Source organism: Pseudomonas sp. 2995-1, assembly GCF_002742505.1.
Lineage (GTDB): Bacteria > Pseudomonadota > Gammaproteobacteria > Pseudomonadales > Pseudomonadaceae > Aquipseudomonas > Aquipseudomonas sivasensis.
Genome location: NZ_LJSA01000249.1, coordinates 113,818 through 227,230 on the forward strand (window position 1 = coordinate 113,818; position 113,413 = coordinate 227,230).

Annotated in this window: 107 protein-coding genes, 1 other RNA gene and 1 riboswitch (2 of these 109 running past the window's edge); of the genes, 59 read left to right on the forward strand and 49 right to left on the reverse strand. The window is 59.8% G+C overall.

Features of this window, described 5'->3' with window-relative positions; all coding sequences use genetic code 11:
• From AOA61_RS03300 to AOA61_RS03325, 6 genes are all read right to left on the reverse strand, one after another.
• Positions 1-845, reverse strand: the 5' portion of a protein-coding gene (locus tag AOA61_RS03300) for an RNA polymerase factor sigma-54 (RefSeq protein ID WP_032886277.1). The gene continues 649 nt to the left of window position 1, outside the view; 845 of the gene's 1,494 nt are visible here — the first part of the coding sequence; it begins with the start codon at positions 843-845; its stop codon lies off the left edge, out of view.
• A gap of 197 nt (positions 846-1,042) precedes the next feature.
• On the reverse strand, positions 1,043-1,768 hold the full coding sequence (gene lptB, locus AOA61_RS03305; protein WP_099601140.1) for an LPS export ABC transporter ATP-binding protein: 726 nt from the start codon (positions 1,766-1,768) through the stop codon (positions 1,043-1,045).
• Positions 1,768-2,301 carry a lipopolysaccharide transport periplasmic protein LptA gene (lptA, locus tag AOA61_RS03310; protein WP_095183848.1) on the reverse strand — a complete coding sequence of 178 codons (534 nt, stop codon included), beginning with the start codon at positions 2,299-2,301 and terminating at the stop codon, positions 1,768-1,770. Before lptA ends, lptB begins: the two co-directional genes overlap by 1 nt.
• On the reverse strand, positions 2,288-2,860 hold the full coding sequence (gene lptC / locus AOA61_RS03315) for an LPS export ABC transporter periplasmic protein LptC (protein ID WP_032886279.1): 573 nt from the start codon (positions 2,858-2,860) through the stop codon (positions 2,288-2,290). Before lptC ends, lptA begins: the two co-directional genes overlap by 14 nt.
• An 8-nt stretch (positions 2,861-2,868) precedes the next feature.
• Positions 2,869-3,393, reverse strand: a complete 525-nt coding sequence (locus tag AOA61_RS03320; RefSeq protein ID WP_032886280.1) for an HAD family hydrolase — start codon at positions 3,391-3,393, stop codon at positions 2,869-2,871.
• Positions 3,394-4,368: a KpsF/GutQ family sugar-phosphate isomerase gene (locus AOA61_RS03325; protein WP_032886281.1), complete on the reverse strand. Its 975-nt coding sequence runs from the start codon at positions 4,366-4,368 to the stop codon at positions 3,394-3,396.
• Between the two features lie 311 nt (positions 4,369-4,679).
• On the opposite strand from AOA61_RS03325, the gene AOA61_RS03330 reads away from it, so the two are divergent.
• The 10 genes from AOA61_RS03330 (at position 4,680) to hisC (ending at position 12,736) form a co-directional block, all read left to right on the forward strand.
• Positions 4,680-5,489: an ATP-binding cassette domain-containing protein gene (locus tag AOA61_RS03330; protein ID WP_003171811.1), complete on the forward strand. Its 810-nt coding sequence runs from the start codon at positions 4,680-4,682 to the stop codon at positions 5,487-5,489.
• A complete protein-coding gene (gene mlaE, locus AOA61_RS03335) occupies positions 5,489-6,286 on the forward strand; it encodes a lipid asymmetry maintenance ABC transporter permease subunit MlaE (protein ID WP_010213107.1) in 798 nt (265 codons plus the stop codon). The genes AOA61_RS03330 and mlaE overlap by 1 nt, the downstream gene beginning before the upstream one ends.
• Entirely contained in the window at positions 6,286-6,753 is a 468-nt protein-coding gene (gene mlaD, locus AOA61_RS03340; RefSeq protein ID WP_003171814.1) for an outer membrane lipid asymmetry maintenance protein MlaD, read from the forward strand. Before mlaE ends, mlaD begins: the two co-directional genes overlap by 1 nt.
• Positions 6,754-6,764: 11 nt before the next feature.
• Positions 6,765-7,412 carry a phospholipid-binding protein MlaC gene (locus tag AOA61_RS03345; RefSeq protein WP_032886283.1) on the forward strand — a complete coding sequence of 216 codons (648 nt, stop codon included), beginning with the start codon at positions 6,765-6,767 and terminating at the stop codon, positions 7,410-7,412.
• Entirely contained in the window at positions 7,409-7,714 is a 306-nt protein-coding gene (locus tag AOA61_RS03350; RefSeq protein WP_099601141.1) for a lipid asymmetry maintenance protein MlaB, read from the forward strand. The genes AOA61_RS03345 and AOA61_RS03350 overlap by 4 nt, the downstream gene beginning before the upstream one ends.
• A 114-nt stretch (positions 7,715-7,828) precedes the next feature.
• Complete coding sequence (locus tag AOA61_RS03355; protein ID WP_032886286.1) at positions 7,829-8,068, forward strand: BolA family protein; 240 nt, start codon at positions 7,829-7,831, stop codon at positions 8,066-8,068.
• A 23-nt stretch (positions 8,069-8,091) separates the two neighbouring features.
• Positions 8,092-9,357, forward strand: a complete 1,266-nt coding sequence (gene murA, locus AOA61_RS03360; RefSeq protein WP_010213103.1) for a UDP-N-acetylglucosamine 1-carboxyvinyltransferase — start codon at positions 8,092-8,094, stop codon at positions 9,355-9,357.
• Between the two features lie 239 nt (positions 9,358-9,596).
• Positions 9,597-10,232: an ATP phosphoribosyltransferase gene (gene hisG, locus AOA61_RS03365; RefSeq protein ID WP_003171824.1), complete on the forward strand. Its 636-nt coding sequence runs from the start codon at positions 9,597-9,599 to the stop codon at positions 10,230-10,232.
• A 128-nt stretch (positions 10,233-10,360) separates the two neighbouring features.
• A complete protein-coding gene (hisD, locus tag AOA61_RS03370) occupies positions 10,361-11,680 on the forward strand; it encodes a histidinol dehydrogenase (protein WP_032886288.1) in 1,320 nt (439 codons plus the stop codon).
• Positions 11,681-11,683: 3 nt separating this feature from the next.
• Positions 11,684-12,736, forward strand: coding sequence for a histidinol-phosphate transaminase (gene hisC, locus AOA61_RS03375; protein WP_032886289.1), 1,053 nt, complete (start codon positions 11,684-11,686; stop codon positions 12,734-12,736).
• 124 nt (positions 12,737-12,860) lie between these two features.
• Here the strand turns inward: hisC and AOA61_RS03380 are convergent, their stop codons facing one another.
• Positions 12,861-14,135 (reverse strand): uracil-xanthine permease family protein, encoded by a 1,275-nt coding sequence (locus AOA61_RS03380; RefSeq protein WP_099601142.1) that lies wholly within the window; start codon positions 14,133-14,135, stop codon positions 12,861-12,863.
• Between the two features lie 2 nt (positions 14,136-14,137).
• Complete coding sequence (gene upp / locus AOA61_RS03385) at positions 14,138-14,776, reverse strand: uracil phosphoribosyltransferase (protein WP_004372055.1); 639 nt, start codon at positions 14,774-14,776, stop codon at positions 14,138-14,140.
• Positions 14,777-14,940: 164 nt separating this feature from the next.
• Between upp and AOA61_RS03390 the strand changes: the two genes are divergently transcribed.
• From AOA61_RS03390 to AOA61_RS03400, 3 genes are all read left to right on the forward strand, one after another.
• Positions 14,941-15,498, forward strand: a complete 558-nt coding sequence (locus tag AOA61_RS03390) for a hypoxanthine-guanine phosphoribosyltransferase (RefSeq protein WP_032886291.1) — start codon at positions 14,941-14,943, stop codon at positions 15,496-15,498.
• Positions 15,499-15,558: 60 nt separating this feature from the next.
• Positions 15,559-16,044 carry a hypothetical protein gene (locus tag AOA61_RS03395; protein ID WP_032886293.1) on the forward strand — a complete coding sequence of 162 codons (486 nt, stop codon included), beginning with the start codon at positions 15,559-15,561 and terminating at the stop codon, positions 16,042-16,044.
• Positions 16,045-16,169: 125 nt separating this feature from the next.
• Complete coding sequence (locus AOA61_RS03400; protein ID WP_095183854.1) at positions 16,170-16,457, forward strand: PA4642 family protein; 288 nt, start codon at positions 16,170-16,172, stop codon at positions 16,455-16,457.
• Between the two features lie 55 nt (positions 16,458-16,512).
• Here AOA61_RS03400 and mqo read toward each other — a convergent pair whose 3' ends face one another.
• Both mqo and AOA61_RS03410 read right to left on the reverse strand, forming a co-directional pair.
• Positions 16,513-18,021 (reverse strand): malate dehydrogenase (quinone), encoded by a 1,509-nt coding sequence (gene mqo, locus AOA61_RS03405; protein WP_032886295.1) that lies wholly within the window; start codon positions 18,019-18,021, stop codon positions 16,513-16,515.
• A 728-nt stretch (positions 18,022-18,749) separates the two neighbouring features.
• Positions 18,750-18,983, reverse strand: coding sequence for a hypothetical protein (locus tag AOA61_RS03410; RefSeq protein WP_099601143.1), 234 nt, complete (start codon positions 18,981-18,983; stop codon positions 18,750-18,752).
• Between the two features lie 194 nt (positions 18,984-19,177).
• Between AOA61_RS03410 and AOA61_RS03415 the strand changes: the two genes are divergently transcribed.
• Entirely contained in the window at positions 19,178-19,765 is a 588-nt protein-coding gene (locus tag AOA61_RS03415; protein ID WP_032886297.1) for a YajG family lipoprotein, read from the forward strand.
• Between the two features lie 57 nt (positions 19,766-19,822).
• Here the strand turns inward: AOA61_RS03415 and AOA61_RS03420 are convergent, their stop codons facing one another.
• Positions 19,823-20,032 carry a hypothetical protein gene (locus AOA61_RS03420; RefSeq protein WP_032886298.1) on the reverse strand — a complete coding sequence of 70 codons (210 nt, stop codon included), beginning with the start codon at positions 20,030-20,032 and terminating at the stop codon, positions 19,823-19,825.
• Positions 20,033-20,215: 183 nt separating this feature from the next.
• Between AOA61_RS03420 and AOA61_RS03425 the strand changes: the two genes are divergently transcribed.
• Positions 20,216-20,473: a hypothetical protein gene (locus tag AOA61_RS03425; protein ID WP_095184310.1), complete on the forward strand. Its 258-nt coding sequence runs from the start codon at positions 20,216-20,218 to the stop codon at positions 20,471-20,473.
• A gap of 120 nt (positions 20,474-20,593) precedes the next feature.
• On the opposite strand, the gene AOA61_RS03430 is transcribed toward AOA61_RS03425, so the two are convergent.
• Positions 20,594-21,757: a 1-acyl-sn-glycerol-3-phosphate acyltransferase gene (locus tag AOA61_RS03430; protein ID WP_177326426.1), complete on the reverse strand. Its 1,164-nt coding sequence runs from the start codon at positions 21,755-21,757 to the stop codon at positions 20,594-20,596.
• Positions 21,758-21,889: 132 nt separating this feature from the next.
• On the opposite strand from AOA61_RS03430, the gene AOA61_RS03435 reads away from it, so the two are divergent.
• The 4 genes from AOA61_RS03435 (at position 21,890) to AOA61_RS03450 (ending at position 23,961) form a co-directional block, all read left to right on the forward strand.
• On the forward strand, positions 21,890-22,072 hold the full coding sequence (locus AOA61_RS03435) for a CPXCG motif-containing cysteine-rich protein (RefSeq protein WP_081797681.1): 183 nt from the start codon (positions 21,890-21,892) through the stop codon (positions 22,070-22,072).
• Positions 22,073-22,083: 11 nt separating this feature from the next.
• Positions 22,084-22,344 (forward strand): DUF2007 domain-containing protein, encoded by a 261-nt coding sequence (locus AOA61_RS03440; RefSeq protein ID WP_095183856.1) that lies wholly within the window; start codon positions 22,084-22,086, stop codon positions 22,342-22,344.
• A gap of 36 nt (positions 22,345-22,380) precedes the next feature.
• Positions 22,381-23,001 carry an SOS response-associated peptidase gene (locus AOA61_RS03445; RefSeq protein WP_099601144.1) on the forward strand — a complete coding sequence of 207 codons (621 nt, stop codon included), beginning with the start codon at positions 22,381-22,383 and terminating at the stop codon, positions 22,999-23,001.
• Between the two features lie 141 nt (positions 23,002-23,142).
• Positions 23,143-23,961 carry a M48 family metallopeptidase gene (locus tag AOA61_RS03450; RefSeq protein WP_099601145.1) on the forward strand — a complete coding sequence of 273 codons (819 nt, stop codon included), beginning with the start codon at positions 23,143-23,145 and terminating at the stop codon, positions 23,959-23,961.
• Positions 23,962-24,096: 135 nt separating this feature from the next.
• Here AOA61_RS03450 and AOA61_RS03455 read toward each other — a convergent pair whose 3' ends face one another.
• The 3 genes from AOA61_RS03455 to AOA61_RS03465 all read right to left on the reverse strand — a co-directional run bounded on the left by AOA61_RS03455 (position 24,097) and on the right by AOA61_RS03465 (position 26,936).
• A complete protein-coding gene (locus tag AOA61_RS03455; protein WP_005784895.1) occupies positions 24,097-24,681 on the reverse strand; it encodes a TMEM165/GDT1 family protein in 585 nt (194 codons plus the stop codon).
• 89 nt (positions 24,682-24,770) lie between these two features.
• A riboswitch (yybP-ykoY riboswitch) is annotated at positions 24,771-24,890 on the reverse strand.
• 51 nt (positions 24,891-24,941) lie between these two features.
• The gene (locus AOA61_RS03460; protein WP_099601146.1) at positions 24,942-25,940 is read right to left on the reverse strand and encodes a class I SAM-dependent methyltransferase; all 999 of its coding nucleotides are present in this window, start codon (positions 25,938-25,940) and stop codon (positions 24,942-24,944) included.
• Between the two features lie 30 nt (positions 25,941-25,970).
• Positions 25,971-26,936, reverse strand: a complete 966-nt coding sequence (locus AOA61_RS03465; RefSeq protein WP_099601147.1) for a 2-hydroxyacid dehydrogenase — start codon at positions 26,934-26,936, stop codon at positions 25,971-25,973.
• Between the two features lie 84 nt (positions 26,937-27,020).
• Between AOA61_RS03465 and AOA61_RS03470 the strand changes: the two genes are divergently transcribed.
• From AOA61_RS03470 to AOA61_RS03500, 7 genes are all read left to right on the forward strand, one after another.
• The gene (locus AOA61_RS03470) at positions 27,021-27,653 is read left to right on the forward strand and encodes a LysE family translocator (RefSeq protein ID WP_099601148.1); all 633 of its coding nucleotides are present in this window, start codon (positions 27,021-27,023) and stop codon (positions 27,651-27,653) included.
• Positions 27,654-27,915: 262 nt separating this feature from the next.
• Positions 27,916-29,598 (forward strand): fatty acid--CoA ligase, encoded by a 1,683-nt coding sequence (locus AOA61_RS03475; protein WP_095183859.1) that lies wholly within the window; start codon positions 27,916-27,918, stop codon positions 29,596-29,598.
• A gap of 330 nt (positions 29,599-29,928) precedes the next feature.
• Positions 29,929-31,803, forward strand: coding sequence for a DUF1302 domain-containing protein (locus AOA61_RS03480; RefSeq protein WP_099601149.1), 1,875 nt, complete (start codon positions 29,929-29,931; stop codon positions 31,801-31,803).
• Between the two features lie 30 nt (positions 31,804-31,833).
• The gene (locus AOA61_RS03485; protein WP_032886307.1) at positions 31,834-33,198 is read left to right on the forward strand and encodes a DUF1329 domain-containing protein; all 1,365 of its coding nucleotides are present in this window, start codon (positions 31,834-31,836) and stop codon (positions 33,196-33,198) included.
• Positions 33,199-33,440: 242 nt separating this feature from the next.
• Positions 33,441-36,170 (forward strand): LuxR C-terminal-related transcriptional regulator, encoded by a 2,730-nt coding sequence (locus AOA61_RS03490; RefSeq protein WP_099601150.1) that lies wholly within the window; start codon positions 33,441-33,443, stop codon positions 36,168-36,170.
• Positions 36,171-36,332: 162 nt separating this feature from the next.
• Positions 36,333-36,977 (forward strand): MBL fold metallo-hydrolase, encoded by a 645-nt coding sequence (locus tag AOA61_RS03495; protein WP_095183863.1) that lies wholly within the window; start codon positions 36,333-36,335, stop codon positions 36,975-36,977.
• Positions 36,978-37,212: 235 nt separating this feature from the next.
• On the forward strand, positions 37,213-37,986 hold the full coding sequence (locus AOA61_RS03500) for an OmpA family lipoprotein (protein WP_032886310.1): 774 nt from the start codon (positions 37,213-37,215) through the stop codon (positions 37,984-37,986).
• A 68-nt stretch (positions 37,987-38,054) separates the two neighbouring features.
• On the opposite strand, the gene AOA61_RS03505 is transcribed toward AOA61_RS03500, so the two are convergent.
• From AOA61_RS03505 to AOA61_RS03520, 4 genes are all read right to left on the reverse strand, one after another.
• Entirely contained in the window at positions 38,055-38,636 is a 582-nt protein-coding gene (locus AOA61_RS03505; protein WP_032886311.1) for a BON domain-containing protein, read from the reverse strand.
• The gene (locus tag AOA61_RS03510) at positions 38,633-39,226 is read right to left on the reverse strand and encodes a phosphoheptose isomerase (protein ID WP_032886312.1); all 594 of its coding nucleotides are present in this window, start codon (positions 39,224-39,226) and stop codon (positions 38,633-38,635) included. Before AOA61_RS03510 ends, AOA61_RS03505 begins: the two co-directional genes overlap by 4 nt.
• A gap of 92 nt (positions 39,227-39,318) precedes the next feature.
• On the reverse strand, positions 39,319-39,690 hold the full coding sequence (locus tag AOA61_RS03515) for a YraN family protein (protein ID WP_032886313.1): 372 nt from the start codon (positions 39,688-39,690) through the stop codon (positions 39,319-39,321).
• Complete coding sequence (locus AOA61_RS03520) at positions 39,690-41,501, reverse strand: penicillin-binding protein activator (protein WP_095183864.1); 1,812 nt, start codon at positions 41,499-41,501, stop codon at positions 39,690-39,692. Before AOA61_RS03520 ends, AOA61_RS03515 begins: the two co-directional genes overlap by 1 nt.
• A 187-nt stretch (positions 41,502-41,688) precedes the next feature.
• Here AOA61_RS03520 and rsmI point away from each other — a divergent pair, with 187 nt between their 5' ends.
• The 18 genes from rsmI to lpxC all read left to right on the forward strand — a co-directional run bounded on the left by rsmI (position 41,689) and on the right by lpxC (position 61,209).
• Positions 41,689-42,594: a 16S rRNA (cytidine(1402)-2'-O)-methyltransferase gene (rsmI, locus tag AOA61_RS03525; RefSeq protein WP_163033157.1), complete on the forward strand. Its 906-nt coding sequence runs from the start codon at positions 41,689-41,691 to the stop codon at positions 42,592-42,594.
• 95 nt (positions 42,595-42,689) lie between these two features.
• An RNA gene (gene rnpB, locus AOA61_RS03530) (RNase P RNA component class A) lies at positions 42,690-43,043 on the forward strand.
• A 354-nt stretch (positions 43,044-43,397) separates the two neighbouring features.
• Positions 43,398-43,853 (forward strand): division/cell wall cluster transcriptional repressor MraZ, encoded by a 456-nt coding sequence (gene mraZ / locus AOA61_RS03535; protein WP_003171868.1) that lies wholly within the window; start codon positions 43,398-43,400, stop codon positions 43,851-43,853.
• A 2-nt stretch (positions 43,854-43,855) separates the two neighbouring features.
• On the forward strand, positions 43,856-44,797 hold the full coding sequence (gene rsmH, locus AOA61_RS03540; protein ID WP_095184312.1) for a 16S rRNA (cytosine(1402)-N(4))-methyltransferase RsmH: 942 nt from the start codon (positions 43,856-43,858) through the stop codon (positions 44,795-44,797).
• A complete protein-coding gene (gene ftsL / locus AOA61_RS03545; RefSeq protein WP_003216203.1) occupies positions 44,794-45,087 on the forward strand; it encodes a cell division protein FtsL in 294 nt (97 codons plus the stop codon). The genes rsmH and ftsL overlap by 4 nt, the downstream gene beginning before the upstream one ends.
• Positions 45,087-46,829 carry a penicillin-binding protein 2 gene (locus tag AOA61_RS03550; RefSeq protein WP_163033163.1) on the forward strand — a complete coding sequence of 581 codons (1,743 nt, stop codon included), beginning with the start codon at positions 45,087-45,089 and terminating at the stop codon, positions 46,827-46,829. The genes ftsL and AOA61_RS03550 overlap by 1 nt, the downstream gene beginning before the upstream one ends.
• Positions 46,829-48,292 carry a UDP-N-acetylmuramoyl-L-alanyl-D-glutamate--2,6-diaminopimelate ligase gene (murE, locus tag AOA61_RS03555; protein ID WP_032886317.1) on the forward strand — a complete coding sequence of 488 codons (1,464 nt, stop codon included), beginning with the start codon at positions 46,829-46,831 and terminating at the stop codon, positions 48,290-48,292. The genes AOA61_RS03550 and murE overlap by 1 nt, the downstream gene beginning before the upstream one ends.
• On the forward strand, positions 48,285-49,655 hold the full coding sequence (murF, locus tag AOA61_RS03560; RefSeq protein WP_032886318.1) for a UDP-N-acetylmuramoyl-tripeptide--D-alanyl-D-alanine ligase: 1,371 nt from the start codon (positions 48,285-48,287) through the stop codon (positions 49,653-49,655). Before murE ends, murF begins: the two co-directional genes overlap by 8 nt.
• The gene (mraY, locus tag AOA61_RS03565) at positions 49,655-50,737 is read left to right on the forward strand and encodes a phospho-N-acetylmuramoyl-pentapeptide-transferase (protein ID WP_032886319.1); all 1,083 of its coding nucleotides are present in this window, start codon (positions 49,655-49,657) and stop codon (positions 50,735-50,737) included. Before murF ends, mraY begins: the two co-directional genes overlap by 1 nt.
• Positions 50,738-50,743: 6 nt before the next feature.
• Positions 50,744-52,090 carry a UDP-N-acetylmuramoyl-L-alanine--D-glutamate ligase gene (gene murD, locus AOA61_RS03570; protein ID WP_032886320.1) on the forward strand — a complete coding sequence of 449 codons (1,347 nt, stop codon included), beginning with the start codon at positions 50,744-50,746 and terminating at the stop codon, positions 52,088-52,090.
• On the forward strand, positions 52,087-53,310 hold the full coding sequence (gene ftsW / locus AOA61_RS03575) for a putative lipid II flippase FtsW (protein WP_032886321.1): 1,224 nt from the start codon (positions 52,087-52,089) through the stop codon (positions 53,308-53,310). Before murD ends, ftsW begins: the two co-directional genes overlap by 4 nt.
• Positions 53,300-54,370, forward strand: coding sequence for an undecaprenyldiphospho-muramoylpentapeptide beta-N-acetylglucosaminyltransferase (murG, locus tag AOA61_RS03580; protein WP_032886322.1), 1,071 nt, complete (start codon positions 53,300-53,302; stop codon positions 54,368-54,370). Before ftsW ends, murG begins: the two co-directional genes overlap by 11 nt.
• Entirely contained in the window at positions 54,363-55,808 is a 1,446-nt protein-coding gene (gene murC, locus AOA61_RS03585) for a UDP-N-acetylmuramate--L-alanine ligase (protein ID WP_032886323.1), read from the forward strand. Before murG ends, murC begins: the two co-directional genes overlap by 8 nt.
• The gene (locus AOA61_RS03590; protein WP_099601151.1) at positions 55,805-56,761 is read left to right on the forward strand and encodes a D-alanine--D-alanine ligase; all 957 of its coding nucleotides are present in this window, start codon (positions 55,805-55,807) and stop codon (positions 56,759-56,761) included. Before murC ends, AOA61_RS03590 begins: the two co-directional genes overlap by 4 nt.
• A gap of 4 nt (positions 56,762-56,765) precedes the next feature.
• Positions 56,766-57,635 carry a cell division protein FtsQ/DivIB gene (locus tag AOA61_RS03595; RefSeq protein ID WP_032886325.1) on the forward strand — a complete coding sequence of 290 codons (870 nt, stop codon included), beginning with the start codon at positions 56,766-56,768 and terminating at the stop codon, positions 57,633-57,635.
• Between the two features lie 15 nt (positions 57,636-57,650).
• Positions 57,651-58,913 (forward strand): cell division protein FtsA, encoded by a 1,263-nt coding sequence (ftsA, locus tag AOA61_RS03600; RefSeq protein WP_032886326.1) that lies wholly within the window; start codon positions 57,651-57,653, stop codon positions 58,911-58,913.
• 66 nt (positions 58,914-58,979) lie between these two features.
• Positions 58,980-60,185: a cell division protein FtsZ gene (ftsZ, locus tag AOA61_RS03605; RefSeq protein ID WP_095183868.1), complete on the forward strand. Its 1,206-nt coding sequence runs from the start codon at positions 58,980-58,982 to the stop codon at positions 60,183-60,185.
• Between the two features lie 112 nt (positions 60,186-60,297).
• Positions 60,298-61,209, forward strand: coding sequence for a UDP-3-O-acyl-N-acetylglucosamine deacetylase (gene lpxC, locus AOA61_RS03610; RefSeq protein WP_003171886.1), 912 nt, complete (start codon positions 60,298-60,300; stop codon positions 61,207-61,209).
• Between the two features lie 154 nt (positions 61,210-61,363).
• On the opposite strand, the gene AOA61_RS03615 is transcribed toward lpxC, so the two are convergent.
• From AOA61_RS03615 to AOA61_RS03640, 6 genes are all read right to left on the reverse strand, one after another.
• A complete protein-coding gene (locus tag AOA61_RS03615) occupies positions 61,364-62,860 on the reverse strand; it encodes a sensor domain-containing diguanylate cyclase (RefSeq protein WP_099601152.1) in 1,497 nt (498 codons plus the stop codon).
• Between the two features lie 87 nt (positions 62,861-62,947).
• Complete coding sequence (locus AOA61_RS03620; RefSeq protein WP_099601153.1) at positions 62,948-64,276, reverse strand: OprD family porin; 1,329 nt, start codon at positions 64,274-64,276, stop codon at positions 62,948-62,950.
• Positions 64,277-64,563: 287 nt separating this feature from the next.
• Entirely contained in the window at positions 64,564-65,928 is a 1,365-nt protein-coding gene (locus AOA61_RS03625; protein ID WP_099601154.1) for a heavy metal sensor histidine kinase, read from the reverse strand.
• On the reverse strand, positions 65,918-66,595 hold the full coding sequence (locus tag AOA61_RS03630; protein ID WP_032886331.1) for a heavy metal response regulator transcription factor: 678 nt from the start codon (positions 66,593-66,595) through the stop codon (positions 65,918-65,920). The genes AOA61_RS03625 and AOA61_RS03630 overlap by 11 nt, the downstream gene beginning before the upstream one ends.
• Before the next feature lie 8 nt (positions 66,596-66,603).
• A complete protein-coding gene (locus AOA61_RS03635) occupies positions 66,604-69,693 on the reverse strand; it encodes a multidrug efflux RND transporter permease subunit (protein ID WP_099601155.1) in 3,090 nt (1,029 codons plus the stop codon).
• The gene (locus AOA61_RS03640; protein WP_099601156.1) at positions 69,690-70,856 is read right to left on the reverse strand and encodes an efflux RND transporter periplasmic adaptor subunit; all 1,167 of its coding nucleotides are present in this window, start codon (positions 70,854-70,856) and stop codon (positions 69,690-69,692) included. Before AOA61_RS03640 ends, AOA61_RS03635 begins: the two co-directional genes overlap by 4 nt.
• A 213-nt stretch (positions 70,857-71,069) precedes the next feature.
• Between AOA61_RS03640 and AOA61_RS03645 the strand changes: the two genes are divergently transcribed.
• Both AOA61_RS03645 and AOA61_RS03650 read left to right on the forward strand, forming a co-directional pair.
• A complete protein-coding gene (locus AOA61_RS03645; protein WP_032886334.1) occupies positions 71,070-71,303 on the forward strand; it encodes a hypothetical protein in 234 nt (77 codons plus the stop codon).
• A 166-nt stretch (positions 71,304-71,469) separates the two neighbouring features.
• Positions 71,470-72,243, forward strand: a complete 774-nt coding sequence (locus tag AOA61_RS03650) for a transporter substrate-binding domain-containing protein (protein ID WP_095183873.1) — start codon at positions 71,470-71,472, stop codon at positions 72,241-72,243.
• A gap of 28 nt (positions 72,244-72,271) precedes the next feature.
• On the opposite strand, the gene AOA61_RS03655 is transcribed toward AOA61_RS03650, so the two are convergent.
• From AOA61_RS03655 to AOA61_RS03675, 5 genes are all read right to left on the reverse strand, one after another.
• Positions 72,272-73,015, reverse strand: a complete 744-nt coding sequence (locus tag AOA61_RS03655; protein ID WP_095183874.1) for a YkgJ family cysteine cluster protein — start codon at positions 73,013-73,015, stop codon at positions 72,272-72,274.
• A 108-nt stretch (positions 73,016-73,123) separates the two neighbouring features.
• Positions 73,124-73,606 carry an N-acetyltransferase gene (locus tag AOA61_RS03660; RefSeq protein ID WP_099601157.1) on the reverse strand — a complete coding sequence of 161 codons (483 nt, stop codon included), beginning with the start codon at positions 73,604-73,606 and terminating at the stop codon, positions 73,124-73,126.
• A gap of 3 nt (positions 73,607-73,609) precedes the next feature.
• A complete protein-coding gene (locus AOA61_RS03665) occupies positions 73,610-74,512 on the reverse strand; it encodes a chemotaxis protein CheV (protein ID WP_032886338.1) in 903 nt (300 codons plus the stop codon).
• 89 nt (positions 74,513-74,601) lie between these two features.
• The gene (locus AOA61_RS03670) at positions 74,602-75,576 is read right to left on the reverse strand and encodes a D-glycerate dehydrogenase (protein WP_032886485.1); all 975 of its coding nucleotides are present in this window, start codon (positions 75,574-75,576) and stop codon (positions 74,602-74,604) included.
• A 213-nt stretch (positions 75,577-75,789) separates the two neighbouring features.
• Positions 75,790-76,758, reverse strand: a complete 969-nt coding sequence (locus AOA61_RS03675) for a LysR family transcriptional regulator (RefSeq protein ID WP_027604744.1) — start codon at positions 76,756-76,758, stop codon at positions 75,790-75,792.
• Positions 76,759-76,940: 182 nt separating this feature from the next.
• Between AOA61_RS03675 and AOA61_RS03680 the strand changes: the two genes are divergently transcribed.
• From AOA61_RS03680 to AOA61_RS03695, 4 genes are read left to right on the forward strand one after another with little or no spacing between them, the layout of a single operon-like run.
• Positions 76,941-78,452: an efflux transporter outer membrane subunit gene (locus AOA61_RS03680; RefSeq protein ID WP_099601158.1), complete on the forward strand. Its 1,512-nt coding sequence runs from the start codon at positions 76,941-76,943 to the stop codon at positions 78,450-78,452.
• A 10-nt stretch (positions 78,453-78,462) separates the two neighbouring features.
• Complete coding sequence (locus AOA61_RS03685; RefSeq protein WP_099601159.1) at positions 78,463-80,640, forward strand: FUSC family protein; 2,178 nt, start codon at positions 78,463-78,465, stop codon at positions 80,638-80,640.
• A complete protein-coding gene (locus AOA61_RS03690; RefSeq protein ID WP_032886341.1) occupies positions 80,630-80,830 on the forward strand; it encodes a DUF1656 domain-containing protein in 201 nt (66 codons plus the stop codon). The genes AOA61_RS03685 and AOA61_RS03690 overlap by 11 nt, the downstream gene beginning before the upstream one ends.
• Positions 80,831-80,840: 10 nt before the next feature.
• Entirely contained in the window at positions 80,841-81,701 is an 861-nt protein-coding gene (locus AOA61_RS03695) for an HlyD family secretion protein (RefSeq protein WP_095183877.1), read from the forward strand.
• Positions 81,702-81,802: 101 nt separating this feature from the next.
• On the opposite strand, the gene AOA61_RS03700 is transcribed toward AOA61_RS03695, so the two are convergent.
• Entirely contained in the window at positions 81,803-82,204 is a 402-nt protein-coding gene (locus AOA61_RS03700) for a DUF4440 domain-containing protein (protein WP_099601160.1), read from the reverse strand.
• Complete coding sequence (locus AOA61_RS03705) at positions 82,204-83,385, reverse strand: MFS transporter (RefSeq protein ID WP_099601161.1); 1,182 nt, start codon at positions 83,383-83,385, stop codon at positions 82,204-82,206. The genes AOA61_RS03700 and AOA61_RS03705 overlap by 1 nt, the downstream gene beginning before the upstream one ends.
• Positions 83,386-83,496: 111 nt before the next feature.
• On the opposite strand from AOA61_RS03705, the gene AOA61_RS03710 reads away from it, so the two are divergent.
• Entirely contained in the window at positions 83,497-84,354 is an 858-nt protein-coding gene (locus AOA61_RS03710; protein ID WP_032886347.1) for a LysR family transcriptional regulator, read from the forward strand.
• Here the strand turns inward: AOA61_RS03710 and AOA61_RS03715 are convergent.
• The 15 genes from AOA61_RS03715 to yaaA form a co-directional block, all read right to left on the reverse strand.
• The gene (locus tag AOA61_RS03715; protein WP_032886348.1) at positions 84,351-85,163 is read right to left on the reverse strand and encodes an SDR family oxidoreductase; all 813 of its coding nucleotides are present in this window, start codon (positions 85,161-85,163) and stop codon (positions 84,351-84,353) included. The two genes, AOA61_RS03710 and AOA61_RS03715, sit on opposite strands and share 4 nt — an antisense overlap.
• A gap of 14 nt (positions 85,164-85,177) precedes the next feature.
• A complete protein-coding gene (locus AOA61_RS03720; protein WP_099601162.1) occupies positions 85,178-85,642 on the reverse strand; it encodes a multidrug transporter in 465 nt (154 codons plus the stop codon).
• Positions 85,643-86,038: 396 nt separating this feature from the next.
• Positions 86,039-87,490, reverse strand: coding sequence for a mannose-1-phosphate guanylyltransferase/mannose-6-phosphate isomerase (locus tag AOA61_RS03725; RefSeq protein WP_032886351.1), 1,452 nt, complete (start codon positions 87,488-87,490; stop codon positions 86,039-86,041).
• Between the two features lie 148 nt (positions 87,491-87,638).
• Positions 87,639-88,295 carry an alginate O-acetyltransferase AlgF gene (locus AOA61_RS03730; RefSeq protein WP_032886353.1) on the reverse strand — a complete coding sequence of 219 codons (657 nt, stop codon included), beginning with the start codon at positions 88,293-88,295 and terminating at the stop codon, positions 87,639-87,641.
• A gap of 16 nt (positions 88,296-88,311) precedes the next feature.
• Positions 88,312-89,499: an alginate O-acetyltransferase gene (locus AOA61_RS03735; protein WP_099601163.1), complete on the reverse strand. Its 1,188-nt coding sequence runs from the start codon at positions 89,497-89,499 to the stop codon at positions 88,312-88,314.
• An 11-nt stretch (positions 89,500-89,510) separates the two neighbouring features.
• Positions 89,511-91,043, reverse strand: a complete 1,533-nt coding sequence (locus tag AOA61_RS03740) for an MBOAT family protein (RefSeq protein WP_032886355.1) — start codon at positions 91,041-91,043, stop codon at positions 89,511-89,513.
• Between the two features lie 215 nt (positions 91,044-91,258).
• Positions 91,259-92,368, reverse strand: coding sequence for a mannuronate-specific alginate lyase (locus AOA61_RS03745; protein WP_081797682.1), 1,110 nt, complete (start codon positions 92,366-92,368; stop codon positions 91,259-91,261).
• An 8-nt stretch (positions 92,369-92,376) separates the two neighbouring features.
• On the reverse strand, positions 92,377-93,825 hold the full coding sequence (locus AOA61_RS03750; protein WP_032886487.1) for an alginate O-acetyltransferase: 1,449 nt from the start codon (positions 93,823-93,825) through the stop codon (positions 92,377-92,379).
• A gap of 11 nt (positions 93,826-93,836) precedes the next feature.
• Positions 93,837-95,405, reverse strand: a complete 1,569-nt coding sequence (gene algG / locus AOA61_RS03755) for a mannuronan 5-epimerase AlgG (RefSeq protein ID WP_032886358.1) — start codon at positions 95,403-95,405, stop codon at positions 93,837-93,839.
• Entirely contained in the window at positions 95,405-96,889 is a 1,485-nt protein-coding gene (locus tag AOA61_RS03760) for an alginate export family protein (RefSeq protein ID WP_032886361.1), read from the reverse strand. The genes algG and AOA61_RS03760 overlap by 1 nt, the downstream gene beginning before the upstream one ends.
• Positions 96,886-98,391 carry an alginate biosynthesis TPR repeat lipoprotein AlgK gene (algK, locus tag AOA61_RS03765; protein ID WP_178075179.1) on the reverse strand — a complete coding sequence of 502 codons (1,506 nt, stop codon included), beginning with the start codon at positions 98,389-98,391 and terminating at the stop codon, positions 96,886-96,888. Before algK ends, AOA61_RS03760 begins: the two co-directional genes overlap by 4 nt.
• Positions 98,392-98,399: 8 nt before the next feature.
• A complete protein-coding gene (locus AOA61_RS03770) occupies positions 98,400-99,566 on the reverse strand; it encodes an alginate biosynthesis protein Alg44 (RefSeq protein WP_032886365.1) in 1,167 nt (388 codons plus the stop codon).
• Between the two features lie 37 nt (positions 99,567-99,603).
• A complete protein-coding gene (alg8, locus tag AOA61_RS03780; protein WP_032886367.1) occupies positions 99,604-101,085 on the reverse strand; it encodes a mannuronan synthase in 1,482 nt (493 codons plus the stop codon).
• Positions 101,086-101,168: 83 nt separating this feature from the next.
• Positions 101,169-102,485, reverse strand: a complete 1,317-nt coding sequence (locus AOA61_RS03785; protein WP_095183884.1) for a nucleotide sugar dehydrogenase — start codon at positions 102,483-102,485, stop codon at positions 101,169-101,171.
• A gap of 873 nt (positions 102,486-103,358) precedes the next feature.
• Positions 103,359-104,138 (reverse strand): peroxide stress protein YaaA, encoded by a 780-nt coding sequence (gene yaaA / locus AOA61_RS03790; protein WP_095183885.1) that lies wholly within the window; start codon positions 104,136-104,138, stop codon positions 103,359-103,361.
• Between the two features lie 119 nt (positions 104,139-104,257).
• Between yaaA and AOA61_RS03795 the strand changes: the two genes are divergently transcribed.
• The 5 genes from AOA61_RS03795 (at position 104,258) to moaE (ending at position 108,378) form a co-directional block, all read left to right on the forward strand.
• Positions 104,258-105,382: a polysaccharide deacetylase family protein gene (locus AOA61_RS03795; protein WP_032886371.1), complete on the forward strand. Its 1,125-nt coding sequence runs from the start codon at positions 104,258-104,260 to the stop codon at positions 105,380-105,382.
• A 347-nt stretch (positions 105,383-105,729) separates the two neighbouring features.
• Complete coding sequence (locus tag AOA61_RS03800; RefSeq protein ID WP_032886372.1) at positions 105,730-107,124, forward strand: PhoH family protein; 1,395 nt, start codon at positions 105,730-105,732, stop codon at positions 107,122-107,124.
• A gap of 89 nt (positions 107,125-107,213) precedes the next feature.
• Positions 107,214-107,687: a cyclic pyranopterin monophosphate synthase MoaC gene (gene moaC / locus AOA61_RS03805; RefSeq protein WP_032886373.1), complete on the forward strand. Its 474-nt coding sequence runs from the start codon at positions 107,214-107,216 to the stop codon at positions 107,685-107,687.
• Positions 107,684-107,926 (forward strand): molybdopterin converting factor subunit 1, encoded by a 243-nt coding sequence (gene moaD / locus AOA61_RS03810; RefSeq protein WP_032886374.1) that lies wholly within the window; start codon positions 107,684-107,686, stop codon positions 107,924-107,926. The genes moaC and moaD overlap by 4 nt, the downstream gene beginning before the upstream one ends.
• A gap of 2 nt (positions 107,927-107,928) precedes the next feature.
• Positions 107,929-108,378 carry a molybdopterin synthase catalytic subunit MoaE gene (gene moaE / locus AOA61_RS03815; protein ID WP_095183887.1) on the forward strand — a complete coding sequence of 150 codons (450 nt, stop codon included), beginning with the start codon at positions 107,929-107,931 and terminating at the stop codon, positions 108,376-108,378.
• Positions 108,379-108,508: 130 nt separating this feature from the next.
• On the opposite strand, the gene rhlB is transcribed toward moaE, so the two are convergent.
• Together rhlB and AOA61_RS03825 are read right to left on the reverse strand one after the other, a co-directional pair.
• Positions 108,509-109,972, reverse strand: coding sequence for an ATP-dependent RNA helicase RhlB (gene rhlB, locus AOA61_RS03820; RefSeq protein ID WP_177326431.1), 1,464 nt, complete (start codon positions 109,970-109,972; stop codon positions 108,509-108,511).
• 96 nt (positions 109,973-110,068) lie between these two features.
• On the reverse strand, positions 110,069-110,725 hold the full coding sequence (locus AOA61_RS03825) for an alpha/beta hydrolase (protein ID WP_099601165.1): 657 nt from the start codon (positions 110,723-110,725) through the stop codon (positions 110,069-110,071).
• Positions 110,726-111,072: 347 nt separating this feature from the next.
• Here AOA61_RS03825 and AOA61_RS03830 point away from each other — a divergent pair, with 347 nt between their 5' ends.
• From AOA61_RS03830 to AOA61_RS03840, 3 genes are all read left to right on the forward strand, one after another.
• Positions 111,073-112,104, forward strand: a complete 1,032-nt coding sequence (locus tag AOA61_RS03830) for an amino acid ABC transporter substrate-binding protein (RefSeq protein ID WP_010212954.1) — start codon at positions 111,073-111,075, stop codon at positions 112,102-112,104.
• Positions 112,105-112,176: 72 nt separating this feature from the next.
• Entirely contained in the window at positions 112,177-113,358 is a 1,182-nt protein-coding gene (locus AOA61_RS03835) for an amino acid ABC transporter permease (RefSeq protein ID WP_032886379.1), read from the forward strand.
• Positions 113,359-113,368: 10 nt separating this feature from the next.
• On the forward strand, positions 113,369-113,413 hold the start of the coding sequence (locus AOA61_RS03840; RefSeq protein WP_032886381.1) for an amino acid ABC transporter permease. 1,053 nt of this gene lie beyond the right edge of the window; 45 of the gene's 1,098 nt are visible here — the first part of the coding sequence; it begins with the start codon at positions 113,369-113,371; the stop codon falls past the right edge of the window.

The following is a 113,413-nucleotide window of genomic DNA, read 5'->3' on the forward strand; positions in this document are numbered from 1 at the left end:
GAGCCGGGACGCGGGTTGAGGCTTTGCACCAGCTCGATGACCTGGCGCAGATCGTCTTCCTTGAGCTTCATGCGACGCATCAGTTGGCTGTAATCGCGGCTGCCGAGCAGGTCGATGTAGTCGGTGACCAGGCGCTGGGCCTCGGCGAGCCATGGGGTCTTGGCGGGCAGCTGGCGCAGTTGCAGCTGCAGGCATTCGCTAAGAGTGCGCGCACCAATACCCGCGGGCTCAAATTGCTGGATGCGGTGCAGGACGGCTTCGATTTCGTCCAGTTCGATATCTAGTTCGGGGTCGAAGGCCTCAAGAATCTCTTCGAGTGTCTCGTCCAGATAGCCTTGGTTATTGATGCAATCGATCAGGGTGACGGCGATCAGGCGATCGGTGTCCGACATCGGCGCGAGGTTCAGCTGCCACAACAAATGGCTCTGCAGACTTTCGCCGGCGGACGTGCGGGTAGTGAAGTCCCACTCATCATCGTCGTTGCTGGGCAGGCTGCTGGCGCTGGTCTGGTAGACGTCTTCCCAAGCAGTGTCTACGGGAAGCTCGTTGGGAATGCGTTCGTTCCAATCGCCTTCCTCAAGGTTATCCACCGTAGGGGCGGTCTCTTGGTAGGACGGTTCCTGCACGTCTGCGTTGGGCTTTTGCTCGATGTTGTCGGCCAACGGGTCTGCATTATCGAAGTCGTCGCCTTCTTCCTGGCGTTCGAGCATCGGATTAGACTCCAGGGCCTCCTGGATTTCCTGTTGCAGGTCCAGGGTCGACAATTGGAGCAGGCGGATGGCCTGTTGCAGCTGCGGTGTCATCGTCAGCTGCTGGCCCATTCTTAGGACTAGCGATGGTTTCATGGCAGGGGCTTAACACCTTATTCGCCGGCGCAACGCGCCATCCACGACAGGGCGCGTGAGCGCCAAACATAAGCAAATTATATGCCTGATATCGAGGGCTTTGCCTAGAGCGCGGTAACAATAAAAAACCGGAGGTTTTCATTGACTCCCGCGCATCAGGCAAACGACCTGCCACCGCCTTGTTTGTGCAGGCGGCTTTACAGGCGAAACTCGTGACCCAGATACACTTCCTTGACCAGTTCGTTGGCCAGGATGGTGGCGGAGTCGCCTTCTGCGATCAGTTGACCATCGTTGACGATATACGCGGTTTCGCAGATATCGAGGGTCTCACGCACGTTGTGATCGGTGATCAGTACACCGATGCCCTTGGCCTTGAGGTGATGGATGATCTGCTTGATGTCGCCAACCGAGATAGGGTCGACGCCGGCAAACGGTTCGTCCAGCAGAATGAACTTGGGGGCAGTGGCCAGGGCGCGGGCGATTTCCACGCGACGCCGCTCACCACCGGACAGGCTCATGCCAAGGTTGTCGCGAATGTGGTTGATATGGAATTCCTGCAGCAGGCTTTCCAGCTCCTGTCGGCGGCCCTCACGGTCCAGTTCCTTGCGAGTTTCAAGGATGGCCATAATGTTGTCGGCAACTGACAGTTTGCGGAAGATCGATGCTTCTTGAGGAAGATAGCCGATACCCGCGCGTGCACGACCGTGCATTGGCTGGTGGCTGACATCCAGGTCGTCGATCAGTACGCGACCCTGATCCGCCTGGACCAGGCCAACTATCATGTAGAAGCATGTGGTTTTGCCTGCGCCGTTGGGGCCGAGCAAGCCGACGATCTGGCCGCTGTCGATCGACAGGCTGACGTCGCGCACGACCTGACGGCTTTTATAGGCCTTGGCCAGATGCTGGGCTTTCAGGGTTGCCATTACTCGGCCTTCTTCTTCGGCTGGATAACCATGTCGATGCGTGGGCGCGGTGCGGTGACCTTGCTGCCATTGGCACGACCGGCGTTAGCGATCTGTTTCACGGTGTCATAGGTGATCTTTTCACCTTCCGTGGAGTTGCCATCGGGGCTGAGCACCTTGGCCTGGTCGATCAGCACAATGCGATTCTGCTGGGCGTGATACTGAATGGTCTTGCCGTAGCCCTTCATCGGGCCAGTGTCGGCAGCGGACTGCTTCTGTTCGAAGTAAGCCAGGTTACCCACTGAGGTCACGACGTCAATGTCACCGGCTTGGGTGCGCGTCAGTGTCACGGTATTACCGGTGATCTTCATCGACCCTTGGGTGATGATTACGCCGCCGGTATAGGTGGCAACACCTTGCTTGTCATCCAGTTGCGCATCGTCAGCCGAGATGTGGATCGGTTGCTGGCTATCGTTCGGCAGAGCCCAGGCGCTCACGCTTCCCAGTGCTGCGCCCAAACCGAGCAAAATAGGGAGAGTTTTAACGAGCCTCATACTGTCCTCTTACGTTCGATAGCAGGTGTATCCTGCTTTCTTTCAAATACGCTTTCATTCCCTTGCCAGTCGATACACCGCCAGCGCCGTCGATTCTAACGTCTTGCTCGGTCTGCGCATATTGCTTCTGCGGGAATACGGTCATGCGACTGCTGGTAATCACCGTGTCACGGGCTTTGGCATCCGTGCGCGCAACACGTACCGAGTCAATCAGTTCTACCTCGGTGCCGTCGGGGTTCACCTCACCACGCTTGCTGGTGACATGCCACGGAAATTCGGTGCCGCGGTACAGATTAAGGTCCGGATTAGTCAGCAGAGTGACTTCGGTGGCCTTCAAGTGCTCGACTTTGTCCGAAGTCATTTCGTACTGCAGCTTGCCGTCGGGCAGGAACTGCACGCTATAGGCATTGGTGGCGTAATAGTCGATGGCCCCTTCGTCGACCTGCGCAACAGGCTGGTCGAGGAAGCGCCCCGGACTGATATTCCAGTAGCCCACCGCGAGGAACAGCGCGGCAATGACCCCGAATAACAGGAAGTTGCGAATCTTTTTGCTCAGCATAAAACGCTCTATAGGTAGGCGGCGTGGGCCGCTTCAAGGCTGCCTTGGGCTCGCAGGATCAGTTCGCAGAACTCGCGTGCTGCACCTTCGCCACCACGGGCGCAGGTGATGCCATGGGCGTGCTCGCGAACAAACGCCGCCGCATTGGCGACGGCCATGCCAAGCCCTACTCGACGAATGACCGGCAGGTCGGGCAGATCATCGCCTAAGTAGGCGACCTGCTCATAGCTTAGGTTGAGTTGGCCAAGAAGCTCGTCCAGAACTACCAGTTTATCCTCGCGGCCCTGATACAGGTGAGGAATCCCCAGGTTTTGTGCGCGGCGTTCCACAACGGGAGTTTTTCGGCCGCTGATAATCGCGGTTTGCACGCCTGCAGCCATCAGCATCTTGATGCCTTGGCCGTCGAGGGTGTTGAACGTCTTGAATTCGCTGCCGTCTTCGAGGAAGTACAGGCGGCCATCGGTCAGCACGCCGTCAACGTCGAAAATCGCCAGTCTGATGTTTTTGCCGCGTTGCAACAGGTCGCTGGTCATTTACATCACTCCCGCACGCAGCAAGTCGTGCATGTTCAGGGCGCCAACCGGGTGGTCGTCGCTATCGACAACCACCAGGGCGCCGATCTTGTGGTCTTCCATGATCTTCAATGCTTCGGCTGCCAGCATCTCAGGGCGTGCGGTCTTGCCGTGTGGCGTCATCACTGCATCGATGGTCGCAGTGTGGATATCGATGGTGCGGTCCAGGGTGCGGCGCAGGTCGCCGTCGGTGAATACCCCAGCCAGGCGGCCGTCAGCTTCAAGGATCACGGTCATGCCCAGGCCCTTGCGAGTCATTTCCATCAGCGCGTCCTTCAGTAAGGTGCCGCGCTGGACGTGGGGCAATTCATCGCCTGAATGCATAACGTTTTCCACTTTCAGCAGCAGGCGGCGGCCCAGTGCGCCACCCGGGTGGGAGAACGCGAAGTCTTCAGCCGTGAACCCGCGAGCTTCAAGCAGCGCAACGGCCAGGGCGTCGCCCATAACCAAGGCAGCGGTAGTGGAGGAGGTTGGTGCCAGATTCAGCGGGCAGGCTTCGTGGGCGACGTGAACGTTCAGGTTAACATCGGCAGCCTTGGCTAGGGTCGACTCCGGGTTGCCGGTGACGCTGATCATCTGGATGCCAAGGCGCTTGATCAGCGGCAGCAGGGTCACGATTTCGTTGGTGGTGCCGGAGTTGGACAGCGCCAGGATGATGTCATCTTTGGTGATCATGCCCATGTCGCCGTGGCTCGCCTCCGCCGGATGCACGAAAAACGCCGTGGTCCCGGTGCTGGCCAGGGTGGCGGCGATCTTGTTGCCGACGTGGCCCGATTTGCCCATGCCGACCACGACAACGCGGCCCTTGCTGGCCAGAATCATCTCGCAGGCGCGTACGAAATCTGCGTCGATATGGGCCAGTAAGCCTTCTACGGCTTCGACTTCGAGGCGGATGGTGCGTTGTGCGGATTGGATAAGGTCGCTGGATTGGCTCATGTCTGAAATCGTATAGCCTGACGAAAAGTCGGCGATTATAGCGGTAATGATCAATTCCCTCACGCAAGTTCGTCAGGCTTTATTCAGCAGGGGACTGAGATCGATCCTCAGTCACACAGTCGGCAACGTTTTTTCCCTGTCCCCAAACTGAACTAGCGCTGTTCCGGCCTTGGGCGCCTTGTACGAGCAGTGATATAGTTCGCCGCCAGTTCGGTCCGCCCAGCCCATGTGGCTATCTATATGCGTCGCCGTTGCAAACGTTTGTCGCATGCGTGGTGTCTGAGTGAGAGGCTGCATCCCAAGGAGTTTAGATGAGTGCCGATAACGCCTACGCGGTCGAGCTGAAGGGACTGACCTTCAAGCGCGGGACGCGCAGCATCTTCAATAACGTCGATATTCGCATTCCCCGTGGCAAGGTCACGGGCATCATGGGGCCGTCCGGTTGCGGCAAGACCACGCTGTTGCGGTTGATGGGCATGCAATTGCGTCCCAGCGCCGGCGAAGTGTGGGTCAATGGCCAAAACCTGCCTACGCTGTCGCGCAGTGATCTGTTCGATGCGCGCAAGCATATGGGCGTGCTGTTCCAGAGCGGTGCGCTGTTCACCGACCTCGATGTGTTCGAGAACGTAGCGTTTCCGCTGCGGGTGCATACCCAGCTGTCCGACGAAATGATTCGCGACATTGTGTTGCTGAAATTGCAGGCCGTCGGCCTCCGTGGCGCAATTGATCTGATGCCCGACGAACTGTCCGGCGGCATGAAGCGCCGTGTGGCCCTGGCGAGAGCCATTGCCCTCGATCCACAGATTCTCATGTACGACGAGCCCTTCGTCGGTCAGGATCCGATCGCCATGGGTGTGCTGGTACGACTGATCCGTCTGCTCAACGATGCCCTGGGTATCACCAGTATCGTGGTCTCCCACGACCTTGCAGAAACCGCGAGCATTGCCGATTACCTCTATGTGGTCGGTGATGGCCAGGTGCTGGGGCAGGGTACGCCTGAAGAGCTGATGAACGCCGACAACCCGCGCATTCGCCAATTCATGACCGGCGACCCCGATGGCCCTGTGCCTTTCCACTTTCCGGCAGCGGATTACCGCTCAGATCTTCTGGGGAAGCGTTGATGCGCAAAACATCTCTTATCGAGAAAGTTCGCCTTTTCGGTCGCTCCGGCATCGACATCGTCGAAGTGCTCGGCCGCTCGACGATTTTCCTGTTCCACGCCTTGCTCGGCCGCGGCGGTATTGGCGGTGGCTTTGGCCTGTTGATCAAGCAGCTGCATTCGGTGGGTGTGATGTCCCTGGTGATCATTGTGGTCTCCGGGGTGTTCATCGGCATGGTGCTGGCGTTGCAGGGCTTCAATATCCTGTCCAGCTACGGTTCGGAGCAGGCAGTGGGGCAGATGGTTGCCCTGACGCTGCTACGTGAACTGGGACCGGTGGTGACCGCGTTGCTGTTCGCCGGGCGCGCAGGTTCCGCGTTGACTGCCGAAATTGGCAACATGAAGTCTACCGAGCAGCTGTCCAGCCTCGAAATGATCGGTGTGGACCCGCTCAAATACATTGTTGCCCCGCGCCTGTGGGCCGGCTTCATTTCCCTGCCATTGCTGGCGATGATCTTCAGCGTGGTCGGTATCTGGGGCGGTTCGTGGGTAGCGGTGGACTGGCTTGGCGTCTACGACGGCTCCTACTGGGCCAACATGCAAAACAGCGTGACCTTCAGTGGTGACGTGCTCAATGGCATTATAAAGAGCATCGTTTTCGCCTTTGTAGTGACCTGGATCGCCGTATTCCAAGGCTATGACTGTGAGCCCACCTCAGAAGGGATCAGTCGTGCCACCACCAAGACCGTTGTGTACGCCTCGCTGGCAGTACTTGGCCTTGACTTCATTTTGACCGCCTTGATGTTTGGAGACTTCTGATGCAAAACCGCACTGTGGAAATCGGTGTCGGCCTTTTCTTGCTGGCTGGCATCCTGGCTTTACTGTTGCTGGCTCTGCGAGTCAGCGGTCTTTCGGCCAGCCCAACCGCCGATACTTATAAACTTTACGCATACTTCGACAATATCGCCGGTTTGACTGTCAGAGCTAAAGTGACCATGGCCGGTGTAACCATTGGCAAGGTCACGGCAATCGATCTGGATCGCGACAGCTTCACCGGGCGAGTGACGATGCAACTGGACAAGAAGGTGGATAATCTGCCTACCGACTCTACTGCATCTATCCTCACTGCGGGGCTGCTGGGCGAGAAGTACATCGGTGTCAGCGTGGGCGGGGAAACAGCCCTGCTCAAGGATGGTTCGACAATCCACGACACTCAGTCGTCGCTGGTACTTGAGGACCTGATCGGAAAATTTTTGCTCAATACGGTCAATAAAGACGCCAAATGAGGAATCTGTTCATGATCTCTACCTTGCGACGTGGCCTGCTGGTACTGCTTGCAGCACTGCCATTGATGGCCAACGCGGCAGGTTCTGCGCACGAACTGGTGCAGGACACCACCAGCAAGATGCTGGCTGACCTGACGGCCAATAAAGAACAGTACAAGCAAGATCCAACCAAGTTCTATGAAGCGCTCAACAGCATCGTCGGCCCTGTCGTCGATGCTGAAGGCATCTCACGCAGCATCATGACGGTCAAATATTCGCGCAAGGCCACGCCTGCGCAGATGCAGACGTTCCAGGAAAACTTCAAGCGCGGCCTGTTCCAGTTCTATGGCAACGCTTTGCTTGAGTACAACAACCAAGGTATTACCGTTGCTCCAGCCGGTGATGAGTCGGGCGATCGCACCAGCGTCAACATGAGCGTCAAAGGTAATAACGGTGCCGTGTACCCGGTGCAGTACACCTTGGAGAAGATCAACGGCGAGTGGAAACTGCGCAACGTGATCATCAACGGCATCAATATTGGCAAGCTGTTCCGTGACCAGTTTGCCGACGCCATGCAGCGCAATGGCAACGACCTGGACAAAACCATCAATGGTTGGGCCGGTGAAGTCGCCAAGGCCAAGGAAGAAACCGATAAAGCTGCTGGGAAGCCGGCGCAATGACCGAGTCGGCTGTTCGTCTCGGCGACTCTGGCCAGCTGTTCATCAGCGGGGTGCTGGATTACCGAACTGGCCCGGCTCTGCGCAAGCATGGCCAAGCGCTGATCAAGTCGAGCGCTGCGCCGGAGCTGGTCCTGGATTGCTCAGCGGTAACCAAGTCCAGCAGTGTCGGGTTGTCGTTGCTGCTGTGCTTCATGCGTGATGCCGAAGCGGCCAAGAAGCCGGTTAGCATCCGTGCGTTGCCCGAAGACATGCGCGAAATTGCCGACGTTTCCGGTCTGACCGAGCTGTTGGCGCATCCTTAATACACATTATTAGAGAAGCCCCCCGTCAGAGTCCTGCTATGCGGGGTTCGCAGGCGCGGGGCTTTTTTGTATGATGTGCGACCCGTGCGCACTGGGCGCCGATAGAGGTTGAGCATGCAGGCCCTAGAAGTTAAGAGCTTTCTTGAAGGAAAGCTGCCGGATACGACCGTAGAAGTTGAAGGCGAAGGCTGCAACTTCCAGCTGAACGTGATTAGCGATGAACTGGCGGCATTGAGCCCAGTCAAGCGTCAGCAGCAGATCTATGCCCATTTGAACCCGTGGATCACCGATGGCAGCATCCATGCGGTCACTATGAAATTTTTCAGCCGCGCGGCCTGGGCCGAGCGCACCTGAGCCCCCTAGGCGTCGAGATTCTTATGGATAAATTGATTATTACCGGCGGTGCTCGCCTTGATGGCGAGATTCGCATTTCCGGTGCAAAAAACTCCGCCTTGCCGATCCTGGCAGCGACCCTGCTGTGCGATGGCCCGGTGACCGTGGCCAACCTGCCGCACCTGCACGACATCACTACCATGATCGAGCTGTTCGGTCGCATGGGCATCGAGCCTGTGATTGATGAGAAGCTGGCCGTCGAAATTGACCCACGCACCATCAAGACCCTGATCGCCCCGTACGAACTGGTGAAAACCATGCGTGCGTCGATCTTGGTGCTGGGCCCGATGGTTGCCCGTTTCGGTGAAGCCGAAGTTGCCCTGCCTGGCGGCTGCGCTATCGGCTCGCGTCCAGTGGACCTGCACATCCGTGGTCTGGAAGCCATGGGCGCAGTCATTGACGTTGAAGGCGGCTACATCAAAGCCAAGGCGCCGGAAGGCGGCCTGCGTGGTGCGAACTTCTTCTTTGATACCGTCAGCGTGACCGGTACCGAGAACATCATGATGGCCGCTGCCCTGGCCAAAGGCCGCAGCGTCCTGCAAAACGCCGCGCGCGAGCCGGAAGTGGTCGACCTGGCCAACTTCCTGAACGCCATGGGCGCGAAGGTTTCCGGTGCCGGCACCGACACCATTACCATTGATGGTGTAGAGCGCCTGCACACTGCAACCTATAAAGTGATGCCTGACCGCATCGAGACCGGTACCTACCTGGTTGCTGCCGCCGTTACCGGTGGTCGCGTCAAGGTAAAGGACACCGATCCGACCATCCTGGAAGCGGTCCTGGAAAAACTGCGCGAAGCTGGCGCCGAAATCACCACCGGCGAAGACTGGATCGAGTTGAACATGCACGGCAAGCGGCCGAAAGCCGTCAACGTGCGGACCGCTCCGTACCCGGCGTTCCCGACTGACATGCAAGCGCAGTTCATCTCCCTGAACGCGATTGCCGAAGGCACTGGTGCCGTGATCGAGACCATCTTCGAAAACCGCTTCATGCACGTGTATGAACTGCACCGCATGGGCGCGAAGATTCAGGTTGAAGGCAACACCGCCATCGTTACCGGCACCGAGAAGCTCAAGGGCGCGCCAGTCATGGCTACCGACCTGCGTGCTTCGGCCAGTCTGGTGATCTCGGCGCTGATCGCCGAAGGCGACACTCTGATCGACCGCATCTACCACATCGACCGTGGTTACGAGTGCATCGAAGAGAAACTGCAGATGCTCGGCGCTAAAATCCGCCGCGTACCGGGCTAGTTCCCGGAGCTGAAAACACCGTCACTGTGGTGAGCGGGCTTGCCCCGCGCCGGACTGCGTAGCAGTCCCGTTTTTTGGGTCGCTACGCAATTCAGCGTGGGGCAAGCCCACTCACTACAGACGGTGTCAGCTCGCAGTATGCTGAATTTGTTTCAAATCGAGGCTGTCATGGCCTCGATCTGCGTCTGGCGCCGTTTGCGACCGGACAGCAATAGCCTGATGAAGGACTGACGTTTCCCATGTTGACCATCGCACTGTCCAAGGGCCGCATCCTTGACGACACTTTGCCGCTTCTGGCTGAAGCGGGCATCGTGCCGACCGAGAATCCGGACAAGAGCCGCAAGCTGATCATCCCTACGACCCAGGACGACGTTCGCCTGCTGATCGTGCGGGCTACCGACGTGCCGACCTACGTTGAGCATGGCGCGGCCGACCTCGGCGTCGCCGGTAAAGACGTGTTGATGGAATACGGTGGCCAGGGCCTGTATGAGCCGCTGGACCTGCGTATTGCCCTGTGCAAGCTGATGACCGCCGGCCGTGTCGGTGACGTCGAGCCTAAAGGCCGCCTGCGCGTGGCAACCAAGTTCGTCAACGTTGCCAAGCGCTACTACGCCGAGCAAGGCCGCCAGGTCGACATCATCAAGCTCTATGGCTCGATGGAGCTGGCGCCGTTGATCGGCCTAGCCGACAAGATCATCGATGTGGTCGACACCGGCAACACCCTGCGTGCCAACGGTCTCGAACCACAGGACTTCATCGCCGATATCAGCTCCCGCTTGATCGTCAACAAAGCGTCGATGAAGATGCAGCACGCCCGTATCCAAGCGTTGATCGACACCCTGCGCACCGCAGTGGAGTCTCGACACCGCGGTTGACCTACCCGCGTAGCTGAAAGGCTGCGCCCGTCTATCCGCCTCATAGCCAGAATTCTCAGGTGCCCAAGCGGAAACGACTGCTAGTTTAGGGCGCCTGAGTTTTTGCCAATTCTATTGAGGCCCTCGCTATGACCACGTCCACTGCAATTGCCCGACTCAACGCTGCCGACCCGGATTTCGCCCATCATCTGGATCATCTGCTGAGCTGGGAAAGCGTGTCCGACGACTCGGTCAACCAGCGGGTGCTCGACATCATCAAGGCCGTGCGCGAGCGTGGTGATGCGGCGCTGGTGGATTTCACCCGTCAGTTCGACGGTCTGGACGTCAAATCCATGTCCGATCTGATCCTTCCCCGCGAACGCCTGGAGCTCGCACTTACGCGCATCACTGCGCCTCAGCGTGAAGCCCTGGAAGTCGCGGCGGCGCGTGTGCGCAGCTACCACGAAAAGCAGAAACAGGACTCCTGGAGCTATACCGAAGCCGACGGCACTGTGCTGGGCCAAAAGGTCACGCCGCTGGATCGTGCCGGTCTCTACGTGCCAGGTGGCAAAGCGTCGTATCCATCGTCGGTGTTGATGAACGCAATTCCGGCCAAGGTGGCGGGCGTGACCGAAGTGGTTATGGTGGTGCCGACCCCGCGCGGCGAAATCAACGAACTGGTGCTGGCTGCGGCCTGCATCGCTGGTGTTGACCGTGTGTTCACCATTGGCGGTGCTCAAGCCGTTGCGGCCCTGGCCTACGGCACCGAAAGCGTGCCGAAGGTCGACAAAGTGGTGGGGCCTGGCAACATCTACGTCGCCACCGCCAAGCGCCACGTTTTTGGTCAGGTTGGCATCGACATGATCGCCGGTCCCTCGGAAATTCTCGTAGTGTGCGACGGCCAGACCGATCCGGATTGGATCGCCATGGACCTGTTCTCCCAGGCCGAGCACGACGAAGACGCCCAGGCGATTCTGGTCAGCCCCGATGCCGAGTTCCTCGACAAGGTCGCCGCCAGCATCGATAAGCTGCTGCCTACCATGGACCGTGCAGAGATCATCGAGAAATCCATCAACGGCCGTGGCGCGCTGATCCTGGTGCGTGACATGGAACAGGCCATCGAAGTGGCCAACCGTATCGCCCCGGAGCACCTGGAGCTGTCCGTGGCTGACCCACAGGCCTGGCTGCCGTCGATTCGCCATGCCGGTGCGATCTTCATGGGGCGTCACACCAGTGAAGCGCTGGGCGACTACTGCGCCGGCCCGAACCATGTGTTGCCGACCTCCGGCACCGCGCGGTTCTCATCACCGCTGGGGGTGTACGACTTCCAGAAGCGCTCGTCGATCATCTTTTGCTCGCCACAAGGTGCTTCCGAGTTGGGCAAGACCGCTTCGGTGCTGGCCCGTGGTGAGTCGTTGAGCGCACACGCCCGTAGTGCTGAGTACCGAATCCTGGAAGAGGGGAAATAACACATGAGCAAATTCTGGAGCCCCTTCGTCAGGGACCTCGTGCCTTACGTGCCCGGCGAACAGCCAAAGTTGACCAAGCTGGTCAAGCTCAACACCAATGAGAACCCCTACGGCCCGTCGCCCAAAGCACTGGCCGCGATGCAGGCCGAGTTGAACGACAACCTGCGTTTGTACCCGGACCCCAACAGCGACCTGCTTAAGCAGGCGGTGGCCAAGTATTACGGGGTCGACGCCGGCAAAGTGTTTCTCGGTAACGGCTCTGATGAAGTGCTCGCGCACATCTTCCACGGCCTGTTCCAGCACGACCTGCCGCTGCTGTTCCCGGATATCAGCTACAGCTTCTATCCGGTGTACTGCGGTCTTTACGGCATCCAGTCCGACCCGGTGCCGTTGGATGAGAAATTTCAGATCCGTGTTGCGGATTACGCCAGGCCCAACGGCGGGATCATCTTCCCCAACCCGAATGCGCCGACCGGCTGCGTGCTGGCGCTGGACGCAGTAGAGCAGATCCTCAAGGCCAGCCCGGATTCGGTGGTGGTGGTCGATGAAGCCTATATCGACTTCGGCGGCGAAACCGCCATCAGCCTGGTGGATCGCTACCCTAATCTGCTGGTGACCCAGACCCTTTCCAAATCGCGCTCACTGGCCGGTTTGCGCGTGGGCTTGGCCGTGGGTCACCCGGACCTGATCGAGGCGCTGGAGCGGGTCAAGAACAGCTTCAACTCCTACCCGCTGGATCGTTTGGCGATTGTCGGCGCGGCAGCGGCGTTTGAGGACCGTGAGTACTTCGAGAAGACGTGCCAGTTGGTGATCGACAGCCGTAACAAAGTAGTCGCGCAATTGGAAGGCAAAGGTTTTGAGGTGCTGCCATCAGCGGCCAACTTCATCTTTGCGCGCCACCCACGGCATGACGCTGCCGGCCTAGCGGCCAAGCTGCGTGAGCAAGGGATTATCGTGCGGCACTTTAAGCAGGAGCGGATTGCCCAGTTCCTGCGGATCAGCATCGGTACGCCGGAGCAGAACCAGGCGCTGATTGATGGCCTCGGCGAGCTTTAACGGGCGCTGAAATCAAATGTGGGAGGGGGCTTGACCCCGATGGCGGCGTATCAGTCAGTTAATGTATTGACTGACACACTGCTATCGGAGGCAAGCCCTCTCCCACATTGGTTTGTATTGGCAGTTAGATCAACGGCTCATCTGGCTTCTTGTTCTTCCAGCCATCATTGCCAGGCAGCAGCAGGTTCAAACCAATCGCTACCACCGCGCACAGAGCAATGCCCTTCAGGCCGAAGTCATCCGGACCAGTTCCGGTCCCCACCAGCACACCGCCAATACCGAACACCAGGGTCACTGACACAATCACCAGATTGCGCGCCTCGCCCAGGTCGATCTTGTGGCGGATCAACGTGTTCATCCCCACCGCGGCAATCGAGCCGAACAGCAGGCACAGGATCCCGCCCATCACCGGCACCGGAATGCTCTGCAGTAGCGCGCCGAACTTGCCGATAAACGCCAGGCTGATGGCAAACACCGCCGCCCAGGTCATGATCTTCGGGTTGTAGTTCTTGGTCAGCATCACTGCGCCCGTCACTTCGGCGTAGGTGGTGTTCGGCGGGCCGCCAAACAGGCCGGCTGCCGTGGTGGCGATCCCGTCACCCAGCAGGGTGCGGTGCAGACCAGGCTTCTTCAGGTAGTCGCGACCGGTCACGCTGCCCACCGCAATCACACCACCGATGTGTTCAATCGCCGGGGCCAGGGCCACTGGGACGATAAACAGGATCGCCTGCCAGTTGAACTCCGGCGCGGTGAAGTGGGGCAGGGCGAACCAAGGCGCAGCGGCGATCTTGGCCGTGTCGACAACGCCAAAGTAGAACGACATGGCAAAACCTACCAGCACACCGGAGATGATCGGCACCAGGCGGAAGATACCTTTGCCGAACACCGCCACGATCAACGTGGTAAGCAGCGCTGGCATCGAGATCAGCATGGCGGTCTTGTACGGGATCAGTTCGGCACCGTTGTCGCCTTTACCCATCGCCATGTTGGCCGCGATCGGCGCCATGGCCAGGCCGATGGAAATAATCACTGGCCCGATTACCACAGGCGGTAGTAGTCGGTCGATGAAACCAGTGCCTTTGATCTTTACCGCTGCCCCTAGGAAGGTGTAAACAAAACCGGCCGCCATTACCCCGCCCATGGTCGCCGCCAGGCCGAACTGCTGCTTGGCGAGAATGATCGGGGTAATGAAGGCAAAGCTCGATGCCAGGAATACCGGCACCTGCCGCCCTGTCACCACCTGGAACAACAACGTGCCCAGGCCGGCGGTGAACAGTGCGACGTTTGGATCAAGACCTGTGATCAGCGGCATCAACACCAGCGCGCCAAATGCTACGAAGAGCATTTGTGCGCCAGACAGGATCTGGCGCCAAAGCGGGTCGTTGAATTCATCCTGCATGCTCACGCGTCCTTCTGCTTGGTGCCGAAGATCTTGTCACCGGCGTCGCCCAGGCCAGGGATGATGTAACCGTGTTCATTCAGGCGCTCATCGATGGAAGCGGTGTAGATCTGCACGTCCGGGTGGGCTTTCTCGACGGCAGCGATGCCTTCGGGAGCGGCGACCAGCACCATGGCGCGGATGTCCTTGCAGCCGGCTTTCTTCAGCAGGTCGATGGTGGCGACCATGGAACTGCCGGTAGCGAGCATCGGGTCAATGATCATGGCCAGGCGCTCGTCGATTTCCGGTACGAGTTTTTCCAGGTAGGTGTGAGCCTGCAAGGTTTCTTCGTTGCGGGCCACGCCCACGGCGCTGACTTTGGCGCCCGGAATCAGGCTGAGTACGCCTTCGAGCATGCCGATACCGGCGCGCAGGATCGGCACCACGGTTATTTTCTTACCAGCGATTTTTTCCACCTGGACGGGACCGGCCCAACCGGGGATCTCGTAGGTTTCCAGGGGCAAATCCTTGGTGGCTTCGTAAGTGAGCAACGCTCCGACTTCCTGAGCAAGCTCACGGAAGTTCTTCGTGCTAATGTCGGCGCGGCGCATAAGGCCGAGCTTGTGCTGGATCAGCGGGTGGCGGATCTCGCGAGTGGGCATGGGAAAGGCTCCGGCGGCGGGCAAAAAAACCGGCCTAGATTAATCTATCCGAGGGTGTTGTCCTATAGGCATCTAGTACGTTAGTCCATTAAGGCTTGCTCGGAGCGCATGAGAAGCGTACCTTCGCCCGCTTTTCTTGCCACAGCACCCCCTTGGAGAGCGCCATGTCCGCTGATCTTGAGCATATCCGTCAAATCATGCGTGAGGCTGATTGCCTGTACACCGAAGCGCAAGTCGAAGCTGCGATCGCCAAGGTTGGCGCCCACATCACTCGCGAAATGGCCGACACCAACCCGGTGGTCTTCTGCGTGATGAACGGCGGCCTGATCTTCGCCGGCAAATTGCTGACTCACCTGCAATTTCCGCTGGAAGCGTCTTACCTGCACGCGACTCGCTATCGCAACGAAACCACTGGCGGCGATCTGTTCTGGAAGGCCAAGCCGGAAGTCTCGTTCATTGACCGCGACGTGCTGATCATCGACGACATCCTCGACGAAGGTCACACCCTCGGCGCGATCATCGATTTCTGCAAACACGCCGGCGCGCGCAAAGTGCACACCGCCGTACTGATCGACAAAGACCACGACCGCAAGGCTCGCCCGGACCTTAAGGCTGATTACGTTGGCCTGCCGTGCATCGACCGCTACATCTTCGGCTATGGCATGGACTACAAAGGCTACTGGCGCAACGCCAATGGGATCTACGCCGTCAAAGGTATGTGATCCAGGCCCGGCGCAGGGTTGTCATGCTATCGTGCTTGGCCCCTGCGTCTGGAGCTGTCCATGAGCCTGTTGATTCGCACTTGCGCCGCCCTGGCGCTGACCCTGAGTTTGCCCCTGGCCGCCGCACCGGCGCCTATGCATGGTCAATTTCTGCCTCCCGATGACCTCACCCTGCGGACTGAAAGCCCTGACCAGCAGCAGTTGCTGCAAGTCACGGAGTACGCGGTGGTGGTGGGCAACCAGCGCCAATCCAACCAACAACCTATCCCGGTGACCTCGCCACTGATGCTCCGGCTGAAGGGCAAGCCCCTGAACAAAGGTGCGAGCATCAGCCAAGTTGTGCTCAACTTCGATGCCGAAAGTAAAAGCCTGAAAAAGCCGGTGTTTGACGACAAGAGCAAGACCCTGACGCTGTCTTATCCGGTGGCCCAGTACCGGGTTATCGTCGATTTGCTGCGCAATGACACGGTGTATGTTCAGTTCCTCAGTTACGCCAACGGCCATATCTGGGCGGACCTGCATACCGGCGTTGTACGTACCAAGTAGCGCTAACATTGAAGAATAAATGTGGTGGGGGATTGCTCCCATATTGGTTCTTCAGCGCTTTCGAAGCCCGCGGCTCGCAGGTAGACTTCAAACCCCGTGTAAATGTCTGCAGGCTGGAGTCGGTAATGCGTAAAGATAAGAAACAGGTGATTGGCGATGAGATCGGCGACGATCAGATCAAGTTGTTCCTGGACTTCGAGCCGGTCGACGCGACTTCACCGTCCCTGCACAAACTGATCAAGGCCTATCGTGGCCTGCGTATCGACGACTTTGAGCGCTTCCTGGGCTTTTTCAAGGAAGCCGGCCTGGACCTGGATGGCAAGGATGAGCATGGGCAGACCTTCGTTGATCTGATCAAGGATCAGCGCAACGCGGACGATTACATCGAGCTGATCAAAAACGCTCGCGGCTGATTATCCCGGCCACAAAAAAACGCCCCGAGGGGCGTTTTTTTATTGCAGCCAGGCCTCAAGCGTAGCTTTCGGCCTCGTTGCTTTGCTCAACCAGTTCCAGGCTGATGTTGTTCTGCGTGTTGATCTTGCGATACAGCTCGGCATCAGTCTCAAGCACTTTTTCCCGGGCAGGGAAGATCTCGTGCAGCTTGGCTGCCCACTCACCGGCGGCTTTGGCCGGGAAGCAGCGCTCAATCAGTTCCAGCATGATCGACACCGTCACCGAAGCACCTGGGGATGCGCCCAGCAGCGCCGCCAGCGAGCCGTCTTTGGCCGCTACCAGCTCGGTGCCGAATTGCAGCACGCCGCCTTTTTTCGGGTCTTTCTTGATGATCTGCACCCGTTGGCCGGCCACTTCAAGACGCCAGTCTTCGGCTTTCGCCTCAGGGTAGAAGCGACGCAGGGATTCCAGGCGTTGTTCCATGGACTGACGCACTTCGCTGACCAGGTACTTGGTCAGGTCCATGTTGTCGCGGGCCACGGCCAGCATCGGTCCGATGTTGCTGGCACGAATCGACATCGGCAGGTCTAGGAACGAGCCGTGCTTGAGGAACTTGGTGGTGAAACCGGCGTATGGCCCGAACAGCAGGGATTTCTTGCCATCCACTACACGGGTGTCGAGGTGCGGCACCGACATCGGTGGCGAGCCGACGGCGGCCTGGCTGTAGACCTTGGCCTGGTGGTGCTTGACCACTTCCGGGTTGTCGCAACGCAGCCATTGGCCGCTGACCGGGAAGCCGCCGAAGCCTTTACTTTCTTCGATGCCCGAAGCTTGCAGCAGCGGCAGCGCCGCGCCACCGGCGCCGAGGAATACAAACTTGGCGTCCACCTCACGGCTGGTACCGCTGTTGACGTCCTTGATGCTCACGGTCCAGCCGGCGCCGTTGCGCTTGAGGCCGGTCACGCGCTTGCTGTACTTGACCTGGGCATCCGGGGAGCTGGTCAGATGGCTAAGCAGCTGATTGGTCAGGGCGCCGAAGTTGACGTCGGTGCCATTCATTACGCGAGTGGCAGCGATTTTTTCGTCGAGCGGGCGGCCCGGCATCATCAGCGGCATCCATTCGGCCATTTCGCTGCGGTCTTCGGTGTAGTGCATGTCCGAAAACGCGTGGTGCTGGCTGAGGGTTTCAAAGCGCTTCTTGAGGAAGTCCACGCCTTTGTCGCCCTGTACGAAGCTCAGGTGCGGCACCGGACTGATAAAGGACTTGGACGAGCCAAAGGTGCCCTTTTTGGTCAGGTACGCCCAGAACTGCTTCGACACCTCGAACTGAGTGTTGATGTGCACGGCTTTCTTGATGTCGATGGAACCATCGGCGGCCTGCGGCGTGTAGTTCAGCTCGCACAGACCGGCATGACCGGTACCGGCGTTGTTCCATGGGTTGGAACTCTCCGCTGCACCCGAATCCATCAGCTCAACGACTTCCAGCTTGAGGCCGGGGTCGAGCTCTTTGAGCAATACGGCCAGGGTGGCACTCATGATGCCGGCCCCTACCAGTACTACGTCGACTGCTTCGTTATGCGCCATTTAACGCGTCTCCAAAATCTGCAGCACCAAATTGACGGCATGGCTGCCAGGAGTGACGGGGCGGTTCACGTGTTGCCCCAGGTTACCCATGGCCAGGATCGCCATGTCCGTTTCGCAATTCTTTGCAACTTCGGCGCACGCTTCCTGCCCGGCCTAATCTGCCTATGAACGCATTCATGGGCGCCTGTGGCAATTCGACTTATGGTCAAAGCGTGCGATTCGTGCAATCAATCCGTAGCGGACAGGCTCAAGCTCCGGTTGTTGAGGAGTACTCAGTCCTGTGTGGTTGGGCTGTTCCAGACGCTGATGGTGCTTTTACAAACGCCAAACTATTCATTTGCTCGCCACACTCTTGTGAAGTTGTGAAAACCCGTTTTTTCACGCTCTTTTGAAGACGTGAACCTCAAAAAAGGGCTGCCTCAGCCTGGCACTTGGCCCGCAAGACATCTGCCGACACGCGGCAATACGGGCAAACAACTCAAGTGGCCGAGCGCAATGGCAGCTCTGGCAGATTCGGTAAAGGCGGGTGGTTTGCAAAGGAAACAGCAAGCGCGCCAGCTTCACTCGATCTGTGTGGGCGGCTCTCTGTGGGCGATTCTTGGAGTTAATACCGAGGCATTAACGATGCTGCGAGGCCCGATCAGGAGACGTCCTTATAATCGGGGGGAGATTGTAGCGAAGAACGTCAGGGAAATGGGCGTGTTTTATGACTTTTATTAGGTCTTCGGTCAGGCGGCCAACGGCTGGTGCCGCGGCGACCGCGCCGGGCGTGGGCTGACACGGGCGCCGGCGGGCAGCGGGTGGTGCATCCAGCTCAGGCGGATTTCATCAATTTCTACCCAGCCGTCGCCCAAAGGCGGCTGGCTGCACTCTTTAAAGGCCTGGCAGCGGCCTTGCGCATCAAGCCGGGAGAACTGGCGAAGGGCAGGTTTGCGCGTAAACAGCGTCCAGAGAAAATGCATGGCGATAGACCTCCTGAGATTGAGGCCAAGCATGCCTTGCGAGGATGACGAGCCCATGTAACGGCTATTACATATCGGTGACAGCGAACCGCTGTCGAGCCGACGAGTCATAGGTTGTAACTGACGCTAGTTCCCTGCGGGGGCGCCCCGTTATACTGCCGGCCTGTCGGTACCTGATTTCTGGAGAGAAGCGCATGTTGCAACGCCTGTTGTTCGGTTTGATCACTGTGACCAGTTTGACCTTGGTTGGCTGCGCCAACAGCCCGCAACAACTGAGCCCGCAACCGAAGCTCACCACGCAGTTGGCGCCAGTGGGTCATGGTCAGCCGGTGTCGGTGCGTGTTGTGGATGGTCGTCCTTCGCCAACGTTGGGCTCTCGCGGGGGCTTGTACCCGGAGACCGCGCTTATCTCGGTGACTGGTCAGGACGTGCTGCCCAAGTTGCAAGCTCAGGCCGAAGCCGCCGTGCGCCTGCTGGGCTTTACCCCGAGCGCCAACGCGCCGGGCGCTCCTCAGTTGACCATCACCTTGGCTGAGCTGAAGTATCAGTCGCCTAAAGAAGGTCTCTATGTGACAGAAGCCGCCATCGGCGCAACCTTCAAGTCCGATGTCACCGCGGGCACCCGTCGCTATAGCGGTCGTTACGGCGCATCGTTGAACCAGCGTTTCGGTATGTCGCCGAACCAGGAAACCAACACCAAGCTGGTCAGCGACGTCCTGAGCGACGCCTTGACTCGCCTGTTCAAGGATCCAAGCATCGGTTCATTGCTCAGCTCGCAGTAACCGTCCAAATAAAAACCGGGCTCAGTCATGTGCCCGGTTTTTTTTTCGTCTGCAGTTTCACGCGGCGGTGTCGATACAGAAGTCCAGCAGGCTCACACCCGTCAACAGGTCGGCCTCTGGCGAGTCTGCATGCTGGTGCCCGCCAAGGGCGCAATAGACCAGCCAATGGCGGTCCTGCACGTTGAACGCCAGGCTGCCGACCAGCGCCTCCTGCTCATCGCTTTGAGCAATTAGATACAGCCGATCCTGGTTGTGCGCGTGCAGCATGACAAGCTCCTGAGTGTTCGAAGGGCAACAGAGTGGCTTGTTAAGGTGACGTTCAGGTGACGCCGTAAATTACTGGATACATTAGCCGTCCATGGAAGATGGAGCGGTTTGGCGCTGGCCGCCACTACCGTTCAGGTTGATATCGGAACCGATACCCAGACACCGTTTCACCCGAGGTTTGCGATGGCGCTGCCCGCACTGTTGATCAATGTTGTGGCTTTATTGGTGGCCTGCTCCGGTGCAGCGCTGCTCTCCATCACCCGCCTGCGCGAGCAGCGCGCCATGGCTGACCTGGCTGCGCAAAGTGAAGCGCGCGCGATCGATCAGCCCATGCTGTTCCTGGATGCGCGTACGGAGCGGGCAAATCGTGTGGCTTACCGCATCGGGTTCGCCTGCCTGGTGCTGGCGCTGGCTATTTCCTGGCTCAGCACCCGAATCTAAAACACGGCAGAACCAATGTAAGAGGGGGCTTGCCCCCGATAGTGGTGTGCCAGCCAAGTATTCATTAGCTGACTCACCGCTATCGGGAGCAAGCCCCCTTCCACATTTTCTGATCGGTGTTTACAGCGGGATTCCGGCCTTGACCCGATATTGATTACGCACCGGCGTCGCATATTGCACCACCAAAAATGGTCGGTGTTCCGCCGGGCATTCGTTCAAGCGCCGTTCCCACTCAGCTTTCGCCTTCGCCAGCTCATCGGCCGGGAACACTTCGGCCGCCTTTGGCACCTGCAATTGCGGGTCGGCGTCGGCCCACTGGGCGTACGCCAGGTAGTGCACCGGGAATAGCCGATAACCGCCGAGAATTTGCCGATCCATTTCCACGGCCAGCACTTTGGTGTCTTCGAAGCGCTCGCTAATGGGCGGCGCGAAGTTGATGTGCACGCGGCCTTTGTAGCCGGTGATGCCCAGGGCAATGCTCACGTCATCTTCACCCTGTGCCTTGACGTAGGTCCCGGTGGTGGCGCGGATATACAACTCGCGGGCCTTGGCTGCATCGCACGGGTCGTACTCGTAGCTGATGGATACCGGCGTCAGGTTCAGTGACTGGATCACCTCGGCAAACGGCTCGTCCTTGCGGCTGACATGGAACATCTTGAGGATGGCTGACTCGGTGCGGTCATCCCCATCCTTGGCGCGGCCTTCGGCCTGGGCGATCCAGATCGACTGGCAGTCGTTGCGTATCGAATGATTGATGTAGGCCGATAGCAGGTTGAACGCCGCCATCTTCTCCTTTCGCCCGGTGATCGAGCGGTGCACGATAAAGCTCTTGTTCAGGCGCATCAGGTCGCTGACAAACGGCTTTTGCAGCAAGTTGTCGCCGATGGCGATGCGTGGCGTCGGCAGGCCGGCGTGGTACACGGCATAGTTGACGAAGGCCGGGTCCATCACGATGTCGCGGTGGTTGGCCAGAAACAGGTAAGCGGTACCGGATTTGAGCTGTTCGACGCCTGTGTAGGTAACGCCATCGGTCGCCCGGTCAATGGTATGGTCGACGTAGTACTCGACTTTGTCCTGCAGCGTAGCCACGGTGGTGACGCCGGCAAATTCACGGCGCAGCTTGCGGGCAATCATCGGCTTGAGCAGCCAGCCCAGGGCGCCGGCAAAGCGCGGGAAGCGGAAGTGGGTCAGGATGTCCAGAAAGGCCTTGTCACTGAACAGTCGGTCCAGCACTGCCGGGACTTCGCTGTCGTTGTAAGGTCGGATGGTATCGAATTCGCCCATCATGCTCTCTTGTTAGAAACGGCTAGGGTAAGTAGAGGAAATATCAGGGTGCGGCCCGAGTAATGGGCTCGGCCGGAAATAGCCCTGTAAATAGACCGGCGATTATACGCACAAGTCACCTTGGAGGCTGCGATGCTGGAAACTACGACGTACGATTGTCCTTATTGTGGTGAAACGGTAGAGACAGCGGTGGATTTATCCGGCGGTGATCAGACCTACATAGAAGATTGTCAGGTGTGTTGCCGACCGATTATTTTCGACCTGCAGGTCCATGGTGAAGAGTGGATGCTTGAAACCCGCAGTGAAAACGAATAACAGGCAAGCTCATGCAGCGAATCTACGAACCGGAAAACCTGATGGAAGGCGAGCTGCTGCAGCAGATGCTCGCCAGCGAAGGCATCGAAGCACATTTGGTGGGGCGCCATTTGCTCGGCGGCACCGGCGAGCTACCGATCTTCGGTCTTCTGGGTTTGGAAGTAGACAATGACCGGGCGGCTGATGCCCGGGAGCTGATTACTGCCTATATCGGGGCGCAACCGCTGCCGGGTGATGAACCCGACAGCTTCCCCGACGTGCTGGTCTGTTAGGCTGTCGGCCGGTTTACCCAAGAGTCGTGTTGCCCCATGTGTGGACGTTATGCCCTGTTTCGCTGGAATCCCTCCTTTGCTGCCTTGCCAGGCTTTCCGGCTGACCAGCAGGCCCAGTGGAACATCTCCCCGAATGATTCGGTGCTGATCCAGCGCCTGAGCGACGGCCATCACACCCTGGCCCGCGCCCGTTGGGGCCTGACGCCGCCCTGGCTGACCGACCTTTCCCGCACCCCGGCCCATGCTCGCGCCGAAACCCTCGCCGAGCAGCCGATGTTCCGCGAGGCCTTTCGCCAGCGCCGCTGCCTGCTGCCCGCCAATGGTTTTTATGAATGGCGCGGCACACAGCGCAAACGCCCGTACTGGCTGACGCCGGGGGAAGGCTCTACGTTGTTTTTTGCGGCGATCTGGGAGGCCTACCCGGTGCAGGAACAAGTGTGGTTGAGCACGGCGGTGGTGACCCAGGCGGCCCAGAGCCAGCGCCGGCCGCTGATTCTTGATGCTGCAGGGCAGGTCGCCTGGCTCGATCCCGAGACGCCTTTGCATGTGCTGCAAGGTCTATTGGCCAGTGAGCCCATCCCACTGCGCGAGCGGGTCCTGGCTAATATGGTCAACGATCCCAAGCTCAATGGGCCGGAGTGCCTGACTCCGGCCTAAACCTGAAGGCGCCGTGGGATGTATCCGAAATTCCGCGGTTACGCGTCTGTTGTATCTGGCGCTGATACAAATGAGCGCCTACGATACGCGCCATGTTTTGAGGGCGTTTTTCAGGGCGTCTTTTTCAGGGAGAGAGTGTTGATGAAAAGAACATTGGCGGTAAGTGTATTGGCTGCGGCGATGCTGCTGGCTGGGTGTCAGTCGGTCAATACCACCAGCGGCGGCGCCGTTGGGGTTGAGCGCAAGCAATACATGTTCAGCATGCTGTCGAGTCAGGAAGTCGACCAGATGTATGCCCAGTCCTACCAGCAGACGCTGGGTGAGGCCAGTACCAAAGGCCAGTTGGACAAGACCAGCGTCAACGCCAAGCGCGTGCAGGCAATTGCCAAGCGTTTGATCGCCCAGGCGCCCACCTTCCGTCCTGATGCAGCGCAGTGGAAGTGGGAAGTGAATTTGATCAAAAGCGATGAGATGAACGCCAACTGTGGGCCTGGCGGCAAGATCTTTGTGTACAGCGCACTGATCGACAATCTCAAGCTTACCGATGACGAGTTGGCAGCAGTGATGGGCCATGAAATCGCCCACGCCTTGCGCGAGCACGGTCGTGAGGCAATGTCCAAGGCGTACGGTATCGAGATCGCCAAGCAGGGTGCTGGTGCGTTGTTCGGTTTGGGTCAAGATAGCCTGGCATTGGCGGACACGGTCGCCAACTACGGCATGACCTTGCCCAACAGCCGCAGCAATGAAAACGAAGCGGACCTGATCGGCCTGGAGCTGTCGGCTCGCGCCGGCTACAACCCGAATGCGGCCATCACGCTGTGGAACAAGATGGCCAAGGCATCGGAAGGCTCGCCACCGGAGTTCATGAGTACTCACCCGGCGTCGGACAGCCGAATCGCGTCCTTGCAGGCGGCGATTCCTAAGGTGATGCCGTTGTATCAACAGGCCAAGAAGTCCTAAGGCTGATGAAGATCCAAATGTGGGAGGGGGCTTGCCCCCGATGGTGTTGGGTCAGTTAGCAGATGCATTGACTGATCTACTGCTATCGGGGGCAAGCCCCCTCCCACATTGGATTGGGTTTGCAGGCTTAGATCCTTAGATCCAGCCGCTGCTCTGCATGGCCTTGTACACCGCCACGATCGCCAGGACAAAAAACGCCGTAGCCGCCAGTCGACGAATCAACGTCAGCGGCAGTTTCTCCGCCGCGAAATTCCCCGCCAGAACCACCGGTACGTTGGCAATCAACATGCCCAGAGTGGTGCCGATAATCACCAGCCACAGCTCCGGATATTGCGCGGCCAGCATCACCGTGGCGATCTGAGTCTTGTCACCGATTTCCGCCAGGAAGAATGCAATCAGCGTGGTCAGGAACGGCCCGAACTTGCGCGTGGTACTGGCTTCGTCATCGTCGAGTTTGTCTGGCACCAGAGTCCACAGCGCAGTGGCGCAGAAGCTCGCTGCGAGGATCCAGTGCAACACCGCATCCGAGAAGAAACTGCCAAACCAGGCCCCCACTGCGCCGGCAGCCGCATGGTTGGCCAGGGTCGCGGCGACGATGCCGGCGATGATTGGCCAAGGCTTGCGGAAGCGAGCAGCGAGAATAAGTGCGAGCAGTTGCGTCTTGTCGCCGATTTCGGCCAAGGCAACGATTGCGGTAGGAACGAGTAATGAATCCAGCATCAGGTAAGTTTCCAGGGGCGGGTCGACACGGCTATGACACGTACAGCCTTCCCGCCCCGGGTAAGGTGTGCGTGTCATAGGTCTTGTCAAACCCCGGTCCGTCTGTGCGGACTCCTGGGTCGCATACGCCATGGTCTGTTGACCAAGTATGTTGACGTATGCCGGACGAGCGTGGCGCTCGTGGGAGACTACTCCCCTAGGACGGAGCGGATTCTGCCTAGGCAAAATCCATTCGGCAAGCCTTCTTTTTCAAATAGCCATCAGCCGCGTTTGGCACGGTAGATGCGAAAACCATTGCCCTCGGCCTTGATCGCACACACGCCCAAATGCTCTTCAATCAGCGGTTGGTATTTCAGGAAACTGTTAGCTACCAGGCGAAGTTCGCCGCCTTTTGCCAAGTGTTTCGCTGCTTTTCGCAGCAGGTTCTCGGTGGCGAAATAATCGGTGTGCACACCGACATGGAACGGCGGGTTGCTCAAGATCGCATTTAGACCCATCGGTGCAGCATCGATGCCATCACCGGTGAGCACCTCGGCTTCCAGCCCATTGGCAGCGAGGGTCAAGCGGCTGCTGGCGGCGGCGAAGGCGTCCACGTCCAGCATCGTCACGCTGTTGTGCGGGTAGCGACGTTTCACCGCAGCCCCCAGCACGCCGGCGCCGCAACCAAAGTCCAACAGATGGCCACTCGGCAATTTGTCCAAATGCGCCAGCAACAACGCGGTGCCACGATCCAGGCGGCCATGGCTGAACACGCCCGGCAGGCTCACTACTTTGAGCGGACCTTCGGCCAGTGGCACTTCGAAGACTTGCGCCAGGCTCTCCAGTTCCACTGCTTGCGGCGCGTTGGCAACAGTGATTTGCCACAGCTGGCAATGCCGGGCGTTGTCGAGCTTGCGCGGCTTGCCGAAGGGGATCATCTGCTTGGCGGCACTTTCGATACCGCTTTTTTTCTCGCCGACCAAAAACAGCTCGGCGCCGGGCAGGCGTGCGGCCACGGCGTTGAGCAGGTAGTCAGTGAGGTCCTTGGACTTGGGCAGGAAAATCACCGCTGCGTCGAACTCACGCTCTGGCACATTCACGCCAAATTGGCTGCGTTCCGGGAAGCGTGCGTCGAGCGCCGCCTGGTCACCGGCATGCCAGCACCACCCATGGGCGTTGGGCAGGCGACCCAGCAGGTCGTCGGCGGGCAAGCCCACCAACAGCAGATTGCCTTGAAAAAGTTCGGCCTGACGAAGCAGTACTTCACTGCGCGGATCCATGGTCTGCTCCTTGAAAAGGGGCGCAGTTTATCAACTGACGACGCGCAGCGGGGCGCCGCTGAAAAAGCCCAGGGCGTTTTCCGTCAGTTGGCCGACGATGCGCTGCCGCGCTTCGCGACTGCCCCAGGCATTGTGCGGTGTGACGATCAGCCGGGGAATGTCATCGGCCAGCAACGGGTTGCCGTTGACTGGTGGCTCCACGCTCAGCACATCGGTGGCCGCGCCGCCCAAGTGACCGCTGCGCAAGGCATCCGCCAGGGCCTGTTCGTTGATCAAGCCACCGCGCGCGGTGTTGACCACAAACGCGCCTGGCTTGAGCAGTGCGAGTTCGCGGGCGCCGATAAAGTCGCGAGTGTGCTCGTTGAGTGGGCAGTGGAGGGTGAGTGCGTCCACTTGGGCCAGCAGTTCATCCAGGGGCACGCGGTCGGCACGTGCAGGACGCCCGGGAATGGCCCCAAGAATTACGCGCATGCCAAAAGCCTCGGCCAGCCGCGCCACGGCGCTGCCCAATTCACCATGGCCGAGCAAACCGAGGGTTTTGCCTTCAAGCTCGACGATGGGGTAGTCCAGCAGGCAGAACTGCTTGGCTTCTTGCCATTTGCCTGCGCTCACATCGCGCTGATAGTCCTTTACACGCGTCACCAGGTTGAGCAGCAGCATGATCGTATGCTGCGCCACTGAAGGCGTGCCGTAGCCCTGGCAATTGCTCACCGTGATGCCGTGGGCGCGGGCGGCGTCGAGGTCAACGTTGTTGGTGCCGGTGGCCGATACCAGGATCAGCTTGAGTTCCGGGCAGGCCGCCAGGGTTTCGGTGTTCAGGGCAATCTTGTTGCTGATAACTACTTGGACGCCTTGCAGGCGCGCAATCACATTCAGCGGCGTGGTATCAGAGTACAGCTGCAGGTCGCTGAAGCAGTCTCTCAGACCGCTGAGGTCGAGGTCCCCAAGGTCCAGGGACGGGTGATCAAGGAAGACGGCGCGGCGATTGTTCGTCATCAACTGTACCTTTTGCGACAGGGTTCGAAGGCGTAATCTGCCGAGCCTATCAGATGAAATAATCCGTTACTTAATGGAGTGAGTATGTACGCCGCCGAGTTTTTGACCGTAGCCCTGATTCACCTGTTGGCGGTGGCCAGCCCCGGCCCGGATTTCGCGGTGGTGGTTCGCGAAAGTGTTACTCACGGCCGTCGCGCCGGGACCTGGACCGCGCTGGGTGTGGGCTCGGCGATTTTTCTGCACGTGGGCTATTCGTTGCTCGGTATCGGCCTGATCGTTTCCCAGTCCATCGTGTTGTTCAACGCCCTGAAATGGGCGGCGGCGGCCTACCTGCTGTACATCGGCTTCAAGGCCCTGCGCGCGCAACCGGCCACGCCTGTCGCCGAGGGCGAGTTGCACCGTGAAGCGGGCGAGCGCACCCCGCGCGGCGCGTTTACCGCCGGTTTCGTGACCAATGGCTTGAATCCCAAGGCCACGCTGTTCTTCCTGTCGCTGTTCACCGTAGTGATCAACCCTCACACGCCGCTGGCGATCCAGGCCGGTTACGGTGTGTATCTGGCGGTGGCGACGGCGCTGTGGTTTTGCCTGGTGGCGATGTTGTTCAGCCAGCAGCGCGTGCGCGCAGGCTTTGCGCGGATGGGGCACTGGTTTGATCGGACCATGGGGGCGGTGTTGATTGCAATCGGCGTGAAACTGGCGTTCACGAGCATGAAGTAAACGCGGGTCTCAAGTGAGCACAATCGAATGTGGGGGGCTTGCTCCCGATGGCGGTGGATCAGTCAATACGTGTGTCGACTGAAACACCGCTATCGGGAGCAAGCCCCCTCCCACATTTGACCTCTAGTGTCCCTGGATAATGGCGCAAAGCTAGCATTCACTGGGCGCTGCAAATCATTCCTTTGGCTGATTTAGCTGAAACATAAGCGCTCTACAGTGCAGATCGTTCAGCCAAGACCGTGCAGTCATAAAAGGGATTCGTATGTTGCAGACCCGTGTTATTCCCCCCGCCGAAGGTGCGTACCAATATCCGCTGTTGATCAAGCGCCTGTTGATGTCCGGCGCCCGCTACGAAAAGACCCGGGAAATCGTCTACCGCGACAAGCTGCGTTACACCTACCCGACCCTGATCGAGCGGGTCGCGCGCTTGGCTAACGTGCTGACCGAAGCCGGGGTAAAGGCCGGTGATACCGTGGCAGTGATGGACTGGGACAGCCATCGTTACCTGGAATGCATGTTTGCTATCCCGATGATCGGCGCGGTGATCCACACCATCAACGTGCGCCTGTCGCCGGAACAGATTCTCTACACCATGAACCACGCCGAAGACCGCTTTGTGCTGGTCAACAGTGAGTTCGTGGGCTTGTACCAAGCCATCGCCGGGCAACTTACCACCGTCGACAAGACGCTGCTGCTCACTGACGGTGAATCAAAAACGGCCGAGCTGCCTAACCTGGTAGGCGAGTACGAAACCCTGCTGGCTGCGGCCAGCACCAAGTACGACTTTCAGGATTTCGACGAGCATTCCGTCGCGACCACGTTCTACACCACCGGCACCACCGGTAACCCCAAAGGCGTGTACTTCACCCACCGCCAATTGGTACTGCACACCATCGGGGTGTCGACCATCATGGGCAGCATCGACAGCGTGCGCCTGCTAGGCACCAACGACGTGTACATGCCGATCACGCCGATGTTTCACGTTCACGCCTGGGGCCTGCCGTATGTGGCGACCATGCTCGGCCTGAAACAGGTCTACCCCGGCCGCTACGACCCCGAATACCTGGTGGAGCTGTGGCGCAAGGAGAAGGTCACCTTCTCCCACTGTGTGCCGACCATCCTGCAAATGGTGCTCAACGCCAAGGCCGCCCAAGGCGTCGATTTTGGCGGTTGGAAAATCGTCATCGGTGGCAGCGCCCTCAATCGCACGTTGTATGAGGCGGCGAAGGCTCGTGGGATTCAGCTGACCGCTGCGTACGGCATGTCCGAGACAGGGCCGCTGGTGTCCTGCGCCCACCTCAACGAAGAACTACTGGCCGGCAGCGAAGACGAGCGCATCACCTACCGCATCAAGGCCGGCGTGCCAGGGCCGTTGGTGGACGCGGCAATCATCGACAGCGAGGGCAACTTCCTGCCCGCCGACGGCGAGTCCCAGGGCGAGCTGGTGCTGCGTGCGCCGTGGCTCAGCGAGGGCTATTTCAACGAGCCGCAGAAGGGCGCGGAGCTATGGGCCGGCGGCTGGATGCACACCGGCGATGTGGCCACGCTGGATGCATTTGGCGTGATCGATATCCGCGACCGCATCAAGGATGTGATCAAGACCGGCGGCGAGTGGATCTCCTCCCTGGCCCTTGAAGACCTGGTCAGCCGTCACCCGGCGGTACGCGAAGTAGCGGTGGTGGGCATCGCCGATCCGCAGTGGGGCGAGCGTCCGTTTGCGCTGCTGGTGGTGCATGATGGCCATGTGATAGGGGCCCGCGAGCTCAAGGAGCACCTCAAGCCTTTTGTCGAACTGGGCCATTTGAGCAAGTGGGCGATTCCGAGCCAGATCGCCGTTGTTACCGAAATTCCCAAGACCAGTGTCGGTAAGCTCGACAAAAAACGTATCCGTATTGACATCGTCGAGTGGCAGGCCAACAACAGTACCTTCCTGTCCACCCTCTGAGCTGATTTGCCGTGCCCTCGTGGCACGGCGATGCTCTATCTCGCGCCCTCACTTGTGATTTGCCAATTTTCAGCCATCCTTGCCGCGTCGGCCTTCGCCGACATGGCGAAAGGGCTGTGGCAGACGGGTTGGTGATGCAAATCACACTTTAGAGGGATCAAGCGGTACCCCCTGCTGGCTATAGTCCCACCCAGAGTTTTTCAAGGATGCGTCGCTTCGGGCCATGGAGGTTCAGTTGCCAGGCGGCATTGGAATCGTTGTATTCCGGCCGTTACAAGCATCACAGAAAGAACTCACTGCCATAACAATAATGCACATGGAGTAGCGTCGATGACCTCAGTAAACCAGTTCTGGCGCCGGGCAAGACTGCCCCTGGCCGTCAGTCTCGCCTCTACGCTCGCCGGGCCCGCATTCGGCGTCAGTTTCAATATCGGTGAAATCGAAGGGAGTTTTGACTCGTCGCTTTCGGTGGGGGCGAGCTGGTCGACAGCTAAGCCTGATCGAGACCTCATCGGCGTTAACAACGGCGGCAAGGGGTTGTCCCAGACCTCCGATGACGGTCACTTGAACTTCAAGCGCGGTGAGACCTTCTCGAAAATTTTCAAGGGTATTCACGACCTTGAACTGAAGTACGGCGATACCGGTGTGTTTGTGCGTGGCAAGTACTGGTACGACTTTGAACTCAAGGATGAAAGCCGTGAGTTCAAGGACATCAGCGATAACAATCGCAAAGAGGGCGCCAAGTCTTCTGGTGGTCAGATTCTTGATGCGTTTATCTACCATAACTATTCCATTGCCGATCAGCCCGGCAACGTGCGGTTTGGTAAGCAGGTAGTGAGCTGGGGTGAAAGCACCTTCATCGGCGGCGGCATCAACTCCGTCAACCCGATCGACGTGTCCGCATTCCGTCGTCCAGGGGCCGAGATCAAGGAAGGCTTGATTCCGGTCAATATGTTCTATGTGTCGCAAACCCTGACCGATAACTTGTCGGCAGAAGCTTTTTACCAGTTGGAATGGGACCAGACTGTTACGGATAACTGCGGGACGTTCTTCTCTCAGCCTGATGTTATTTCCGATGGCTGTACCGACAACCTCCGTCTGCTCAGCAAGCGTTCGTTCCTCGCTACTCAGCCCGGCGCGTTGCCGCTGCTGAACAACTTTGGGGTCAACGTCAACGAAGAGGGCGTGTTGGTCAAGCGTGGGCCTGATCGTGATGCGCGCGACAGTGGTCAGTTCGGTGTGGCGTTTCACTATAACTACGAACCGCTGGACACCGAGTTCGGCGCCTATTTCATGAACTATCACAGCCGGGCACCGATTTTCAGTGCGCGTGGCGCGTCGGCCGGGACTTACGCGGCAGCCAATGCCCTGACGCCTACCTCGGCGGTTGGCCTGCGTCCCCTTATCGTTGCAGGCAACTCCAGCTACTTCGTCGAGTACCCAGAGGATATTCGCCTTTATGGTTTGAGCTTCTCCACGACGTTACCTACCGGCACCGCCTGGAGCGGAGAACTCAGCTACCGACCAAACGCACCTGTGCAACTCAACACCACGGACATTCTCTACGCGGGCGTCACTCCGTTGATTGGCCTGGGCGCTGCTTCTCCGCTCAAGGGCGCTGCCGACACCGACCTGAACGGCTATCGTCGTAAAGAAATCACTCAGTTCCAGACAACCTTCACGCACTTTTTCGATCAGGTCATGGGGGCCAGCCGCCTTACGCTGGTCGGCGAAGTGGGTGTGACGCATGTGGGTGGCTTGGAAAGCCGCGACAAAGCGCGTTACGGACGAGACCCTGTGTATGGCCCTGGACAAGGTGCTCTCTGTACAACGCTTAACTCCGGCACGATCACCGGTGCCGGTCCTGGTGCTGATGCCAGCAACCGTACTACCAATTGCAATAATGATGGCTTCACTACCTCAACGTCCTGGGGCTACCGTGGCCGCGCAATCTGGGAATACCCGGATGTCTTTGCAGGTGTGAACCTCAAACCCAACGTGGCGTGGTCCCATGACGTGAGTGGTTATTCGCCAGGTCCTGGTGGCAACTTTGAAGAGGGTCGCAAAGCAGTGAGCCTGGGGTTGGATGCTGAGTATCAGAACACCTATACCGCGAGCCTTGCTTACACCAACTTCTTTGGTGGCGACTTCAACACCTCAAGTGACCGCGACTTTGTCGCCCTCAGCTTCGGCGCGAACTTCTAAGCACACTGTATTTTCAGGAAGAACCAGAACATGAAAATAACCAAAAGTCTGTTGCACGTGGGTGTGCTTGGACTGTCGATCCTGGCGAGCAACGTCATGGCGGCAGTGTCGGCGGATGAAGCCGCCAAGCTGGGTACGAGCCTGACCCCGATGGGCGCTGAAATGGCTGGTAACGCGGCGGGCACTATCCCTAAGTGGTCGCCACTGCCTACCAACGCGGGTGCTGTGGATGCCAAAGGCTTCCTGGCCAACCCATACGCCAGTGAACAACCGCAATTCACCATCACCGCGCAGAACGTCGAGCAGTACAAAGACAAGCTGGCGCCGGGGCAGTACGCGATGTTCAAGCGTTACCCGGAAACCTTCAAGATGCCGGTCTACCCGACCCATCGCGGCGCTACCGTGCCGGCGGATGTGTTCGCCGCCATCAAGAAGAACGCCACCACCACCAACCTGGTGTCGGGCGGCAACGGCCTGGAAAACTTTGAAACCGCCGTACCGTTCCCGATCCCGAAAAGCGGCGTGGAAGTTATCTGGAACCACATCACTCGTTATCGCGGTGGCAGCGTGACCCGCCTGGTGACCCAGGCCACGCCGCAAACCAACGGTTCTTACAGCCTGGTGTACTTTCGCGACCAGTTCGTGTTCCGCGACAAGATGAAGGACTTCGATCCGAAAAACCCGGGCAACGTGCTGTTCTACTTCAAGCAGCAAGTGACCGCGCCGGCACGTCTGGCCGGTGGCGTGCTACTAGTGCATGAAACCCTGGACCAAGTGAAGGAGCCGCGTTCGGCGTGGGTCTACAACGCCGGCCAGCGTCGTGTGCGCCGGGCGCCGCAAGTGTCCTATGACGGGCCGGGTACCGCCGCCGACGGCCTGCGTACCTCCGATAACCTCGACATGTACAACGGTGCGCCGGATCGCTACGACTGGAAACTGGAAGGCAAGAAGGAAATCTACATCGCCTCCAACAGCTACAAGATCGACGATCCGAAACTCAAGTACGCCGACATCATCAAGGCCGGCCACATCAACCAGGACCTGACGCGCTACGAGCTGCGCCGTGTCTGGCATGTGGTCGCCACCTTGAAAGAAGGCCAGCGCCACATCTATGCCAAGCGTGACTTCTTCATCGACGAAGACACCTGGCAAGCGGCAGTGATTGATCACTACGACGGTCGTGGCCAACTGTGGCGCGTCGCCGAAGCCCATGCAGAGAACTACTACGACAAACAGGTGCCGTGGTATGCCCTGGAAACCCTCTACGACCTGCAGTCCGGCCGCTACCTGGCTTTGGGCATGAAGAACGAAGAGAAGCAGGCCTATGACTTTGGCTTCACCGCCACCACCAGCGACTTCACCCCAGCGGCCCTGCGCCAGGACGGTGTTCGCTAAGCGGCACGAGTAACTCAATGTGGGAGGGGGCCTGCCCCCGATAGCGGTGTGACAGTCAGCACGTGTATTGACTGATCCGCCACTATCGGGAGCAAGCCCCCTCCCACTTTTTGTTTGTGGCGATATTTTTTGTCTCAGTTCTTTTTCAGGCAAATGTTGCAAAGATCTACAAAGCTGCTGTTTTTACCGCTAGTCTGCGGACATCTGCAATGCCGACAACAGCCTTCTACAAGAGCCCGGCGATGACTGATCTGTCCCGAATCCAAGGGCCTGCCAGTGCGGTAATCCCGACTCTGGAAGGTCGCTTCTACAGGCCTCCGCTGCCTGACGGCTATGTGCTGCGCCCCCGCCTGTGTGAACGGCTGAGCGCTGGCCTCGAAGGACGGTTGCTGCTGGTCAGCGCCCCGGCGGGGTTCGGTAAGAGTTCGCTGGCGGTGGAGTTCTGCCAGAGCCTGCCGGCTCACTGGCAAAGTCTATGGCTTGGGCTGAGCCCTCGGGACAACGACCCGGGGCGCTTCCTTGAGCGTCTGCTCGAGGGGTTGCAACACTACTTCCCCGCACTCGGCGCTCAATCCCTGGGCTTGCTGAAAATGCGCCAGCGTCACCAGCCCTTTGCCTTTGAAGAATGGCTCGATGGCCTGCTTGATGAGCTCGCGGTTCACCTGTCCACGCGCGCGCCATTATTACTGGTACTGGATGACTATCATCTGGCCCAGGGTCCGGTGCTGGACCGTTGTCTTCAGTTTTTCCTCAACCATTTGCCGGATGGCCTGCTGGTATTGGTCACCAGTCGCCAGCGCCCCGACTGGCATCTGGCACGCTTGCGTCTGTCACGGCACTTGCTGGAGTTGCACGAGCAAGACCTGCGCCTGACCCATGCCGAATCCCAGGCGCTATTGGATCGCCACAGCAGTTCTCTGAGTGGTGAGGCCCTCGACAACCTGATCCGCCGCAGCGAAGGCTGGGTAGCCGGTTTGCGTTTCTGGCTGCTGGCGGCTTCCGAAGCCGGCAACGAAGACGCATTGCCTCAAAGCCTGCACGGTGGAGAAGGGCTGATCCGCGACTACCTGCTGGAGGAGGTGATCGATTGCTTACCACCCGAAGTGCAGGCGTTCCTGTTCGACACTGCGCCCCAGGACCGTTTCTGCAGCGAACTGTGTGACGCCGTGCGCGAAGCTCATGACAGCGCCGAAATCCTGCGTTATCTGCAAGCGCACCAAGTGTTCCTGGTGCCCTTGGACGAGCAGGGCCACTGGTACCGTTATCATCATTTATTCTCCGACCTGCTGCGCACCCGCCGTGCGAGCAGCAATGTATTGCCAGCCGCCAGCCTGCACCTGCGCGCGTGTCGTTGGTTCAACGCCCAGGGTTTGATCGATGAGGCGGTGGAGCAGGCTTTACGCGCCGGGCACCTCGACGTAGCGGCCAACCTGGTGCAGAACCTGTCCGAAGAGCAACTGCTGGCCGAGCAGAATGTCGGCATGTTGCTGCGCTGGAAAATGGACTTGCCCGACAGCCTGCTGATCAGCACACCGCGCTTGATCGTGTTGTACAGCTGGGCATTGGGGCTGGCCTGCCAGTTGGATGCGGCGGAGGAATTGTCCGCGTACCTCAGTCGCTTCCTGCCGGCGCCCTCGGCCACTGCACAGCGCTCAATGCTGGCCCAATGGCTGGCGCTGAGCGGGATTATCGCTCGGGGCCGGGGTGATCGTGAATTGACTCAGCGCTATTGCAGTGAGGCGTTGGAAAGCCTGCCGCAACGGCGTTACGGCCAGCGCCTGGTGTGCCTGTCGACGCTGTCCAACTTGGCCATCGCCGATGGCGATTTGTGGCGCGCCCGTGGCCTGAACCGTGAATCCCTGGAACTGGCGCAGCGCGTCGGCAACCCTTTGTTCGAAGCCCTGGCCCATTACGACCGCGCGCGGGTATTGCAGGCCCGCGGTGAGATCCTGCGTGCCCTTGATGAAGTGCGTCAGGGCCTGCAACGTTTGCAAGGTCTGGCGCCGCAGAGGCTGTATGCGGTGCGTGCGCGACTGTCGTTGTACGAAGGCTATTTGCTGTTAATGCGTAATCAACCTGACGCCGGTATCGCTCACCTGCGGGCGGGTCTGGCCGAGGCGCGCGCCTGTCGCGACATCAGCGTACTGATCGGCCATTGCGTGATCGCCAGCTTCGAAGGGCGGCGCAATGACTTTTCCAAAGCCTTCGCCGAACTCGCCGAAGCCGAACGCTTGATGCATATCTGGGACGTGCCGCCGATCTACTATCTGGCGATGATCACCCTGATCAAATGCGAGCTGTGGCTGGCCCAAGGCCGCACCGACCTGGCCGATGCCTGGTTGACGCGGCTGGGGCAGACTTACAACGGCGAGCATGCTGCCGCTGCGCCAGAATTCCACCCGCATTTGCCGCAACATATCGGGCTGCAACAAGCCGCCCTTGATGCCATTCGTCATCAACCCGACGCTGCTTTGCAACGGCTCGGCGAACTGGCACAACACGCTAATAGCTGTGGGCGGCAGATGATTGCACTGATGGCATTCGCCCAGCAGACGCAGTTGCTGCTGGAATGCGGTCAGGAAGCCAAGGCGCGGCCGGTACTGTCCCGAGCGCTTGAGGCTGGCGCCGGAGGGGCGTTGCAACCTTTCCAGAGGCTGCTGGAAAACCACCCGGACTGGATGCGCGAGCAACTCGGCAAGGATCCCCATGGCTTGCTGAATCAGAGCCTTCTGGCACTTCTGCCTACCGTTGCTGAAGTGCACGCGTCACCTAGTCATGAAAGTCTGAGCGCCCGGGAACTGGCAGTGCTGCAACTCATCGCCCAAGGTTGCTCCAACCAGGAGATCAGCAACCGACTGTTTATCTCCCTGCACACTGTCAAGACTCACGCCAGCCATATCAACAGCAAGCTCGGCGTGGAGCGACGCACCCAGGCGGTGGCGAGGGCGCAGGAGTTGAGGTTGATTGGTTAGCGCTTGACCGTTTGCGGTGAGAGTTTTTTGTGTGAGTAAGCTTCTTGTGGCGAGCGAGCTTGCTTGCGTTGGGCCGCGAAGCGGTCCCAGTCTGTTTTAATAGTGCAATTATCCTGGCGATACTGCCCAACCCCCCAGTTAATTTGCACCAGAGGCCCGTTCATGGAAACCGCACAGCCACCCCTCATACGCGAAACCTTCCCTGTCGGTCCCCTGCAGTGCAACTGCACCATCATCGGCGATCCCATTACCAAAAAAGCCATTGTGGTCGACCCGGGCGGCAACCATGAATTGATCCTGGCCCGCCTGGACGCGCTGGGCCTCAAGGTGGTGAGCATCATCCATACCCACGCCCACCTCGATCACTTCCTGGCATCGGGTCAGTTGAAAGAGAAAACTGGCGCCACCTTGCACCTGCATAAGGAAGACCAGTTTCTGTGGGACAACCTGGAAATGCAGTGCCAGATGTTTCGCGTGCCTTATACCCCCGTGCCGTCGCCAGACCGTTGGCTGGAAGATGATGAAGAGTTAGCCTGCGGCTGTGGCGTTGCCTTGCATACTCCGGGTCACACGCCGGGCTCGATGAGTTTCTGGTTTGCCGACGCCAAGCTGCTGATCGCCGGCGATACGCTTTTCCGTCGTGGCGTGGGGCGTACAGATCTGTGGGGTGGAGACCAGGCCACGATTGTGCGCTCGATCAAACAGCGGCTTTATACGCTGGACGAGAGTGCCACGGTGGTCACCGGCCACGGACCGGACACGCGCCTGGGCGATGAGATGCGCGAGAATCCATTTGTGCGGGCTTGAGGCGGTGAAAGCGGGCTGATGCATGTTTCATGAGGGGTAATCTGTTGTAGTAAAAACGCAGGTCGCGTTCAGGCCGGGTCTGCTACGTTTTCTACAGCGGTAATGCGGGCTAACGTTTCGTTACAGCTGCGCGAGTGTTCACGGAATTTTTGCCATTTGTCGTGTTCCAAACTCGGCAAAGGTCCATTGCCAATGTCCTCTGCACCACAGAATGCAAAAAGTAGGAGCTCTCTTCATGTTCACTCCGCGTCGTCTGCTTGTAGTCGCCACCGCCGTAGCCCTTTTGTCCGGCTGCGCTTCACCTAATCCTTATGACGGCAGCAGCCAGGGACAGGCGAATAATGAATCCAGCGGTATGAGCAAAACCGCCAAGTACGGTGGTCTCGGTGCTCTTGCCGGTGCGTTGGCCGGTGCTGCCATTGACCATAACAACCGTGGCAAGGGTGCGCTGATCGGTGCGGTGGTGGCGGGTGCTGGTGCCGCGGGTTATGGCTACTACGCCGACCAACAGGAAAAGAAACTGCGCGAGAGCATGGCCAACACTGGAGTTGAAGTTCAGCGCCAGGGTGACCAGATCAAGCTGATCATGCCGGGCAATATCACCTTCGCGACCAACTCGGATGCGATCTCCAGCAGCTTCTATCAGCCGCTGAACAACCTGGCCAACTCCCTCAAACAGTTCAACCAAAACACCATCCAGATTGTTGGCTACACCGACAGTACCGGTAGCCGCCAACTGAACATGGACCTGTCCCAGCGTCGTGCGCAGAGCGTGGCCAACTACTTGACCTCCCAAGGCGTCAACGGTGCAAACCTGAGTGCCCGTGGTGCCGGTCCGGATAACCCGATTGCCAGCAACGCCGACGTCAACGGTCGCGCTCAGAACCGTCGCGTGGAAGTTAACCTGGGCCCAATCCCTGGCCAGCAGTACGGCCAGCCGGGGACCCAGCAACAGGCGCCACAACAGAACAACCAGTTCCAAGGCAACCCGTACTCGCAGTACCAGTAAACAACGGCTAATAAAAAGGGCGCCGTGCAGTCAATGCACGGCGCCCTTTTTTGTGGCTGTCGATTACATCAGTCGATGTATTCGAACACCTTCACGATTTTCTGCACGCCGGATACGCCCTGTACCAGGTTGGACGCACGGGTGGCTTCTGCCTGGGTCAGCAGGCCCATCAGGTAAACGATGCCGTTGTCCGTCACGACCTTGATGCGCGAGCCGGGGATCGCATTGTCGGTGAGCATCTGCGCTTTGATCTTGGTGGTCAGCAGCGCGTCATTACTGATGGCAAGCAGGGTAATCGGATCCATGACCTGCAATTCGTTGTGGACCTTCTTGACCCGCTGAACCGACGCAGCGGCCTGCTCGGCCTGGGCCTTGAGGTCGGCGCGCGGCGTTTGGCCTGCGAGCAGCACCACGCCGTTGAAGCTGGTTACGACGATACGCGACGCACCGTTGCCCAAGTCCGTTGCGGCTTTGGCGACGTTTACTTCGACCTTTGTTTCGATCAACGAGTCGTCAATCTTGCTGCCGAAGGTGCGGGTGCCCTTGTCATCCTGAATAGGGGTGTCACGTGTCGCAGTGATCGCCGTGCTGCAGCCGCTGATGCCGAGGCACAGCGTAATGGCCAAGAGGCCGAGGCGGTTAACGGTCATTCTTCACTCCCAAACAGTTGGCTGTCGATCAGATCGCACAGGCAGTGGATCGCCAGCAGGTGGACTTCCTGAATACGTGCGGTGACATTGGCCGGGACGCGAATTTCAACATCTTCGGGCAGTAACAGCGAGGCCATGCCGCCGCCATCGCGTCCGGTCAATGCTACGACAATCATTTCGCGATCATGTGCGGCCTGGATCGCTTGAATAATATTCGCCGAGTTGCCGCTGGTGGAAATCGCCAGCAGTACATCGCCTGGTTGGCCCAAGGCGCGGATCTGCTTGGAGAAGATTTCGTTGTAGCTGTAGTCATTGGCTATCGAGGTGATCGTCGACGAATCGGTGGTCAAGGCGATAGCCGGCAGGCTCGGACGCTCCCGCTCGAAGCGGTTGAGCAATTCGGACGAGAAATGCTGGGCATCGCCGGCCGAACCGCCGTTGCCGCACGAAAGCATTTTGCGTTCGGTGAGCAAGGCATTAACCATGACCTGACTGGCTTGCTCGATGTGCGGTGCAAGTACGTCCATCGCCTGTTGCTTGGTGTCGATGCTGGCCTGGAAAAGCTGGCGAATTCGGGATTGCATGTCCATCTGTGTGACCTTAATTAGCGCGGCTATTTGGCACAGGAATGTGCAGCCCGCAAAGCAAAGAGCAAAAGTGTGTGGTGAAGATGTCCGGCGAATCAGCTGTCGAAGGCATCTTTGAGCCAGTTCAGATCAGCCTTGCCTGACGGTGTGCTTTCTATGGCAACCACGTCGAAACGGCAGGGGGAGTTGGCCCAGCGATGCTCTTTTTGCAGGAAAAACTGCGCGGCGAGTATCAGCTTCTGACGCTTGCGCCCGTCGATACTGGCGAGCGCGCCACCCCATTGTGCGTGTTTTCTGTAGCGGACTTCGACGAATACTACTGTATCGCCGTCAAGCATGACCAGATCAAGCTCGCCGCGTTTACACAACCAGTTCTGCGCCAGCAGGCGCAGGCCTTGTTTTTGCAAGTGTTGCAGAGCTTGAAGTTCGGCATCCTTGCCGCTTTGCGCACTGGACCTCTCGGGCATCAGCGCGGGGTGTCCGGCAGGCGTTGGATCTCGCCACCGACGAACTTCGCCCATGGCATCTGGCGATCAACGCGCTGGTTGGCGCTGATACCCAGGTTGCCCGAAAGGCCGTCAACCCGTGTGTCCGGCAGGGCCTTGAGCTGGCCAAGGCGTGGCGCGAGGCGGTAGGCGTCGACACCCATTGCATACAGGCGGCCCAGGCTGCCGTTGGCTTGTGGCCATTGCGCCGCAACCTGGTTGCGCAGCGGGTCAGTGGTGTTGAGCAGCCAAGGCGTTTCGCAGAACATCACATTGGTCATGTCCAGGTACTGGTTGCGGTCACCGCTGGCGCTGAAAACGTGGGACGTTGCGTAGACCGGTACATCACCGGCGTACTGGAAGTTCAGGGTCGGCTTGATCTGCTGGGCCAGTTGCGGAGTGACGGCCAGGAAGATGAATTCGATGTCCTGGCGACGCGACGGTTGTGCCGCTACGTCAGTGCCAACGGTGCTTTGCAGGCTCTTGGCGCGGCCTTCGCTTTTACGCAGTTGGAACAGATCGGCAATCTGCTGGGCCAGGGCGACCGGCTGGTCAACATACTCGACCCCCATGACGGTGCCGCCGTTGGCTTCCCAATCCTGGCGGAACGCTTTGTAGACGCGCTCACCCCATTCGCCACGGGGCACCATCGCGGCAGCGCGATGCAGGCCGTCGGCACGGGCACGGCGCGAGACTTCGCGAGCTTCGTCTTCAGCGGCCAGGCCGAACTGGAACAATTGCGCTGGACCTTGATCGGTTTCGCTGTAGTTCAGTGCCAGGGTGGTGATCGGCAGTTGCGGGCGCGCACTGAGCTGCTTGACCAGCGGCTTCTCCAGTGGGCCGACGACTAATTGCACGCCGGCAGCCTGGGCCTTGGCGTAGAAGTCGTCGATGGAAGTCAGGCGCGAGCTGTCATAGAACTCGATCACCGGGGGCTTCTGCCCGGCTTGTTCAGCCTGGTAGTGAGCGGCCATGAAGCCTTCGCGCAGTGCCTTGCCCACGGAAGCCAGGGGGCCCTCTTGGGGCAGTAGCAGGGCAATCTTGCTCAAGGGCTGGCTTGCGAGTTCCTTGAGCTTGGTCAGCGGTGTTGGCAACTGCACGGCAGCCGGGTGGCCGGGGTTCTGCGCGCGCCAGGTGTCGATAGCGGCTTGTTGTTGCTCCAGCGTGCCGGCACCCTTGACCGCCTGGGCCAAGGTGATCCAGCCGTCCAGGGTCGGGTTGCCACTGGCTTGCAGTTGTTCGGCAGGTAGTGCGGCAATCAAAGTCCAGATGGCTTCGTGATTGCTTTGGGCTGCATCGCCAGTGAGCAGTGGCGCCATGGCGACACGCTCGCGGGCAGCGTTGAGGGTTTGGCCATCAGCCTCATAAGCACGAGCATGCACGGTACCTGTGCGGATCTGCTGTTCAGTCGGCAGGTCCTTCAGACTTTGCAGGCTCGCGTGGTTCAAGGCAGTCAGCGCAGCCTTCGGCTGGTTGCGTGCCATGGCCAGCTCGGCGGCCAGGGTGCTGGCGAACACTTGTGCTGCCGGCTTGAGGGCGTCCAGGGGCACTTGGGCAAGAATTTGCGACGAGCGGCCAGGGTTGTTTTGTTTATAAGCCATGTCTGCCGCACTCAGGCGCAGCAATGCGGCCTTTTCTGGCGTCTTGGCGGTGGTTGCCTGTTCGAGCAGTTGCTCGATACTGGCATCCGGGGTCCGTGGAAGTTCGCCAAGGCTGGACGAGGGCGAGCTGGCGCAAGCCGCCAGTAAGGCAGCGAGGCAGAGGGCAGAGAGCAGCCGCAGGCAAGCGATCATGTAAGTGTTCCTGATACCGATCAAATTAGCGTGGAATTGTACCCAAGCACTGGCCCAGGCGCGATGTTACTGGTGTGAAACCGTCGATTTAGGTCGTGCAAATGTTGGTATTGGGCTGTTGTAGGCAATCGGCGGCGGAAACGGCATCGACCGTGATGGCATATTTTCAAAGCATCTACGCGCTACAATGCGGCTTTTGCCAACCATCGAGGTGTGCGTTTTGACTGCTCCAGGTCCTTTGAATTCCACTGCAGGCTCGCTTTTTGTCGTGGCGACGCCCATTGGCAACCTGGACGACATCAGTGCCCGGGCGCTGAAAGTGTTGCGCGAGGTTAAATTGATCGCGGCGGAAGACACGCGGCACTCCCAGCGGTTGATGCAGCATTTTGGTATCAGCACGCCATTAGCCGCCTGTCACGAGCACAACGAGCGCGAAGAAGGCAGCCGCTTTATCGTGCGCCTGCTGGCCGGTGACGATGTGGCGCTGATCTCAGACGCGGGAACGCCGCTGATTTCTGATCCGGGTTACCACTTGGTTCGCCAGGCGCGGGCCGCTGGTATCAATGTAGTGCCTGTTCCGGGTGCGTGCGCACTGATTGCTGCATTGTCTGCCGCGGGGCTGCCTTCAGATCGGTTTATTTTCGAAGGTTTCCTGCCGGCCAAAGCAGTGGGGCGTCGTGCGCGTCTTGAAGCGGTAAAGGAAGAGCCGCGTACTTTGATCTTCTACGAAGCGCCGCACCGCATCCTTGAATGTCTGCAAGATATGGAATTGGTGTTTGGCGGCGAGCGCCTGGCATTGTTGGCGCGAGAACTGACTAAAACATTCGAAACCCTCAAGGGGCTGCCGCTGGAGGAGTTGCGTGCATTTGTCGAGGGCGACAGCAATCAACAGCGTGGCGAGTGTGTGGTGCTGGTGGCGGGCTGGACGGCGCCGGAGGCCGAAGATGCGGTCGGCAGCGAGGCCATGCGTATTCTTGACCTGCTCCTCAAGGAGATGCCTCTCAAGCGCGCCGCGGCCCTGGCTGCAGAAATTACCGGTCTGCGCAAGAATGTGTTGTATCAAGTTGCGCTGGATAAACAGAAAGCTGAATAGTTCCGGGGTTAAACCGGTATTCCGTCTGAACGTGATGGCCTTGGTGACTATTATTACTTGTCCTGAGGCCGTCGTGCCGTTAACCTGCGCGGCGGAGAGTCGATTGGACAGTCGCTGCCTTCTATGAAAATTAGGGGGGGGAGGAAAGTCCGGGCTCCATAGGGCGAAGTGCCAGGTAATGCCTGGGAGGCGTGAGCCTACGGAAAGTGCCACAGAAAATAACCGCCTAAGTACTTCGGTACCGGTAAGGGTGAAAAGGTGCGGTAAGAGCGCACCGCACGACTGGCAACAGTTCGTGGCTAGGTAAACCCCACTTGGAGCAAGACCAAATAGGGTCCCAAGGCGTGGCCCGCGCTGGGACCGGGTAGGTTGCTAAAGATGTCCAGTGATGGCCATCGTAGACGAATGACTGTTCAAGACAGAACCCGGCTTACAGATCGACTCTCCACCTTTTTCCTTCTGCCCGAGTCTCGGGCAGAAAACCGGTAATAACGCAAGAATCCTTCCCTGCCAAATCATTGGCAGATGCATCTTCGTAATACCAAAAAAATCTTACTCTTAATAAATTACTTTAACTTTAAGTCGTAGCTCTTTGAGCTATTTGCCCTTATTGGGTCAAAAATACCGCCGAACTCTGGTTTCTCCTGCTTTTACGCTCCTAAATCTCCGTTCTGTAAGGCTTTTCCTTGAATCCGCGCCTTGACGGTGTGGTGGGCGCATTCCTATAGTGTGCGCAAGTGGCGGAAAGTGGCACAAAGTGGGTTTTTTGAACGTAAAACGCTAAAATTTGGAGAAACGCATCTGTGTTTCGCGGAGCTAACGCTATCAGTCTCGATGCAAAAGGCCGTCTCGCCATGCCGAGCCGGTATCGTGACGAGCTGATTTCGCGAAGTTCCGGGCAATTAATCATCACTATCGATGCTGTTGATCCTTGTTTATGTGTTTACCCGCTCGATGAGTGGGAGTTGATTGAAACCAAATTGCGCGCCCTGCCTTCATTGCGTGAAGAAAACCGCCGCCTGCAGCGTTTGCTGATCGGTAATGCCGTCGACCTTGAGCTCGATGGCAGTGGTCGTTTCCTGGTGCCCCCGCGTCTTCGCGAGTACGCCAAGCTGGACAAGCGCGCAATGCTGGTTGGCCAACTGAACAAGTTCCAATTGTGGGACGAAGATGCCTGGGATGCTGTTTCTGCAGCTGACCTGGCTGCTATTCAACAACCGGGCGCTATGCCTGATGAACTGCGTGATTTGATCCTGTGACTATTGATAGCGGCTTTAACCACATCACCGTACTGCTTGACGAAGCCGTTGAGGCTCTCGCCGTACGCGCGGATGGCTGCTATTTGGATGGCACCTTTGGCAGGGGCGGGCACAGCCGGTTGATACTCAGCCAGCTCGGTCCCGACGGCAAGCTCCTCGGGTTCGACAAAGACCCCCAAGCGATTGCCACCGGGCAAGCGCTAGCGGCCGAAGACGGCCGCTTTGTCGTTGTGCAGCGCAGCTTTGCCGAGCTGGGTGCTGAAGTCGCCGAGCGTGGTATGGCGGGCAAGGTGGCCGGGGTTTTGCTCGACTTAGGCGTGTCTTCGCCACAGCTCGATGATCCGGAGCGCGGCTTCAGCTTCATGAACGATGGCCCTCTCGATATGCGCATGGATCCTACCCGTGGCATCAGTGCGGCACAGTTCATCGCCACCGCTCCCCATGAAGAAATTACCCGCGTATTCAAGGAATACGGTGAAGAGCGTTTCGCTGGTCGCATGGCACGTGCCGTGGTGGAGCGCCGTGAAATTCAGCCGTTCGAACGCACCGCCGACCTGGCCGAAGTACTCAAAGTCGCTAACCCTGCATGGGAAAAGGGCAAGAATCCTGCGACCCGTGCGTTCCAAGGCCTGCGCATTCACGTCAACAACGAACTGGGCGATCTGGAAGCTGGTCTTGAAGCCGCGCTGGACGCTTTGGAAGTGGGCGGTCGTCTAGTGGTGATCAGTTTCCACTCCCTTGAAGACCGCATCGTCAAATTGTTCATGCGTCGGTTGGTCAAGGGTGAGTCCGACAACCTGCCGCGCAACCTGCCGGTGCGTTTCGAAGCCTTTGTGCCGAAAATCAAAATCCATGGCAAAGCGCAGTTTGCTTCCGAGGCCGAACTCAAGGCCAACCCACGCTCCCGTAGCGCCGTCATGCGCGTCGCGGAGAAGCTGCGGTGAGCAAGCTTTTTGCCAAGCCCCTGCCGGGCGGCAGCTTCTTTATGTTGCTGCTGTTTGTCGGCGTGCTGGTGTCCGCGATTGCGGTGTCCTACAGCGCCCACTACAACCGTCAACTGCTTAACACCCTGTACGGGGAATTGAGTGTGCGCGACAAAGCGCAGGCGGAATGGGGTCGGTTGATCCTGGAGCAAAGCACCTGGACGGCCCATAGCCGTATCGAAGTTCTGGCCACCGAACAACTGAAAATGCACATTCCGGGCGCGGCCGAAGTCCGCATGGTGGCGCCATGATGAAGCTCGAGGGCGCACTTTATCCATGGCGCTTCCGACTGATGCTCGGGTTGCTGGCATTGATGGTGGGGGCGATTGCCTGGCGGATCATTGACTTGCAGGTCGTCGACCGTGACTTCCTGATCGGCCAGGGCGACGCCCGTAGCCTTCGTCATATCCCGATTCCTGCGCACCGCGGCCTGATTACCGACCGTAACGGCGAGCCTCTGGCCGTCAGTACGCCGGTAACTACCCTGTGGGCCAACGCCAAGGAGTTGCAGGTTGCCAAGGACAGGTGGCCACAACTGGCTGCCGCACTGGGCCAGGATCCAAAAGCCTTGGCCGAGCGCCTTGAGGCTCAAGCCAATAAAGAATTCATCTACCTTGTTCGTGGCCTCACCCCCGAGCAGGGCCAGCAAGTGCTCGACCTTAAAGTCCCCGGTGTCTACGGCATCGAGGAATTCCGTCGTTTCTATCCGGCCGGTGAAACCACCGCCCACATGGTCGGCTTTACCGACATCGATGACCACGGCCGCGAAGGTGTGGAGTTGGCCTACGACGAATGGCTGGCTGGTGTTCCCGGTAAACGACAAGTCATCAAGGATCGGCGCGGCAGACTGATCAAGGATGTCCAAGTCACCAAAAACGCCAAGGCCGGTAAGCCCTTGGCGTTGTCGATTGACCTGCGTCTGCAATACCTGGCCAACCGCGAGCTGCGTAACGCGATCATCGAGAACGGCGCCAAGGCCGGCAGCCTCGTGATCATGGACGTGAAGACCGGCGAGATCCTGGCTATGGTCAACCAGCCGACCTACAACCCGAATAACCGTCGCAACCTGCAGCCGGCGATGATGCGCAACCGCGCCATGATCGACGTGTTCGAGCCAGGTTCGACCATGAAAGCCATCTCCATGAGTGCCGCCCTGGAAACCGGGCGCTGGAAACCCAGCGACAAGGTCGAGGTGTACCCAGGCACTTTGCAGCTTGGCAAATACACTATTCGTGACGTATCGCGCACCGAAGGTCCGGTGTTGGATTTGACAGGCATCCTGATCAACTCCAGTAACGTGGGCATGAGTAAGGTCGCCTTCGATATCGGCGGTGAAACCATCTACCACCTGGCGCAGAAAATCGGCTTGGGCCAACCCACCGGTCTGGATTTTCCCGGTGAGCGTGTCGGCAACCTGCCGAACTACCGCGACTGGAAAAAAGCTGAGACCGCCACGCTTTCCTACGGTTACGGCCTGTCGGTAACCGCAATCCAGCTGGCGCACGCGTTCTCCGTGCTGGCCAACAACGGTCGCATGGTGCCGCTGAGCCTGATTCACGTCGACGAAGCGCCGAAAGCCACCCAGGTGATCCCGGAAAACGTCGCCAAGACTATGCAAGGCATGCTGCAACAAGTGATCGAAGCGCCGCGGGGTGTATTCCGTGCCCAAGTGCCGGCGTATCACGTGGCAGGCAAGTCCGGTACCGCGCGTAAAACGTCGGTGGGTACCAAGGGCTATGCCGAAAACTCCTACCGTTCGCTGTTCGCCGGCTTTGGCCCGATGAGCGATCCACGTTACGCCATTGTTGTAGTGATCGACGAGCCGAGCAAAGCCGGTTACTTCGGTGGTCTGGTCTCGGCGCCAGTGTTCAGCAAAGTGATGTCCGGCACCCTGCGCTTGATGAACATCACGCCGGACAACTTGCCGCCGACTCAACAAGCGAATGCCGGACCACCGGTTGCTGCAGTCAAAGCCAATGGAGGGCGCGGCTGATGTCTCTTAGCCTGAATAAGATTTTTGCCCACGCTGGTCGCGATCTGCTGATTCGCGAATTGACCCTCGACAGCCGTAACGTGCGCGCCGGTGATCTGTTCCTGGCGGTGCCAGGCGGCAAGGTCGATGGCCGTGCGCATATTGCCGACGCCTTGCAGCGCGGCGCCGCAGCCGTGGCTTATGAAGTGGAAGGCGCCACGGTGCTGCCGATCACCGACGTGCCGCTGATCCCTGTCAAAGGCTTGGCCAAGCAATTGTCGGACATCGCCGGGCGCTTCTATGGCGACCCGAGCCGCCATCTCAATCTGGTGGGTGTGACCGGTACCAACGGCAAGACCAGTGTGACCCAACTGGTTGCCCAGGCGCTTGACCTGCTGGGCCAGCACTGCGGCATCGTTGGCACCCTTGGCACCGGTTTTTATGGCGCGCTTCAAAGCGGCCTGCACACCACGCCCAATCCTATTGCTGTGCAAGCGACCCTGGCCGACCTGAAAAAGGCCGGTGCCAAGGCGGTTGCCATGGAAGTCTCGTCCCATGGTCTGGACCAGGGCCGCGTAACCGCCCTGGCCTTTGATGTGGCGGTGATGACCAACCTGTCCCGCGACCACCTGGACTACCACGGCACGATGGAGGCGTATGCGTCCGCCAAGGCCAAGCTGTTCGCCTGGAATGACCTGAAGTGCCGGGTTGTGAACCTGGACGACGAGTTCGGTCGCCAGTTGGCCGCGCAGGACAGCGAATCGCGTTTGATCAGCTACAGCCTGCTGGACTCCAGCGCGTACCTGTATTGCCGCGAAGCCCAATTTAATGACGAAGGCGTTCGCGCCACGTTGGTAACGCCCCAAGGCGAACATCACCTGCGCAGCACCTTGCTCGGGCGGTTCAACCTCAGCAACGTCCTCGCCGCTATCGGCGCGCTGCTTGGCCTGGATTACGCCCTGGACGAAATCCTCAAAGTGCTGCCGAAGCTGGAAGGTCCGGCCGGTCGCATGCAACGCCTGGGTGGCGGCACTCAGCCGCTGGTGGTGGTTGATTACGCCCACACCCCGGATGCCCTTGAAAAAGTCCTCGAAGCCTTGCGTCCTCACGCCAAAGGGAAGTTGCTGTGCCTGTTCGGTTGCGGCGGTGATCGCGATCGCGGCAAGCGTCCGCTGATGGCCGAGATTGTCGAGCGACTGGCCGACGGCGTACTCGTCACCGATGACAACCCGCGCAGCGAAAACCCGAGCCAGATCTTCGACGATATCCGCGCAGGCTTTAAAGACGCGTCCAAGGCTACTTTCGTTGCCGGTCGTGGTGCCGCCATCGCCCAGTTGATCGCCAGTGCCAGCGCTGATGACGTAGTAGTACTGGCCGGCAAGGGGCACGAGGACTACCAGGAAATCAATGGCGAGCGTCATGCCTTCTCCGATCTGGTCGAGGCCGATCACGCCTTGACCGCCTGGGAGATTGCCCATGCTTAAAGCGATGAAATTCAGCGAGCTGAGCCAGGCTCTGTCCGCTCGTATGCTGTCGAGCGATTGCTGCTTCGATGGCGTGAGTATCGACAGTCGCGCGATCAAGCCTGGGCAACTGTTTGTCGCCTTGGCCGGACCGCGCTTTGACGGTCACGACTACCTGAATGAAGTGGCCGCCAAAGGTGCCGTGGGTGCCTTGGTTCAGCGCGAAGTCGCCGACTCCACCTTGCCGCAACTGCTCGTCGCCGATACCCGCTTGGCTCTCGGTCAATTGGGCGCGCTGAACCGTGCTGCTTTTAATAAGCCTGTCGCAGCCGTTACCGGCTCCAGCGGCAAGACAACGGTCAAGGAACTGCTTGCTGGTGTACTGCGTACGCGCGGCCCGGTGCTTGCGACCCGTGGCAACCTTAATAATGACTTTGGCGCTCCGCTGACCCTGCTTGAACTCGCCCCGGAACACACGGCGGCAGTGATCGAACTGGGGGCTTCGCGTATCGGCGAAATCGCCTACACCGTGGCGCTGACCAAGCCCCACGTAGCAATTATCAACAACGCTGGTACTGCCCACGTTGGCGAGTTCGGTGGCCCGGAAAAAATCGTCGAAGCCAAGGGCGAGATTCTTGAGGGCCTGGATGCATCGGGCACCGCGGTTTTGAATTTGGACGACAAGGCCTTCGAGACCTGGCGTGTACGCGCCGCCGGTCGCAAGGTCCTGACATTTGCCGTGCTTAACGCAGCGGCTGATTTCCATGCATCCAACATCACCGTCGATGCCCGTGGCTGCCCGTCCTTCACCTTGCACACCCCGCAAGGTGACGAACACGTGCAACTGAATTTGTTGGGCAACCATAACGTCGCCAATGCCCTGGCCGCCGCCGCTGCGGCCCATGCCTTGGGCGTTTCGCTGTTCGGTATCGCCACGGGCCTGGGCGCGGTGCAACCGGTCAAGGGTCGTACCGTGGCGCAGTTGGCAACCAACGGCATGCGTGTGATTGATGACACCTACAACGCCAACCCATCGTCCATTAATGCCGCTGTAGACCTGCTAAAGGGTTTTGACGGTCGCAAGGTGCTGGTACTGGGTGACATCGGCGAATTGGGCGACTGGGCTGAACAAGGCCACCGCGAAGTCGGCGCGTATGCCGCAGGCAAAGTCGACGCCCTCTACGCCGTTGGTACGAACATGGCCCATGCCGTGGCTGCCTTCGGCCAAGGTGCGCGACATTTCGCAACCCAGGCCGAGTTGATTCAGGCGCTGGGCACAGCAGAACAAGACAAACACACAACCATTTTGATCAAGGGATCGCGCAGCGCGGTGATGGAAAACGTCGTCGCGGCCTTGTGTGGCTCAAGTACGGAGAAACATTAATGCTGCTGCTGCTGGCTGAGTATCTGCAACAGTTCCACAAAGGCTTCGCGGTCTTTCAGTACCTGACCCTGCGCGGGATCCTGGGTGTGCTGACCGCGCTGTCTTTGTCGCTGTTTTTGGGGCCGTGGATGATCCGCACCCTGCAGAACCTGCAAATTGGTCAATCGGTTCGTAATGACGGCCCGCAGTCGCACCTGTCCAAGTCCGGCACCCCGACAATGGGCGGCGCGTTGATCCTGTCGTCCATCGGCATCAGCACCTTGCTGTGGGCCGACCTGCACAACCGCTACGTCTGGGTAGTGCTGCTGGTGACCTTGCTGTTCGGCGCCATCGGCTGGGTCGATGACTACCGCAAAGTGATCGAGAAAAACTCCAAGGGGCTGCCAAGCCGCTGGAAGTATTTCTGGCAGTCGGTGTTCGGCCTGGGCGCAGCGATCTTCCTGTACACCACGGCGCCAAGCGCAGTGGAAACCACCCTGATCATCCCGATGCTCAAGGACGCCAGCATTCCATTGGGTATCGGCTTCGTGGTGCTGACCTACTTCGTGATCGTCGGCTCCAGCAACGCGGTGAACCTGACCGACGGCCTCGACGGCCTGGCGATCATGCCGACGGTGATGGTGGGCGGCGCGCTTGGCATCTTCTGCTACCTGTCAGGTAACGTGAAATTCGCTGAGTACCTGCTGATCCCTTACGTACCGGGCGCGGGTGAACTGATTGTGTTCTGCGGCGCACTGATCGGTGCCGGCCTGGGCTTCCTGTGGTTCAACACCTACCCGGCGCAAGTTTTCATGGGCGACGTCGGCGCCCTGGCGCTCGGCGCAGCCCTGGGCACGATCGCGGTGATTGTTCGCCAGGAAATCGTGCTGTTCATCATGGGCGGTGTGTTCGTGATGGAAACCCTGTCGGTGGTCATCCAGGTGGCGTCCTTCAAGTTGACCGGGCGCCGCGTGTTCCGCATGGCGCCGATTCACCACCACTTTGAACTCAAGGGCTGGCCCGAGCCACGCGTGATCGTCCGTTTTTGGATCATCACTGTGATTCTCGTACTGGTTGGCCTTGCCACCCTGAAACTGAGGTAGAAACGAGTGTCCCTGATCGCTTCAGACCACTTCCGCATCGTTGTCGGCCTCGGCAAGAGCGGCATGTCCCTGGTTCGCTTCCTGGCGAACCGGGGCACGTCGTTTGCCGTGGCCGATACGCGGGAAAATCCACCGGAGCTGGTCACGCTGCGCCGTGACTACCCGCACGTGGAAGTGCGTTGTGGCGAGCTGGATGTCGAGTTTCTGTGCCGCGCCGATGAGCTCTACGTGAGCCCCGGCCTAGCCCTGGCGACACCGGCCCTGCAAGCCGCAGCGGCCCGTGGCGTGAAGCTGTCCGGCGATATCGACCTGTTCGCGCGTAACGCGAAGGCGCCGATAGTAGCCATCAGCGGTTCCAACGCGAAAAGCACCGTGACCACACTGGTCGGTGAGATGGCGATGGCGGCCGGCAAGCGCGTGGCCGTGGGCGGTAACCTCGGCACCCCGGCGCTGGACCTGCTCAGCGACGACATCGAGCTGTACGTGATGGAACTGTCTAGTTTCCAGCTGGAAACCACCCATGACCTCGGCGCCGAAGTCGCCACTGTTCTGAACGTCAGCGAAGACCACATGGACCGCTACAGCGGCCTGCCGGCATATCATCTGGCCAAGCACCGGATCTTCCGCGGCGCCAAGCAATTTGTGGTCAACCGCCAGGATGCCCTTAGCCGTCCGCTGATGGGCGAGGGCATGCCCTGCTGGACCTTCGGTTTGGGCAAGCCCGACTTCAAGGCCTTCGGTATCCGCGAAGAGAACGGCGAGAAATACCTGGCCTTCGAATTTCAGAACCTGATGCCAGTGCGCGAGCTGAAAATTCGTGGTGCCCATAATCAGTCCAACGCCCTGGCGGCATTAGCGCTTGGCCATGCCGTTGGCCTGCCATTCGACGCGATGCTCTCCAGCCTGCGCACCTTCGCCGGTCTTGAACACCGCTGCCAGTGGGTGCGTGATCTCGATGGCGTCAGCTATTACAACGACTCCAAAGCCACCAACGTCGGCGCCGCACTGGCTGCGATCGAAGGGCTTGGCGCCGATATCGACGGCAAGCTGGTGCTGATTGCCGGTGGCGATGGCAAGGGCGCCGATTTCAAAGATCTCAAGGCACCGGTGGCTGCGCATTGCCGCGCCGTGGTCTTGATGGGCCGCGACTCCGACTTGATCGCCGCCGCGCTTGGTGACGCCGTGCCACAGGTGCGTGCCACCTCCTTGGACGACGCCATTGCCCAATGCAAAGCCCTGGCCCAACCAGGCGATGCGGTACTGCTGTCGCCGGCGTGCGCCAGTTTCGACATGTTCAAGAACTACGAAGAGCGCGGCCAGTTGTTCGCCCGCGCCGTGGAGGGCTTGGCATGAGCATTGATTTCAGAAACATCATTAAGCCGTACCCGTCGCCGATCATCACCGGGCGTGGCATCGACCTTGATTTCCCAATGCTCGCCGGTTGCCTCGCGCTGCTGGGCCTGGGCCTGGTGATGATCACCTCGGCCTCTTCCGAAGTGGCTGCCGTGCAGTCGGGCAACACCCTGTACATGATGATCCGTCACCTGGTGTACCTGATCATCGGTCTGGGTGCGTGCATCGTCACCATGATGATCCCCATCGCCACCTGGCAGCGTCTCGGTTGGCTGATGCTGATCGGCGCGTTTGGCTTGCTGGTCATGGTGATCGTGCCGGGTATCGGCCGCGAGGTGAACGGCTCGATGCGCTGGATTGGTTTCGGCGCGTTCAACGTGCAACCGTCGGAAATCGCCAAGGTGTTCGTGGTGATCTATCTCGCCGGTTACCTGGTGCGTCGTCAGAAGGAAGTGCGCGAAAGCTGGATGGGCTTCTTCAAGCCATTCATCGTGCTTCTGCCCATGGCCGGCCTCTTGCTGATGGAGCCCGACTTCGGCGCCACCGTCGTGATGATGGGGGCGGCAGCGGCGATGCTTTTCCTCGGCGGTGTGGGCCTGTTCCGCTTCAGTTTGATGGTGGTGCTGGCAGTGGCGGCCGTGACCATCCTGGTGCAGGCGCAACCCTACCGGATGGCGCGTCTGATTACCTTTACCGACCCGTGGTCCGACCAGTTTGGCTCCGGCTATCAATTGACCCAGGCGTTGATCGCCTTTGGTCGTGGTGAGTGGCTGGGCGTTGGCCTGGGCAATAGCGTGCAGAAGCAGTTCTACCTTCCGGAAGCCCACACCGACTTCGTGTTCTCGGTACTCGCCGAAGAGTTGGGCGTGGTTGGTTCGCTGTGCACCGTCGCGCTGTTTGTGTTCGTGTGTGTACGCGGCATGTACATCGGCTTGTGGGCCGAGAAGGCCAAACAGTATTTCGCCGCCTATGTGGCGTACGGCTTGTCGTTCCTGTGGATCGGCCAGTTCTTGATCAATATCGGTGTGAACGTCGGCCTGCTGCCGACCAAGGGGCTGACCTTGCCGTTCCTCAGTTACGGCGGCAGTTCGCTGGTGATTTGCTGCGCCTGTCTGGGCTTGTTGCTGCGCATCGAGTGGGAGAGTCGAACCCACTTGGGCAGCGAAGAGATGGAGTTCAGCGAAAGCGACTTCGCCGAGGAGCCGACCCATGGGCGCTAATGTGCTGATCATGGCTGGCGGCACTGGGGGCCACGTATTCCCAGCCCTGGCGTGTGCGCGCGAGTTCCAGAACCGTGGCTACACCGTGCACTGGTTGGGCACGCCGCGCGGTATCGAAAACGAATTGGTACCGAGTGCCGGCTTGCCGTTGCATCTGATCAACGTCACAGGCCTGCGCGGCAAGGGCAAGTTGTCCTTGCTCAAGGCACCTTTCGTCTTGCTCAAGGCGGTGTGGCAGGCGCGCAAGGTCATCCGTGAATTGCAGCCGGTGTGTGTGCTCGGTTTTGGCGGTTATGTAACCGGCCCTGGCGGCGTCGCGGCCAAGCTCGCCGGTGTGCCGGTGATCGTGCACGAGCAGAACGCTGTGGCCGGCACCGCCAACCGCTTGCTGGTGCCGTTGGCTGCGCGGGTGTGTGAAGCGTTTCCCAACACTTTCAGTGTGTCGGATAAGCGCCGTACCACCGGCAACCCGGTGCGCACCGAGCTGTTTATGGACATCGCCCGCGAAGCACTGGCGGGTCGCAAGGCGCACCTGCTGATCCTGGGCGGAAGCCTGGGCGCTGAGCCATTGAACAAATTGCTACCGGAAGCGGTGGCGCAACTCCCTGTGGAATTGCGCCCGGAGATCTTCCATCAGGCCGGCAAGAACCACGATGAAATCACCGCCACGCGTTATCGCGAAGCCGGTGTCGAGGCGAATGTACAGCCTTTCATTAAAGACATGGCCCATGCCTATGGCTGGGCCGACCTGGTGGTCTGTCGCGCTGGTGCGCTGACCGTCAGTGAACTGGCCGCCGCCGGTCTGCCGTCCTTGCTGGTGCCTTTGCCCCACGCCATCGACGATCACCAGACCCGCAACGCCGAATATTTGGCCGGGGAGGGCGCTGCCTTCCTGCTGCCGCAAAGAACGACTGGCGCCGCCGATTTGGCCGCACGCCTGACCGAGGTTTTGATGCAACCGGAACGACTCAACAATATGGCGAGCACCGCAAGCCGCCTGGCCAAACCTGACGCAACCCGCACCGTGGTGGATATCTGCCTGGAGGTGGCCCATGGTTGAGAATCAGAAAGCCATGCCACAACCCGAGATGCGCCGCATCCGTCGCATCCACTTCGTCGGTATCGGCGGCGTGGGCATGTGCGGCATTGCCGAAGTGTTACTGAACTTGGGCTACCAAGTGTCCGGCTCGGACTTGAAAGAGTCGCCGGTCACCGAGCGCCTGAAGTCGTTTGGCGCACAGATTTTCATCGGCCACCGCGCTGAGAACGCCGCTGAGGCCGACGTGCTGGTGGTGTCCAGCGCCGTGAACACTTCCAACCCGGAAGTGGCCACCGCCCTTGAGCGCCGCATTCCCGTGGTGCCACGTGCCGAGATGCTGGCCGAGTTGATGCGTTATCGCCACGGCATCGCCGTCGCCGGTACCCACGGCAAGACCACCACGACCAGCCTGATCGCTTCGGTGTTCGCCGCTGGTGGCCTGGACCCGACCTTCGTTATCGGTGGCCGCCTGAATGCAGCCGGCACCAATGCCCAGCTCGGCACCAGCCGCTACCTGATCGCCGAAGCCGATGAAAGCGACGCGAGCTTCCTGCACCTGCAACCGCTTGTGGCCGTCGTGACCAACATTGACGAAGACCACATGGCGACCTACGACGGTGACTTCAACAAGTTGAAGAAAACCTTCGTCGAGTTCCTGCATAACCTGCCGTTCTACGGTTTGGCCGTGGTATGCCTGGACGATCCGGTAGTGCGTGAAATCCTGCCGCTGGTCAAGCGTCCGACCGTGACCTACGGCTTCAGCGAAGACGCCGACGTGCGTGCGATCAATGTGCGCCAGGAAGGCATGCAAACCTTCTTCACCGTACTGCGTCCTGACCGTGAGCCGCTGGATGTGTCGGTGAACATGCCGGGCAACCACAACGTATTGAATTCCCTGGCGACCATCTGCATCGCTTCCGATGAAGGCGTCAGCGATGAAGCCATCGTGGAAGGCCTGTCGCGTTTTGCGGGTGTCGGCCGTCGTTTCCAAGTCTACGGCCAACTGCCGGTAGAGGGTGGCGACGTGATGCTGGTGGACGACTACGGTCACCACCCGACTGAAGTTGCCGCAGTGATCAAGGCCGTGCGCGGTGGTTGGCCGGAGCGCCGCCTGGTGATGGTCTACCAACCGCACCGCTACAGCCGGACCCGCGATCTGTATGACGACTTCGTCAATGTATTGGCCGATGCCAACGTGCTGCTGTTGATGGAGGTTTACCCGGCCGGTGAAGAACCGATCCCGGGCGCCGATAGCCGCAAGCTGTGCAACAGCATTCGTCAGCGTGGTCAGCTTGACCCGATCTACATCGAGCGCGGTGTGGACCTGGCACCGATCGTCAAACCGCTGCTGCGCGCTGGTGACATTCTGCTGTGCCAAGGCGCAGGTGATATCGGCGGCCTTGCCCCTAAACTATTGGCGAGCCCGCTGTTTGCCGCCGAGAAGGGGAAGTCGAAATGACTACTGACTACGGCTCCCTGTTTTCGACAATCGCGCCAGCCGACTTCGGCCGTGTGGCGGTGCTGTTCGGCGGCAAGAGCGCCGAGCGCGAAGTGTCGCTCAAGTCCGGCAACGCCGTGCTCGAAGCTCTGCAAAGCGCCGGCGTGAATGCGTTTGGTATCGACGTGGGCGATGACTTCCTCGCCCGCCTGCAGGCCGAAAAGATCGACCGCGCCTTCATTATTCTTCACGGCCGTGGCGGTGAAGACGGCAGCATGCAGGGCCTGCTGGAATGCGCCGGTATTCCTTACACCGGCAGTGGCATCCTCGCCTCGGCACTGGCCATGGACAAGCTGCGCACCAAGCAGGTGTGGCACAGCCTGGGTATTCCAACCCCGCGTCACGCTGTTCTGTGCAGCGAAGACGATTGTATTTCTGCAGCCAAGGAACTGGGCCTGCCTTTGATCGTCAAACCAGCCCATGAAGGCTCCAGTATCGGCATGGCCAAAGTGAACTCGGCCGCCGAATTGATCGACGCATGGAAAGCGGCAAGTACCTACGATTCGCAAGTGTTGGTGGAACAGTGGATCCAGGGTCCCGAGTACACCATCGCCACCCTGCGTGGCCAAGTATTGCCGCCTATCGCATTGGGCACGCCCCACACCTTTTACGACTACGACGCCAAGTACCTGGCATCCGATACCCAGTATCGGGTCCCATGCGGCCTTGACGCAGCCAAGGAACAGGAATTGATGGACCTCACGGCGAAGGCCTGTGAGGCGCTGGGTATCGCCGGCTGGGCGCGGGCAGACGTGATGCAGGATGACCAAGGGGAGTTCTGGTTCCTGGAAGTCAACACTGCGCCGGGCATGACCGACCACAGCCTGGTACCTATGGCCGCTCGCGCAGCCGGCTTGGATTTCCAGCAGTTGGTGCTGGCAATTCTTGCCGCCAGCATTGAGCCAAGAGGCTAAGGACATGAAAGGCGCATCGCTTCGTCATCAGCCCCCACAAGCACCGAGCCGCAAGCCGGTGCCACGGGGTGCCAGCCGAATGGTGGCTAAAGAGCCGATGTCGGCGCGCCTGCCGAAAGCCAACTTTGGTTTCCTCAAGGCGCTGTTCTGGCCGGTGCTGCTGGTGGCATTGGGTTTCGGCACTTACGAAGGTGCGCAGCGTCTATTGCCGTACGCCGACCGTCCGATCACCAAGATCAGCGTGCAGGGCGACTTGAGCTACATCAGCCAGCAAGCGGTGCAGCAGCGCATTGGCCCTTACCTGGCCGCGAGCTTCTTCACCATCGACCTGGCCGGTATGCGCGGTGAGCTGGAACAGATGCCGTGGATCGCCCACGCCGAAGTCCGTCGTGTGTGGCCGGACCAGGTGACGATCCGCCTGGAGGAACAACTGCCCGTGGCCCGTTGGGGTGATGAAGCGCTGTTGAACAACCAGGGCCAGGCGTTCACCCCGCGTGAGCTGGCCAACTATGAGCACCTGCCGCAGCTGTTCGGGCCGCAGCGGGCGCAGCAGCAAGTAATGCAGCAGTACCAGGCCTTGAGCCAGATGCTGCGGCCAATGGGCTTCTCCATTGCACGCCTGGAACTGCGTGAACGGGGTAGCTGGTTTTTGACGACCGGGGCAGGCAGTTCCGGCCCGGGCATCCAGTTGTTGCTGGGACGCGACCGCTTGGTGGAGAAGATGCGCCGTTTCATTGCCATCTACGACAAGACCTTGAAAGAACAGATTACGAACATTGCGAGCGTCGACCTGCGTTACGCCAACGGCCTTGCCGTCGGCTGGCGTGAACCGGCTGCGCCCACGGCAGCGCAACCCGCTGTCGCGAAGAATTAAGAAGAGGCAGGACCCATGGCAAACGTGCAAAGCGGCAAAATGATCGTCGGTCTCGATATCGGCACCTCCAAAGTGGTGGCGCTGGTGGGCGAGGTCGGGGAAGACGGCGCGATCGAAATCGTCGGTATTGGCACGCATCCGTCCCGGGGCCTGAAGAAGGGCGTGGTGGTGAACATCGAGTCCACTGTGCAATCGATCCAGCGCGCTATCGAAGAAGCGCAGCTGATGGCCGGTTGCCGGATTCACTCGGCGTTTGTCGGCGTGGCGGGCAACCATATCCGTAGCCTGAACTCCCACGGCATCGTGGCTATCCGTGACCGTGAAGTCAGCGCCGCCGACCTTGAGCGCGTCCTCGACGCCGCCCAGGCCGTGGCGATCCCGGCCGATCAGCGCGTGCTGCACACCCTGCCGCAGGATTACGTGATCGATAACCAGGAAGGCGTTCGCGAGCCTCTGGGCATGTCGGGCGTACGTCTGGAAGCCAAGGTCCACGTGGTGACCTGCGCTGTCAACGCTGCACAGAACATTGAAAAATGCGTGCGCCGCTGCGGCCTGGAAATCGACGACATCATTCTTGAGCAACTGGCGTCTGCGTACTCGGTACTGACCGACGACGAGAAAGAGCTGGGCGTGTGCCTGGTGGACATCGGCGGCGGCACCACCGACATCGCGATCTTCACCGAGGGCGCGATCCGTCACACCGCCGTAATCCCGATTGCAGGCGACCAGGTTACCAACGACATCGCCATGGCGTTGCGTACACCGACCCAGTACGCCGAAGAAATCAAGATCCGCTACGCCTGCGCCCTGGCCAAGCTGGCCGGTGCCGGCGAAACCATCAAGGTTCCGAGCGTGGGCGACCGTCCACCGCGCGAACTGTCGCGCCAGGCTTTGGCCGAAGTGGTCGAGCCGCGTTACGACGAGCTGTTCACCCTGATCCAGGCTGAACTGCGCCGCAGTGGCTACGAAGATTTGATCCCGGCCGGCATCGTGCTGACGGGTGGCACCTCGAAGATGGAAGGCGCGGTCGAACTGGCCGAGGAAATCTTCCACATGCCGGTCCGTCTGGGCGTGCCCCATGGCGTCAAAGGCCTGGGAGACGTGGTGCGCAACCCGATTTATTCCACCGGTGTGGGCTTGCTGTTGTACGGACTGCAAAAGCAGACCGACGGCATTTCCCTGTCGGGCCCGAGCATCCGTGACAGCTACCGCAGCGACGACGAGGCCAAAGCGCCGTTGTTCGAACGGTTACAGGCTTGGGTAAAAGGCAATTTCTAAAGCTTTACCGCAACACCGATGTAAGCAGTAGGCGAAAAAACTAGAGATAACGAAAGGAGAGGGAACATGTTCGAACTCGTAGACAACATCCCCGCCAGCCCGGTCATCAAAGTGATCGGTGTCGGCGGTGGCGGCGGCAACGCTGTCAACCATATGGTCAAGAGCAACATTGAAGGCGTTGAATTCATCTGCGCCAACACTGATGCCCAGGCGCTGAAAAGCATCGGCGCGCGGACCATCCTGCAATTGGGCACTGCTGTGACCAAGGGCCTCGGCGCTGGCGCCAATCCGGAAGTTGGCCGTCAAGCCGCTTTGGAAGACCGTGAGCGTATTGCCGAAGTGCTGCAAGGCACCAACATGGTGTTCATCACCACTGGCATGGGCGGCGGTACCGGTACCGGTGCGGCCCCGATCATTGCCGAAGTGGCCAAGGAAATGGGCATTCTGACGGTTGCAGTCGTGACCCGCCCGTTCCCGTTCGAAGGTCGCAAGCGCATGCAGATCGCCGACGAAGGTATCCGTCTGCTGTCTGAAAGCGTCGACTCGTTGATCACCATTCCTAACGAGAAATTGCTGACCATCCTGGGCAAGGACGCAAGCCTGCTGTCCGCGTTCGCCAAGGCTGACGATGTACTGGCCGGTGCCGTTCGCGGTATTTCCGACATCATCAAACGCCCAGGCATGATCAACGTCGACTTTGCCGACGTACGTACTGTCATGAGCGAAATGGGCATGGCGATGATGGGCACTGGCTGCGCCAGCGGTCCTAACCGTGCACGTGAAGCCACCGAAGCGGCCATCCGCAACCCGCTGCTGGAAGACGTGAACCTGCAAGGCGCACGCGGCATCCTGGTGAACATCACTGCCGGTCCTGACCTGTCCCTGGGTGAGTACTCCGACGTGGGTAGCATCATCGAAGCCTTTGCTTCCGAGCACGCGATGGTCAAAGTCGGTACCGTTATCGATCCAGACATGCGCGACGAACTGCACGTGACTGTGGTTGCTACCGGCCTGGGCGCGAAAATCGAGAAGCCTGTAAAGGTTATCGACAACACCGTTCATACAAACCATGCCAGCCACGCCAGCCAATCGGCTGCAGCTCCAGCGCCTGTGCGCCCGGAAATGCCGTCGGTGAACTACCGTGACCTGGATCGTCCGACCGTGATGCGCAACCAGGCTCAGGCCGGTGCTGCGGCGTCCCGTAGCCCGAATCCGCAAGATGACCTGGACTACCTGGACATCCCGGCATTCCTGCGTCGTCAGGCCGATTGATGGAATGTATCAGGGCTATGAAGGTGATTGGTGTTCAGCAAAGGTCTGGTCTGCTATTATCGCCAGCCTTTGTTGATACCAGTTCGCAATTTGCGCTCAAGCGGTCCAAGCCATGATTAAACAACGCACCCTGAAGAATATTATCCGTGCCACAGGTGTAGGTCTGCACTCCGGGGAGAAGGTATACCTGACCCTCAAGCCTGCACCTGTCGACACCGGCATCGTGTTTGTTCGTGCCGACCTGGACCCTGTGGTGCAGATTCCTGCTCGCGCGGAAAACGTTGGCGAAACCACTATGTCGACCACATTGGTCAACGGTGACGTCAAAGTGGACACGGTGGAGCACTTGCTCTCGGCCATGGCTGGCCTGGGCATCGATAACGCCTACGTCGAGCTCTCCGCGTCCGAAGTCCCTATCATGGATGGCAGCGCTGGACCCTTCGTATTCTTGATTCAATCTGCCGGCCTGGAAGAACAGGACGCAGCCAAGAAGTTCATACGCATTCTGCGGGAAGTGACAGTAGAAGACGGCGACAAGCGCGCCACCTTCGTCCCGTTCGAAGGCTTTAAAGTGAGCTTTGAGATCGATTTCGATCACCCGGTATTCCGTGACCGCACCCAAAGTGCAAGCGTGGATTTTTCCAGCACTTCGTTCGTAAAAGAAGTCAGCCGCGCCCGTACCTTTGGTTTCATGAGTGACATCGAGTACCTGCGCAAGCACAACCTCGCACTCGGCGGCAGCGTTGAAAACGCCATTGTGGTCGACGCGGATGGTGTACTGAACGAAGACGGCCTTCGCTACGAAGACGAATTCGTGAAGCACAAGATCCTCGATGCAATCGGTGACCTCTACCTGCTGGGCAATAGCCTGATAGGCGAGTTCAAAGGCTTCAAGTCGGGCCACGCCCTTAACAACCAGCTGCTGCGCAAGTTGATTGAGCAGACAGACGCTTGGGAAGTCGTGACCTTCGAAGATGCCAGCACCGCACCGATCTCTTACATGCGTCCCGTTGCGGCGGTGTAAGTAACAACTCTCTTTCTTTAGTTTTTAAAGGCTGCCTTCGGGTGGCCTTTTTTTATGGCTGTTTTTCTGGTGAACAGACTTGCTGTGGCAAGCGGGCCTGTTGTGGTGAGTAAGGCTGTGACAGCAAGTCTTCTGTGGACATTAGTCTGATGCCTCATGACAGCGTTGCTGCATCCACGATCCGATTACGCCCCGTATGCTTGGCCTCATACAACGCCTGGTCCGCACTCAGCAGCAATGCTTCCAACGACATACGACTGTGCTTATCCCAGGTGCTCATACCAATACTCACAGTAATCGGCCGCTCATCCCCGGCTATCCGCGGTAAGTGTTCGACGCTGCTGCGGATGTGCTCGGCGATTACCTGTGCGCCCTTGGCATCGGTAATCGGAAGCACTACTGCAAATTCCTCACCGCCATAGCGCGCCGCCAGATCAGCGGGGCGACGAATGTTGCCGCCGATCACTTGGGCCACGGAGCGCAAGGCTTCATCGCCCCCCTTATGGCCATGGCGATCGTTAAATGCCTTGAAGTGGTCCACGTCAATCATCAGAAGCGTCATCGGCTCCGTTGAGCGTTGGGCGCGGTCCCATTCCAGGCGCAGGCGTTCATCCAGAATGCGGCGGTTGGGCAGGCCGGTGAGGGCGTCGGTGGCTGCCAGTTCTGACAGCACCCGTTCTGCGCGGTAGCGTCGTCGCAGTTCACGACGCAGCATCCAGGTCAGCCACAACAGACCTATACACAGGATGCCGGTGGCGCCACTGGTCAGCAGCGCGGCGCGTTTCCAAGGGGCGAACACATCTTCACTGGACAGTGCCACTACCACGATCAGCGGTAATTCCCCGACGTTGGTGAACGTGTACAGGCGCTCCTTGCCGCTGAGAGCCGAGATGGCTTGGAAGCTGCCACTGCCTTCACTCAGCATGCGCTTGAAGTTCGGTCGCTCGCTCAAGTCCTTATCGATCATGTCGCGTTCGAGCAGCGGCTGTTGGGCCAACAAAATGCCTTTGTTGTTGAGCAGGTTGACGCTGCTGCCGTTGCCGATGGTCAGGGTGTTGAACAGTTGGTCGAAATACGCCAGACGCATGGTCGCGACCGCAACGCCGGCAAACTCACCGTTGGGTCCCGATACTCGCCGGCTGAATGCCATGCGCCAGACCTGGTCACAGTCGCAATGGATTTTGAACGGTCGGCTGATGAACAAACCGGCCTGGCTGTCCTTTACGTGCACCTGGAAATAATCGCGGTTAGAAAAATTACGCGGCGTCGGCTGCAGCGTTGATGAGTCTGCGATAACGGCGCCGGTGGGGTCCAATAACAGCACTTCGCCCTTGAAAGGCGCTGCGGTGGCGAGGTCGAACTGCACCAGATGCTGGATACTCGCGGCCACCTGGGACAGGTCTTCACGTTGTTTGGCCGCGATCAGCCCTTTGAGTGCCAGGTCATACAATTCAACGTTGCGCAGCACGTCGGCATTGATCAGTTGGGCAATGTTGGTGGTTGAACGTTTGGCTTCCTGAAGGGTGCTGGCGTGTTCGCGGACCAACAACGCCGCAACGATAATCACAATCAGGGCGACCGTGAGGCCGCTGCCCAGAATCAGAAAAAGCTCAGGATGTGCAGGCGAGGTACGAACAGGGCGTTGACTCATCGGGCAGACTTCAGCGGTGTGAATGCTGGCAGTTTAGTTCTACCCGATGAAAATTAAATCATTGGCTAAAAAGAAAGATTCCAGGGGTCAGAACACGTTGATCGGGTAGTCGATAATCACCCGATATTCATCCACGTCCCGGTCAACCGCCGAATAACCATTGCTGCCGCGGTTGGTTGCCCATTGAAAACGCATGGCCAAATCCTTGGCCTTGCCGCCTTGCACCACGTATTTCACGTCGATATCCCGTTCCCAGTGCTTGGCGTCTTTGCCATCGGCGCTGTACCAGGCGCTGTAGCCTCGGCTTTGCGGGTCGACCTTGGTCAGGTCGGTCTTGCCACTGATGTAGGACACCGCCGAGGTCAGCCCGGGCATGCCGAGGCCGGCGAAGTCATAGGCGTACTTGAGCTTCCACGAGCGCTCGTTGGGGCCGTTGAAGTCCGAGTATTGTTGGGAGTTATCCAGGTACACGCTGTCGCCCTGAGCGATGTAGTCGAACGGCGTGTTTCCGTTGACCCGCTGGTAAGCGGCGGTGACGCTGTGATTACCCACGCCCACGGTGAAATGCAGGCTGTAGGTGTTGTTGTCGATGCCGCCGAGCAACGACTGGCCGGTGTCTTGGGTGTGGTAGTAGTGCAGACCCGGGTTGAGGCTGACCAGGTCATTGAGTGCGTAGGTGTAGTCCAGGTCGTAGTAGTACTGGTGCCACACGTCCTTGAGTTCGGAGGCGTACAGGTTGCTGGTCAGGCCGGGAATGCCGCTGAACGAAACGCCGGCCCAGTTCATGTGCTGGCTGTCGGTGTTAGTCGGCAGGGCGCCGTAGCTGGTGCCAATGCGACGGTGGCCGCTCTGGTTGTAGAGCTTGGTGAAGCTGGCCTGGCCGCCTTCGAACATCCAACCGTCGAAGCTGTGATTGCTTAGGCTCACGCCGCGGAAAGTCTGCGGCAGCATGCGCGTCTGGCCGCCCGCGATGACCGGGTTGTTGAGGAACAGATCACCGGCCTTCAACTCGGTATCAAAGGCACGCATCTTCAAAGTAGCGCCAGCGGTGGAGAACGATCCGGGGGCTTTGCCGCTGCCGTCAGTACTGCCGTAGGGAAGAATGCTGGAGCCGTCAGTGCCGCCACCGCCGTCGAGTTTGAGGCCGAGCATGGCGTGGGCATCCAGGCCGAAGCCGACGGTGCCTTGGGTGTAGCCGGATTCGAAAGTGCCGAGAAAGCCTTGGCCCCACTCCTTGCTGTCATCGGTATGAATGTCACGACGGTCGCGGTTCATGTAGTAGTTGCGGGTGTTGATGTTGAGGTGCGAGCCCTCGATGAAACCTTCAGTAGGGGTAGTGTCTGCCGCGTGGGCAAGGGGGACGATCGTTGCTGCAATCGCGAGGAATAACGGGGTGAACGTCAGCGAGTTCTTCACCGGTAAAGCTCCTTTGGTCTATCGAAAACGGCCAATGTCGTGGGGGTGTGCCTGGCCTTTTTTACGGCAAAAAAAAGCCGCTGATATCAGCGGCTTTAAGACAGATTCCCAGTGTAGAGCCCTGGAAATAAGTCGAGGGAAATTCGGGTAAGCGGGTAGCTGCCTTTGCCGCCGCGCTCATCGATGCGTCAAATTAACGCAGGTGAGCGGTACGATATAGAGTGTAACAAGAGAATGACTGTTGCCCAAATCGCAACAGTGATTGGATCTGATTCCATGTGGGCGGCCTACATCGGCAGAGTAATGCCGAAGGTATTGCCCCCCTGTTCGCTGCGCACAAACACGTCGCCACCGTGCATCAACGCAATCGCCTTGACGATCGCCAGCCCCAATCCATGATTCGCCCCGCTGTTGCTACGCGAGGCGTCCACCCGATAGAACCGCTCGAACAACCGCGGCAGGTGCTCGCCGGCAATTGCCTCGCCGGGGTTGGTCACGGCGATGGCCACCTGATGCTCCAGCACATCAATGTTCACGTCGATCACCTGCCCCGGCGCCGTGTGCTGAACCGCATTGCTCAACAGGTTGATCAGCGCACGGCGCAGGTGGGCTTTTTCGATCTGTACCTGGGCGTCGCCGTGGACCTGCACCCGCACCTGAGCGTCTTCGAGAATGAAGTCCAGATAGTCGAGCGTGGTCGCCACCTCATCGGCCAGGGAGCTTTCGATCAGCTTGGTGGCCTTGCTGCCCTGGTCGGCGCTGGCGAGGAACAGCATGTCGTTGATGATCGAACGCAGGCGTTCCAGCTCTTCCAGGTTCGACTCCAGCACTTCCAGATAATGCTCGGCCGAACGCCCACGGGTCAGCGCCACTTGGGTCTGGCCGATCAGATTGGTCAGCGGTGAACGCAGTTCATGGGCCACATCGGCGTTAAAGGATTCCAGGCGCGAGTAGGCCTGCTCAACGCGGTCGAGGGTGGAGTTGAACGAGTTGACGAACTGCTTGAGCTCCGGGGGGAGTGGCGACAGTTGCAGGCGTCCGGAGAGTTTTGGCGGCGCGAGTTTGCGCGCTTCATCCGAGAGTCTACCCAGGGGCTTGAGGCCAATGCGCGACACCCAGAACCCCAACAGCGCAGCCAGCACCACGCCAACCAGCGCCAGGCTGACCAATGCCACCAGCAAGTGATGCTGAGTGGCGCGGAAGTTCTCGGTGTCGATGGCAATCATGAAGCGCAACGGCGGGCGCTGGTCCTTGGCTGGAAACTGGCTCACCAGCACTTTGAACGGATGGGTGTAGCCCGGCAGATGCAAATCGCGCTTGCCGCTGGGGCCCTCGGCGAAGGCGCGGATCTGCGCATCCGGTTCGCCATACTCGAAGTTCGGATCCGTGCTGACTACCCAGAAGCGGATGCGCTTGTCTTCCTCACTCAATAGTTTGAGCTTGGCCTTGATCTTCACCCAATGGTCCGGCGTGCCGAAGCGGTTCACCGAGGATTCCAGCACGCTGTAGCGCGCATCCAGTTCCGCGCCCGGCAACAATCCGAGGCTGCGGTCGACCTGCTGGTACAGCGCGCCACCGATCAACACAAAAATCAGCAGCGCCACCAACGTGAACATGCCACTCAGGCGCAAGGCGATGGAATTAGACGGCACTGCGGTTCTCCAGCACATAACCCATGCCACGAATGGTGTGCAGCAATTTGTGTTCGAAGGGCCCATCCAGCTTGGCGCGCAGGCGCTTGATCGCGACTTCGACCACATTGGCGTCGCTGTCGAAATTGATGTCCCAAACCATCTCTGCAATCGCTGTCTTGGACAGAATTTCACCCTGGCGCCGCGCCAACACGCTGAGCAGCGAGAACTCCTTGGCCGTCAGGTCCAGGCGCACACCGTTGCGGCTGGCTTTGCGGCTGATCAGGTCAATCCACAGGTCGGCGACGGTGACTTGCACCGGCTCATGACCACCGCTGCGCCGGGTCAGGGCTTGCAGGCGCGCCACCAGTTCGAGAAACGAGAACGGCTTGCCCAGATAATCGTCGGCGCCCTCGCGCAGCCCGCGTATGCGGTCTTCCACGCGCTCGCGGGCGGTGAGCATGATGACTGGCGTCTGCTTGCGCGCACGCAAGGCACGCAGTACGCCAAAGCCGTCGAGGCCGGGCAGCATCACGTCGAGCACGATCACCGCGTAATCGTTCTCCAGCGCCAAGTGGAGACCTTCGACGCCTTCGCGGGCCACGTCGACGGTGTAGCCCTGTTCCGTCAGGCCGCGGTGCAGGTAGTCGGCGGTTTTTTCTTCATCTTCAACAATCAGTACGCGCATGACCCGCCTCAGTGTGTGGTCGCCAGCTCGGCAGCTGGTTTGGGCCGGTGGAAAAAACGCTCAAGGTACAAGTATATGACCGGCGTGGTGAACAGCGTCAGCGCCTGGCTCACCAGCAGGCCGCCGACCACGGCTATCCCCAGCGGCTGGCGCATTTCTGCACCCGGTCCGCTGCCGACCATCAGCGGCACCGCGCCGAGCAGGGCGGCGAGTGTCGTCATGATGATCGGGCGGAACCGCGTCACGCAGGCTTCATAGATCGCTTCTTCCGGCGGTAGCCCGCGCACGCGCTGGGCCTCCAGGGCGAAGTCGATCATCAGGATGCCGTTCTTCTTCACGATGCCGATCAACAGCACCAGGCCGATCAACGCCATGATCGAAAAGTCCTGCCCCATTAACCACAACATGATCAACGCGCCCAAACCGGCCGAGGGCAAGGTGGAAATAATCGTCAGCGGGTGCACGAAGCTCTCATACAGCACCCCAAGGATGATGTAGACCGCCACCAGCGCCGCAAGGATCAGCCACGGCTGGCTGGCCAGCGAGCTTTGGAACGCCTGTGCCGCGCCCTGGAAGTTGCCGATGATGGTCGTCGGCATGCCGATTTCATTCTTGGCCTGGTTGAGCATGACGACCGCATCACCCAAGGCCACGCCGGGCGCCAGGTTGAACGACAGGTTGGCAGCCGGGAACATGCCGTCATGGCTGATGGACAACGGCCCCACGGTGGGCGGGTCGACCTTGGCCAGTGCCGACAGCGGCACCATTTCATTGGTCAGCGGCGAGCGCAGGTAGAAGTAGTTCAGGCTCTCGGCCTTGCCCCGTTGTTGGGTGTCCAGTTCCAGCACCACCTGGTACTGGTTGATCTCGGTCTGAAACTCGTTGATCTGGCGCTGGCCGAAGGCGTCATACAGCGCCTGGTCGACATCGGTCGCGTTCAGGCCAAAGCGTGCGGCCGCCTGACGATCGATGCTGATGTGGGTGATGCTGCCGCCCAGTTGCAGGTCGTTGGAGAGGTCGCGAAACGCCGGGTTGGCACGCAGTTTTTCGGTGAGGCGCTGGGTCCAGGTGTTGAGCGTCGGGCCGTCGTTGCTCTTGAGCACGTATTGGTACTGGGCACGGCTGGGGCCGGAGCTGAGGTTGATGTCCTGGCCGGCACGGAGGTACAGCACGATGCCCGGCACTTTGGCCAGTTTCGGGCGGATGCGGTCGATGAACTGGCTGGCCGAAACATCTCGATCACCCCGGTCTTTCAGGGCGATCCAGAAGCGCCCGTTGGCGATAGTCTGGTTGCTGCCCGTCACGCCCACCGAATGGGAAAACGCCTGCACCGCCGGGTCATCCTTGACGATCTCGGCCAAGGCTTTGTGCTTGGCGACCATGTCCGGGTACGACACATCGGCCGCCGCTTCGCTGGTGCCGAGCACAAAGCCGGTGTCCTGTACCGGAAAGAAGCCCTTGGGGATAAACACGTAGCCGACCACGGCCAGGGCCAGGGTCACCACAAAAATGGCGGCCATGGTGCGTTGATGGGCCAGTGCGCGGCGCAGGTTGCGCGAGTATCCGGCCAGCAGGCGTTCGCTGAAGCCGGGTTTGTTGTGGGCGGGGTGGGTCGGGGCGCGCATGAACAGCGCGGCCAAGGTTGGCGCCAGGGTCAACGAGACCACCACCGAAATCAGGATGGTCGACGTCGCCGTCAGCGCGAACTCCTTGAACAAGCGCCCGACCACGCCACCCATGAACAGCAGCGGAATAAACGCCGCCACCAGCGAGAAGCTGATGGACACCACCGTAAAGCCGATCTCCCCAGCGCCCTTGATGGCCGCTTCGCGTTTGTCGAGGCCCGCTTCCAGATGGCGGTGGATGTTTTCCACCACCACGATGGCGTCGTCCACCACGAAGCCCACGCTGATGACAATCGCCACCAGGGTCAGGTTGTTCAGGCTGAACCCCATCAGGTACATCACCGCGAAACTGGCGACCAGCGACACGCCGAGCACGCTGGACACAATCAGCGTCGCCGACAACTGGCGCAGGAACAACGCCATCACCGCCACCACCAGCAGGATGGCGATCAGCAGCGTCACTTCCACCTCATGCAGCGAGGCGCGGATGGTCTTGGTGCGGTCGGTCAGTACGCTGACCTGCACCGACGCCGGCAACATGCCTTGCAGGCGCGGCAGTTCAGCCTGGATGCGGTCCACGGTTTCGACGATGTTTGCGCCGGGCTGGCGCGAGATCACCAGGTTTACGCCGGGTGTATCACCGGACCAGGCTTGCACGTAGGCGTTTTCCGAACCGTTGATGACTTTGGCGATATCGCGCAGTTGAACCGGTGCACCGTCCTTGTAGGAAACGATCAGTTGGGCGTAGTCCTCCGGGTGAAACAGCTGGTCATTGGTCGACAAGGTCGACACGCTGTTTTCCCCATAGATCGCGCCCTTGGCCAGATTGAGGCTCGATTGCTGGATTGCCAGGCGCACATCGGCCAGGGTGAGGCCGATGGCGGCGAGTTTGTCAGGCGAGGCCTGCACGCGTATCGCCGGGCGTTGCTGGCCGGTGATGTTGATCTGGCCCACACCGTCAATCTGGCTGATCTGCCGCGCCAGCAGGGTTTCCACGTAGTCACTCAGCTCGGTGCTCGGCATGCTGTCGGAGCTGACGCTGAGGATCAGTACCGGGCTGTCCGCCGGGTTGACCTTTTTCCAGGTCGGCAGGCTCGGCATGTCGCTGGGCAGCTTGCCCGACGCGGTGTTGATCGCCGCCTGTACTTCCTGGGCGGCGGTGTCGATGCTCTTGTCGAGTGTGAATTGCAGGGTCAGCAGGCTTGAGCCCAGGGCACTGCTGGAGGTCATCTGGGTCATGCCGGGGATGGCACTGAATTGCACTTCCAACGGCGTGGCCACCGATGAGGCCATGGTGTCCGGGCTGGCGCCGGGCAATTGTGCGGTGACCTGGATCGTCGGAAATTCCGCTTCCGGTAGTGGGGCGATGGCCAGGCGAGGGAAGGCAATCATCCCGAGCAGTACCAGGGCGAAGGTCAGCAGCAGGGTGGCGACCGGGTGGTCGACGCACCAGGCTGAAGGCGAGCGGCTCATGGCTGCACCTTGGCATCGACGGTCTGGATCACTTGCGGTGGTTCTTTGAGCACCTCCACCTGAGCACCGGCCTTGAGTCGCGACTGGCCATCACTGACCAGCACGTCACCGGCTTGCACACCCGTGATGATGTTCACGTCGCTGTTTTGATAGGTGACCTGCACCGGCACCACCTCAACCTTGTCCCCCTTGACCCGGTACACGAAGTGCGAATCCAGGCCGCGTTGCACCACGGTCGGCGGCACCACCAGGGCATTTTTGTCGAGGGCGGTCTGGATTTTGATGGTCACCAGTTGCCCCGGCCACAGGCGCTGGGAGGCGTTGCTGAACTCAGCCTTGGCGCGCAGTGTGCCGGTGGTGGAGCTGATCTGGTTGTCGATCAGGCTCAAATGACCTTCACCGAGCAAGTCGCCGGTCTGGCCGTCGATGTCAGCGCCCAGGTAGGCATCTACGCTCGCCGGGGCAGGCGCGGCGATCAGGCCTTGCAGGGTCGGCAGCATCTGCTGAGGCAGCGAGAACTCAACGGCAATCGGGTCGATCTGGGTCACTGAGAACAGGCCCTGGGTATCACTGGTGCGCAGGAAATTGCCCGCGTCCACGTTACGAATACCGACGCGGCCACTGACGGGGGAGCGGATCTGGGTGTAGGAAAGCTGGACCTGGGCCGAATCGATTGCGGCCTGGTTGCCTTGGGCGGTGGCCTTGAGCTGGTTGACCAGAGCTTGTTGCTGGTCATAGGTCTGCTTGGACACGCCGTCGTCGATGCTCAACTCCTTGTAGCGCTTGAGGTTGACCAGCGCTACTTGCAGTTGCGCCTGGCTCTCGCCCAACTGCGCCTTGGCCTGGTCGAGACTGGCGCGAATCGAGCGGTCATCAATGGTCGCCAGCAGGTCGCCGACCTTTACCCGTTGGCCTTCCTTGACCAGCAATTGGGTCAGGATGCCGTCGACTTGCGGGCGAATCACCACGCTGTGCAGCGATAACACCGTGCCAATGCCGCTGACAAAACGCGGGATATCCTGTTGCACCACGCTCACCACCCGGACCGGGATCGCGGTCGGTACTGCCAGCTTGGTCTTGGCCGGCCGGGTCAGCACCCAGGCTGCAATCGCTACGACCACGAGGACACCCACAATCAGGGCGGTTTTTCGTTGAATCTGCATGGGTGAGGCGCCGGGGCAAAGGATGGGGAGAGTGAGTGATCTTTATAGCCCTTCAACCCGGTCAGCAGGGTGACTGCTAACTGACAGCGCTGTCAGCAAACTCCGACCATTCGTACAGGCGGTGGTTAAAGATCTCAGGCGCGCAGGTATACTGCGCGCCAGTGTGGCCCGCAAGCCGGCCCCGCATCATTTTCTGCACGCTCCGGAGCTTCCATGACTTCCCCGACACAACCCCCTGTTGACGCGACCGACATCGTCGATCCGGCCAGCGCTGAAGGCGTTGAAAAAGCCGAGATCCCGGCGTTTAAGTTTCCGTTCAAGCCGGGTGAGCTGGCTGGGGCCAAGAATGCCGCCCAGCCTTGGTACAAGAACGGTGCCAAAAACGGCCACACCAAGTCACCGGGCATGGCGCCGCCGGGCACCCGTCGTTCGATGGGTAAACGCTGAGGTTAACAAGCGGCACATTGTGTCGATTGTTGCCTACAGCTTCTGCTGATCTTTCTGATTGTAGGTCCACTGCCGTTTCTTGAAAGCTTGCACAGCCTTTGCTCTGCCCCCGAGGTTCATGGGGGGAGCGAGGCGACGCTGGTCTTTCCGGAAAAGGACGTTTCCCTTGGCCCTGATACACATCTGTGTAGTGCTTGCCCTGTTGTTTTCGGCTGATGCCCTTGCGGCCGATGATCAAACGCGTCGCGAAATCCGCTTCGCCGTTGCTGCGCAATTCCCCCCCTTCCAGAGCCGCGACCCGCAAGGGCAGTTGGTTGGCCTCAATATCGAGTTGGGCAATGCCCTGTGCGTGCAGTTGAATGCGCGCTGCGTTTGGGTCGACCAAGTGGTTGTCGAAGACTTCCTCTCCCTTGAAGCCAGAAAATTCGACGCGATCATGGGGATGGCGCCTACGTCGGAACGGCGGCGTTGGGTAAGCTTCACCGATAACCTCTATCCCTTTACCACCCGGCTGGTGGGCCGTAGCACATCAGGCCTGCTGCCCCATGTTAAGTCGCTCAAGGGCAAGCGAGTTGGCGTATTGCTGGGGAGCAATCGTGAAGCGTTTGCCCGTACGAAGTGGGCGCACAGGGGCGTCATCGTCAAGAGCTTCTGGCTCAATAATGATTTGGTCCGCAGTCTGATAGCCGGCGAAATCGACGCAACCCTGCAAGGCACCGTAGAAATTCGCGAAGCCTTGCTCGACACCGACGAAGGTCGGGATTTCGACTTCCTGGGCCCGCCCATTTCGGCCGCATTGCTGGGGGATGGCGTGGCGATTGCGGTGCGTAAGCCTGACACCGCACTGCGCAAGGAACTCAACTGTGCCCTCGAACAGCTGAAACAGAATGGTGAGTATCAGCGGATAATCCGGCATTACCGGTTAGACGCTGCGCCATGAGCGCTTTTGGGTTAGGTCGATAAAGAGACTATGCAGCCCGCAACGAAATAAACGCGTAGTTGGCCGGCACCTCGGTAGCAATCTGCGCCCCGGCGTCCAGCACCTGTTCGGCGATGTCCAGCCCGGACACATGAAACACCCACTCATTGGCCACGGACGGCTGGTCAATTGCCAACTCAATCGCCTGGGCAAATGCGCCCATGTCCGGCAAGTACGCGGTAAATCCATCCCCCTTGAGCGCTGTGGTGCGAATGCCCAGCAAGGCGCACACCGCTTCCTTGGTCTGCACGTCATCGCGGTCTGCCTGGCGCGAACGCTGGATCAGCGCCCCGAGTTCCTGGTCCATCAGTTCGCCGCCGATGATCAACGCCGGGCCCTGTTCCCAGGATTCTGGCGGGCAATCCTTGGCGGCAGGGTTGAGCGGGATATGCGGGTTGATCTCCATCGGGTAGATGCGGCAGACCAACGGTCGACGCTCATAGATGCGACACAGGTTGTCTTCGTCAAGATTCCGGCAGCGCCCGGCGTTGTAGGCGGCAAACGTGATTGCCACAAATGCTTCGGTGTTGCCGCTGGGCACCACCACCGAACGGCGTTCGGCGTGCTCGCGTTGCTGTTGGGGCAGGCCCAGTCCGCTACCGAGGAATCCCTCCACCAGAACAATGACGTTACCGCCGTCCGCCGCCCACATACGGGCTTCGGCGAGGGTCAGGGGGACGTGGTGGTCGGTGCAGCATTTACCGCAACCGACGCAGGAAAAATGGGTGTTCATGGCGGATCTGTCACCAGGCTAGGTCAGAGGGCACGCAGTTACGGTGACGGGTTTTTACCTCTTTCCACCGGTACGGTTCTCTGGAAGCAAGTTATGCGCCAGCGCCTGTCAGTCCTCTTCGACCACATCGCGCAGTACAAACACCATACCCGCGCTCTCGTACAGCTGCCGGGCGCGTAGGTTGCTTTCCAGTACCTTGAGGTCCACATAGGGTTCACCACGTTGCTTGAACACCTGGAAGGTGTGCAGCAATAACGCGCGGCCTAGCCCCTGGCCTTGAGCGCAAGGATGTATGGAGAGGTTCTTGATGAAGGCGCTGGTCCAGCACTGGGCTACGCCGAGAATACCGTCGGCGTTGCTGGCGACCAGGCACAGCGTGGGGTCGAATTCGGCATCGGTGACGAACTGTTGCCGCCATTCATTGAGGTTGGCGACACGACCACCGCCCTGATCCTGGGTCATGCGCAGTACGGCGTGAATCGCTGGCGCCAACGCGTCACGGTAATGGTCCAGCACGGTCCCGGCCGGCCATTGTGGCGCGGGCAGGCCGGCAGTGAGGTCGCGGCGCAGCAGTTGGTAATACGCCGTCACCGATTACAGACCCTGTTGCGCCACGGTTTGCGCAGCCACCACCAGGCATTTGGTCAGTTCGGGGGATGAGAACTTGGTCAGTACCGCGTTGGCGCCGGCCAGGCGCGCTTTTTCGCTGTTCATCGCGCTGTCCAGGGAGGTGTGCAGCAAAACGTACAGATGCTGGAAGTCTGGCGTTTCACGCAGGGTGCGGGTGAGGGCGTAACCGTCCATCTCGGACATCTCAATGTCCGACACCACGACATTGATCTGCGCGGCGGTACCTTGCAGTTCCAGCAGCACATCAATGGCTTCCTTGGCGCTGCGCGCGGTGTGGCAGGTCAGGCCGAGGTTGCGCAGGGTATGAACCGACTGCTGCAGGGCGACCTGGCTGTCATCCACCACCAGAATCCGCGCATTGCCGAGCACTTCGGCTTCTTCCATGGTCAAGTCGGTGGGCGCCGCTTCAATCGGTGCCGGCGCGATGCCGTGGATGACTTTTTCGATGTCCAGCACCTGCACCAGGCCGCCTTCCACCTGAGTTACCCCAGTGATAAACGCACGGTTGCCGCCGGAGCCGTAGGGTGGCGGGCGGATGTCGGTCGTCAGGCAGTGCACGATCTTGCTCACCGCCTGCACATGCAGACCCTGTTTGGAACGGCTCACGTCAGTGACAATCAGGCAGCCGCCGTTCGGGTCTTCCAAGGGCCGTTCGCCCAGGGCGCGGCTCAGGTCGATCACTGACAGCGAGGCACCGCGCAGGGTGGCGATGCCTTTAACGTTCGGATGAGACTCCGGCAGTTTGGTCAGCGGCGGGCAGGGAATGATTTCGCTGACTTTCAGCAGGTTGATGGCCATCAGCTTGCCGCTGCGCAAGGTAAAGAGCAGAAGTGAGAGTGAGTCTGCGCGGGCTTTGGTGGTGGACATAAAAACCTTCTGTGGATCAGGGATGACGATCTATGAAAGGTTATCGACCCAGCCGCTGGAAACTGTAGGCGCGATCAGGGCCCTTAACATCAGCCCTTCCAGACCTGCGGGTTCACCAAATCCTGCGGACGCTCGCCCAGCAGAGCACTGCGCAGGTTGTCCAGCGCGCGGTTGGCCATGGCCTCACGGGTTTCATTGGTTGCCGAGCCGATATGCGGCAGGGTCACCGCGTTGCTCAATTGGAACAACGGCGACTGCGCCAGTGGCTCCTGCTCATACACATCCAGCCCGGCGCCGCGAATGGTCTGGTCCTGCAGGGCCTGGATCAGCGCCGGTTCGTCGACCACCGGGCCACGGGAGATGTTGATCAGAATCGCGCTGGATTTCATCAGCCCCAGCTCGCGCGTGCTGATCAGGTGACGGGTCTTGTCGCTCAACGGCACCACCAGGCAGACAAAATCCGCCTCGGCCAGCAACTGGTCCAGGCTACGGAATTGCGCGCCCAACTCCTGTTCCAGCTCCAGCTTGCGGCTGTTACCGCTGTACAGAATCGGCATGTTGAAGCCCAGGCGCCCGCGACGGGCCACGGCCGCGCCGATATTGCCCATGCCGACGATGCCCAGGGTCTTGCCGTGTACATCACAGCCAAACAACGGCGCGCCGACGCTGGCTTTCCACTGACCGGCCTTGGTCCAGGCGTCCAGCTCTGCCACTCGGCGCGCGCTGCTCATCAGCAGGGCGAACGCCAGGTCGGCGGTGCTTTCGGTGAGTACGTCAGGGGTGTTTGTGAGCATGATCCCGCGCTCGTTGAAGTACGGCACGTCGTAGTTGTCGTAGCCCACTGACACGCTGGACACCACCTCCAGTTTGCTCGCGCCTTCGAGCTGCGCACGGCCCAACTTGCGACCCACGCCGATCAAACCGTGGGCGTGGGGCAGGGCTTCATTGAACTGCGCATTGATGTCGCCCAGCTTGGGATTAGGCGCGATCACCTCGAAATCCTGTTGCAGGCGTTCGATCATGGCTGGGGTGACGCGGCTGAAGGCGAGGACAGTCTTTTTCATGGCAGGCGGGCTCATCGACTACGGAAGAATGCCAAGCAAGCTAACATTCCTTGCCACTGTTGTCAGGACACGGCAGACCTAAAGTGGGCAGGGAAACATGTAGGAGGGGGCTTGCTCCCGATAGCGGTGCGTCAGTCGCCAGATGTATTGACCGATCCACTGCCATCGGGGGCAAGCCCCCTCCCACATTTGACCTGTATCGCCTGGTAGCAATCAGTTCGCCAGCCGCGCACCGCTCAGGCTGCCACTCAACTCGTACGCCACCAGCTCCGCCTGATGCGCTGCCAGGATCTCCGGCAACGAACCGCGCAGGTATTCCACCCAGGTCTTGATCTTCGCATCCAGGTACTGGCGCGAGGGGTAGATGGCGTACAGGTTCAGTTCCTGGGAACGGTAGGTGGGCATGACCCGCACCAAGGTGCCATTACGCAGGCCTTCAATGGCCGCATACACCGGCAACAGGCCGACGCCCATGCCGCTGGTGATCGCGGTTTTCATCGCGTCCGCCGAGTTCACCAGAAACGGCGAGGTGTTGATCGCCACGCTTTCCTGGCCTTCGGGGCCGTTGAAGGTCCACTTGTCCAACTGAATCACTGGGCTGACCAGGCGCAGGCAGGCATGGTTGAGCAAGTCCTGGGGGCGCTGTGCACAGCCCTTGGCCTTGACGTAGTCGGGCGAGGCGCAGGCGATGCTGTAGGTGATGCCCAGGCGTTGGGAGACGAAGCCTGAATCCGGCAGTTCGCTGGCCAGCACGATGGACACGTCATAGCCCTCGTCCAACAGGTCCGGCACGCGGTTGGCCAGGGTCAGGTCGAAGGTCACGTCCGGGTGGGTGCGGCGGTAGCGGGCAATGGCGTCGATTACGAAGTGCTGGCCGATACCGGTCATGGTGTGCACTTTCAACTGTCCGGCGGGGCGCGCATGGGCGTCGCTGGCTTCGGCCTCGGCTTCTTCGACGTAGGCCAGGATCTGTTCGCAGCGCAGCAGGTAGCGTTTACCTGCTTCGGTAAGGGCAATGCGCCGGGTGGTGCGGTTGAGCAAGCGGGTTTGCAGATGGGCCTCCAGATTGGAGACCGCGCGCGAGACGTTGGCCGTGGTGGTGTCCAGTTGGGCGGCAGCGGCGGTGAAGCTGCCGGCTTCGGCCACGCAACTGAAGGCGCGCATGTTTTGCAAAGTGTCCATGGAGTGTTCTCAGGGGAGATAACAAATTGTGACAGAAAGTTACGCCGTCCAGTGATCCCTACCAACGGATTATCGCTTGAACGGTAACAAAGATTCACAGGAATGCCAGCTTATCGCCATTCCTCCCGCCCCCTAGAATTGCGCCACCTTCCCCGCATCACCACCTCAGGAATTCGCTTGCCGTGCCGCGTCGCATCAGCAGAGAGCTGAAGACTCTCAGTGTTTGGGCCTTATCGTTAGCAATCAGCGGCTGCATCGGAACCGGAGGAATCGCCCCCCAAGGCCACGCGTTGAACGCCAATACCCTGGCCACCGACGAAGCGATCCAGAGCGCCGCCCAGGACGCCCATTGGCCCACCGCGCAATGGTGGCAAGCCTACGGCGACCCGCAACTTAACCATTGGGTCGAACTCGCCACGCACAGCAGCCCGAGCATGGCCATCGCCGCCGCGCGGGTGCGAGAAGCGCGGGCGATGGCCGGGGTTGCCGAGTCGGCCGAGTCGTTGCAGATCAACAGCGACACCACCCTCAAGCGCCACAACTGGCCTAAGGATCAGTTCTACGGCCCCGGCGAACTTAGCGGCGCCAACACCTGGGATAACAACTCATCCTTGGGCCTGAGCTACGCCCTCGATCTGTGGGGCCGCGAAAGCAACGCCACCGAGCGTGCCGTCGACCTGGCGCACATGAGCGCTGCCGAGGCGCGCCAGGCCCAGTTGGAATTGCAGAACAACGTGGTGCGCGCCTATATCCAGCTGTCGTTGCACTACGCCAACCGCGATATCGTCGCCGCTACGTTGGCCCAGCAGCAGCAGATCCTCGACCTGGCCAACAAACGCCTTGATGCCGGGATCGGCACCCACTTCGATGTAAGCCAGGCCGAAACCCCGCTGCCGGAAACCCACCGCCAACTGGACGCCCTCGACGAAGAAATCGCCCTGAGCCGTAACCAACTGGCGGCCTTGGCGGGTAAAGGCCCGGGGGAGGGCGCGCAGTTGCAACGGCCGAGCCTGTCCCTTGCCGCGCCACTGAAACTGCCGTCCACCCTGCCTGCGCAGTTGCTCGGCCAGCGCCCGGATGTGGTCGCCAGCCGTTGGCAAGTGGCGGCCCAGGCCCGTGGCATCGATGTGGCTCACGCAGGTTTTTATCCCAACGTGGATCTGGTCGGCAGCCTCGGCTACATGGCCACCGGTGGCGGCATGCAGGAGTTTCTGGCGGGCAAGAAATTCAACTACAACGTCGGTCCGGCGATCACCTTGCCGATCTTCGACGGCGGCCGCTTGCGTGCCGAGTTGGGTGAAGCCAGCGCCGGTTACGACATCGCCGTTGCTCGTTACAACCAGACCCTGATCAATGCGCTCAAGGGCATCAGCGACCAGTTGATCCGCCGAGAATCCATGGACAAGCAACAAGGCTTCGCTGCGCAATCGGTGGCCTCGGCGCAGAAAACCTATGACATCGCGATGATCGCCTTCCAGCGCGGCCTCACCGATTACCTCAATGTGCTCAACGCCCAGACCCTGTTGTTTCGCCAGCAACAGATCGAGCAGCAGGTCCAGGCCGCGCGTTTGAGCGCACACGCCGAGCTGGTGACCGCCCTGGGCGGTGGCCTCGAAGCAGGCAAGGACGCACCGCAGGACGCCAAGACCCTCCCGAGCAAAACCCCGGCGGCCCTCGCCGTATTCGATCACTGAGTAGGTTGTAATGACTCCCTTGCCTGCACCGCTGCGCTGGCTGCATTCCCTTGAGTGGCGCCGTGGTTTTTTCGACTGGGCACGCAGCGACGGCGTGACCTGGGTGTACATCTTCAAGGTGTTGATCGCCGCGTTCCTCACTCTGTGGCTGGCCATGCGCCTGGAGTTGCCGCAACCGCGCACTGCGATGATCACCGTGTTTATCGTGATGCAGCCGCAGAGCGGTCAGGTGTTCGCCAAGAGCTTTTACCGCTTCCTCGGCACCCTGACGGGCTCTGCGGTGATGGTGTTGTTGATCGCCTTGTTTGCGCAAAACACCGAGCTGTTTCTGGGCGCCTTGGCGATCTGGGTCGGCATCTGCACCGCCGGTGCGACGCGCAACCGTAACTTCCGTGCCTATGGGTTTGTGCTGGCCGGTTATACGGCGGCGATGGTTGGCCTACCGGCGCTGGCCCATCCGGATGGCGCCTTTATGGCGGCCGTTTGGCGAGTACTGGAAATCTCCCTGGGAATTATCTGCTCCACCCTGGTGAGCGCTGCGATTCTGCCGCAGACCTCCAGCGCCGCCATGCGCAATGCCTTGTATCAGCGCTTCGGGGTGTTCGCGCAGTTCGTCACCGATGGCTTGCGCGGGCGCAGCCAGCGTGAAGGCTTCGAGGCCAGCAACGTGCGCTTCATCGCCGAAGCCGTGGGCCTGGAAGGGCTGCGCAGCGTTACCGTGTTCGAAGACCCGCATATGCGCCGGCGCAATGGCCGGCTCAGTCGCCTCAACAGCGAATTCATGAGCATCACCACGCGCTTCAATGCCTTGCACCAGTTGCTCGAACGGCTGCGCACGGATGCTGCGGATCACGTGGCGGCGGCGATCAAGCCCGGCCTGCAGGACCTTGCCGAAGTGCTCGATGGGTTCTCCGGTCGCGCATTAACCAGCCCCGATGCGGCACGCCTCGTCAACCAACTGTCGGCCTACAAAGACGGCCTGCCGGCCAAGGTACGCAGCCTGCGCACGGCCTTCCAGGAAGGTGAGCCCACTGAGGCCGAGCAACTGGATTTCCATACCGCCTACGAGTTGCTTTACCGCTTCGTCGACGACCTGCACAACTACGCGCAAACCCATGCCTCACTGGCCGACCACAGCCATGCGCGGGAAGACTGGGACGAAGCCTACACACCGAAAACCAATTGGCTGGCCTGCGCTGCTTCGGGGATTCGTGCGTCGTTTATCCTGATCGTGCTCGGCAGTTATTGGGTGGCGACCGCCTGGCCCAGCGGCGCCACCATGACCCTGATTGCCGCCGCCACCGTCGGCCTGTCAGCCGCCACGCCCAACCCGAAACGCATGGCGTTCCAGATGGCCTGCGGCACCTTGATCGGCGCGTTGGTGGGCTTTGTCGAAATGTTCTTCGTGTTCCCGTGGATCGACGGCTTCCCGCTGCTGTGCGTGATGCTCGCGCCGGTGATCATCCTCGGTGCTTTCCTCGCCTCACGCCCGCAGTACGCAGGCGTTGGCGTGGGCCTGCTGATTTTCTTCAGCACGGGCTCGGTGCCGGACAACCTCACGGTTTACAACCCCTATACCTTCATCAACGACTACATCGCCATGATCATCGGCATGCTGGTGTGTGCGGCCGCCGGCGCGATCATCCTGCCGCCCAACAGCCGCTGGCTGTGGCGCCGCCTGGAGCAGGATTTGCGCGAGCAGGTGGTGTACGCGATCAGCGGCAAGCTCAAGGGTTTGGCGTCGAGTTTTGAAAGCCGCACCCGTGACCTGTTGCACCAAGCCTATGGCCTCGCCGTCGGTCAGCCGCAGGTACAACGTGATTTGCTGCGCTGGATGTTTGTTGTGCTGGAAGTCGGTCACGCGATCATCGAGTTGCGCAAGGAGCAAGCGGTCCTGCCAGTGCACCCGGCGTATGCCGAGTCCCAGCCGTGGCGCCAGGCGATCCGCGTGATGGGCCGCTCGCTGGTGCGGCTGTTCCTGCAACCCAGCGCGAGCAATCTGGAGCGCGGCCTGATCGCCGTCGACCACGCGATCAGCCGCGTGCAGGCCACCGACGAACCCTTCGCCCCACACTTCGACACCTCGGCGCTGCGCCGGGTGAAGAGCTACCTGCACTTTATCCGCACCTCGTTGCTCGACCCGCAATCGCCGCTGGCGGCCCTTAAAGGATCCCCCCATGCCCCGTGAAATCGCGTTCCACGGCCTCTACATGCCGACGATGACCTTGATGTTCCTGATCGCTGCAGGCCTGGCGTGGGCGCTGGACCGCTTCTTGGCCGGCTTCGACCTGTACCGTTTTTTCTGGCACCCGGCGTTGCTGCGCCTGAGCCTGTTCGTTTGCCTGTTCGGCGCCCTGGCGCTGACCGTCTACCGTTGAGAATGCCCCGATGAAAAAGTTTTTCAGCCTGCTTGCGACCCTGCTGGTATTGGCTTTGGCGATCTGGATTGGCCGCACGTTGTGGGTGCACTACATGGAAACCCCATGGACCCGCGACGGCCGGGTACGCGCCGATATCATCAACGTCGCGGCGGACGTTACCGGCGAAGTGATCGACGTGCCCGTGCGCGATAACCAATTGGTCAAAAAGGGCGACCTGCTGATGCAGATCGACCCCGAGCACTACCGCATTGCGGTCAAGCAAGCGCAATCGTTGGTGGCCTCGCGCAAAGCCACCTGGGAGATGCGCAAGGTCAACGCCCACCGCCGCGCCGACCTCGACGCCTTGGTGATCTCCAAGGAAAACCGCGACGACGCCAGCAACATCGCCGACTCGGCCCTGGCGGATTACCAGCACGCGCTGGCACAACTCGAAGCGGCCGAACTCAACTTGAAACGCACCCAGGTCGTGGCGGCGGTGGATGGCTACGTCACTAACCTCAACGTGCATCGTGGCGACTACGCGCGCATCGGTGAAGCCAAGCTGGCCGTGGTGGATATGAACTCGTTCTGGGTCTATGGCTTCTTCGAAGAAACCAAGCTGCCCCATGTGAACGTCGGTGACAAAGCCGATATGCAGTTGATGAGCGGCGAGACGTTGAAGGGCCACGTAGAAAGCATCTCCCGAGGCATCTACGACCGTGACAACCCCGAGAGCCGCGAGCTGATCGCCGATGTGAACCCGACCTTCAACTGGGTGCGCCTGGCCCAGCGCGTGCCGGTGCGAATTCACATTGATGAAGTGCCGGAAGGCGTTTTGTTGGCGGCGGGCATCACCTGCACCGTGATCGTTAACCAAACGCCGAACTGAAATGTGGGAGGGGGCTTGCTCCCGATAACGGTGGGTCAGCTACGTATAAGCTGACTGATGCACCGCAATCGGGAGCAAGCCCCCTCCCACATTTGACCAAGTCAGGCCTTGATAAATGTTTCATGCAAATGCCGCCACAACAGCGCGCCACTCGCCTGCTTCTCAAACACCACGGTCGCGCGGCGATCTGTCCTAGTACCGCTGTCATCCACCTGAAGCTCCCGATAAGTCACCGTGGCCCCGCGCGCATGTCGGTCAATCCCGGTCATTTCACTCAAGGTGATTTTCAATCCCGGGCGCATTCCGCCCAGGCGAGTGAACAGCGCGTTGACCCCGGCGGCATTGACGCGTGTGCCGGTGGCGGGGGCGATCATGCTGAACTCTGGCGAGAAGCGCGCAAGCAGGTTTTGCAGGGTGCCTTCTGGCGCAACCCCGGCAAACCATTGCTCGATCTCGACGTGGGTCTGGATCACTTCTTCAAAAAAATCGCTGTAATCGATCATCAGGGAGACTCACTGGCAGGGTGGAGCAATGTGCGGACCCTGGACGCATCCAGGCGCAGCACTGCAAAAAGAGGCAGCAGGGTCAAGGCTGCTGCAATCGTGAAGGTTAAGGCGTAAGAATCCAAGGCCGACAACAGCGCACTGAGTGCGGCTGCGCCCAGGCAAAAGCTGATTTGCCGATTGATATTCCACAAAGCGCTGGCGTGGCCCATGCGTTCGGCGGGGATGTCGAGAAACGCCAGCGTCTGTGCCGTGCTGCTGCACAAGCTGCCGCCCAGGCCCATCAAGGCGTAGGCCGGAATAATCAGGGCCGGTTCGTTCAACACCAGAATGCCGCTGCATTGCAGCGCCATGCCCGCCATCAGCAACGGTTTTGGCCCGCAGCGATTGAACAGTTTTTTGCCGAGGAAAATCGCCAGTGCCGAGGCCATTGCCCAAGGCAGCATCAGCGCGCCGGTTTGGGTGGCGTCGTATCCAAGGTCGTGAAGGTAGAGGATGGCGATCAGGCTGGTGCCGATGAATACGCCGGGAATGAACAAATAGACCAGCATGGCGATTCGCAGCATAGGGCTACTGACCTGTTTGAAAATACGGCTCACCTCCAGCTTGGGACGTACACGCGTGGGGGTGTCGGGTTTTATCCACAGCTGTGCGAGCAGCAAGGTGATCAAGGCCAGCGGCAGGTTGGCGTAGAAGATCCAGCGCCAGGAGAGGCTGTCGACAATCAACCCACCCAACGCCGGTGACAGTGCGGGAACCAACAGCGCCACCGACATCACCCTGGCCGTGAGTTGGCTGCGCTCTGCGGGAGGAAAATGCCGATAAGCCATCGCCTGTCCCACGGGAATCAACAGGCCGCCGCCCAACCCTTGCAATAAACGCCAACCGATCAGCGCTTCAATCGAACTCGCCTGCCCCACCATTACCGAAGCCCCGGCAAACAGCAGCACGCTGACGACCATCAAGCCGCGCTCACCCATCATGGCTGCCAGCCATACGCTGAACGGAATAATCACGGTGAGGCCGAGCATGTAGGCGTTGCCCACCCACGCCAATTGTGTGACCGAGGCGTGCAATTCGCGGGCGATATCCGGGTAGGCGACCGTGGCGACGAACATGTTCACCAGGTCGAGGGCAAAGCCCAGTAAAAAGATCCAGGTGACTTTCGAGGGGTAGGTCATGGGCGCGATCCTGCAAGAGAGGCCGGCAGGGTAGGCGTCACGGCGAGTTTGGGATACGCCGCTTTGGCTGCTACTTTGTCAAAAATATTTTGACAAAGGAGAGCCCGGCTGATGGTAAGCCTGGACCGATTCGATACGTTCAAGGCCGTGGTCGAGGCCGGCTCGCTCACGGCAGCGGCCGATCTACTGGGCCAGACCCGCGCCGTGGTCAGTTTCAACCTCAAGCGCCTGGAAGCTGAACTCGGCGTCACCTTGCTGACCCGCAACACCCGTCAGCTGGCGCTGACCGATGCCGGCGAACGCTTCTACCTGCGTTGCACACGCGTGCTCGAAGAAGCGCAATTGGCCGTGGAAGAAGCCCGCTCGGAGCATGCCCAGCTCAAGGGCACCCTGCGCATCACCACCACAGTGGAATATGCGCTGGCCGTGGTTGCCCCGGCGGTGGAAGCTTTCCGCAGCCAGCACCCGGACTTGAACATTCACTTATCCACATCCTCCACTCACGCTGATTTGATCTCCGAGCGCTTTGATGTGGCAATAAGATTGGGGCGGCTGCTGGATTCCAATCATCGCGCGGTGCAGTTGTCGACGTTCGAGGTGTTTGCGGTAGCGGCGCCAGCGCTTGCCGGGGCGCAAACGCTGGATGAGCTGGAACACATGCCCAAGCTGGGCCATGGCCGTTTGACGGAGCTGAGCGTGACCGACCCTTCGGGTGGCGAGCATCAGTTCCGCACCGGGCCCGCTGCACTGGTGGCCGACAGCGCAGCAGTGCTCCAGGCGTTTGCCGTGCGCGGCCATGGAGTGGCAGTCCTGCCGCAATGGCTGGTACAGGATGACCTGGAGGCTGGGCGATTGATCCGCTTGCTGGCAGACCATCGTTTCGCCCCACAGGGGGTTTATGGGGTGTATCCGGACACGCGGCACTTGCCCCTGAAAGTGCGGGCGTTTATTGATTTTATGAAGGGTTAAAGCTTTCCGGCCAAGCCGAAGCGCTTTTTCAATACGGTCTCAAGCAACCCCTTGGGCAACAACGCCGCCATCAACGGCAACGCCCGGCTGCCGTTGCCCGAGCGCAACAGGCGCGGCGGCTGTGGTTGTTGCACCGCCTTGAGCACATCCGCCGCAAACACCCTGGCCGGGGTGGGCTTGTCCTGAGAGGCCTGGCTGCGTGCACGGATACCTTCGCGCAACGGCCACCACGGCGATTTTTCGTTGATCAACAGCTCGGCCTGGGCGCCGGCGTTTTTTGCAAAGCTTGTATCGATGGCACCGGGTTGCACTTCCATCACTCGGATGCCAAAGGGTGCCAGCTCCATGCGCAAAGCATCGCTCAAAGCATGCACTGCTGCCTTGGAGGCGCAGTAGGCGCCGGCAAACGGGGTGACCAATACGCCGGAAACGCTGCCGATATTTACCACCAGGCCTTTGCTGCGACGCAGTGCGGGAAAGAACGCCTGGGTCACGCCGACGATGGAAAACACATTGGTCTCGAATTGCCGCTGCATCGCTTCTGTGCCGCCATCGAGCAGCGGGCCCATGGCGCCGTAGCCGGCATTGTTGATCAACACGTCCAACTCCCCCCATTGCTCGGCCAGGTGTTGCAGGGCGGCGCTGTCGTTAACGTCCAGTTGCAGGGCGTTGAAACCGGCGGCGCTAAGGGCGTCGACGTCGTCCTGGCGGCGGGCGCTGGCCCATACGTCGAAGCCAGCAGCCTTGAAGGTATCGGCCAGGGCGCGACCGATGCCGCTGGAACATCCGGTGATGAGTACGTTGGGCATGGATCAGTCCTTTGTCAGTCCGAGAAGCTGCCTTGCAGGTGCTCGGCACGAAATTCCAGGGTTTGCGGGCGGTAACCGGGGCGCAGCGGTGGGGTGGGAAGACAATCGTCCCACGTCGCGCCGGCCTGCAATTCGCCGGGGCCTCGATAGCGCGGGGCAGCATAGACGTTATCGGCCAGGTTGACCGTGTCGCCCGGCGCATAGGCGGCGACGCGCCAGCGCAGTTCGGTCAGCGGCACGTCGTTGCCGTTGTTCAGGGTCAGTTTCAGCGGGCGGTCGGCGGGGCAGTCCTGCGGGGCGTAGGTGATGCGCAGTTCAAGACGGGCCAGTTGCGAAGCTTCGCGGCTGTCCAGCCACACCACCCAGACGGCCACGCAACCCAGGCCTGCCAAGGCAGCAAGGGAAACCGGAAGGGCCTTGGCCGGGTAGCGCAGCAGCAGGATCAGCCAGGTGATGATCAGGAGAACGCCGAAGAACATGGAGACCACCTCGAATAGGGAACGAGCATCCTAACTTAAGCGTAGGTGGGATTGGCTACCTTGAGTGCTGTGGTGGGCGTGCCGGCCTCATCGGGGGCAAGCCCCCTCCCACATTTATCCGCGTACAGCCTTTGGAGTGCGGTCGAATGTAGGAGGGGCAAGCCCCCGGCCACATTTATCCGCGTACAGCCTTTGGAGTGCGGTCGAATGTATGAGGGGCAAGCCCCCGGCCACATTTATCCGCGTACAGCCTTTGGAGTGCGGTCGAAGGTGGGAGGGGGCTTGCCCCCGATGAGGCCCTCACAGCCAGCGCAAATCCCAAACAAAAAGCCCCCACCCAACCCACTGCGGATAGGGGACGCAATGGGCTGGGTGAGGGCTTCTTGTACGACTGTTTTACTGCGCGATAGTTTTCACCGACACGCCACGTTCAACCGGCGTCGAGCGACCGTAGATATCTTCAAAACGCTCGATATCGTCTTCGCCCAGGTAGCTGCCCGATTGCACTTCGATGATCTCCAACGGGATCTTGCCCGGGTTGCGCAGGCGGTGCACCGAGGCGATCGGGATGTAGGTGGACTGGTTCTCGCAGAGCAGGAACACGTTCTCGTCACAGGTGACTTCGGCAGTGCCGCTCACCACGATCCAGTGTTCGGCGCGGTGGTGGTGCATCTGCAGCGACAGGCACGCGCCCGGCTTGACCGAGATGTGCTTGACCTGGAAGCGACCGCCCATGTCCACCGAGTCGTAGGAGCCCCACGGACGATAGACTTCGCAGTGGTTCTGGGTTTCGCTGCGGCCCTGTTCGTTGAGGGTGTTGACCATCTGCTTGACGCCCTGGACCTTGTCCTTGTGGGCAATCATCATCGCGTCCTTGGTTTCCACCACGACGATGTTTTCCAGGCCGATCACCGACACCAGTTTGCCGTTGCCGTGGATCATGCAGTTCTTGCTGTCCTGGATCACCACGTCGCCCTTGGTGACGTTACCGTTGGCGTCTTTATCGTTGACCGCCCACAGCGAAGCCCAGCAACCCACGTCGCTCCAACCGGCGCTCAGCGGTACGACGCAGGCGCGTTGGGTTTTTTCCATCACGGCGTAGTCGATGGAGTTGTCCGGGCAGCAGGCGAAGGTGGCTTCGTCGAAGGACACGGTGTCGGCGTCTTGCTGGCTGCGTTCAAGGGTCAGCACGCAGGTGTCGTAGATGTCCGGGTCGTGCTTTTTCAGCTCTTCCAGGAAGCGGCTGGCGCGGAACAGGAACATGCCGCTGTTCCAGAAATAACCGCCGCTTTTGACGAACTCGACGGCGCGTTTTTCATCGGGTTTTTCCACGAACTGCTGCACGCGGCTCACGCCTTCGGGCAGCAGCGAATCGTTGGTGGACTTGATGTAGCCGTAGCCGGTTTCTGGACGGGTCGCCGGTACGCCGAAGAGCACCATCTCGCCACGTTCGGCAGCCACGGTGGCCAGGGCCAGGGCGCGTTGCAGGGCTTTCTGGTCGTCGATCACGTGGTCGGCGGGCAGCACCAGCATCAGCTCGTCACGGCCTTCGTTGACCAGCATCATCGCGGTCAGGGCCACGGCCGGCGCGGTGTTGCGACCGAACGGTTCCATCAGGATGCGTTGGCATTCCAGTTTACGGTTGGCCAGTTGCTCGTTGACGATGAAGCGATGGTCCTTGTTGCAGACCACGATCGGGGAGTCCATGCCTTCGAACACCAGGCGTTCCAGGGTTTGCTGGAACAGCGTGTGCTCACCGGTCAGGGCCAGGAATTGTTTTGGGAACTGTTTGCGGGAAAGCGGCCAAAGACGTGAGCCGCTACCACCGGAAAGGATTACTGGGATCATGTGTTTCTCCTTGAATCAATTGGGTCAGAGCCTGTGGGAGGGGGCTTGTTCCCGATGGCGGTGATTCAGTCAGCACATCTGTTACTGAACCACCGTATTCGCTAGCAAGCCCGCTCCCACAAGGGGGAGCGTCAATTTCAAAAGCTAATCAGCGGGTCGACACCGGGCGCTTGACCCAAACTGGCGACAAGCTCGAACCCGAGCCGGTGACATACAGCACCGCCGCTTCACCACGTTCCAACGCAACCGGCTTCACATCGCCGACTTTCTTGTCACCGTCATACAACGCCAGGCTCACTTTCACCGGGTTGATTTCGCGCTCGCCACGGCCTTTGGCAGCTACCGACTTGACCACATCAGTCTTGCCATCGGCGGTCTTCAGGGTCAGGGCCTTGTCGCTGAGGTTCTGCACGCGCACCAGAGACTTTTGCTTGTTCTTGAACGGCGGTTCCTCGATCAGTTGAGGTTGGCCGCTGCCGCTGTTGACCAAGGTGTAGTAGTGATCGGCGGCGAGTTTGACCGGCAGGCTCTGGCTGCCAACCTTGGCGCTGTAGTCACCGCCCGGCATGAAGCTGAAGTCGCTGCTGGCCAGTGGCGCAACCTCGTTGAGATTGGTGTTGCCGACGGTGGCGCTGACTTCCTGGTTGCTGGCGTTATAGATACGTACGAAGCTCGAACCTTTTGGCGCGGTAGGGCCGTAGAGCGCGGCATCACCACCGGCGAAGGCGGACAGGGATACGAAGCTCAGACCGGCAGCAATAGCCAGGGTTTTAGCGAGACGACGAGGAGTTGTAGTGAAAGTCATGTGAGTTACCTCTCTTTCAGTTTTGCGCCCGGTCGGGCGTCTCGGATTTCTGATTTTTAATAGCTGGGGTGTTCAGTGCCATGTTCTGTTGGCGCGAACCGGCTTGTTTAAGTTGCGCAACCCACGCGGGGTCGGCATCACCGATTTCGTTGTTTACGGGCAGATAACGTTCAGGAAACTCCCAGATCAGCACCTGTGGCGGGCTGTTCTTGAAGTCATCACTTTTCAGGTAGCTGAGCATCGGCAGGATCGGGCCGTGGCCGTCTTCGGAGTAGTTGATGACGTCGCTGCCCAAGGCTTGCTTGAGCGCACCGACAAAGTTCCAGTTCGGGTTGGCGCTGTAGCTGGTGCCCACGAGTGCCACCGGGGTTTCGCTGTCGGCAAACAGCGCGTCGTCGCCTTTGGTTTCGGCCAGGTGCGTGACGCGTTTTTCCAGCGGTTCTTTGGGCGGCATCAGGTTTTCGAACAGCGGGTCCAGGGGCAGGAACAGACGCAGGTCGCCTTTGTGTGGCTCGGTCTTTTCGGCCTCGGTGACAAAGCGCTGTGGCTCGCCGCTCAGCGGGGTCTTGTCGGCAATCGCCTTGGCCAATTGCTTGGCGGCGACTTCGGCACCGTCCGGTGTCCAGTGGGTGTCGGTGCGCAGGAACACTTGCTTACCGCTCAACTTGGCCTGTTGCAACGGGCCGAGCAGGTCGGGAGCAGGGATGTTGTCTGCGGCAACACGGGCATGGAAGTCCTGGTACAGATTGGCGTGGATGCTCGCCGGTTTTACTTCACCCAGGTGTTCCGGGTACAGGCGCACCTTGGCCGGCACGATGGCCATCACCAGTTGGATGCCTTGGGCCTTGAGCTTCTGGCGTACGCCTTCGACCAGCGCGTAGTTGCCTTGCAGGTTCTGGTCTTCGTTGACGGCGGGGTTGAACTCCTCGTCGCTGTACAACCAGTGATCGCGGCCCAGCACCACGCCAGGGCGGCCTTCATTGAACAGCTTGTAATCCAGCGCCGCCCAGAGGTTGGTGCCGAGGCGCTTGATCGGGAACTCGTCGTCGTAGTGAGTCTCGACGGCCTTGGTCCAGCGGCCGTTGAGCACCGTGGCCTCGGCGTTGGTGCTGAAGCCAAAGAAGCTACGCAGCGACCAGGCGCCCAGGGCCAACAGCAGCACCATGAACAGGCTGATATAGAGGACGCGTAATGAACGGGTCATGGTCGGCTCCCTCAGAATTGGAAGTAAAGGAACGGCGAGAAACTCTGCGCCGACAGTTTGAGAATCGACGCCACGAACAGCAGCAGCACCGCAGCGCGCATGGCGTAGCGTGGCCAGTCAGCGGTCCAGTAGGCCGGTTGCACGGCGGCGTCCTGGCCAACGGTGAAACCTGGCTGGTGGATGCTGCCGGGGTTGTCGCCGGGTACCGCCTTGATCAGGCTTGGGTCGACAGGCTTGGTTTTTTCAGCAGGACGATTGGTGTAGAAATCGCGCAGGCCGAAGAACGCCAAGGTTGCGTACGCCACCACCAGGGTTGCCACTTGCAGGCCAGTGAGGTTGGCGCGGTTGAGTTCCGACAGCGACCACTCACCAAAGCTGAACATCGCACCGTACATACGGCCGGCAACGTGCAGGTTTTCGGAGCGGAAGATCACCCAGCCCATTACCACCAGCAGGAAAGTGAAGGCCCAGCGGAGGACGTTGAAACTGCGCGGCGCGGTATTGAGGCCAATGGCTTTTTCAATCGCCAGCCACATGCCGTGCCAGGCACCCCACACGATGTAAGTGATGTTCGCACCGTGCCACAGGCCACCGAGCAGCATGGTCAGGAACAGGTTGCGGTAGGTGGTCAGCGTGCCTTTACGGTTGCCGCCCAGAGTGATGTACAGGTAGTCACGCAGCCAGGTAGAGAGGCTGATGTGCCAGCGGCGCCAGAACTCGGTGATCGACTGGCTGATGTACGGCTGCTTGAAGTTTTCCATGAAGCGGAAACCCATCATCAAGCCCAGGCCGATGGCCATGTCGCTATAGCCGGAAAAGTCGAAGTACAGCTGCGCGGTGTAGGCCAGCGCGCCGAGCCAGGCATCGCCCGTGGTCGGGTTTTGCAGGGCGAAGCAATGGTCGGCCACCACCGCGAGGGTGTCGGCGATGAAGACCTTCTTGATGAAACCCTGCATGAACCGCGTGCAGCCCTCGGAGAACTTGTCGAGGGTGTGGGTGCGGTTGTTGAACTGGTCAGCCAGGTCGCGAAAACGCAATACCGGGCCGGCGATCAAGTGCGGGAAGATCGCCACGAATGCCGCAAAGTCGATCAGGTTGCGCGTCGCCGGAGTGTCGCCACGGTACACGTCGATGATGTAGCTGATGGACTCGAAGATGTAGAACGAGATCCCGATCGGCAACAGCACGTGGGTCAGGATGAACGGCTCCAGGCCGGCTGACTTCATCATCACGTTGATGCTGTCGACGCCGAAGTTGGCGTACTTGAAGTAGCCGAGGATGCACAGGTCGACCACCACGCCCAGCAGCAGCCAGCGTTGGGCCGGCTTGGTGCGCACGCCGGCTGCACCGACCTTGAGGCCGATCCAGTAGTTCCACAGCGTCACCGCCGCGAACAGCGCCAGGAAGTCCACTCGCCACCAGGCGTAGAACACGTAGCTGGCAATCAGCAGCAGCAGGTTGCGATAGCGTTGCCCGCTCAAGTAGTACAAGCCGAGAAAGATCGGCAAGAACAGAAACAGGAACACATTGGACGAGAAAACCATCCCGATCTCTCCATGTTTAACCAACAGTCAAGGGCCGCAGCCCCCCCCAAACCCCCCACGAAAATACGGGGGGCGGTACAACAATTTCACTGGCAAGCGCGGTTCAAGTGTGGGAGGGGGCTTGCCCCCGATAGCGGTGTGTCATTCGACACAGAGGGCGACTGTTACACCGCCATCGGGAGCAAGCCCCCTCCCACATTTCTAACCGTGTTCCATCAGCTGCCTTTGTTGCCTTTTTCGTGCGACGGGTCGTAGACCTTGGTCAGGTCACCCCCGAGGCGGAAGGTCTTGAACGGCTGCATCCCGTGCTTGCGCTCCACCACATCCGGCGCGCAGGTGTAGAGGGTGCAGAAGGGTTCGAGCCAGGCGAATTTCATGTCCTGCTTCAAGTCCTTCATATCCTGCTCTTTACCGTTCTTCTGTTCGAAGATCTCCGGATCCTTGACCCCGGCAAGCACTTTGTCGCCCAGGCGCTTGAGCGCGCTGTTGTTTTCCTGGCGCAGATCAACACCGTTGACCAAGGCAAAACTGGCGATCATCGACAGCGGCGGCAGGGCGTAGTTGTGGTACGACAGGGCGCGTTGCTGACGCTTCAATTCGTTGGGCAAGAAGCCTTGGTCGTCGACCTGATTCACGCCGACCTTGTATTCCTTGACCGCCCAATCAAACAGGTCGCGACGGTTGGTGGCGATGGACGTAGCCATCACTGACCAGGCGGCCCAGTAAGAGTGGTTGTTGGTTTTTTCCAGGGGCAGATTGTCCCAATCGCTTACCACTTGGTCGGCCAGTTTGTTGAACCAGGCTTCGATCAGCTGCGATTCCTGCTGGTGATTGGCCAGCGGGTGCGAGTCGGAGAACTTCAAACGCACATAGGCCGAAGCCATGCTGCCCAGTGCCCATTTGCGCATGGACTTGCCGGTGTGGTTGAAGTCCTTGGACATCAACGCATCGGCCTTGGCCCACGACACCAGCCAGTTCAGGGTGCATTCAAGCTGCTCCGGGCGACCGTCACGCATGAACTGCATCACGCGTTTGCTGGTGTCTTTTTCCAGCTTGGTGATGTCGGCCGTGCTGTCACGGAAGGCTTTTTCCGACTGCACGTTCAGCGTGGAGCGGGCCTTGTCGGAGCCTTCGTACTTGCTGCGAAACTGCAGAGGCCCGGTGTAGGGCGTCGGCATGGTGTCGCAGTTTTCCTTGAAGTCGCCCGTCTTGAACGCTTCGATTGGTGCGAAGTAGCCCTGGGGCGGACGCAGTGGGGCGGCGGCGTTGACCGAGCCGGCGAAGATCGCCAGGCCCAGCAACGATGGAATCCATAACTTCTGCATAAGTAACCTCATTGCCCGAGTGAGGCAGTCTTCTGACCGCCGCTTGGGAATACGTTGCGTGTGCAAATTTTCGCTTCGACCTTCTGCGCGGCAGCGCCCGCTTCGGGGCCCTGCACTTCCACGGCCAGCAAGTTCTGCGAGGCCCAGTCTTCATCGGTGCGCAGTTCAAAGGCGAAACGCCCGTCTGTATCGGATGTTTCGGGTTTCTCGATCTTGATGTCCTCGTGGCGCCCGTTCATGTACCAGAGGGTGGCTTGCAAGGTTTTCACCGATGGATCGGCGAAGCGGATATCAACCTGATGGTTGGCGTTGCGCAGGTCTTTGTTCGAACTGTTAACCATCAATTCGTTCTTGCCGGGTTTCAATGTAGTGCTCGCGGTCATCTGCGCGGTCTTGCCTTCGCAGCCGTTGTCGAGCAGCGACATCATCTGGCGGTAGATGGTCTCCTGGTCCAGGCGATACAGCGGCGAGAATTCCCAGATAAGGATTTTCGGCGGGGTCTTCTGGAATTCTTCGCTGCCCAGGTACTGGATCATCGAACCTTCCAGGCCACCGCCGGGGAAGGCCACGTTGAGAATGTCGGCACCGATTTCCTGCTCCAGGAAGCCGGCGAAGTTGTAGTTCTTGCCGCTGTGGCTGGTGCCCACGAGGGTGATCTGCGGGTTGCCCGAGTCGCCGAACAGGTCGCCGTCACCGGCTTCGCCCTTAGGCTCGGTGGTGAACTGGTCCATGTACTGGATCGCGTAGCTGGTGCCGCACAATTGCCCGGCCATGTTGTGCAGGGTGCCGGTCTTGCCCATGCGCCCGGAGCGCTTGGTCTCGAATTCACGCTTCGGAATATCGGCAAACTCAGGCATCGCACGCACTTTGGCGCCGACGATTTTCGCAGTGCGCTGGGCGCCGTATGGGGTCCAGTGCTGGTCGCCACGGAAGTAGAAATCGTGGGCCGGCAGTTCATCCGGCAGTTGCTCATTGGTGAGCGGCGACAGGTCCGGCACCACGTAGCCCATCTTGGCGAAACGGCCGAGCATGGTTTTGTAGTTGCCCAGGGCCTTGTCGAAGTCGAACTTGGCTTTCTCTTCAGGGTTGAGTTTGTTGCGGTTCACCAGGCCACGGGTCGGCTGGTAGACCACCACCAGTTCCACGCCCTTGGCCTTGAACGCATCGTGCAGTTGTTGCATGCGTTTGTAGCCGGCGGGGCTGGTGTCGAATTCGGTGCGCAAGTCTTCCTGGGTACGGAACAGCCAGTCGCCCTGGGCTTCTACCAGGGTGGTGAAGTTCTGCTGGTAGCGCGTGGTGTAGTTCTTCGCGTCATGGGCGGCCGGGCACAGGCTGCAGCACGGTTCGGCGGTGAAGGTCGGTGCCTTCAGTTCGTCGGCGCGTACGCCCTGGCTGGCCGCGAGCAGGCCGAGGGTCAGACCCGAGAGGCTCAGCAGTTTGATCATGTGTGGGTGCATAAGGGTCATCCTCAGTCCTGCATTTCGGTCTGGCGTTCGACAGGGTCGATCAGCACGGCTTTCTGCTGGCGTACCAGCAGGTCGAGAATTTCTTCCTGGCGTTCGCCTAGGACGCCGGAGAAGCTGATGCCACTGGATTTGGTCGGCGCCAGCATCGACACGCGATACAGCTCAATGCTCAGCGGCGAGTCGATGGACAGCGGCCCGCTGCCGTTCCCTGCCAGCTCACCGCCGACCACGATCAGCGAGACCTTGGCGTCGAATGGGTCGAGGGCGATGTCGCGGTCGGTGTCGGTCAAATCCTTGATGTGGCCGTACACGCCGGTCAGGCCGTTGGCCATCGAGGTGTTTTCGTACAGCTTGATGTTCACGCTGTTACGCACACGAATGCCGTGGCGACGGTTGCTGATCACCTTGTTGCCCCACAACAGGTTGTCGCCGCTCTCATAGAGGGTGATGCCGTCAGTGTGGTTGCGGTAGATCTCGTTGTCGGCGATCAGGTTGTTGACGCTATTACGGTCGATCACCAGGCCCGAAAGCTTGTTGTCGTAGCTGCGGTTGTTGAAGATGAAGCTGTCGTTCACTTCACGGGAAATGATGATGCCGTGCTTCTTCTTTGTGCCGTAGACGGTGTTGTCCGCGATGATCAGGCCGTGGGAACGGTCGTGGGGGTCAATGCCGTAGACGATGTTGTCTTTGTAGGTATTGCCCTTGATCACGAAGCCCGTGGTCTCATAGCAGTAGAAGCCGTACCACATGTCCGAGAACTCGGAGTCGATGATCCAGCCGGTCGGTTCAGGGCGCTTGAGCACCTTGGCCATGTTCGGCGTGTACTGGGAAATACTCACCCCGTACGACTTACTGTTGGCGTAGCCGAAACTGGCCATCTTGGTCTTGGAGATGTACGTCTCGGTGCCGCCCCAGGCCAGCAGGAACGGGCGGAACTCCTTCGGCGACTTGAACAGCGCCGGGCCGTTGGCCTTTTCGTCCCAACCGGTGATTTTGGTGTCACGCACAAACAACTGGCCGTCGTTGATCAGGAACGAACCGGCCTGTTGGGACAGGCGCAGCTCCTGGGTCTTGTTATCGATGTCCAGGATGCCTTTGCGCCCGACCACGATCGGCAACTTGGCCAGGAACACACCCGGCGAGGTTTCGCTGAAGTACTGCTTGGGCACTTTACCCAGCAAGTCTTTGAGGTTCATGTAGCCGTCGTCGACAAAGATCGCCTGTGGAATGCCGTGTTGGCGCACCACCCATTCGGCCATCTTGTTGTCGCCGCCGATAAAGTCCTTGAGGGCGTCTTCCTGCATCATGCGGCGGATGCTGATTTTGCCGGGCTTGCTGCGCACGATCTTCTTTTCCATCGCGGCGGCGGTGTAACCCGACAGGTCCGGCAGGGTCGGCTTGGCCATTTCCAGCGGCGCCGTAGGCGGGCTGGAAATGGTGTAGGTCTTGGCCTGTTGCAGTTCCTTGGCGATGGTCGGCGCCTTGGCCGCCGTATCGGCGAACGCTGTGGCGCTGGCCATCAGCATTGCCGCGACGAGTAGGCTTTGAGCATTCATTGCGCAGGCTCCCATCAGAATTTCCAGACCACGTCGACAAAGGCGCGGTGCATGTAGGAGTCGACTTTGCTGCCATAAGCGTCGCCCGGTTTGAACACACCGGCACGGAAACGCACCAGGGCCGAGGGTTCGTCAACCGACTGGCTGAGCGCGGCCGGCAGAAGGCCTTTCTTGAAGTACTTGGTGACGACCAGGTCCATCTCCTGACCGAGGTCTTTCTTGCCGTCGGCCAGTGGCAAGGAGGTGCTGGCGACGATGTCACCGGCGGCGTCGGTGGTGTTATCCAGCGCGGCAATGCCGTTGCTGCTCACCGGCTTGTTGCCATCCACGCGCCAGAACTTGTGGTACACCAGGCTGGCGTCGTAGTCCTCGCGCAACTGCCAGGACCCGAACAGGCTCATGGACTGCATGTTGTTCATCTCGCCGCGAAACGCTTCGCCGAAGCGGTGCACGCGGGACTGAGTACCGGTCCAGTTCGAACGGTTGCTTTGCAGGCCGTTCTGCTCGTAATCGGCGCTGGCGCGGGAGTAAGCCGCACCCACTTGCCACTGCGGGTCGAGGCGCAGGCGCACGCCGATATCGGTGGCCCAGCCACTGAGATTGTCACTGCGCTTGGCCTGATCGGGGCTCGAACCGTCAGACTTCAACGCGTTGACCTTGTCGCGGTCGCCACGCATGCCTGTCACGCTTGCCCAGTAGTTGACGGTGTTGGTGTTGCGCCAGTTGTAGGCGTCGCTGTTGGCTTCGATGCCGAGCCAGGTCAGGTCGCCGTTTTCGCGCTTGTCCAACGAGTCGGTGGGTTGACCCGGTTCCGGGTAGTCGAGCTTGCCGTTGTCATGGGTGTGATGACCGCGCAAGCCGATCCACTGGCCTGGCGTCCACTGGTAAGCGGCGTCGGCGTAGAGGTGCTGGCGGTCCTTGTCGACAGGCGACAGTTCCTTGAGGTCGGTGCGGTATTCGCTGAAGCGTTCGGCGACGCCCACGTTGGCTTTGAGCAAGGTGGTGTCGAAGGTCCAGTTCAGCGCTTCGATGTTGGTGTCGCGCCATTGGCCGTCGTCATTGCGCAGGCGTTGGCGACCGAGCTTGAGGATCTCGCCAGGGTAGGGTGTGAAGCCGCTGTAGCCGACCCAGAATTCGCGCATCGCCAAGTAGTTCTTCTTGGTCTTGCGGTCGTTGTTGGTGGTTTGCTGGTTTTCGTCGTCGGCCGACTGTTGCAGGGTGTCGGTCTCGATGATGTCGCTCGATGCAACCGCCTGGCCCATGGCGTAGGCGCTCCAGTTGCCGCTTTCACCGTAGATCCAAGGGCGCAGGTCGATACCGACGCCGTTGACGTCGCCGCCTTTTTGCGTGCCCAGGTCGCGGTCATCTTCGGACTGGCCGGTGATTTTCACTTCCAGGCCGAAGTTCTTGGCTTCAGTCAGCGCGGCCAGGGTCGGGCACGACCACAGCAGGGCGAAGGTCAGGCCAATACCGGCCTTGACGAATGGGTTGAGCTTCATAGGGATTCCTCGCCGTCGTCTTCTTCATCCAGGGCGTGCAGTTGCAACGTGCTCTGGGCCAGGGTGCCGCGGGCGGCCAGTTCCTGTTGCACCAGGCGTTGGCCCTGGGCGCGTTGTTCCGGCGTCAGCGGTGCTTCGAGCTGGGTGGCCAGCTCAACGGCTTGCGGGGTGTCCTGGGCTTTGGCCAATTGGCTGAAGACATAGGCGTTCAATGGGTCGGGCTTGGTGCCCTTGCCTTGGGAAAACAGTTGGGCGATGGCGAAGTCGGCGCTGTTCTGGCCGTTTCGCGCCGCGGTCAGCAAGTGGTCCAGGGCCTTTTGCGGGTAGACCTTGCCGAGGTAGCCACGGCGGTAGATCTGGCCGAGGTAGTAATCGGCAGCGACTTCCTTGCCCACGGCTTTTTCGAAGTGCGCTTCGGCGGCCTTGGCATCGGCCGGTACCCACTTGCCTTCGTAGTAGAGCTTGCCCAGGAGCAGTTCGGCGCGAGGCTGGTCGGCCGCGCGGCCGTTGTCGAGGTACTTCATCATTTGGTCGACGTCGCCCAGTTCCGGGAAGTCGTAGAGCAGTTGCGCGAGGCTGACCCAGGACGCCGGGTAGCCAGGGGCGATTTTTTCCAGCAGGGCCTGGGCGGTTTTTTCGTCCGGCGTGCCAAGGGTGGCATCGCCGAGCACACGGGCGACGCTGTCGACGCGCTGGGCGGTGACGGTGCCACGGCTGTAACCGGCTTCCATCTGCTTGAGCAATTCGGCCTGTTTTTCCGGCGCGGCTTGTTTCTGATAGACCGTGGCCAGCTCGACGTAGCAGATATCGGTGGTGTTCAGCGCGGCTTTGCAGATGCGCTCCACATCATCCATGTGCTGGTCGTAGGTGCCTTGGGTGCGATACAGCAGCACTTGGGCAAGGCCGGCTTCCGGGTAACCGGCGGCCTGCCATTTGCTGATTTGCTGCTGGGCGTTCACATTCGGGAAGCTGTGCGGGTATTGCAGGTACAGCATCGCCAGTGGAATCAGGGTGTTGCCTTCACCATTGGCAAAGGCTTTTTTCAGCAGGCCTTCAGCTTCATGGTGCTCGGCTTCGGTGGAGCCAGGCTTGGCCACCAGCAGGCGCCCCAGGCGAGCCTGGGCGCGCGGCGAAGTGTCTGCCGCTGCACGGTAAGTGGCTTCGGCCTGTTTGATTTGCGCCGGATCGCGGGTGCCTACCTGGATATCGGCCAGGCCCACTTGGGCCTCGCTGTAACCCAGGTCTGCCAGTTGCTGGTAATTCTGCTGCGCGGTGACGGTGTCGCCACGCTTAAGCGCTTCATTGGCCAGGCGTTGGTCGGGCAGGCCGGCGCAACCGGCGAGGCTCACCGCAATAGCCAGCAACGCCACCGAACCCATGTGGGAGGGGGCTTGCTCCCGATACAGGCGACCCGATCCGTCAGGCAAACCGCGCTGATCCCATCGCGAGCAAGCCCGCTCCCACAGGGATTGCGGTGTTTTTAGGCGCGTCATCACAGGCATCTCCTCGCTTACAGTCCGGCAGCCATGGCTTTATCGATCAGCCAGTTCAGCGATGGGCCACGGTCGCTGGTGACTTCCACCGGGCGGCCGGCGAATGCGCTGTCCAGCGGTGCATCAGGCTTGATCTGTACGCGGATGTCGGAGGACAGATCGGCGCTGTTCAGGCTGGTGCTGCTGACGATGGTGCCGGTACGCACTTGGTCTTCGTCGGCAACCTGGAAGCTCACTGGCGTACCTGGGCGCACGTCGCCGAACTGGCGATAGGTGAAACGCGCTTCCACATTGGCCGGAGCGCCGCGTGGCACCAGTTGGAAGATCACATCGCCTTTGCTGGCGTACTGACCGTCAGCGACCATTTGCTGGGCTACCACGCAATCACACGGTGAGGTCAGGGTGCCGGTCATTTGCTTGCCGAACAGTTCTTCAACCTTGGCCGGTTGCAGCTGGTCTTCGTCCAAATGGCCCTTGAGCACATCCAGCATGCTGGTGCTGAAGGTCGCCAGCGGCGCGCCTTTGGCGGCGATCGCGTCACCTTTGAGCAGGCTTTGCACGGTGCCGTCGCGCGGCATCGTCACGTTCATACCCGGCACGCTGACCAGACCGGCCTGGGCGTGGCTGACGAAGTACATGCCGTACACCGACTTGAAGACAAACCCGAACGCCGCCAGGCCCACGATGAAGATCCCCGCGCTGAACGTCACTGCACGCAGGCGACCGAGTGCGGTCATGCCGCTGCCGCTGTCCTTGACCTTGCGCGCCTTGGTGAAGTTGTCGCGTTGCAGGGTCGCCAGCACGTCACCCATGGACACGATGTCGCCGGACAAGTGCGAGGTGATCAGGTGGCGCAGGGTGGAAATATCCTGCTGTTCCAGGTTCTGGAACTGGCAACCGGTACGGCCGCTCTGGCGGTCGTAAGAGCGGATCTGCAATTCGACGTCCATCGCCAGACCGAGGTTATCGATCACGAACTGCAGGCGACCCTTGTGCACTTCGCCGACGTTGAGCGGTTGGGTTGCAGTGAATGCCAGGCCACCGGCGGACAGGTCCAGAACCCGCGCTTCGGTGGGTTTGCCGTCATTGCCGAAGAAGCGCAATTTGGCCGGGATTTTTACCCGTGCGTGTTGGCGTTGGGCTTCGGATTCGTGGACAACATTGACGTTTGCTTGGCTGTTCATAATTTTCGATTTCCTAGTTAATTCAGGCTTGGCAGGGTCAGACCATCATCAGCAACACGGCGACGAAAATGCTGCCGGCGGAGAAGGTCATGGTCCGAGACGACCAGGTGTTGAACCAACGTTGAAAGCTGGCCAAATCGCGGGTCAGTTTGGTGTCCTGGCGAGTCCAGGACTGTTGATCAAGGCGGAAGAACACGTAGATCTTCACCAGCGCGCCCATGATCTGGTTGTAATAGAGAATCGCCGGGTAAGCCGGGCCGATCTTGTGGCCGGAACACGACAGCAACAGCGTGAGGATCAGGCGGGTAATACCGATCCACAGCAGGTACGCGAGGATGAACGCGCCGCCGTATTTGAAGGTGGCGATAATCGCCACGGTCAGGCCGAGCAGGGAGGTCCACATCGACACGCGCTGGTCGAACAGCACCACGCTGGTGAACAGACCGAGGCGGCGTACGCCCAGGCCGAGGGCGCGGGAGTTCTGGCGCAGGTTGTTGCCGTACCAGCGGAACATCAGCTTGCGGCTGGCCTTGATAAAGCTCTTTTCCGGCGGGTGTTCCACGGTGTTGATCGCGGCGTCCGGCACGTAGAAGGTGTCGTAGCCCAAGCGCATCAGGCTGAACCAGCTGGACTTATCGTCGCCGGTGAGGAACTTGAAGCGGCCCAGGCGCCAGTGTTGCAGCGAGTCGCTTTCCACGTCGGCGATAAAGCCCGGGTCGGTGACCACGCTGGCACGGAACACCGACATGCGACCAGTCATGGTCAGCACGCGCTTGGACAGGGCCATGGAGCACATGTTGATGTGGCGCTGGGCGAAGCGCAGTTTGTGCCACTCGCTCATGATGTAGCCGCCGCGTACTTCGCAGAACTCGTTGGTGGTCAGGCCGCCGACATTGCCGAACAGCTGGAACCACGGCACGGTTTTGCGCACTACGCCTTCGGCAAGCACGGTGTCGCCATCGATCACCGCCACCACGGCGCGGTCGTCCGGCAAGTGGCGGGAGATGGCGCGGAAACCGAAGGCCAGGCCGTCGCGCTTGCCGGTGCCGGCGATGCGCACGAAGTCGAGCTTCACGTGCTCTGGAGGGTTCATCTTCTCCCAGAGGCTCTTGACCAGCAGCTCATCGGACATTTCCACCAGCGAGCAGACCACGGTGGTGGGGAAGCCGCATTCGATGGCCTCGCGGATCACGGAGCTGTAGACCTGCGCGGTGGTCAGCGCATCGATCCTGAAGCTTGTAACCATCAGGAACACGTGGGACGGGTCGGCAGACTTGCCCAGCTTGCGCACTTTACGACGCAGGTGCGGGTAGACCACGTACAAGAACAGCATGCCGCGAAAGAAATGCGTAGCACCCATCGAATAGCGCCAGATACCGACGGCGCCAATCAGGAAAATAAAATTCTTCGACTCGGAGTCGAACGTACTCGCCGGCAACAGCAGGGCGAGACCCATCAGCAGGCTGAGGAAGAACAGCCAGCCGGCGGATTGCAGTAGTACGTGTTTTAACTTGGACATAAGCATCTTCCGAAGGTGAAGGAGGTTTCAGGCGGCGAGCGCTGGGGATGGAAACGCGCGCCGCCTGAAACTTGCCGGTGCTGTTACCAGCAGATGCCTTCGGTGCGACCGGTCGCGCAGGTGGCTTTGGACATGAAGCCCACCAGGTCGATCACTTGCTTGCCGTGCGGTGCGTTCTGCGCCAGGGCGCGGAATTTCTCGTCACGGTTACCGAGGATGATCACGTCGGAGTTGTTGATCACGTCGTCGAAGTCCGAGTTGAGCAGGGACGACACGTGCGGGATCTTGCCTTCGATGTAATCTTTGTTCGCACCGTGGACACGGGCGTACTCGACGTTGCTGTCGTAGATGCTCAGGTCGAAACCTTTGCCGATCAGCATTTCTGCCAGCTCTACCAGCGGGCTTTCACGCAGGTCGTCGGTACCGGCCTTGAAGCTCAGGCCCAGCAGGGCGACTTTGCGTTTGTCGTGGCCGGCAACGATGTCGAAGGCGTTCTGCACCTGGGACTCGTTGCTGCGCATCAGCGAGTTGAGCAGCGGCGCTTCCACGTCCAGGGTGCTGGCGCGGTAGGTCAGGGCGCGCACGTCTTTTGGCAGGCACGAGCCGCCGAACGCAAAGCCTGGGCGCATGTAGTACTGGGACAGGTTGAGGGTCTTGTCCTGGCAGACCACTTCCATCACTTCACGACCATCGACGCCGACGGCCTTGGCGATGTTGCCGATCTCGTTGGCGAAGGTCACCTTGGTGGCGTGCCACACGTTGCAGGTGTACTTGATCATCTCGGCAACGGCGATGTCCTTGCGGATGATCGGTGCGTCGAGTTCTTCGTACAGGGATTGCAGGACATCGCCGGAAGCTTTGTCGAACTCGCCGATGACGGTCATCGGTGGCAAGTCGTAGTCGGCGATGGCGGTGGATTCACGCAGGAATTCCGGGTTGACCGCGACACCGAAGTCGACGCCGGCTTTCTTGCCGGAGCAGTCTTCGAGGATCGGGATTACCACGTTGGCCACGGTGCCTGGCAGTACGGTGCTACGTACGACGACGGTGTGGCGGGTGGCTTTGTCACGCAGGACAAAACCGATCTCGCGGCACACGGCTTCGATGTAGTCGAGTTCCAGATCGCCGTTTTTCTTGCTCGGCGTACCGACGCAAATCATCGACAGGTCGGTATCACGGATGGCGTCGGCGAAGTTGGTGGTGCCGCGCAGTCGACCGGTTTCGATACCCTGGCTCAACAGCTCGCCCAGACCCGGTTCAACGATTGGCGATTTGCCAGCGTTGATCAGGTCGATCTTATCCTTGGAGATGTCTACGCCTACCACTTCGTGGCCACGGGCAGACAAGCAACCGGCACACACTGCGCCAACGTAACCTAGACCAAATATGCTGATGCGCATCGCATTTACCTCTGTGTTAATCATGCCAATTAATGGCCGGAGTTCATGTTTGCAAGCGTCACAAATGCCACGAAAGTTAGGCGAATAGACGCCGACTTACCGCGTACAGGCATGTTGAATAATGAGTGACTAACGATTGCACTCAAGTTGTGCGCAACTTGGCCTTATTGTTGGGACCTGCCCTCAAATGCAGCCGGCCTTCCTGGGAGAAGGGCCTGGCGCCAGTGCCGCAGGGCTTTGATAGAGGCGGCAAGCCTTTAAATATCAATGCCTTGGGTTGTGTCACTGACCATTAGGGGAGGCTTAGCCCTGGCCTTATAGGGAGAAGCAAATCATCCTTGTCGCCGCTCTTAATTAATCGGTTGGCAATATGACCAATGAGTCAAAGTTTAATATGACAACTTCGCTACTTCCGTTGGTCGCCATGTAAGTCATCTCCTACAGAAACAGAGAATTTCGTTACCGGTGGTATGAGCCGTGCTTTGGGACGAAGTTCCAGACCGCCTATCTAGAGCGCTGAAATTTCTTGAAATATTAGGAGGGATGGCACTAGTACTATATTGATAGCACTTGCTATTTGGGCCAGTAGTTATAGGGAGTTGGCTTGGAGAGATAGTTTTGTGCCACTAGTGTTTTAAAAAAGTGGTGCCACTACGAAAAAAATTTAGAAATGTCGAGTGAAAGAAACGTTAGGAATGCGACAGGATATTTTTTGACGTCAAAACGTTGGCGTTTGTCGGATTCAACGCAGATAAAAATGTGGGAGGGGGCTTGCTCCCGATAGCGGTGTATCAGTCACCCAATCAGTGACTGACACTCTGCTATCGGGAGCAAGCCCCCTCCCACATTTGAACATCGGTGCTGTTGAGAGCTTTATTCCGGTGCGTGATCGCGCAAAAACACCAGGTTGTCCGGTTTGGACTGCTCCGCATTGAAGCGATAACCCTGCACATCGAACTGCTTGAGCTTGGCGGGATCGTTGATGCGTTCTTCAATCACAAAGCGGCTCATCATGCCCCGGGCCTTTTTGGCGTAGAAGCTGATGATCTTGTATTGGCCATTCTTCAGGTCTTTGAACTCGGTGTTGATGATCCGCGCGTTCAGGGCTGTGCGCTTGACCGCCGAGAAGTACTCGTTGGACGCCAGGTTGAGCAGCACGTCATCGCCTTGCTCGGCCAGGGCTTCGTTCAGCCATTCGCTGATGCGCGTGCCCCAGAAGGCGTACAGGTCCTTGCCACGTGCGTTGGCCAGTTTGGTGCCCATCTCCAGGCGATACGGCATCATCAGGTCCAGAGGGCGCAGCAGGCCGTAAAGGCCCGAGAGCATGCGCAGGTGGTCCTGGGCGTAGCTGAAGTCGGCATCGGTGAAGGTGTCGGCGTTGAGGCCGGTGTACACGTCGCCCTTGAATGCCAGCAAGGCTTGTTTGGCGTTTTCGGGGGTGAAAGCCGGGGTCCAGCTGCCGAAACGCGCGGCGTTGAGGCCGCCGATTTTGTCGGAGACGTGCATGAGTTCGCTGATTTGCGCTGGGCTGAACTCACGCAGTTGCTCGATCAATTCCTGGGAATGGTCCAGGAACTGCGGCTGGGTGAAGCGTGGGGTCGCCGGTTTTGATTCGAAATCGAGGGTTTTGGCGGGGGAAATCACCGTCAGCATGAAGTCGTCTCCTGTAATCGTGGGGGGATTCTAGGGGCTCGGGCGTTTTGACTCCACCTATGATGGCGATAGGCGCGATCCGCTATGATGGCCGGTGACTCTGGAGAGGGAGACCCTGCGTGCGAATAGCGCTTTTGTTGTCGGCTTGCCTGCTGTGCCTGAATGCCCAGGCGGCACCGGTGGATGTAGCCAGTCTGGACCGTGGCACCTGGCCTGAAAAACTCAGCAGCCCTGCGCTGTTCGACGTAGCCTCGCGCGCCGAAATCCTGATGTTCGCCCGCAGCCTGTTGGCCAGCGAGTCCCTGGATGACGCGGCGCTCAAGCAGCGCCTGGGCCTGAGGATCATCAACCAGGCCGCCATCGACGACCTGCGCCGCCAGCTCTGGCAACGCCTGCTGGAAAACTACACCGTCGCCCAGCAGAGCTGCGAGGTGGATGCCTCGTTCTGCTACCTGGTGGAAAACATGGACGACCTGCGCGAACAGGCCGGCAAGTTCGAAGTCAGCCAAGACTCCTTCTATATAGGTTGGGCCGCCCCCAGCCATACCTTCCATGAACGTTACCTGGACGAACTGCTGAGAAAGGCCGCGCTTTTCCCGCAGATCAGCAGCGAAGTTGCTCGGTTTGGCGACCATGAGCGCAATGGCGACGAATTCAACGACCGCCTGTTCCTGCTGACGTTCGACGGCGGCCCTGCACCGGTCAGCGGCAATACCGACTGGCTCGCCGACTACCTGCGCAAGCAGAAGATGAACGCAACGTTCTTTGCCCTCGGCAGCAGCTTGCAAACCCGTGTCGAGCGCAGTTCCGCCGCGCAAGTGGAGGCGTTGTACCAAGGCCAGTGCGTCGGCACCCAGGGTTGGCAGTACCGCTCCCACAGCCATTGGGTGGACTGGCAGAGCTCCGTCACCCGCAGTGCGTCGTTGGTACAGAACCTGATGCCGGAAAACTACGTGCCGCTGTTCCGCCCACCGTACGGCCAGCGCCGCGCGGACAGTCAGGGCTTCTTTCAATCCCAGGGTTTGCAGGTGGCGTTGTGGGACATCGATTCCCAGGATGATCCAGGCAAGCTCAAGGCCGATGAGTCGATGCAGCGCGTGCTCACACTGATGTTGCTATGGCGCAAAGGGGTGATTGTGTTTCACGACACTCAAGACAAGGCGCGGGTGGCATTGCCGCTGTTGCTACAGGCAACGGCGCAGAGTGGCTTGGGTTGGCAGGACTGCCGGGAAGCATTTCGTTAAAAAGATGAAGTGCCCGGCCCTGTTGGGTATGAGGCGTTTTCGGGGTGATTTTGTGCGACATTTCGATGCAGGCGGACTTCCGACTTTAACGGGGTGCATGGCACTCGGCTAGTGCTATTCGTCATCCTGAAAAATAAACTTCAAAAAAGCGTCAAAGTGCTTTTTCCTGTCATGGGTTTTGCGGTATTACGAAGTCAGATCGCCGAAACCTGCAACACAGGTGGCGTCTTCCAAGACTCCTCATGTGGGCACTGCGCTTGACGTCACTCAGGTGCAGTCGGTGGTCGAATCAAGGCGCAGCACTGTCGTGGTATTGCGTCGACTGGCTCCCACAAAGGTGACCGAGTATGGATGATCATGGACGCACCCCTTCTTCCGACCAGCCAATCCTTTATGTGCTTGATACCAACGTATTGATCCACGATCCAAACGCACTGCTCAATTTCGAAGAGCACCACGTCGCCATCCCGATGATCGTGCTTGAGGAACTCGACAAACTCAAAAGTGGGCACCACAGCGTCGCCGCCGAATGCCGCCAGGCCATCCGCCTGATCGACAAGACCCTGGGCGAAGCGTCACCCGAGGACGTTGAAGTCGGCGTGCCGATCCAGCGTGGCAAGAGCGGGCCCAAGGGCTTGCTGTCGATTCTGATGAGCAAGCGCAGCGAGCCCAACAGCCTGCTGCCGGAAAACCTCAACGACAACAAAATCATTAACCAATTGATCGACCTGCACGCGCGTGACAAGGACTTGCGCCTGGTGTTGGTGACCAAAGACATCAATATGCGCCTCAAGGCCCGAGCGTGTGGGATCGCGGCCGAGGACTACAGCACCGACCAACTGGTCGATGACGTTTCAATGCTGTCCCGTGGTTATCACACGGTGACCGGTTCCTTCTGGGACCTCGTGAGCAAGGTCGAAACCCGTCAGGACCATGGCCGCACCTGGCACCAGGTACAACTGATCGACAACCTGCCGGCCGTGCACATCAATGAATTCATCATCGACGAACAGGGCTTCGTGGGCTGGATCAAAGAGATCCAGGTCGACAAGCTGCTGATCCTCGACCTGCATCAGGAACCCCTGTTGCACCAGGAAGCCTGGGGCCTGAAACCGCGCGACATCTACCAGAGCCTGGCGCTGTATGCGCTGCTCGATCCGGACATCCACTTGGTCAACCTGACCGGCGCTGCGGGTTCCGGTAAAACCATCCTCGCCCTGGCTGCCGCTATCGAGCAGACCATGGTGACCAAGCGCTATCGCCGCATCATCGCCACCCGCTCCGTGCAGGGGCTGGACCAGGAAATTGGCTTCCTGCCCGGCACCGAAGCGGAAAAAATGGAGCCGTGGCTCGGGGCGATCACCGACAACCTCGAAGCCTTGCACATGGATGACGAAAACACCCATGGCAGCGTCGACTACATCCTCAGCAAAGTGCCGTTGCAGTTCAAATCCCTCAACTACATCCGAGGTCGCAGCTTCCAGCAGAGCCTGATTTTGATCGATGAATGCCAGAACCTCACGCCGCACCAGATGAAAACCATCATCACCCGTGCCGGCGCCGGTTCCAAAGTGGTGTGCCTGGGCAACCTGGCACAGATCGACACCCCTTACCTGTCCGCGACCAGCTCCGGGCTGACCTACCTGACTGAACGCTTCAAAGACTTCCCGAACGGCGTGCACATTGCGCTGCAGGGTGTGCCACGTTCGATCCTGGCTGAATACGCAGAGTCTCATTTGTAAATGCGGTCAGTGTGGGAGGGGGCTTGCTCCCTCCCACATTTTGTTGTGTGTTGGGTTTACAATCGCGGCTCCTGATCAGGAGTATCGCTGTGCTGACTCATCTCGATTCACAAGGTCGCGCCCATATGGTCGACGTCACCGACAAGTCCGTGACGTTCCGTGAGGCGGTGGCTGAAGCGCGGGTGCGCATGTTGCCAAGCACCCTGCAAATGATTGTCGACGGCGCCCATCCCAAGGGCGACGTGTTTGCCGTGGCCCGCATCGCCGGGATCCAGGCAGCAAAAAAAACCAGTGATCTGATCCCCCTGTGCCATCCGCTGATGCTCACCGGCGTCAAGGTCGAACTGAGTGCCGATGGCGAAGACGCGGTGCATATCGTGGCGCGCTGCAAGCTGTCCGGGCAGACCGGCGTGGAGATGGAAGCATTGACGGCAGCCAGCGTCGCTGCGCTGACCCTCTACGACATGTGCAAGGCCGTGGATCGCGGCATGACCATCGAAAGTATTCGCCTGCTGGAAAAGCTGGGCGGCAAGAGCGGGCATTTCAAGGCGGATCAAGTATGAGTATTAACGTCCTGTTTTTTGCGCGCTACGCCGAATCGGTGGGCTTCGATTCGCTGGAGATGGAAGGTGAGTTTGCCACCGTGGATGCCGTGCGCCTGGCGCTGGCCAGTGACCCGGAGTTTGCAGTCCTCAACGAGCCAAGTCTGATGTGCGCCCGCAATGAGGAGTTGTGCAGTCTCGACGAACCGGTACACGCCGGAGACGAAGTTGCCTTCTTCCCGCCCGTGACCGGAGGCTGAACATGGCCATCCGTGTGCAGGTTGAGGCGTTTGATCCCGGTGCTGAAGTTAACGCAATGCACGCGGCCAACGTGGGCGTGGGCGCGGTGGTGAGTTTTGTCGGTTATGTACGCGACTTCAATGATGGTCGCGACGTATCGGGGATGTTCTTGGAGCATTACCCCGGTATGACCGAAAAGGCCCTGGCCAAGATCGCCGTGGAAGCGGAGCAGCGTTGGCCGTTGCTCAAGCTGGACGTACTGCACCGCGTCGGCGCGTTGGAGCCGGGTGAGCCGATTGTGTTTGTCGCGGCAGCCAGTGCCCATCGCCAGGCTGCATTTGATGCCTGTGCGTTTGTGATGGATTACTTGAAGACGCGAGCGCCGTTCTGGAAGAAAGAGAACACCCCTGAAGGTTCGCGCTGGGTGGAAGGGCGGGACAGCGACCACGCTGCAGCGGACCGCTGGAAGTAGCCAGCCGAACATAGAACCAAATGTGGGAGGGGGCTTGCCCCCGATAGCGGTGTGTCAGTCAATTTGTGTATCGACTGATCCACTGCTATCGGGGGCAAGCCCCCTCCCACATTTTTGACCGGGTTTCAGCTTACGGGCGTTTGCGTTCTACAGCTCGCAGCAAGTGCGTCGGCGGTGTCTCGCAGCTGATCTTGCGCCCCAGCAACGTCTCGATCGACGGCAACTGATACGAGTCATCTTCCCCGGCAAAGCTGATCGACACACCCGCTGCGCCCGCACGGCCAGTACGGCCAATCCGGTGCACATAGTCGTCCGGCACTTCCGGCAGGGTGAAGTTGATCACGTGGCTGATGCCATCGATGTGAATCCCACGGCCCGCCACGTCAGTGGCCACCAGCACGCGGATCTTGCCTTCGCGGAAGCCTTCCAGTGTCTTGATGCGCTTGTGTTGCGGCACATCGCCGGACAGTTGCGCGGCGTTGACACCATCACGTACCAGGCGCTCTTCGATGCGGCGTACTTCGTCTTTGCGGTTGGCGAACACCATCACGCGCTCCCAACCGTTGTCGTTGATCAGGTTGTAGAGCAGTTTGTACTTGTCGGCACCGGCCACCGCGTAGATGTGCTGTTCGACGTTTTCGCTGGCGACGTTCAGCGCTTCAATCTCGACGATGGACGGGTCGGTGGTCCACTGCTTGGCGAGGTTCATCACGTCTTCGGTGAAGGTCGCGGAGAACAGCAGGGTCTGACGCTCGTTTTTCGGCGGGGTCTGACGAATGATCTGGCGCACTTGCGGGATGAAACCCATGTCGAGCATGCGGTCGGCTTCGTCCAGCACCATCACTTCGACCATGTCCAGGTGCACGTCGCCGCGCTGGTTGAAGTCCAGCAGGCGGCCAGGGGTCGCTACCAGAATGTCGCAGTGGCGGGCTTCGAGGTGTTTGAGCTGCTTGTCGAAGTCCATGCCACCGACGAAGGTCATCACGTTAAGGCCGGTGTATTTGGTCAGGTCGGCGGCATCCTTGGCGATCTGCACCACCAGCTCCCGGGTCGGGGCGATGATCAGCGCGCGCGGTTCACCCATGTAGCGCTCTTTCGGCGGCGGCGTTTGCAGCAGCTGGGTGATGATCGAGATCAGGAACGCGGCGGTCTTGCCAGTGCCGGTCTGGGCACGGCCGATGGCGTCTTTGCCGGCAAGGGTAAAGCCCAATACCTGCGCCTGGATCGGCGTGCAGTACGGGAAGCCCAGGTCCTGGATGGCATGCATCAGTTCCGGGGCCAGTTTGAAGTCGTGGAAACGGGTTTTACCTTCCTGGGGCTCGACGACAAAGTCTTCGAGTTTCCATGGGATCACCGGCGGTTTAGGGGCGCGTTCCCGGCGAGGCTTGGGGGCGGGCGCGGCTTCAGCCTGAGGGGTTGCCTGTTCGGGCGATGTCACCGGCGGCGTCTTCGGCTGCGCGATAGGTGCGGTCCGGTCGGGCTGTTGGCCGTCATTGCGGCTGCCGGAGGCGGGGACAGGAGCACTGGGGACAGGCGCGAGCGGCTCAGCCTCGCTTTTGCCGAACATCTTCTTAAGTGCTTTGAGCACGGTGATCTCATTAATTGGTTAAGGAATGTACGCCGGGCAGTGTAATGCAAGAATCGGGCGCGGCGTAGTGTGTCTGTCATACGGCTACATAAATGCGGAGTATCAGCCTAGGCGAGCGCTCAACCAGGCGCCAATATCGTGTATCTCCTGAGGTAACACTTCGTGGCCCATTGGGTATTCCTGCCATGTCAAGGTGACACCACGGCTCTTCAGGTGTTCGTAAGCCGTACGGCCCATCGCGTTCTGCACCACCTCGTCGTGCTGGCCGTGCAGGCACAGAGCGGGAATGCGCTGCTGGCTGGCGGACAATTCCAGCTCATCGCTGAAAGTGGGCGCGTAGGTGGAGAGGGCGATGACGCCACCCAAGGCACCCTGCCATTTGGTAAACGCTGTGTGGAAAACCACCGCGCCACCTTGGGAAAAACCGGCGAGGAAAATTCGCGAGGCGTCTATTCCGCTGTTTTTTTCGTTTTTGATCAAATCGGTGACCATTCTGGACGACTCATCCAGCTCTTCCAGGCTGATCGAACGGGCCGGGCTCATGGCCTTGATGTCGTACCAACTCGGCATTTCGTAGCCGCCATTAATAGTCACCGCGCGGGTCGGCGCTTGGGGTAATACAAAGCGCGTCGTCAGCAAGCTTTCCTGCAGCGCTTCGGCCACCGGCAAAAAGTCGTAGCGATCGGCACCCAGGCCATGCAACCAGATTACGCAGGCGTCTGCGGGCTTGGCGGGCTGAAGAATCAAGGGTTCGGTCATGTCTGCTCCATAAATGTGCGTGCGCTCCGATTAAGTGCGACGGAACGGTGCGTCATAGGTTGATCTGTTAAGAGAATGTCGCAAGGTTGAATCTTTTCCTATTGACCATGGGCTGAAACGACTCAGCCACCACTCTGGTACGGCGCTTGCTATGTGTAGGTCGATGTCAGAACTATCCCGGGACGGTAACACTATCAGTGACTGCCGTTTATGGGATAGCCGCTGGAATTACTGCGACAGCCTCATGCCGCTTGACCCTAAAAAAAACCAACACGGGTCAATATCGCCTCATAAGGGTGCGCTGAGGTTCGAGCTCCGACACAACAAGAGCGTATTTGGAGGTTTGAATGAAGGTATTGAAATCCACCCTGGCCATCGTTTCCGCGGCCGCTGTACTGGGTGTCAGTGGTTTCGCCCAAGCTGGCGCCACTCTGGACGCCGTGCAGAAGAAAGGCTTCGTGCAATGCGGCGTGAGTGACGGCTTGCCGGGTTTCTCGGTACCGGATGCCAGCGGCAAGATCCTCGGGATCGACGCTGACGTTTGCCGCGCTGTCGCTGCTGCTGTGTTCGGCGACGCGACCAAGGTCAAGTTCAGCCAGTTGAACGCCAAGGAGCGTTTCACCGCGCTTCAGTCTGGCGAAGTCGACATTCTGTCCCGTAACACCACCATGACCAGCTCTCGCGACGCCGGCATGGGCCTGAAATTCCCAGGCTTCATCACCTACTACGACGGCATCGGCTTCCTGGTTAACAACAAGCTGGGCGTAAAAAGCGCCAAGGAACTGGACGGTGCAACCATCTGCATCCAGGCCGGTACCACCACCGAGCTGAACGTTTCCGACTACTTCCGTGGCAACAACCTCAAATACACCCCGATCACCTTCGACACCTCCGACGAAAGCGCCAAGTCGCTGGAATCCGGTCGTTGCGACGTACTGACTTCCGACAAGTCCCAACTGTTCGCCCAGCGCAGCAAGCTGGCCGCGCCGAAGGACTACGTGGTTCTGCCGGAAACCATCTCCAAAGAACCGCTGGGCCCAGTCGTGCGTAACGGCGACGACGAGTGGCTGGCCATCGTGCGCTGGGTTGGCTACGCCATGCTCAACGCTGAAGAAGCCGGCATCACTTCCAAAAACGTTGAAGCTGAAGCCAAATCCACCAAGAACCCGGACGTTGCACGTCTGCTCGGTGCTGACGGCGAATACGGCAAAGACCTGAAAGTGAAGAAAGACTGGGTCGTACAGATCGTCAAGCAAGTCGGTAACTACGGCGAAGTGTTCGAGCGCAACCTCGGCAAGAGCACCCCGCTGGAAATCGACCGTGGCCTGAACGCACTGTGGAACAACGGCGGCATTCAATACGCACCCCCTGTGCGCTGATCGCTGATGGTTCTGTCACCCGGTGGGCCAACCGCCGGGTGATGTTCTGTTCCATTCTTTCCGGGGCACTTCATGCAAAATCAAATCGGCGCACCAAAGCAGAAGCTCAGCTTCAGCGATCCCAAAGTGCGTGCGTGGCTCTTCCAGATCATCACGATTGTGGCGGTGATCTCGCTGGGCTGGTACCTCTTCGACAATACCCAGACCAACCTTCAGCACCGAGGCATTACCTCGGGTTTCGACTTTCTTGAGCGCAGTGCCGGGTTCGGCATCGCGCAGCATTTGATCGACTACACCGAATCGGACAGCTATGCCCGCGTCTTTGTAATCGGCTTGCTCAATACCCTGCTGGTGACCGTGATCGGCGTGGTCCTGGCGACCTTGCTCGGTTTCATCATTGGCGTGGCGCGTCTGTCGCCGAACTGGATGATCAACAAGCTGGCGACCGTGTATGTGGAAGTGTTCCGCAACATTCCGCCGCTGCTGCAAATCCTGTTCTGGTACTTCGCGGTGTTCCTGACCATGCCGGGGCCGCGTAACAGCCATAACTTCGGCGACACCTTCTTTGTCAGCAGCCGTGGCCTGAATATGCCGGCAGCGCTTGCCGCTGATGGGTTCTGGCCGTTTGTGGCCAGTGTGGTGGTGGCGATCGTGGCAATCGTGGCGATGGCGCGTTGGGCCAACAAACGCTTTGAAGCCACCGGCGTTCCGTTCCACAAATTCTGGGCGGGCCTGGCGCTGTTTTTCGTGATCCCGGCGTTGTGCGCCCTGATCTTCGGTGCACCGCTGCACTGGGAAATGCCCACGCTGCAAGGTTTCAACTTTGTCGGCGGCTGGGTGCTGATCCCTGAACTGCTGGCGCTGACCCTGGCGCTTACCGTGTACACGGCAGCGTTTATCGCCGAGATCGTGCGTTCGGGCATCAAGTCCGTCAGCCACGGCCAGACCGAAGCTGCGCGCTCCCTGGGCCTGCGCCCTGGGCCGACGCTGCGCAAGGTCATCATCCCGCAAGCGCTGCGGGTGATCATTCCGCCGCTGACCAGCCAATACCTGAACCTGGCGAAAAACTCGTCGTTGGCCGCCGGTATCGGTTACCCGGAAATGGTTTCGCTGTTTGCCGGCACGGTGCTCAACCAGACCGGCCAGGCCATCGAAGTCATTGCCATCACCATGAGCGTGTACCTGGCGATCAGCATCAGCATTTCCCTGCTGATGAACTGGTACAACAAGCGCATTGCGCTGATCGAGCGGTGAGGAAACGCCCATGAGTACGCATACTTTCAAACCTGATATGCCGCCGCCGAGCAAA

Bases quoted from the DNA above. Each gene is read 5' to 3' on its own strand.
- lptB (WP_099601140.1), bottom strand. From the start codon at position 1,768: ATGGCAACCCTGAAAGCCCAGCATCTGGCCAAGGCCTATAAAAGCCGT.
- lptA (WP_095183848.1), bottom strand. From the start codon at position 2,301: ATGAGGCTCGTTAAAACTCTCCCTATTTTGCTCGGTTTGGGCGCAGCA.
- lptC (WP_032886279.1), bottom strand. From the start codon at position 2,860: ATGCTGAGCAAAAAGATTCGCAACTTCCTGTTATTCGGGGTCATTGCC.
- AOA61_RS03320 (WP_032886280.1), bottom strand. From the start codon at position 3,393: ATGACCAGCGACCTGTTGCAACGCGGCAAAAACATCAGACTGGCGATT.
- AOA61_RS03325 (WP_032886281.1), bottom strand. From the start codon at position 4,368: ATGAGCCAATCCAGCGACCTTATCCAATCCGCACAACGCACCATCCGC.
- AOA61_RS03330 (WP_003171811.1), top strand. From the start codon at position 4,680: ATGAGTGCCGATAACGCCTACGCGGTCGAGCTGAAGGGACTGACCTTC.
- mlaE (WP_010213107.1), top strand. From the start codon at position 5,489: ATGCGCAAAACATCTCTTATCGAGAAAGTTCGCCTTTTCGGTCGCTCC.
- mlaD (WP_003171814.1), top strand. From the start codon at position 6,286: ATGCAAAACCGCACTGTGGAAATCGGTGTCGGCCTTTTCTTGCTGGCT.
- AOA61_RS03345 (WP_032886283.1), top strand. From the start codon at position 6,765: ATGATCTCTACCTTGCGACGTGGCCTGCTGGTACTGCTTGCAGCACTG.
- AOA61_RS03350 (WP_099601141.1), top strand. From the start codon at position 7,409: ATGACCGAGTCGGCTGTTCGTCTCGGCGACTCTGGCCAGCTGTTCATC.
- AOA61_RS03355 (WP_032886286.1), top strand. From the start codon at position 7,829: ATGCAGGCCCTAGAAGTTAAGAGCTTTCTTGAAGGAAAGCTGCCGGAT.
- murA (WP_010213103.1), top strand. From the start codon at position 8,092: ATGGATAAATTGATTATTACCGGCGGTGCTCGCCTTGATGGCGAGATT.
- hisG (WP_003171824.1), top strand. From the start codon at position 9,597: ATGTTGACCATCGCACTGTCCAAGGGCCGCATCCTTGACGACACTTTG.
- hisD (WP_032886288.1), top strand. From the start codon at position 10,361: ATGACCACGTCCACTGCAATTGCCCGACTCAACGCTGCCGACCCGGAT.
- hisC (WP_032886289.1), top strand. From the start codon at position 11,684: ATGAGCAAATTCTGGAGCCCCTTCGTCAGGGACCTCGTGCCTTACGTG.
- AOA61_RS03380 (WP_099601142.1), bottom strand. From the start codon at position 14,135: ATGCAGGATGAATTCAACGACCCGCTTTGGCGCCAGATCCTGTCTGGC.
- upp (WP_004372055.1), bottom strand. From the start codon at position 14,776: ATGCCCACTCGCGAGATCCGCCACCCGCTGATCCAGCACAAGCTCGGC.
- AOA61_RS03390 (WP_032886291.1), top strand. From the start codon at position 14,941: ATGTCCGCTGATCTTGAGCATATCCGTCAAATCATGCGTGAGGCTGAT.
- AOA61_RS03395 (WP_032886293.1), top strand. From the start codon at position 15,559: ATGAGCCTGTTGATTCGCACTTGCGCCGCCCTGGCGCTGACCCTGAGT.
- AOA61_RS03400 (WP_095183854.1), top strand. From the start codon at position 16,170: ATGCGTAAAGATAAGAAACAGGTGATTGGCGATGAGATCGGCGACGAT.
- mqo (WP_032886295.1), bottom strand. From the start codon at position 18,021: ATGGCGCATAACGAAGCAGTCGACGTAGTACTGGTAGGGGCCGGCATC.
- AOA61_RS03410 (WP_099601143.1), bottom strand. From the start codon at position 18,983: ATGCATTTTCTCTGGACGCTGTTTACGCGCAAACCTGCCCTTCGCCAG.
- AOA61_RS03415 (WP_032886297.1), top strand. From the start codon at position 19,178: ATGTTGCAACGCCTGTTGTTCGGTTTGATCACTGTGACCAGTTTGACC.
- AOA61_RS03420 (WP_032886298.1), bottom strand. From the start codon at position 20,032: ATGCTGCACGCGCACAACCAGGATCGGCTGTATCTAATTGCTCAAAGC.
- AOA61_RS03425 (WP_095184310.1), top strand. From the start codon at position 20,216: ATGGCGCTGCCCGCACTGTTGATCAATGTTGTGGCTTTATTGGTGGCC.
- AOA61_RS03430 (WP_177326426.1), bottom strand. From the start codon at position 21,757: ATGGGCGAATTCGATACCATCCGACCTTACAACGACAGCGAAGTCCCG.
- AOA61_RS03435 (WP_081797681.1), top strand. From the start codon at position 21,890: ATGCTGGAAACTACGACGTACGATTGTCCTTATTGTGGTGAAACGGTA.
- AOA61_RS03440 (WP_095183856.1), top strand. From the start codon at position 22,084: ATGCAGCGAATCTACGAACCGGAAAACCTGATGGAAGGCGAGCTGCTG.
- AOA61_RS03445 (WP_099601144.1), top strand. From the start codon at position 22,381: ATGTGTGGACGTTATGCCCTGTTTCGCTGGAATCCCTCCTTTGCTGCC.
- AOA61_RS03450 (WP_099601145.1), top strand. From the start codon at position 23,143: ATGAAAAGAACATTGGCGGTAAGTGTATTGGCTGCGGCGATGCTGCTG.
- AOA61_RS03455 (WP_005784895.1), bottom strand. From the start codon at position 24,681: ATGCTGGATTCATTACTCGTTCCTACCGCAATCGTTGCCTTGGCCGAA.
- AOA61_RS03460 (WP_099601146.1), bottom strand. From the start codon at position 25,940: ATGGATCCGCGCAGTGAAGTACTGCTTCGTCAGGCCGAACTTTTTCAA.
- AOA61_RS03465 (WP_099601147.1), bottom strand. From the start codon at position 26,936: ATGACGAACAATCGCCGCGCCGTCTTCCTTGATCACCCGTCCCTGGAC.
- AOA61_RS03470 (WP_099601148.1), top strand. From the start codon at position 27,021: ATGTACGCCGCCGAGTTTTTGACCGTAGCCCTGATTCACCTGTTGGCG.
- AOA61_RS03475 (WP_095183859.1), top strand. From the start codon at position 27,916: ATGTTGCAGACCCGTGTTATTCCCCCCGCCGAAGGTGCGTACCAATAT.
- AOA61_RS03480 (WP_099601149.1), top strand. From the start codon at position 29,929: ATGACCTCAGTAAACCAGTTCTGGCGCCGGGCAAGACTGCCCCTGGCC.
- AOA61_RS03485 (WP_032886307.1), top strand. From the start codon at position 31,834: ATGAAAATAACCAAAAGTCTGTTGCACGTGGGTGTGCTTGGACTGTCG.
- AOA61_RS03490 (WP_099601150.1), top strand. From the start codon at position 33,441: ATGACTGATCTGTCCCGAATCCAAGGGCCTGCCAGTGCGGTAATCCCG.
- AOA61_RS03495 (WP_095183863.1), top strand. From the start codon at position 36,333: ATGGAAACCGCACAGCCACCCCTCATACGCGAAACCTTCCCTGTCGGT.
- AOA61_RS03500 (WP_032886310.1), top strand. From the start codon at position 37,213: ATGTTCACTCCGCGTCGTCTGCTTGTAGTCGCCACCGCCGTAGCCCTT.
- AOA61_RS03505 (WP_032886311.1), bottom strand. From the start codon at position 38,636: ATGACCGTTAACCGCCTCGGCCTCTTGGCCATTACGCTGTGCCTCGGC.
- AOA61_RS03510 (WP_032886312.1), bottom strand. From the start codon at position 39,226: ATGGACATGCAATCCCGAATTCGCCAGCTTTTCCAGGCCAGCATCGAC.
- AOA61_RS03515 (WP_032886313.1), bottom strand. From the start codon at position 39,690: ATGCCCGAGAGGTCCAGTGCGCAAAGCGGCAAGGATGCCGAACTTCAA.
- AOA61_RS03520 (WP_095183864.1), bottom strand. From the start codon at position 41,501: ATGATCGCTTGCCTGCGGCTGCTCTCTGCCCTCTGCCTCGCTGCCTTA.
- rsmI (WP_163033157.1), top strand. From the start codon at position 41,689: ATGCGGCTTTTGCCAACCATCGAGGTGTGCGTTTTGACTGCTCCAGGT.
- AOA61_RS03550 (WP_163033163.1), top strand. From the start codon at position 45,087: ATGAAGCTCGAGGGCGCACTTTATCCATGGCGCTTCCGACTGATGCTC.
- murE (WP_032886317.1), top strand. From the start codon at position 46,829: ATGTCTCTTAGCCTGAATAAGATTTTTGCCCACGCTGGTCGCGATCTG.
- murF (WP_032886318.1), top strand. From the start codon at position 48,285: ATGCTTAAAGCGATGAAATTCAGCGAGCTGAGCCAGGCTCTGTCCGCT.
- mraY (WP_032886319.1), top strand. From the start codon at position 49,655: ATGCTGCTGCTGCTGGCTGAGTATCTGCAACAGTTCCACAAAGGCTTC.
- ftsW (WP_032886321.1), top strand. From the start codon at position 52,087: ATGAGCATTGATTTCAGAAACATCATTAAGCCGTACCCGTCGCCGATC.
- murG (WP_032886322.1), top strand. From the start codon at position 53,300: ATGGGCGCTAATGTGCTGATCATGGCTGGCGGCACTGGGGGCCACGTA.
- murC (WP_032886323.1), top strand. From the start codon at position 54,363: ATGGTTGAGAATCAGAAAGCCATGCCACAACCCGAGATGCGCCGCATC.
- AOA61_RS03590 (WP_099601151.1), top strand. From the start codon at position 55,805: ATGACTACTGACTACGGCTCCCTGTTTTCGACAATCGCGCCAGCCGAC.
- AOA61_RS03595 (WP_032886325.1), top strand. From the start codon at position 56,766: ATGAAAGGCGCATCGCTTCGTCATCAGCCCCCACAAGCACCGAGCCGC.
- ftsA (WP_032886326.1), top strand. From the start codon at position 57,651: ATGGCAAACGTGCAAAGCGGCAAAATGATCGTCGGTCTCGATATCGGC.
- ftsZ (WP_095183868.1), top strand. From the start codon at position 58,980: ATGTTCGAACTCGTAGACAACATCCCCGCCAGCCCGGTCATCAAAGTG.
- lpxC (WP_003171886.1), top strand. From the start codon at position 60,298: ATGATTAAACAACGCACCCTGAAGAATATTATCCGTGCCACAGGTGTA.
- AOA61_RS03615 (WP_099601152.1), bottom strand. From the start codon at position 62,860: ATGAGTCAACGCCCTGTTCGTACCTCGCCTGCACATCCTGAGCTTTTT.
- AOA61_RS03630 (WP_032886331.1), bottom strand. From the start codon at position 66,595: ATGCGCGTACTGATTGTTGAAGATGAAGAAAAAACCGCCGACTACCTG.
- AOA61_RS03635 (WP_099601155.1), bottom strand. From the start codon at position 69,693: ATGAGCCGCTCGCCTTCAGCCTGGTGCGTCGACCACCCGGTCGCCACC.
- AOA61_RS03640 (WP_099601156.1), bottom strand. From the start codon at position 70,856: ATGCAGATTCAACGAAAAACCGCCCTGATTGTGGGTGTCCTCGTGGTC.
- AOA61_RS03645 (WP_032886334.1), top strand. From the start codon at position 71,070: ATGACTTCCCCGACACAACCCCCTGTTGACGCGACCGACATCGTCGAT.
- AOA61_RS03655 (WP_095183874.1), bottom strand. From the start codon at position 73,015: ATGAACACCCATTTTTCCTGCGTCGGTTGCGGTAAATGCTGCACCGAC.
- AOA61_RS03665 (WP_032886338.1), bottom strand. From the start codon at position 74,512: ATGTCCACCACCAAAGCCCGCGCAGACTCACTCTCACTTCTGCTCTTT.
- AOA61_RS03670 (WP_032886485.1), bottom strand. From the start codon at position 75,576: ATGAAAAAGACTGTCCTCGCCTTCAGCCGCGTCACCCCAGCCATGATC.
- AOA61_RS03675 (WP_027604744.1), bottom strand. From the start codon at position 76,758: ATGGACACTTTGCAAAACATGCGCGCCTTCAGTTGCGTGGCCGAAGCC.
- AOA61_RS03685 (WP_099601159.1), top strand. From the start codon at position 78,463: ATGACTCCCTTGCCTGCACCGCTGCGCTGGCTGCATTCCCTTGAGTGG.
- AOA61_RS03690 (WP_032886341.1), top strand. From the start codon at position 80,630: ATGCCCCGTGAAATCGCGTTCCACGGCCTCTACATGCCGACGATGACC.
- AOA61_RS03695 (WP_095183877.1), top strand. From the start codon at position 80,841: ATGAAAAAGTTTTTCAGCCTGCTTGCGACCCTGCTGGTATTGGCTTTG.
- AOA61_RS03700 (WP_099601160.1), bottom strand. From the start codon at position 82,204: ATGATCGATTACAGCGATTTTTTTGAAGAAGTGATCCAGACCCACGTC.
- AOA61_RS03705 (WP_099601161.1), bottom strand. From the start codon at position 83,385: ATGACCTACCCCTCGAAAGTCACCTGGATCTTTTTACTGGGCTTTGCC.
- AOA61_RS03710 (WP_032886347.1), top strand. From the start codon at position 83,497: ATGGTAAGCCTGGACCGATTCGATACGTTCAAGGCCGTGGTCGAGGCC.
- AOA61_RS03715 (WP_032886348.1), bottom strand. From the start codon at position 85,163: ATGCCCAACGTACTCATCACCGGATGTTCCAGCGGCATCGGTCGCGCC.
- AOA61_RS03720 (WP_099601162.1), bottom strand. From the start codon at position 85,642: ATGTTCTTCGGCGTTCTCCTGATCATCACCTGGCTGATCCTGCTGCTG.
- AOA61_RS03725 (WP_032886351.1), bottom strand. From the start codon at position 87,490: ATGATCCCAGTAATCCTTTCCGGTGGTAGCGGCTCACGTCTTTGGCCG.
- AOA61_RS03730 (WP_032886353.1), bottom strand. From the start codon at position 88,295: ATGACTTTCACTACAACTCCTCGTCGTCTCGCTAAAACCCTGGCTATT.
- AOA61_RS03735 (WP_099601163.1), bottom strand. From the start codon at position 89,499: ATGACCCGTTCATTACGCGTCCTCTATATCAGCCTGTTCATGGTGCTG.
- AOA61_RS03740 (WP_032886355.1), bottom strand. From the start codon at position 91,043: ATGGTTTTCTCGTCCAATGTGTTCCTGTTTCTGTTCTTGCCGATCTTT.
- AOA61_RS03745 (WP_081797682.1), bottom strand. From the start codon at position 92,368: ATGCAGAAGTTATGGATTCCATCGTTGCTGGGCCTGGCGATCTTCGCC.
- AOA61_RS03750 (WP_032886487.1), bottom strand. From the start codon at position 93,825: ATGCACCCACACATGATCAAACTGCTGAGCCTCTCGGGTCTGACCCTC.
- algG (WP_032886358.1), bottom strand. From the start codon at position 95,405: ATGGGAGCCTGCGCAATGAATGCTCAAAGCCTACTCGTCGCGGCAATG.
- AOA61_RS03760 (WP_032886361.1), bottom strand. From the start codon at position 96,889: ATGAAGCTCAACCCATTCGTCAAGGCCGGTATTGGCCTGACCTTCGCC.
- algK (WP_178075179.1), bottom strand. From the start codon at position 98,391: ATGCCTGTGATGACGCGCCTAAAAACACCGCAATCCCTGTGGGAGCGG.
- AOA61_RS03770 (WP_032886365.1), bottom strand. From the start codon at position 99,566: ATGAACAGCCAAGCAAACGTCAATGTTGTCCACGAATCCGAAGCCCAA.
- alg8 (WP_032886367.1), bottom strand. From the start codon at position 101,085: ATGTCCAAGTTAAAACACGTACTACTGCAATCCGCCGGCTGGCTGTTC.
- AOA61_RS03785 (WP_095183884.1), bottom strand. From the start codon at position 102,485: ATGCGCATCAGCATATTTGGTCTAGGTTACGTTGGCGCAGTGTGTGCC.
- yaaA (WP_095183885.1), bottom strand. From the start codon at position 104,138: ATGCTGACGGTGATTTCCCCCGCCAAAACCCTCGATTTCGAATCAAAA.
- AOA61_RS03800 (WP_032886372.1), top strand. From the start codon at position 105,730: ATGGATGATCATGGACGCACCCCTTCTTCCGACCAGCCAATCCTTTAT.
- moaD (WP_032886374.1), top strand. From the start codon at position 107,684: ATGAGTATTAACGTCCTGTTTTTTGCGCGCTACGCCGAATCGGTGGGC.
- moaE (WP_095183887.1), top strand. From the start codon at position 107,929: ATGGCCATCCGTGTGCAGGTTGAGGCGTTTGATCCCGGTGCTGAAGTT.
- AOA61_RS03825 (WP_099601165.1), bottom strand. From the start codon at position 110,725: ATGACCGAACCCTTGATTCTTCAGCCCGCCAAGCCCGCAGACGCCTGC.
- AOA61_RS03830 (WP_010212954.1), top strand. From the start codon at position 111,073: ATGAAGGTATTGAAATCCACCCTGGCCATCGTTTCCGCGGCCGCTGTA.
- AOA61_RS03835 (WP_032886379.1), top strand. From the start codon at position 112,177: ATGCAAAATCAAATCGGCGCACCAAAGCAGAAGCTCAGCTTCAGCGAT.